Genomic DNA, 115,343 nt, shown 5'->3' with positions numbered 1-115,343 from the left:
ATCATACAGTGATGTTACATCAGGCTCCTCAATTTTTACCCTATCTGTTGATTGCATTAGTCCCTACGTTATTGCTTGCCCAATTCGATGAAATAAGCACATATTATAAAAAACGTAAGAGTCATTATCACCCATTGCGATTAGGCGGTTTGAATAATCTTGGAGAGCAAAATCCTTATGTTGAAAGCATGATTGCTATGGCAATCGCCGTTTGTATTTCAGCATTTTTGGTTGAATATTTTCAGATGCAAAATGGGCAGTGGATGATTTGGGGGACTGCCAGTGTCGTTACTGGAAATGTAATGACAACGCCACAAAAATTGAGTCAACGTGTTATTGGTGTATCACTAGGTGTTCCCTTAGGTATTTTATTCGGATTTATTATTCCAAGCACGCCTTTTGCTTTGACCTTTGCCATTTGTGGCATTTTCTTAACTTTAGTTGCCTTCCGTCGTTATGTCATTGCATATTCTTTTCGTTGTTTCTTTGTTGCAACAACAGTGATGTTAGTCACGCATTCAGCTAGCGTTGCATCAGAACGCTTGACGCATGTTATATTAGGTGGGCTCATAGGGTTCGGTTCAGTTATATTCTGTCATTTTGTTCACCTTGCCCAATCACGTTGTGCGAAAAAATAAAATTTAAAACGCAAACTGAATTGAGGATAAACAATACTCTAACCAAAAATTAAATAAAACAGTATTGCAAGTTCCGTCATAACAAAGAGGAGCATCCACCTGATTCGCCCTTAATCCATCAATAAAACTCTCTCTGGCAAAGCGTTTACCAGAAACATCACCAATATCCTTCCGTCCCTTTTTACTCCACATATTCTCTTGAAATAAATTTATCAACTGCTGCTTCATCAATGAAAACCAATTTATCTGACGAATATGCTGCTACTTCCGATAGACTTTGTTGAATAGATAACTGGGGAGCATAAGATAATTATGAATGTGCCTGTCAGGGCGGATGAGCGTATTGCGACAATAAACACCTCCCCCCTACTCCCCCTCTCCCACTGCTGGAAGAGGAGCTTTTTAATGGCGGTGAAGGATTACCTCACTTGGCGAATTGACTAACTAACCATAAATACTGACTCTTCGTGCTTGATTTAATTGATCGAAAGTACGTTTTGCTGGTGCAAAATTGGGATATTGAGTCACTAAACGTTGTAAAATCATACGCGATAAGATTTCATCCCCTTGATTCCATTCATTTAATGCTTCCAGATACATAAAATCAGCAGCTTGCTCCGCAGTAACTGGTGCTTTATTCATCAGTACAGGCTCAATAAAACTGACTCGAGCCTGAGTTTGTGCTTCCATTCTTTGCAAGAGTTTACGAGCCTGTATGCTGCCATTATCACTGGCTTGTTGTAATAATTGCTTGCCTTTAGTAATAGAACGCTCACCAGCAGTACCTTCGAGATAATAAGTACCTAATTGGTATTGTGCGTATGCATTTTGACGTGCGGCCAATTTTTCATAAAGACTTGCTGCCATTTTAGGGTTTTTCTCAACTCCTAACCCGTAATGATACATTCTTGCTAAAGCCAACATCGCTTTTTCATTACCTTTGTCTGCAGATTGTTGGTAATATTTGAGCGCGTTATTGAAATCAAGTTTGGTAGAAACCCCCGTTTCAGAGAATAATCCTAACTGGTAAAGAGCATTCGCATTACCTAAATCGGCTGCTTTTTTATACCAAGCTAGAGCTTGTTGGGTATCACGAGCTTGCCCCAAACCATTAAAATAAATTGCTCCTAATTGATTCATTGCCTCATGAACTTGGTGAGTTGCTGCTTGAACAAATAAATCTTTAGCTTTCTGATAATTAACTGGAGTTCCTTTACCGTATAAATACATGAGTGCCAAATTGTATACCCCTAAAACATTGCCTTTGGCAGCAGCTTGTTCATAATTTTTTAATGCCTGCTCATAATTATCATTGACTGTTTCATCAATAAAACCTAAGGCAACAGAAGCCTCAGGCAGCGCTGTAGCTGCTTTCGCATACCATTGTTTCGCCAAGTTATAATCAGGCTCTCCATTCTCACCCAATTGATAAAACTGACCTAATAAATACTGTGCGAGAGGATTTCCTTGTTCCGCAGAAGCAGTATACCAACGTTGCGCATCGGCCAGATTAGGTTCAGAACCTAATCCTTTTTCGAGCATAAAAGCCAATTTCAATTGGGCATACTGATCACCTTTTTCAGCCAAACCGGTATAAATTTGTTTGGCTTCTTGCATTTTTTCCGGATCAGAGTTTTCTGCTAAATAATAATCAGCTAAAACGATTCCGGCATGACTGTTTCCTAATTTATAAGAATTGATCAAATCAGGCAAAAAGTCTTGTCCGATTTGTTTTCGTAATACAGACATATTAAAATCTGCGTAGGAGAATTTATCATCAACAGATTGCTGTAATTTCGCTATCCCTTTTTCCTTGTCTTGAGCAAGTCCTTTTCCTTCAGCAGCATAAGTTCCCAAGATAAAATCACTTACTGCATTTTGACCCGATTGTTGATACCAATTAATTGCTTGGCCGGGATCGGCTTGTACACCAATTCCCCGATCATAAAGCAAGCCCAATAACAAGGCAGCATTTTCATCACCAGTAGCCGCTTGATCCTTAGCAACTCGAAAAGCTTGTGCCTGTCTTTGTTTATCCTGACCCATAGCATTATAAAAGGCGAGCGGCAATAGCGCTTGAGAAATTCCTCGATCTGCTGCACCTTGATACAATTGACGAATCATAGCTATTTTGTGTTTTCTGACATTCACACTCAAGCCATTATCATTTTGACGTGCCAAACTATCAGCCAACTCATATTCTGCAGGCCCATAATTATTGGCTGCAGCCAGATATAACATAGACATCGCTTGTTCTTGATTGGGTTGAATGTATACAGTACCGTCTGGACCAGTGATGCCTTGTGAAAGAATTCGAGCCAATACATATTGAGATTTTTTATTGCCTTTAAACGCGGCATCAGTTAAATCATTTAATGCAAGCTGATAACCTTGTTTATCCTTGGCATGTTGTAAATATAAAAGCCCTAAATTGTATTCGGCCCCTAAATGTTGCTGTTGAGCTGCATTTTGATAAAAAATAATTGCGGACGAATCACTTTGCGCCACACCAATCCCATATTGAAACATTTGTCCTATTTGAAATTGCGATTGGGCATCACCTAATATCGCCCTAAAATACAAATGATTAAATACAGACATATAATTAAGTTGCGCTTGCCAGCCCTGAGTCCATAAATCCATAATATTGGCTTGTGAATAATCATCATAATCATAATAATTGGCATCAATATAAGGTGCAGGAAGATTCAATTGCGCAAATATTGGAGTATTTGTTCTTTCTAAAGCAGATAACTGTTGATCTAAAGGATAAAGTGGGTATGTCCATTGATTCGCCTGGAAGCCAGGAGTTTTATTCAAGATCGCATCATAGTAACTGGTTATGGGAACATCATTAGGTTGGACTAATTCAAATTGGGGTTTAAAAACAGACTGACGCATTATCTTTTTCAATCGTGGTGCCTGGTTATAAGCGAAATCGCCTAATACCGTTGGATTATGCCAAGCACTTAGTATGCCCCTCATTTGAAAATCAGTTTGTTCCAATTTATCTGTTGTACCATTACTTAACCAAAGTGCCGCTTGCGCCAAAGCAGCCTCTTGATTTTTCGCACTGTCATCCTGATTCGCCTGATTTAGCCATTGCTTAGCCAAATTCGGATCGGCATCCACGCCAATTCCTTTTTGGTACATTTCAGCTAACTCACGTTTTCCTTGTGGCAAACCATCTTGAGCCGCTTTTAAGGTCCACATGAACGCAGTTTTTGGATCATAAATGGGGCTTTTGGGTTCTAAATAAATATGAGCTAAATCCAAATACGCCTCATCATTCTGTTGTTTCGTTACCTGACTAAACCATTTCAAGGCTTGTTCTTTTTGGTTTTGATGCAAAGCCAATTCGCCCAAAGCAACCATTGCGGGTGCAAAACCTTGACTTGCTGCTTGGTTTAATAATTCTTCACCTTTCTTTTCGTCCTTATCAACCAATTTCCCTTCAAGATATAACTCCCCTAATCGAGTTATTGCTTGAGGGTTACCATTGGCCACTGCCTTATTTAACCAGATAAGGCCTAACTTTTTATTTGATGCATTACGACTGTCAATAAAATTCTTGGCTAAAGTAAATTGGGCAAGGGAATTACCATTTTTTGCCGCATTAATGTAATAGCGAGTTGCCGCATCCTCATTGCGTTTGACTCCAACCCCATATCTGTATGCCGCCGCCGTAAACATTTGAGCATCTACATCACCATCATCCGCCGCTTTTTTAAACCATGTAAAGGCTTGTTGTGGGTCCTTTTCATGCAATAAAGTGTATCTGGCCATAAGTTGGATTGCAGGAAGATAGCCTTTTTGTGCCGATTGGGTAAAATAGCGTATCGCCAACTGACTGTTTTTAAGTTGACCATATCCATAAAGATAAATCCGCCCCAAGTAGTAATCAGCAACTGCATTTTTCCCTGATTGATTCATTAAAGGCTCTATCGCTTTATTATAATTCCCTAATCGATAGGCACTAAAATCATCAGCAAAAGCATGTTGACTGGCTGATGCAACGAATAAACATACCCAAGGTACTAGCGATTTCATGAAGATTCTCCCTCTTTGCACAGCAATTTCACCTGAATTTTTATCATTATGTGTTCAGATTTATACCCCAGGTATTATGCCATAATGCACTACCTCATTAACGGCACCATTTCTTGTAGTGCCATCGACTATCCAAAAATTGCCTTTATTATTTAAACCAAATTTTACATTGACGTATTCACACACCTTTATCGTATCAGCACAATCAATAATTTTTCCATAGGAAGTTTTACCATCACCCAAAGTACAAATAAATTTGACTAAGGGCTCCCCTGTGGCTAATGCCGCCCATTGACGGCCACCTATTGTATGATTGTATCGAGTAGTATATTGACTGTCTTCATCTCGCATTTGATACAAACTCACCGTTTGTGGCAATTGGTTAAAGAAGAAATACAAGGATTGTAATGCCCCCTCTTTTCCAGGGTAAAGGGACAATACTTTTAAACTTTCCTTATACCCCACGGGCCTGCATCCTATAGGAAATCGAGCCTCTTCTTTTTCTGCTTTGGCTTGCGCCTCTTTAGGATCAATTTTTTTAGATTTGGCTGCGTCAAGGTGTGTAGACATTAACCCTAAGAAAAACATTAATGAAATCGAAGTGATTTTTTTAATTGTATTCATCATTTTTCTCACTCACTGTCATTTATTGGACGAACAATAACTGTTGTACCCCTGAAATTATTTCGTTCACTGGATAACTCAACAAAGTTTTCATTTAACCATTTTGCATCCTGAGTAAACATTCGCACACAGCCATGACTTGCTCTTACACCAGGGATGTCTGGAGAACCATGTAATGCAAAGCCTTTATGGAAGAACATACAGAAAGGCATCTTCGCGCCACCTTTACCTATGGGAAACACGTCGGAGACGCATTTTTCATTTTCCTTACTGAATACGCGATAAATCCCAGTTAAAGTGCGGCAAGAACGATTAGCATCCGGACACCTGTCCCTTCCTGATGAAATGGGCCCCCATATCACCAAATTCCCTTCAGCATCATAAGCTGCGTAAGCCAATTTGTCCTGATCAACAATAATTTGCTTTTGATGTTCGTTTGAAATTTTTAGCGGAAAAGGGGACACGTCAAAAACGGTGAGATAAGCTAGATTTTTTGGAACCGCAATAATCTTGCCAGTCCATAAAGGATTATAAGTACGATTGATTCTTTGTACGATATCGCGTTGTTTTTCATCTGGAAATAAGGTTTCCCAACTTTGTCCCGCCTCAACCTTCACGCAATCATACTGTGGGTAACCGCATAATCCAGTGCCATAAAAGTTAGCCGCATTCGCAACAGCAACCATAAACATCATCAATGCAGTTGAAAGTAATTTATACATATGCCCCCCTCTCACCTTACTTTTATTTTTTTACATGCAAGATTTGTGCTTAAATATCAATTTATTATAATTATTATTCGAGCATATCTAATTTTAGTTTAGTACGAATATTAGGATTTTTGCTAGGGTTATGAATAATATTCTGATCTACTGATGATAGCCTAAGGGTCAGGCACTCGGGATGACGAGCCCCTGATTACCCTTTTTCTCCATGAAAAAAAAGAAAAATACGTTTTGCCAAGTGTTCACTAATCCCTGATACTTTGGCAATTTCGTCTATCGGTGCCTTTGCAAGCTCTCGTATCCCACCAAAACGATGAAGTAATGCTTGTCTGCGTTTTGCCCCGACTCCTTCTATATCTTCAAGCGTTGAATCCAGTCTCTTTTTTTGTCTTTTTTTACGATGAGCCGTAATAGCAAATCGATGCGCTTCATCACGGATATGTTGAAGCAAATGTAAGGCTTTGGAATCATCGGGTAAAGTCAATTCGCGTGCCTCATGGACTAAAATCAACTTTTCCCATCCAGCCTTTCGCGAAGGTCCTTTAGCAACACCCAGTAAGATCACTGTCGAGATACCTAAAGAGAGTAATACTTGCTCAGCGACAGCGACTTGCCCCTTTCCTCCATCAATAATTAATACATCCGGCAATGATTGAATTTCTACTAACCGTTTAAAGCGACGAGTAATAGCCTGTTTCATTGCAGCATAGTCATCTCCAGGAGTAATTCCTTCAATGTTAAATCGCCGATATTCGCTAGGACTGGGACCTTCATGATCAAACACAACGCACGATGCCACAGTTGCTTCACCCTGGGTGTGGCTGATATCAAAACATTCCATGCGTTCGATAGGCTTTTTCAATCCTAAAAATTGTTCTAACTCATGAAAACGAGATTTCATCGTGGAATGTTTTGTCACGTATTCAGCTACCGAAACACGTAAATTATTTAGTGCAAAATCCATCCAACGGGATTTTATACCGCGAGGATTTATTTGAATTTTACACTGCTTACCTCGTTGTTGTGATAAGGCTTCTTCCAATGATAGGTGATCCACTAAATCATGGTTCGTGATAATTAACGCAGGGATTTTCTCCGGGCTATCTAAATAATAGAATCCTACAAAGGCATCAAAAGTTTGTTGCCATAAATCATCCATACTGAGCTCATCGTCTAAACCTTTTTGGGGCACCGAAGGGAAGTAACACTGACTCGCCAATACTTGGCCTTCACGAATCGTCGCACACTGAACACAAGCAAAACCGGGACTTACCTCAATGGCAATAGCATCCGCATCGCCTCGTAACTGTAACACGCCCTGTTGTTCTTGTACTAAACGTAAACTTTTAATCTGATCCCTCAAAATTGCAGCTTCTTCAAAATTCAATTCACTTACTGCTTTGTCCATTCGTTTAGCAAGTTCATCAAGAATTAATTGGGACTTACCTTGTAAAAAGCGCATGGCATCTTGTACTGATCGCTTGTAATTTTCAGGCGTTATATAATTGACACATGGAGCGGTGCATCGTTTGATCTGATACTGCAAACAAGGCCTTGAGCGTGCATTAAAATAACTGTCTCGACAATTGCGGATTTTAAACACTTTTTGAATTGTTACTATAGTCTCCTTCACCGCAGAACTACTGGGATAAGGACCAAAGAAATCTCCTGAAAGAGGTTTTTTCTTAGAACGATAACTTTCAATGCGTGGAAAATCAGGATGATTGGAAAGATGGATGTATGGGTAGGATTTATCATCGCGTAACAAAACATTGTATTTTGGTTTCAATGTCTTAATCAGATTACTTTCCAATAATAAAGCTTCTGTTTCACTGCGCGTGACCGAAATTTCTATAGCGGCGATTTGACTCACCAAAGAACGTGTTTTAATGCCTGTATTTTGTTTATTAAAATAGCTTGTGACTCGTTTTTTCAAATTGGATGCTTTACCTACGTAAAGAAGATTCCCTGCTTCATCCAACATACGATAAACACCGGGTTCATTAGGTAACTTGGTGAGGAACAACGCTAATTCAGTAGAAATATTCATGTAATAATAGCAGTAATTAATCGTGCTCTGGAACGCAGTTTTGTAGCCCGGATTAGCACAGCATAATCCGAGATGAGTAATCCGTATTTATGCAGAAATCCCGGACTATGCTGCGCTAATCGGTGCTAAAAAGCCCTTTAATCTTCTGACGCCAGATCGATGGGATTTTCTATAATTCCATGCTTTAGAGCCAAATAAGTAAGCTCTACATCATTTTTAATACCTAATTTTTCAAATGTACGGTAACGATACCCATTAATCGTTTTGGTACTAAGGAATAGCCGGTCACTTATTTCCTGAACATTCATACCACTAGTAATCATCAACATGACTTGCATTTCGCGTTCAGATAACACATCGAAAGGTGAGCCTTGTACTTCTTCCAAGCTATTGATCGCCATTTTCTGAGCAATCTCAGCACTTAAATATCTCTCGCCTTTAGCAACTTTACGTATCGCAGCCGCCATTTCTTCAGCACCTGATTCTTTCGTCAGATAGCCCATGGCACCTAATTGTAATACTCGAGTAGGCAACACATCAGAACACATTGCAGTTACAGCAATAACCTTAACGTGCGGATTTGATTTTTTTAGACGACGCGTTACTTCCCAGCCATCAATTCCAGGCATTTTCATATCTAAAAGGACCACGTCGGGGGAATGTTTTTTTACTAATGCCAAAGCTTGCTCACCACTTTCTGCATCAGCAACTACCTCTACATCCGACATATCTTCGAGTAATCGTCGAATCCCCATTCGAACCAATGCATGGTCATCAACAATTAATACTTTAATCAAATAATGCTCCTTGACTTAAGACAGCCAATGAACAAACAGGTTGCTCGATGTTAACAAGACTGGCTGCTCATTACAATATATATACCTTTAACACGCTCGAATATGAATATTAGGATTATTCGGATCCACCTTAAAAAGCGGCGGAAATTCCCCTAATTCTCGGGTTCGAGCCATAAGTTTACCGATATCCGATGAAACAAAATCGTATAAAACCTGGTAGTCATTAATTACAAAATAAACGGGTTGTAACATGTCAATACGATAGGGCATGCGAAATGCAGCGATTGGATCAAACATGACTCGCAGCGGAATATCGCTTTCCACGCTGTATACTGTTTCACTAATCGAGGACAGTATCCCACCTCCATATGCTCTCAGACCTTGCATGCTGTTAATTAAGCCAAACTCAACAGTAAACCAAAACATACGTTGCAGTAACGGCCAATCGGACTCAGGAAAAGTTAATACTTTCTGAGCATAATCGTAAACAAACTCTGCATAAACCTTGTCCGTCAGCATAGGACAATGACCAAAAATTTCATGGAAAATATCAGGCTCTTTTACATAATCCAATTCTTCTTCATTACGAATAAATGTAGCTACGGGGAAATGTTTTGTTGCCAATAATTCAAAAAATTCGCGGGCAGAAATTAACGCAGCGACTGCAGACACTTGCCAACCCGTTTCTGCTTTAAGTTTTTGATTTAGATCTGGAATTTGTGGAATGGCCTCAGATTGAATGCCTAACGTTTTTAATCCGGTTAGAAATTCATCACAAGCCCTTCCTGGCAATAATTTCATTTGTCTTTCAAATAAAATACTCCAAATAGAGTGTTCTTGTTTCGAATAATTAACAAACCCTTGAGCGTCAGGTACATGCGCTACATAACGGCTTGAAAATTCCATAATTTCTCCTCACATACAAAAATCGTAAAAATTAGGTAGTTCGATGGATAGTTATCTTAAAAAAAACCACCTTTTTTAGTTATTAGGCAATTTGCGGATAAATGTCAACAACTATTACAGTTTTTTCAAATTATGCTATAAAATCAAATTCCTACTTAACACTCGGAAACAGGCAATGACGTTAGGCATTTTAGCAACCGGTGACGAAATAGTTCATGGTGATACTTTAAATACGAATGGGCGTGATATAGCCCATGCGCTAAGCTCTGAAGGCTTGTCTTTAGGTTTCCATGTTTCATGCAGTGATAAAGAGGATGATATCATCAACTGTTTACACTTCTTGACCCAGAAGCATGACATTATAATTATCATTGGCGGGCTTGGGCCAACCACAGATGATCTGACGCGCTTTGCCCTATCTCAATTTACTGGCCAGGAGTTAATTCAACACTCTATCGCTCTTGAACATATAAAAAGCCGGCTTCGTGATGCAAATCTCGATCTCAATCCAGGGAATATTCAACAAAGCCTCTTTCCTAAAGACGCCCAACTTTTACCCAATCCTCTGGGTAGTGCTTTAGGATGTTACTACCCGTGGAATAATAAAAAGTTTTTTTTATTACCTGGTCCTCCACGAGAATGTTTGCCTATGTTTAATCAATATGTATTACCCATACTACAACAAACAAGTCACAGTCAAAAACAAATACTTAAGTGGCGAATTTTTGGCTTGGCAGAAAGTGAAATTGCTCAAAAATTAGAAGATGCGCTGCAGGATATTGATTGTCAAACTGGTTATCGCTGGGAATCACCTTATATCGAATTCAAGGTTCGTTGTATGCCTAATCGTGTCGAGCAGATACAAGCTATTGTTGACCCTATCCTAGAGCCACATATCATTAGTGGCATAGATAAAAAAGCTTCTGAAAATTTACGGGAATTAATCCTGCACATTAATGAACCAATAACCATTATTGATGAAGCCACGGGTGGTTTATTGCAATTATTGCTTACTAGACCTCATACCCATCATTTATTGGATTTTAGTGGTCTGCATAAAAATAAATTATTTTTTCATCTGACTGGCTTAACCGAATACTGGCAACAACTACCAACACGAGGAACCACACAATTAATTATCGACTACAGCAATCACGAGCAGAAAGGTCATGAAACCCATAATATACCTTATCGTACTGCTGCAGTAGTAGAACATGCTGCAGAATGGCTATGCTTCAGACTCTTTCATCTCATCAATCAGCTGCATCAGTGAATAACACAACTGTTGTGTTCCTTCACCGCTGATTGCTGAAATAGCAAATACTTTATCCTTCCAATTCAAACCCTTAACTATGGTTTTTATTCGCTCTTCCCTACTTGCTGCATCAGGCAACATATCTATTTTGTTCAATACCAGCCATCGCGGTTTTTGTAAAAGCTCTGGATTGTATTCTGCTAATTCATGAATAATTGTTTTAGCTGATGCAACCGGATCACTGTCATCAACAGGAGCAACATCAATTACATGAAGTAACACACAGGTCCGCGAAAGATGCTTTAAGAACCGATGACCAAGTCCAGCCCCTGTAGATGCTCCTTCAATGAGCCCCGGAATATCAGCCATGACAAAACTCTTGTGAGAAGAAACACTGACTACACCTAAACTGGGATGTAATGTGGTAAAAGGATAATCAGCGACTTTAGCTTTTGAACTGGAAACAGCACGAATTAAAGTTGATTTCCCTGCGTTAGGTAAGCCTAATAAACCTACATCCGCCAAAACCCGTAATTCGAGTCGTAAATGTCGAGCTTCCCCTGGACTTCCAGGAGAGGTCTGCCGTGGAGAGCGATTCACACTACTCTTATAGCGTGTATTCCCCAACCCATGAAATCCACCTTGAGCAATTAACACTGGCACGCCTGGCTCTTTAATATCACCCAGCAATTCCCCAGTATCCACATCATAAACCATAGTACCAACAGGTACTTTTATTATTAAATCATCGCCTTTTTTCCCAGTACAATTGCCGCCCATACCCTGCTGCCCATTACCGGCTTTGTAATGACGCATATAACGAAAATCAACAAGGGTATTTAAATCCGTACTTGCTTCGAAATAAACGCTACCGCCATCGCCCCCATCACCACCATCAGGGCCACCCTTTGGTATGAATTTTTCGCGTCTGAAGCTAAGACAACCATTTCCACCATGGCCTGCTTCTATTTTTATTACTGCTTCATCAACGAATTTCATGACCAACCTCGAAATAAAAAAAAACCCCGTTGCCGGGGTTAATAACATTGCATTTAGGTATAGCATGTAATTCAGATTATAAAGTAAAATCCATAATCCGAAACACACCATAAAAAACCAAGTCCACTCTAAGCAGAATTCTGGCTATAGTAATATAACTTAATTAGTTTGCAGCTTCTTCTTTTTGTTCTGCGACTATAGTTACATACTTACGATTTTTTTCACCTTTGACAACAAATTGTACCAAACCTTCAACCAAGGCAAACAAGGTGTGATCACGACCACAACCAACACCAGGTCCTGGATGAAAACGTGTGCCACGTTGTCTTACAATTATTTCACCCGCATTAACAAATTGACCACCATAACGCTTCACTCCAAGGTACTTGGGATTCGAGTCGCGGCCGTTACGAGTACTACCACCTGCTTTCTTATGAGCCATTTCTATCCTCTCTTACTTGCTTATCGCAGTAATTTTAACTTGTGAATAATATTGTCTGTGCCCCATGTGTTTCATGTGGTGCTTACGACGACGAAACTTGATAATTTTGACTTTCTTGTGACGGCCATGATCAAGCACTTCAGCTTTCACAGTTGCCTTGGCAACTAATGGAGTACCACACACGATTTTATCGCCATCAGCCAACATGAGTACTTCTTTAAATTGTATTTCATTGCCAACATCTTCAGGCAGTAATTCAATTTTTAACACATCACCTTCCTTCACGGTGTATTGCTTACCGCCAGTTTTGATTACCGCATACATAATTTTTCTCCAACTCGCCTGATTGGCTATCACAAATTCAATAAAGTCGCATATTCTATGAAATTATGCCTATGACTTCAAGTTCATTTTAAAATATTGTATACTTCGCCACCCTTTCTGGATTTTTTAATTGATAATCCGGTGTTTAATCTGGTCGCGGATTAAATTAAATAGGGCACTTATATAACTTTGGAGTATACAATGTCAAACATCCTTTTAGAAGCACAAACAAGAACGGATATGGGGAAAGGTGCGAGCCGCCGCCTACGTCGTCTTGAAAATAAAGTACCTGCTGTTATTTATGGCGGGGATAAAAAACCAATGTCAATTCACTTTCAACACAATAAAGTAGTTAAGGCGTTGGAAACTGAAAGTATCTATTCCAGTGTTTTTGATATTACAGTTGATGGCAAAGTCGAACATGTTATTTTAAAAGCGTTGCAACGTCATCCTTACAAACCACTTGTAATGCACATGGATTTACAACGCGTTTCTAAAACAGACATTCTGGTTAAATTAGTGCCAATTCATTTTATCAATGAAGACAAAGCTCCTGGCATTAAAGCGGGTGGTATTATTAACCATACCATGACTCAAGTTGAAGTTCGTTGTCAGGCAAAAGATTTACCTGAGTTTATCGCAGTAGATATGTCCAATGTTCAAATGGATGAGGTGGTTCACCTATCTCACTTGAAATTGCCTAAAGGGGTACAACTGACTGTTGATGTTGCCGATGGCAGTCATGACGCTCCTGTTGTGAGCATTCACATGCCTCGAGCAAGCGCAACAGAAGAGGAAGCACCAGAGGCTACAGAGGTTTCAGCTTCTGAGGTACCTACTGTTAATGCTGCAAAAGACGAAGAGTAATCATTCAAGTTTGCTTGAATCAATGTAACACGTAGTAAAATGTAGCCTGGTTAAGCGAATCATAACCCAGGCTACATAAGCACCAACCCCCTATCAAGAACTATATCATGGCCATTAAACTTATCATTGGTTTGCGTAACCCAGGTTCAGCTTATGAATATACTCGACATAATGCTGGTGGATGGTTAGTCTCAGCCTTAGCTCAGCGCCATAGTGCCTGTTTTAAGCTGGAAAAAAAAATGCAGGCCGAACTGACTGATTTGGAATTAAATCAGCACTCAGGTAAGCTGGTTTTGCCTCTATCGTTCATGAACCATAGTGGTCAACCTACCCGACTTATTAGTCAATTTTACCGAATTTCACCTGAAGAAATATTGGTGGTTCATGATGAACTGGATTTACCACCAGGACGCATTAAACTTAAAACAGGTGGAGGCCATGGTGGTCATAATGGTTTAAGAGATATAATAGCCCAATTAGGCAGCACAGAATTTCACCGCTTACGAATAGGAATAGGTCATCCTGGCCATAGAGATTTAGTTCATCAATTTGTGCTCAGCAAACCCTCGGCACAAGACAGACAGTTAATTTATGATGCAATTGATAGAGGCGTAGCAGTAATGCCTTTAATATTCTCAGGTGATTTAGCCAGGGCAATGAATCAATTGAATGTTTAAAAACTGCTTATCTATGATGCAAAAAAATTCTGGCTAGAATTTGAATGCAGCTTAATGAAAGGTAGCAGTTAGTATAGATATAAGGTGAGTTCAATCTGAGAAGATACCTTTTTTTAGATTGAACCGAATTATGTAGAATGGCTCCGTATAAAATGCCCCACATTTTTACGGGAATGACGTTCTATGTTGAACTCACATTCGTTTTAATATATAGAGGTAACTACACATGGGATTTAAATGTGGCATCGTGGGCTTGCCCAATGTTGGTAAATCAACACTGTTCAACGCACTCACCAAAGCAGGTATTGAAGCGGCAAACTATCCTTTTTGTACAATAGAACCCAATGTTGGGATAGTTACTGTTCCTGATCCCCGTCTTGATGCTTTGAGTGACATAGTCAAACCACAACAAGTACTCCCAGCAACCATGCAATTCGTTGATATTGCTGGTATTGTCAAAGGAGCATCTAAAGGCGAGGGCTTAGGTAATCAGTTTTTGGCTAACATTCGTGAAACGGACGCCATTGCCCATGTAGTACGCTGTTTTGAAAATACCGACGTAGTTCATGTCGAAGGTCAAGTACATCCACTCAGTGACATAGAAGTCATTAATACAGAACTGGCTTTAGCCGATATGGATACTCTTGAAAAAGCCATATTGAAAGCAGGAAAAAACAGTCGTAGTGGTAATAAAGAAGCAATTTTTGAGATGAAAACCCTGGAAAAAATCAAGACGCATCTTGATGCAGGCTATCCCGTCCGCACCCTAGAATTGAGTGCTGAAGAAGAACCTATTGCGCGCCGACTTTTTCTGCTTACCGCAAAACCCGTGCTTTATATTGCAAATGTCGATGACAACGGTTACGAAAACAATCCTTTACTGGATCAAGTTCGGAATTTAGCGTTGCAAGAAAAAGCCAGCATTGTTGCTCTATGTGCTGCAACTGAAGCAGAGTTAGTTGAACTAGATGAAGCAGATCGCCAAGAATTCATGGAAGACTTAGGTTTAAGTGAACCCGGATTACATCGCGTGATTCGTGCAGGTTATGAGTTATTAGGCTTGCAAACTTATTTTACTGCGGGCGTCAAAGAAGTAAGAGCATGGACTATTCCTAAAGGAGCTACTGCGCCACAAGCAGCAGGCGTTATCCATTCGGACTTTGAAAAAGGCTTTATCCGCGCAGAAGTCATTGCCTATGATGCATTTATCACCTGTAAAGGTGAACAAGGTGCAAAAGAAGCAGGAAAATTACGTCTGGAAGGTAAAGATTATGTGGTTTGCGATGGCGATGTCATGCATTTTCGATTTAATGTATAAGCTCGAGTGCAGCGAATAACTCAAGAAAAGATCGTATGCCTTGGCCGAACCTGGGGCTGAGTACTTGCAAGTTAAACCTACTTTTACTTGACAATTCGTATGCACAAACCTTAGCATTTGCTGATTGAATCGTAGAGGACAAACAATGTCGATTGACAGTATACGCACGCTGGTTAGTGACGATTTTGATGCAGTTAATGCGCTTATTATTAATAAAATCGAATCACAAATCGGTTTAATTGATGATATGTCCCACCATATAATAGAAAGTGGCGGCAAAAGACTGCGTCCATTGTTAGTTCTTTTAGCAAGTAATGCCTGTGGTTATCAAGGTAGAGAGCATATTACTCTGGCTGCTATGGTGGAGTTTTTCCATACAGCGACGCTGCTACACGATGATGTCATCGACGAATCCACCTTAAGAAGAGGACGGCAGACGGCAAATGATATTTGGGGTAGCAAAGCAAGTATTTTAGTGGGTGATTATCTTTTTACTCAATCCATCGAATTAATTGTTGATTCTGGTAACCCAGAGGTACTCAAGCTTTTTGCCAAGACAGCTCTTGAGATCAGCTGTGGCGAAGTAAAACAGCTATCAAACCGTCATAATCCTACGCTAACCTTTGATGAATACTTTGATGTAATTCGAGCAAAAACAGCGCTTTTATTTGCTGCTGCTGCCTGTATAGGCCCGATAATCAGCAATGCCTCCAAGGAAATGCAAGACAGCCTCTATGCCTATGGACTGCATCTGGGTAATGCATTTCAACTTATAGACGATGCTCTGGATTATTGCTCTGATGCCAAAACTATTGGCAAAAATATAGGGGACGACTTAGCTGATGGAAAAGCTACCTTGCCTTTAATTCATGCATTACAGCACGGTACCGAACTACAAAAACAACAAATTATAGAAAGCCTGAAAAAAGGCAGCTTGGATTTTTTACCGGATATTCTTGTGGCCCTGGAAGAAACAAAAGCGATAGCATATACCAAGAACATCGCCGCCCAAGAAGTTGACAAAGCGTTATCCTCTTTGGTGATCCTACCTGATTCAAAATATAAAGAAGCACTAATTAATTTGGCTCAATTCGCTTTGCAAAGAAGTTATTGATTCAAGAAGTCTGGGTGCAGCACAGTGAACCCAGGAATTCAATGCAAACCATATTATATAGTACGACTCTCACACGGAGTGTAGCTCAGCCTGGTAGAGCACTGCCTTCGGGAGGCAGGGGTCGCAGGTTCAATTCCTGTCACTCCGACCATTAAAAATAAAAAATTTATAAGCTAAATTCACTAAAGTAAACTTTTCAACTATCGACAATCCATCAAGTTAAAACTACTCAGGAGAAGTTACACCAACCAATCGAATTGGATTTATTGAATAACCATCTGCCGAGTTGGTTTCATCCACCAGCATATCAACAAGATCGAGCATTGGGATAAAATAGTTTGTTGGGTCAAAACAACCCAACATTACTTTGCAAATGAACTCTTTTAATTTTTAGCCGAATGAACATTTTTTTGTTTCATCAACAATCAAATTTGCTTTTTCCCCCTTATGCTCATTTTGAAAAAAATGATGTGAATTTCTTTTTTCACATTGGCTTTTCAAAAAAGATTCAATACTTGGGAAGAATACTCCCGGAACATCAGACTCCAAGGAATGATCTGCGTCTTCAAACACGATATATTGATTGTTAGGGATTCTGTTCGCCATGAATTCAGAATGTTTCTTATCGGTAATCCAGTCTTCTTCGCCTACCAAAATGAGCGTTTTACAGGTTATTTCATGCAAGCGATCTTCATAATTAAATGTACGTAAAAATCCACCAAAACCCTGGTTTAAAGGCTCATGTGCAAAAACATAATCTGGAGCTGGTCGATTTACAGGAAGATTATGTCTTTTCCTCCAAGAATACATAGAATCCATGACATCAAAAAAATTATCCAGCTCTTCATCGCTTTTAAAGGTCCCCTCCCATAAGTGCTCACAAGCTTTTTGTTGAGCCAGAGATCCTCTTTTTTCCACATTAAGACGCGCTGTTTCAAGGTTTCTAAAGCTTGGAGAACCAGCTGCCAGGATAAGACTTGAAACATATTTTGGATAGGCCAGAGTATATCCTAGAGCGCACATCGCTCCATAGGATTTACCCAATAGAACTATTTTTTCCAGATTAAGGGATTTACGAATTTCATCCACATCCCGAATATAATTGTCCATAGTATAGGATGCAGGGTCTTGCTTATCACTTAATCCACATCCTCTGGGATCAATGAATACTATATTGCCCGTTGTACTTAAGCATTCATAATCCTTGTAGTGAGAATGATTGGCACCAGGGCCGCCAGGAAGCATAAAAACGTAGGGCATTTTGTCGAGATTAGCTTCGTTTTCACAGACTATACGGATATGCAATCTGGTCTCAGGTGCATTATCTCGTTTAGGGATATCAATAAATAAATCCTTAATCCACATCTAGTTCTCCTGATTAAAATATAATTTTTTGCATCGCCTTAGCCTTTTCTGAAGTGCAAAGGCGCAAACAATTCTATATGTGTATTCTATGTTGACTCTTAAAAGTCATTCATAAGTGAATATGACTATACTACGAATTGATTTAATAGTTACTTTTTAGATATGAAACAATTGGAATTTTAAAAAAACGAGCTTTTCTGATCCCGGCAAATTTCAAATACAAAGCAGGTTCCTATGAAAACAACACTAATTACCAGAGCCAATAGAGGTCTTGGTTTGTAGTTTGCTCGACAACTTAAAGATAAAGGTGTTCATCTAATGCAGCTATGGATCAGTTTTCTTAATGCAAAACTCCCAAGCCTACAATGCCAGCAATAATCAGGTAAATAGCGACAATATAATTTAATAGTCGTGGTAAAAGCAGGATTAAAACTCCAGCAATTATTGAAATAATAGGGGTAAGCTGAATAGAAAGCATTTTTTTCTCCTCCTTGAACTCCATATAATGAGTATAGTCCAGCAATTTCAGGACATTGCTCGTCTTATTGATAGGACACTGCTTCAAGTATAGGTCTTGGTTTCAAATGGACATCAAGTTTTAATTTGACTTGGCTATCTCATTGTAAAATAATCCAATACCATCGATTTATTCCACCCTGCCCCTTGTTGAGTGAAATAAGCTAAGGAGAGTTATGATTGTTATCTTTGTCCATGGTTGGAGTGTCACACATACCAATACTTATGGGGAGCTTCCTCAATGGCTTGAACGTCAGAGCAAAGATGGAACGTTGGATATTCAAGTGGGTAATATCTATCTTGGACGTTATATCAGCTTTAACGATACAGTAACAGTCGACGATATAGCACGTGCATTCGATCATGCAATACGTGATGAAATTGCCGATAAGCTGCGACAAGGGGAGCGTTTTGCTTGCATCACCCACTCTACCGGTGGCCCTGTTGTCCGCAAATGGATGGATTTATACTTTAAGAATAATCTTGCAAAATGCCCCTTGAGCCATCTTATCATGTTGGCTCCCGCCAACCATGGTTCTGCGCTTGCCCAACTCGGTAAATCCAGACTAGGTCGTATAAAAAGCTTTTTTGAAGGTATTGAACCGGGGCAGCATGTACTTGATTGGCTTGAGCTTGGGAGTGATATGAGCTGGCAACTTAATGAAAGTTGGCTTGATTACGATTGCACTGCTCATGGAATCTATTGCTTTGTGCTTACAGGACAGAAGATTGATCGCCAACTTTATGATGCGCTTAATTCCTACACCGGCGAAGCCGGATCGGATGGAGTGGTACGAGTAGCTGCTGCAAATATGAATTACAGTCTATTAAAGTTACATCAAGAGGGAAATAATGGAGAAAGTCTTGTGGTTGCCAAAATGAGACGGGCACGGCCAATGGCTTTCGGAGTTCTTCCTGGATCTTCGCATTCCGGTAAAAATATGGGAATTATTCGCAGTATTACTATGGCCAATGCTGCCACTCATCCTACGGCGATATGGGTCTTAAAATGCCTGCAAGTAAAAAATCGTGACACCTATAATACATTGGCAAAAAAACTCGATAAGCTTACTGAAGAAACGCAAAAAAATGAGCATACAGAACTAGTGAAGACGCTAATTTATAAGCGCGAGTATATCACCAATCGCTACTCCATGATTATATTCCGACTCATTGATGACCGAGGCAATCATCTTGATGATTATGATCTTTATCTCACTGCAGGCCCCCAATATAGTGAGGATGCGCTTCCTGTAGGTTTCTTCGCAGACCGCCAGCGAAACCAGCGTGATCGGGGAAAACTGACCTATTTTCTTGACTACGATATCATGGAGGCCGGGATCAATACGCCAAAAATGCAAGGTAATCTGGGGTTTCGAATTAAGGCACACCCTGAAGCCAGCAGCCAAGCCCTTGCCTATTACAGATTACTGGATTTTCATTCTTCGCTCGCTGACATGCACAAAATTCTTCATCCGAATGAAACAGTCATGGTCGAAATCATGCTTCAACGACGAATAGATAGGGCTATCTCCCGTATCACTAACAACCTCACTCCGGCAAAAATCAGTGCGAAACCAACTGGCAAAATTGTAAAGTGACATTTAACGTTTCAGTGACACAATCCATTATCTTTTGGAATGCAAGAGCGAAAAAATTAATTATGGAGCATATCCTTGAGTTATTAAATAATGCGTATTTTGGGTCTTTATATCGATTTTCTATGGTTTCGCTGGCTTCTAAGTTTCGGTGATCATGGCTATTGATTGCTAATTTGTATTATTCAAGAATTAAATAGGAAAAAAAGCAAGGCCTTCCCCAATGACAATCTTACGATATCATACTTCCAACAACTGCAATGGCTCCCAGAGTGACAATACTCAGATTCAAAAAATTGTCGCATGCAGTTTGCGAATGCCTGTTTTGGGGTCTAAAAAAAGTAATATCCTTGCTCTGGCGCTCAGTAAATGATTCAACTATTTTCATATCTCTTTTTAAAATATCTTCTGTCCACTTATTTATGTGCTCCATGGTCACTGTATGTGGGCTAGCTTTGAATACAATAAGTTGAATCAGTTCAATAGGAAGAAGGGGCAGAGAATCGAGGCGATTGCTTGCCAATGCAAACAAAGTAACCTTGAGTTGATTTATGAAGTTTTTCCTTTGCTGCACCATGTCACTTTCAATATAAATAGACTCCTTTTTTTTGCGTTGTATTGTAATCTCTAATCCCGTTTTAAATTCCTCTTTTGTGAAATATTGCATTAATGGTTTTCCCTTAATATTTTTGTCGTGAGAGGCAACAGGAAAGGTAACCCTATAATCAATATGGATTGAACTTTTGGGGTTTAGGGTAGGCCATCCAGAGGATTGTCGAACAGAGTTTGAAAGCCGACCAACTACAAACTCTCCAAATAGATGACGACCGATTAATCGATTTAAACTATCCTCACTCGCATTATCGTCAAGAGTACCAATAACAATTCCATTAAATTTAATTGTAAACATAATAAATCTCTATTAATCACTGTTCTGATTTAAAATTCAGAGCAAAAATTTCAACTCATTCAAACCTATTTGTCAACAGTGTGTTTAATTTAGGTCCTTTGCTTGGACTTAATACTTATTTTAAGGGCAAGTTCCTGTGTTCTGTGACTCATCAAGAGCCGTGCGCAGGGGCACGCATTGCCTTTTGCTTTTTTATTCAGATAGGAAAAAATAGATAACCAAAGCTTGATTACGTTGATAGGAGAACGTTTGAATTAAATTTAAAAAACTCGGTCAAAAATATGGGTAGGAAAAATAACCGTTGAAAGCATGAAACGTATTGCTGTTCATTATATGAATAAAAATTTTAGTCCCTAGTGTATTAATTACTTTTATCAGACTGCCCCTCCCCTTGTTGGATGCCTTTCTCAAAATTATCCTTCTCAATTTGATTCGCATGATCAAGTTTTTGTTTTGTTTGCTCAAGAATATTATTGGTTTGAGCTTTATTAGGTACCTCAGAGACTTCATCACTGAAGGCGGAATTGGCCATTGAAATTAAAGTGAATAAAAATGCTAGTGAACAACGACTCATTGCCTTACTCCAAATAAAAGCTTTATTAAAAATTATAGAAATTAAACCTGGTTTTACAACATGAAACAGAAGTGCGAACGTTAACAGGATAAGCAAAATCAACCCCACTAACACGTACAATACCAGGGCAAAATAATGGAGTTGAGTTATTGAAATTACTGGGGTTTTTTGCATTTTTGTAACAATTAAGATAGGATGGCCTAGGTATGTTTGCAGCTTAAAATTTTTGTAAGCATTACTCTTGGAAACTTATTTTAGGGATTAATGAACAACTGGACTATCTATTCAACTCAACTTACCTCCATCCCCATTCATTTTCTGGGTTTTTTTCTGATTTCTTTATTTTGCTGTTTGAAAAAAGTCGTGTTCTTTAGCACATCAACCAGTTTGTTATATGAGATTGCTTGTCTTACCCCCCTGTTTTTTATGAACCGTTTTTAGTATAGGAGAACTAATGAATAAGAATTCTGTTGTACTGCTGTTATCAGCCAGTCTTACAACCAGTAGTGCGCTCGCAGGCACTATGGGGCCTATAACGCAACATCCTGCTTGGGCTTGGGTAGGCACGGTCAGTGTAGGTCCAGTTTGGGAAGATGGTGGCAAAACGCAAACCTTTTATCTGGCACCAGATATAGAAAAGACCTACGCAGCGACTAAATCCACGAACACTTTATTCGATGGTGAGGTTTTTTTGGGTCTGCAAAAGTGGCTGTCACAAACCCTGCAAGGTCAATTGGGCGTGGCCGTTGCAGCAACCAGTAATGCAAAACTTTCTGGGCATATATGGGATGATGCGGACCCTGAGTTTGATAATTTTACCTATGAATATAAAATTCAGCACACTCATGTAGCCGTAAAAGGTAAACTCTTGGCCGACATGGGCTATTGGCTTATTCCATGGGTAAGTGGCAGTATCGGTGTTGGTTTCAACGATGCCCATGCATTTCATAATACACCCTTGATTTTTGAAGCACTGCCTAATCCAAATTTTGCATCCCACACTGAAACAGCGTTCAGCTATACGGTAGGTGCTGGCGTGCAAAAGGCATTAACATCCCATTGGCAGGTTGGGGTGGGCTATGAATTTTCTGATTGGGGTAAAAGCAGTCTTGGCCGTGCCGAGGAGCAAACCGAAAACAGCGGGCTGACACTAAATCATCTCTATACCAATGGTGTTTTATTCAACCTCACCTACATCGCATAAGGACACAACCATGAAATTAGCACATTTAATGCCACAATTGGGCATCGGTTTCAGTACTTGTTGTTTTATCAGTGCAGTGCAGGCAGGAATTCCTGTCTGGAGTTTTACACCAGATGTCAATCATCCACCTAAAGCAACAGTGGCCTCAACAGCCACTGTTGAGGTACAGTACACTGTAACCAATAATTCACGAAAGCCTCATAACCTGGTTATCAAGTCACAAACAGGGGTAAGTCAAAACGGTCCTTGTCTGCTTGGTCCCAAAGGCTCTCCAAATCCTACCTGCCTGCTGTCATTAACCATTAACGGCAGTGCACTGCCTACCAGCGGACTCTCTGGAGGACCTATTCTGTGTCAAGCTAATCCTGATGGGACACCTAATTCCAATGAGTGTTATAGCCCGAGTAAAGCAGATAGTTTAGCCATTACTGTGGCACAAGAGTTAAGTGCGAGTACGGCGAATTTAGCACTCAGCATCAAGGGACTTACCTTAAATGGACAACCTTCAGGACAGTCCCGAGTGATTACCATCACCAACAACGGGGATGCTCCTACAACCGGATTATCCATTAGTTATCCCACATGGCCAGCGGGAACTACAGTAGACACAACCTCTTCCACCGCCTGCACCAACGGCACTGTTCTTCCAGCTGGTGGTTCGTGCACGATTACCGTGGTTCCTGGCACCACAGCCACCTCAGGAGCAGGCAATGCGGCATGTACTACGGGAATTGCGCCAATACCTGGTGTGATCTCGGTCACTGCAAATAATGCACTCCAAACCTCAGTGAATGTAGAAGTTCTGGGTTATGGCTGTATTTATCAAGGGGGATATATTTTTGCCATGACAGAAACGGCGAATCGATCTCAGAGCATTGGCGGCAAGGTGGTTTCTTTAGTCGATCAGGAACCGGTACCTCCTGGCATTGTTTATAGCTCAAATGGGGGTACAGGTCATGGGACTTATCCCTTTGATCCCCAGGATGTAAGTTACGACGTAATCCCTGGAGTTGATAATACGTCGACTCCATTGAGTCCGTCGCCCACTTTTTCTGAGTTTCAAACCGCTTTTGCGGCAACGTATACCAATACGGACCCATTTACCGCTTCGTCATTTAGAGCATGCCAGGGAAATGCCGATGGTCAGTGTAATACGGACAACCTGCTAACCTTCTATAATACATTCATAACTCACTATAACGATTTTGGAGCCCCGCGATTCACAGCCACTCCTGGACCAACCCCATTAACCTATTACGCTGCAGGACTCTGTGCGCAGACAATCAATGGTTATGCAGACTGGTATCTACCGGCGATTTGTGAGATGGGTCCCGAATCCAATGGTTCTGGTTGTGTTACTGGCACGCAAAACATCATCGATGATTTACCTGCTTTAATTGGTATTGCTTCTAGCCCAACTCCAAGCACCTCCTGCGCTCTGGGTGCAAACTGCCTTACAAACCGCTATTATAGCTCTACTGAGGACTCCACCTTTAAACAATTCAACGCGTGGTCCCAAATCTTTGACAGCGGAGCCAGTTTTCAGAGTACTGGTGTTAAGTATTACATGTTAGGAGTACGATGTACTCGGGCTTTTAACTAGAGCAAGTTAAATTTTATGGGTTATCAGACGATAACCCATAAATTGCTCCCTCAAAAACACTTTTTGAAAACCCTTTTAATTCTTCACCACCTATCCCAGACGAACATGAAATGCTCCCTCTATAAACCAAGAATAACTCATGCAAAGAGGTTGCTATTTATTATTGTTTAGAGCACACTTCGCTTCCATTTAGGCGGTAAGTACTCCATGAAAGAGAAACAATGCCTCAATTATTCTTATCTTTTTTCTGGCCCCCTCAATAAACCTGTAATTTTTATCACCAACGATCAAAAAAGTGAACGGGGGTCGAGTTTATATTTAGTTCATGAAAATGGAACTATTCGATGTTCTGGCTCCAATGAAGGTAAAAGAAAAGCAACTACATTTATCAGACCTTATCTAATTGGGTATATAACACCTAAGAAAAAAAATATGCTCTTCGATGAAGCCTCTATAGGGCTTTCTCCATTTGAGGCGCGTGCCAAAAGCTATCATGAACTATTGCAAATTGAAAAATGTGGATATGGCCATGAGGGAAATACCATAACGGAAATCCTCTCGTTTAAACATTTAATAACTCCCTATTTCACGCCACTGTCTTGGCAAGGCTCAGATAAAGGAGGTACCGATTGGGAGGTTGCGCGACAAGAAATACTCGATGCGTGGAACTATGTCAGCTTAAAGGATTACGATTTTCAAAATGAAGATCATTATTTAGACCAATCTGAGTTAAGAGTATCAGATATTTAATAGGATCAATTCAAGCTTATTGAGTTTATCCACGATCCAAACTGCCAGTTTTTATGGTGCTCAAACTGCAAGCCAACCTTTTTTATCACGGCCGAGGGTAAAAAAGGGGAGCAATGGATGAGGTTCGCAATGCTCCATGCTGGCTTGTTACCCTCCTCCTCTTCGTTACTTTCTAATGTCAGCTCTTCATCAATCTCCATAGAATCATCGCTCGCATCTATTAAATTTTTATGATTTTGCTTTAATACATCAATATCTTGTAGCTGGTTATAGTGTCTTGGCATGTGATTTTTTCCGAAAGTATTGATGCCATCATTGTAATAATTTAGTCGACTTAGTCAATAAAAAGGCAAAAAACAAGCACCATGCAAAAATGGTACTGTTCATTTAAAATGGAACTCGAATAAATCTTATCTACTGAAACGACCCTTTTCAAAAAAATAGGATAGTTGTAGAAATTAGATAAGTTGCCTGGGCAGGCAAACATATAGAACGTGCTATGGAAAGAATTAGGGAAAAAATAGCTTATACACTTCATCAATCCTACAGAGAAAAGAAAAACTAATTAATTTTAATAATGTAAATAAGTGGAGACCCGCATGTTTAGCAAGACCGACACCATAGAGTCAAAAAAAATTGGTAGCATAATTATATCCATTGAAGAAAATTACGTTACAATCAAAACAGAAAGACTCTCCCTGAGCTCCCTCAATCAATATGATACGCTTGAAATAACTAATCACTATAAATTACTCCTTGGCAAGGTTAATAATGTCCAAATGTTCCGAGATGGAAATCCATGGAATGAAGAAAGCGTAAAAAAATTTATCACCACGCAAACAAATAAATGGAATGAAGGCGATAGATTCGGTGTTTTTTCTGTTAATGATCTAAACTCTAATACTTTCATAGGAAGTTTGAATATTTATTATCCTTCTCCAGGATATGACAAAATAGGTCGTGGCCATGAGAATGTTGCAGAAATAGGTTATATTATTGATCATACCTCTTGGGGTAAAGGATATGGAACAGAAATGGCTATAATTGGAAAGAAATACATACAATATCTTGTCTCTCAGTCTAAAGAAAATCAAGGATCGCGACTACCTGATGAGATTGTTGCCACAGTACATCCTAATAATTTTGCCTCAGTAAAAATTTTGCAAAACACTTTAAAAAAGAAAGAAGATTCGCTTTTAAGTAAATTTGATTCGCAACCCAGGATATTGTTTTTTAAGCCCTTGAAAAAGGAGCAGGTAAAGAATCAAAAAGGGGAAATACAATCTGTTTCTTTACTAAATACAGCATCTGGATATCCGACTTTGTCGCGGAAAATCTCATGATCTGGTGAAGCAGGTAAATTGTTCAGGTGCTTGTCAGCTGCAGGTTCAAGAGGAAGCGTTTTAAGCGGGATATCCTATTGTACTGTGGCTTCATGCAGCTGAACACCACTACGCTTGCTGAGCTTCATGTTCATTGCAATATAAAATTTTAACCACATTGATTACTCGCATTACCATTTCATTTTCTATAGAATTGCCTCCCTATCAAAATGGGAAAATCATCTTAATTTTTTAGGAAAATTGATTATTATCAATAGATTCGCTCAAAAAAATACATCCGCTCAATACGATTAAATACAAAAAGGCACAAATTAATATTTTAAAAATAAGGCGTAGAAATGTTTGGACTGTTTTCTAAAGGAAAGAAAAAAACGAGCACGCAATTTGATCTTGAAGCTCAGCCACTAGTCACCAGAGAAAATGAACAGAAAAATAAGAAGGAAGATATTCAAGCGCTAATGGAGCATAAGCCTAATTATCTTGAAATAGAATCTTTTAGAAAAGCGGGTAGCAATTATGAAATTCTATTATTGGAGCTGGAATTTCGTCATAAAAATATAAATCATTGTATACAGTTTATTAAAAGGGAACCTAAATTAAACAACGATCAGAAATTAAACGGCCGTCAGAAATATGGTCTAATCAAGTTAGCAACTACTACTCTTGTAAGTGGGGCTTGTGGAGGAGGTTTTAGTTATTTGTTATATGATCTTGTTACTCGATTCATAAAAAGATCACAGCTTGAAGAGCGTTGGGAAAATTTAGTGGTGAGTGACACTGATGGTATTAGTTCTACATGCTATGGGTTAAATGGCAGCATTCTTAATTCTGACGATGGCTGTCAAGATTCGGATTTCTACCCGGCTGAGTGCATACAATTGCATGATGAATATTGTTCAGAAGCTATGCTCTACTACATTATTCCTGAAAGTATAGGCACAGGGTTTGTTGCAGTCATTTTGCTCTATTTGTTATTTCTTTTCTTATGTTTCCTTTGCCAGTTATTGAAATCCGGAAAACAAAGCATTATCTATGATAATTATCCAGTTGATCAACTTATGAGCAACGCCAACCTGTTACAACTTAAAAATTTTGCGGATAAGAATCATATTTTTATTACAAAGAAAATGACAAAGAAAGAGGTAATGACTCGACTAGAGCATCCTGTAGCTGGTGATGTGGCACTAATAAGATACTGTTTAGAAATAAAAAAACACGCCCATTATCTTTTCTATATAAGCAATAATTTAATAAAGATAAATGGGATCGAAATACCCTACGAAGTAGCAGAATTAATTTTTCTTCGCGCGACTGCAGATATAATGATTGCAGATACAGAGAAAGCAAAGAAAAACAAAGAAGCATTTGAAGTAGAAACTGGAAAAGGCAAGGGGAAAATCAAAAATAGCTCCTGTGAAATGGATCCTGATTTATCAAAATACAAAGAGGGCATAAAACTAAAAATGGATATTTTCGCAAGATTTTTTAACAGAGCAGAAGTCATTTCTGACGTTGATTCCAAAAATCACAACGTCATTGAGTCTAACATTTTACAAGTACTTAGATAAAACAGAAGCATCCCTTGAAGGAATTAGTTATTCATGCGAACAATAAATTTTTTTTGAGGGGATAAAAAAATCAGTCGGGGTTAATCATGAAGCGACTTGATGCAACGTAAGCAGCTGACTTAAATGAGTTCGTACTATTGGTTCTTGTTTCTACTATTTAAATGCTGGAGAATATTCACTGAAACGGTCATTTGAAGGAATAACCATGTCAGTGCCCCATCAACGTTATCTTGAAGAAGCGCTAAAGGAAGCACGCCAAAGCCTTGCTCAGGGTGGAATACCCATTGGTGCTGTACTTGTTTATCAAAACAAAATTATTGGGCGCGGACATAATCAACGGGTGCAAAAAGGAAGCACTATCTTACATGGTGAAATGGACGCATTAGAGAATGCGGGTAGACAACAGGCTAAAGTTTATGAGCAATCCATTTTATATACCACTCTTTCTCCTTGCGCCATGTGCAGCGGAGCCATTCTTCTTTATAAAATCCCTTATGTTGTGATTGGAGAAAATCAAACCTTTATGGGGGAAGAGTCGCTATTAACATCTCATGGTGTCAAACTTGAGGTCTTACAGAATAAAGAATGCATCACCATGATGCGGCATTTCATTACTCAAAATAGTAAGCTCTGGAGTGAGGATATAGGCGAATAATTGAGTTAAGAAACCATTTTAGGGATATTATTTTCCAGGACAAAGTCAGAGCCTCAAATTCTGTGGCTGTACACCTAGCCTATATGACTATTTAGGTCCCACCGTAGGTGACGCATCTTCCTTCGACCCACCAGGTTTTGATTGAGGTGGAGGGCGAAAATAAGAGGAGATAATACCAATCACCTCCTTCGGTAGCCTTTTTTCAAGTTCGCCGCCTTTCTGCGATTCTGCCCCAATGGCTAGTAACCCTATTTGCCTTTCTTGCTCTTCTCTTTTTCTCGTCTCGAAATTAATAGGTAATTGCTCGTAAATTTTCGTGAGTAGCCCTTGATCTAAAGCTTTTTCTGATAGGTCATCGCTGTTTTGCGTTAGCTCAATTTGCCTTAAACAAGTATTGTGCTGTTGAAGCGTCAGTGAAAGGCTCTCTAATACTTTATTGGTAATCTTATTTGCTCTTATATTCAGATACTCTAAGGAATCATTTGATTTCAAGGCGTCGATGATTACAAATAAACCTTCTTCACTGATTTGACTAGCGTGTATATCTAAAACACGAAGAGAAGTATTATTTTTTAGGAAATTGGCGATTAATACGGCACCCGCATCATCTATAACACTATTATTCGCTAGTATTGAAGTAATTTGATGCTCTGCTTGCAGACAAGGTAATAATTTTTCCACCTCCCTTCCACCAATATCCTCCGAATTAACAAGGCCGTAATATCCTAATTGCAAAGTGTTGCCCGTATTTAGAGACTCTAGGCGTGGGCCATGGGTATTACGTGTAGGAATTAAATCCGTGCCTGGGATCAGCCTGAACACTAAAGATGGGAGTTCTTTTTTAATGGCACTCTCTAACTTGGACAGCATATTAACTCCTTTTTATATGCTTTTATAAATTATAGCCAAAAATGAACAAAAATTAACCTTATCCACGATGTTTTAGTGTTCAGCTTGTGTTTTATTTTAATAATTACTTAACTCCTTTTATTTATTATTATTCAATTCTGTTTTTATTTTTAGATACCCTATGACTAACAAAGATATCGCAGGAAAAGCTGTAAAATATGCTAGAGAAATTATTTTGGAAGGGACAACTCAGCCTGCCAATAACATGTATAGTGACATCCGAAAAAAAGCAATTAGTGAGGTGATGTTTGAATTTCGTATTTTGGCAATGCGGGACCCTAAATTTTCTTTGGAATTTGATAGTAATGCCCAACAATTTTATCAACGTATTCAACTTTGTAAGAAATTCTCAGTTGGAAATTGTTATGAATATGCGTTACTTGCTTTAGATTATGTTATTAATCATGAGCCTCATGTTTCTGCAGAAGTTTTTTATATAAAAGGTGGTGATCATTGCTTTCTAGTTATCGGAAGAAAAGCTGGTAGCAATCCCCTGGATCCCACAACATGGGGTGAAGAGGCTTATATCTGCGACCCTTCTGAAAATGAGGCATACCCTGCCGTAAAATATTTATCGCGGCTTAAAAACTATTATAAGGTAGATGATAATAATGGAGAAACATTCACCAATTTTTCAGAGAATTTTAACAAAGACAAACATCGACTCGCCACTATCCCTAATCTAAATACCGATTACTTTAGGAATTACAATTCTGAAGAGCATTTAAGCAAATTATTTATGCGTTTTAGAGAAAAATATGCAGTTATTCTCTCTGTTGCAGAAAAAATGAAACACGATTTTGAGCGAATTGCTGGGCGATTAGTCCTTAAATACGGGGCAACCGATGCAAAATTTTTGATCCTTTCATCACAATTAGCTCATTTAACCTCTTTAATTGAAGACATGAAAAATGGCCTTATTGCCCCTTATGTCAGAGAAAGTTATGGTGAAATGAAAGCAAAGCTTGATGAAAAACTCATATACGCTATCAATGTTTTGGATGAAATCACTAAGGATATAAATAAAGAAAATTTAACACTGGCAAAGTATAATAATGAATCCTCATGGCGAACTTCGTGCATGAAATTTTTCAATATTTTACCGCAAACGGTTCGTAAGACCCAAACAACATTAGAAACATCTCAAGATGAATGCCAACGAATAAAAGCTGAACTAAAAATAATATATTAATGACATTGAGTTATTCGTCCTCCAAATGAGCAAAAACAATATAAAACGGTGACTGATTTCTAGTAAGTCGCCTAGTCTGGGCAGATCGCTTTTCTATTTATAAAAATATTGTCCATTCATCCAACTATAGAAAAAGCATTAGATTTGGCTGATCTTGTAATGGATCAAGAAACAAAATTTAAGATACGGAACGTTTAATTGACAACTTCTGGTGCAATTTGAACTACTCTATGAGAAGGAATTTCATCATAAGGAGAACAAATGTTAACAGGCGCTTTTGCTTTTTTGGCCTTAGCAATTCTGATGGCCATTTACAGATATAAAGGAGCTAACCCTACGTTTATCCTTATAGCAAAAATCCTGCTTTATCTTTCTTTAACTGCTTTTGTGTTTCTATTAATTACGGATGTCATTAACTCTGCACCACCACTCCCGGAAGGTAAGAAAAATCTCCCCCTCTAGAGTGATGAGATATTACAAAAAGGTTTCTATTTACCATCCTTTCATGCGCTATGACAATCGGAACAACTTTGCTTTGAATTTATTCGACAATAACCAATGCCCCCTCATGTATTTTGTATACCAGGATGCACTAACCTGTTTGTTAATTCATTCAGAAGCATTACGGAGTTAAAGTGATTTTTTAGCCAACCGAGATAAAATATTTTTTGGAAGCAAAAGCCAATAATGGCCTTCATTTTTCATGTGCTCGCCTAGAAATGTTGCAAGCTTCCCTGAACCCCAATAAATATCACCACGCATAAACCCACGAATTGCACCACCCGTGTCTTGGGCAATCATAAGGCGCTGGAATTGTTTCTCATTCTCTTGATCTTCTTTATCAGGACGTTTGGTATCCAACCACAACGGAGCTCCCAGAGGAATCCATTTTTTATCTACAGCTAAAGAATAGCCTGGTGTAAGAGCCATCCCTTGAGCGCCAAGTGCCATGGGCTCTTTTAAATCTTCAAAAAAGACGAACGATTTATTTTTCTGAATAATCGTTTTTGCTTTTTCAGGATGTTTCTCCAAATAACGAATAATCGCTGCTTTGGATGCATTATGCCGGCTCATAATCCCTTTATTAATCATCACCTTGGCAATTGAGGTGTATGGAGCCCCATTTTCACCTGCATATCCCAAATAGATATTTTCACCATTAGGCAATTGAATCACGCCTGAACCTTCTATCTCTAAAAAGAGCCGCTCGGCAGGACTATGGATCCATGCAATCACAGGTGCCTTTTTCTTAAGAGCGCCATTATCAATTTGCTCCCGAGTATAGGAAGTAGAATATTTGCCTTTTGGCAGCCCATAAATTGGCGTATTGTATTTAGTACTTTTTGTTAAAGTACCTTTTATTTTAGGCATATAATAGCCTGTAAATAAGCCATGGACGGGTTTCTTTTGCGCAAATTCAATAGGATGGAACCATTTTTCAAAAAACTCTTTTGCTGAATCTTCTGAAACCGAATCCAGGGCTAAAGCGGCCTTACATGCTGGATGCCAATCACGGGCTTTTAATTTGATGTGTTGGGTACTAATCGGATGAGATGGTGATTGCTTCAAAAACGTCTCACACGACTTCTGAAATGCTAATAAAGATTTTTTTACATCAGCAGTATCCCAACCTGGCAACTCATCGAAAGATACTTTAGTCAAAGCAATATTTCTGCTTTTCATAATAACCTTTCTTGTAGTGTCCTTAGGCCGGGCGCTTTTCTTAGCAACCACTATTTTTTTAGTAGCATGCGCTATGGTTTTAGCACTCTGCGCTATTTTTTTAGCGCTTTGTTGTGCTATTTTTTCAGCCTTTTTATGTGAGGTATTATTTTTTGTCGTACCTTTTTTTACCTTTTCGGTTTTAATAACTACCTTTTTCGGAGTTAGTGGTTGCTCATGGACCTTCGCTTTCTTATAAAGCGACAATCCAAGCAAACCGAATGTAAGACAACTAATACCGATTATTATGTAAATTAATTTCCTACTCATAGTCGAGCAAGGTTTACATAAGATGAAATTAAAATCAACACTTTTTAGTGTTTTTTCTACAAAATTAGATCTTATTGCATAGTATTTGTTCTATTTTTATTAAAAAAATGCGGAAACGCCTGGGGATTCAGAAGGATATTTTTGCTCAAAAAGCGCCAAGAAGAGGCATTTTGACGCTTTGTAACCTATTTTTTATTCCCCTTATTTCGTGGGGTTCCTCTCCGCTTCAGGGCATGCATTGCTCGCGTCATAGACTCAATGGCTGGGATTTTCTGTCACCGTGGCAAACCAAAGATTAATACTCTCTACAAGGGTAGGATGGGCAAACATTACATCACGTAATTGCTGATAAGGCATACCCACCTCCATCGCCAATTGGATTACCCCAAGTATTTCACCCGCCTCAGCACAGAAGATGGATACACCTAAAATATGATCTGTTTTTGCATCAATAACCGCTTTTAAAAGACCCGTTGTTTCCCCCTGTGTTTTCGCCCTGGGAATCACCGCAGCGGGAATTTTTGCTATTTTTAAAGTATGGCCTTGAGCAAGCGCTTGAGTTTCTGTAAGACCAATGCGAGCCAGTTCTGGATCAAGAAATACTGTATAAGGAATAAGTCGTCCTTGAACTGAATGCTTATTTTGAGGGTGTTGCAGATTATGTTTTGCTAACCGATAATCATCTAAAGATAAATGCGTAAATTGAGCCCCACCCTTTACGTCTCCTAAAGCCCAAATGCCTTTAGCTGTAGTTTCTAGATAATCATTTACTTTAATAAATCCACGTTCATCAAGCTGAACCCCTGCTTTCTCTACATTTAATCCTGCCGTATTCGCTGTACGTCCAACAGCAATGAGTACGTCACTCCCACGAATCAACGCTGGCTCTCCATTCTGATTTACATCAACAAATACTTCGCCATGTTCTTCTCGAATACTATTAATTTTAGTATTAAGAGCAAAATGAATCCCTTCTTTAGTTAAAGTATTAAGAACTTGTTCCGCAATATCTCTATCTTCACGACCAAGAAACTTACTATCAGCCTCGATTACTGTAACCTCTGCCCCCAATCGTCGAAATAATTGAGCAAACTCCAAACCGATATAACCACCACCAACAATAAGCAAATGCTTCGGCACTTTATTGACATTCATTAGGCTGTCATTGGTATGATATTTTATTGTGTCGAGGCCTGGAATTGGCGGTATAAAAGGTAAGGCACCGGTATTAATAAAAATTTTGTCCGCGGTAATTTCCACTACTTTTTTACCATCACGTGGTGATGACAAAAGAACCTCAATTGTCTTCGGTCCAATGAAGTGTCCACGCCCCAACATCAGATCCATTCCTGAATCCAAAAATTGTTTTAAATTAGCCTCTCGCATTGCATGAACGACAGCATCTTTACGCGCTCGAATTGCTTTAAAATCTACGGGTGCAAGAGTAGCCTCAAGACCATAATCTGAGGATGAACGGCAATAATGTGCAATCTTTGCAGATTGTACGAGCGTTTTTGTAGGGATACACGCCACATTGATGCAAGTACCACCAATTTGGTTGTCTTCAACCATGGCAACCCGTTGCCCAGTTTTGGCTAGATCAACAGCCAGAGTTTTACCTCCTTTGCCACCACCTAAAACAATTACATCAAATTCTAATGCCATGATTATTCCCTAAATTATAATGAATTAATCCAAATTTCCGTCTCAATTTAATGATGAACTCAAAAATTATTGCTTTTTGCACCCTCTCCAATTTTTATACTGGATTGAATGGGTAAATTATTTAAGGTCTTATACAGTCGATTAAAGGGTACATCCGATACCTTGACCCAACCCGAATATGGAAAACTTAGAACGGTGATAGCAGTCATGTAAATGGCGAGAAAAATGCATAAAATATACAGAAAAGGATGCCCCTGCAAACTCGACTCCAAAGAATAGATACCAATTATAAAAAAAGCACCTAAAAAAATAATAATATACCAGGCAATAGGAATTGCTGGATTGAGCATATTCAAACGAAAATCACGAGACTGAGTCGCCTGATTCCATGCAGAAACTGCACTTTGGTAAAAATTAGCAACAGAAGCTTTAGGTTGATAGTGCAACAAAATACGATACAAGTTGTCCCCTATTCCTTGCGTTGTTTTTCCTTCCTCCCCTAATGACATAGCGACTAGATCATCATTTACAATAGATGAAATATATAAGCTTAAGTTTGTTATGACTTTTTGTTGAATCTCTGGAGGAAAAGCTTTAGCGCTTTGGGCAGTAATATATAATTGGGAAGCTTCTGTATTAACAAGTTCATACGTTTTTTGATAATTAGTCCATAAAATATAAATAACAAAACCTAAAAAAATACTATAAAAAGCACCGATACTGCCGACAATATCCATTGCTGTGTCTTCCGCGTTCTTAGTGAGCTTACGTTTAAAATGAAATACTACTTTGCTAAGCAAAAGAAAAATAATGAGATAAAAAAGAAATATGAATGTGGGAAAACAATGATTCATCAGACTGTGCATCACTTAAGAACTCCTGTAAATAAATTATGCCTGACATCAAAATGATGGATTAACTAATCCTTATTCTACCTATTGGTAATTAAATCCCATTGCATAAAGCTCTCGTCATTCTAAGACGTTTTACCACCAAGATTCTCCCGATATGGACATCACATTTCATCATGAGTGCACATTCCACAAGTTGAAGAGCCGTCATCACATTCGGGATGGCGTATCACCGTTAAGGTATCACCTAAAGATAAAAATTAATCCTCTGTTTTTTAATTCTAGCTATAAAACAGAGGAATCGCTTTTTTTTCTATAAATTTTATGATTTATCAGTCAATATAACTTGATGGTTCATGCCACAGAAAAGTCTGCACCAGAAAAACAATCAGTCTGCTTTCTGAAGCGCAAAATTTGCGGTGATATTAATGGTACCTATCCCATAATTCTTGCTATTTGAGTTCGTTGTAGTGACCAAAGTATTTGCATTATTCTTATTAAAATTGACTGTAGAAAGATATCGGAAATCAAGACCAAGGGTAGTAAAGTCGTCAAGATAATAATTGAATCCAACGATCCCTTGTATTGCGAAGCCGTTGTTTGAGGTATCCACAGTTTGCGAGACAATCGGTGAACAAGTACCTAAAGAAATACATTGGTTATTACTGTGGAATAAAGCATGGTTTTTAATAATAGCCCCCCCCAAACCTAATCCCAGATAGGGAACAAAGTTGACGTTAGGATCGCTGGACAAAAAATCATAAAAGGTATTGAAAAGTCCATAAATACCTGCGGTGTAACCATTAAAGCCTAGACCGGTTTCTTCAACAAAAGCAGAGCAGCTCCCATTAGGACCCAAAACATCGGGACTGATAAGGGTACAAGAGCCTGTACTGAATGAACCGTAATTGTTTAGATTAAAAAGAAACTCACCCTCTAATCGAAAATTTTTTATTTTATAGCCTAAAGAAGCACCGCCTCCACCACCGATGACACTTAACTTAACTGAACCATTGTAAGTATTTCCATCAGGAAGTGTCACACTAAGATTAGTATTGGGCGCATAGCTTAGTTGCCCCAGTAATCCCAAATAAACTCCTTGAACAGGATCTGCACAAAAAGCATTGCTCGTTGCCGCCAAACCCAATATAAATCCAAATTTAATCATCTGTCTCATTCTATATCCTATATTTATCCGAAGGACAAAGTGCAATAATTTTTGCATTGTAAAAGGCTATATGAAAACATACTGCCTATGCAAATTTTTTAATGTAAGAAATTAGTCTGAACCTCGAAAATTCGTCTTTGGGCGGAAAATTTATCTTTAAATAGATTAAGCCCTTCTTCACGCATTTTTTGTGCAAATTCAGCAAAATATACATTTAGAAAATCTCTATTTTCTAATTGATATTGGACTGTTAATTGTTCCTGCTCCACAGTTTCCTCATGTTCGGGTTTCAAAACACTTGCTTGAATGAATCCAGGAATCTGCAGCATCTCTTTGACATGCTTTTTTAGCCATATTTGAAATTGAGGATAAATATCACCATCAATGGCCAAATTTACTTCATAAATAACCATATTCTTTCCTAAACCAGGTTAAAGCTAAAGCAGCATAACTACTTAAAAACAACTAATAAACAAGTATGAAGGTTACAATTAAATGAGATGTTAATCCAGCAGATAAACCAGGAAGGCAATAAATTTTTTCTTTACTTATGAAACAGCTAAGGTCTCAAGATCTATTAATTTTTATTCCTCTCCCAAAGGGCATCCGAGGAGGTAGGCTTATTGAGATACTGCTATAAATCAAATGTCTTCAATTACCTCACAGGTTAAAGTAAGTTTTAATCGCTCAGGAGTTGAGTTTATTTTATTTTCAGGGAAGATAATGCGAAATCCAGGTTCCAAAATCTGCCCTCGAGGATTTAATGAGATTTCAGAGGCACGAATCTCCGCTCGTCTTTGTGCCAATAAGCGATACACCATTAATACGTTTTTGCTATTTTGCAGTTTTAACTGGCATTGTTGTAGATATTTCTTTGCTTTTTGCTCATAAAAAGCGGGATCTTGCTGTTGAGACATGAGGTTTTTAAGTAATTTTTTAGCCGCCCAGTCGGACGATTGATTGAGGTTTTCCTTGAATACCGCAAGCCAGTTCGGTGTAGCTGCATTAGGAAGTAAACGCAAAAGCCTACAACGAGCTGAGGAAAATATTGGATTGGTCATATCTACGTCTAAAACATCCATCATAAACTTCGAATCAATGATCCCATTTTTTAGGAGATTATCTATTGCTAACTGATCGGATTTAGCCTTAACTGGAGTAAGCCAGGCGTGATCTGCATCGCTCAAATCAGTTTCTGGAAAATGACTGCCTATCTCGTTTAATGCGTTTTGATATAAAGTTCGTGAAATCTTAATAGTTTGCTTTCCTTTAACTTGCAAAAATCTTGGGTCAAGAAAAAACTCTATAGGAATATTTATTGTGGTATGTTGTTTATCATTGGGATAACTATCGGACATTAAATTTAATTCAACAGGACAAAATAAAGGACGGAGTTGTTCTTGTAATGAAAGCAATCTTTTACTTTGATTCAATTTTTGCAGTCCTATTAAAACATTTTTAGCTAATTGCTCAGGAGGAACCAATGTTTCTAAAATCTCTTGTAATGAGGCATCAGGATGGTGTCCACCAAAATCCAGTTGTCTAACAGGCTCCCACCAATCATTATGAGGCTGATCCAGTTCTTTCATAATCGGTCCGCCAGCACCATGACAACCTGAACAACGAAGTCGATTACCAAATTGTGGGTGCTTTGGATCGGGCTGGCGATGGAGTAATTCATTATCGGCAAAAATATCAGACGAATCTCCTCGATAGAACCATTGCCCTTGGGAGCCATCACCGCGTAATTCATAGAAATTAAATACTTCTTTCTTTGAATCCCAAGCAAACGCTTCAATCATCAGTGAATCTTTCTCTGGATTCTGATCCGCTATTAAATCTCCCACTGGTCCTATTGCTGTAAAATGCCCGAAGAAAAAATCGCCCTCTTGAATCGGCCAATGAGCATCATTGACTTTTAACTCCCCCAAAGCCATTTCAAATAAACTAAAACTTCCCAGAGTTGGATTATGAAATCCACGATTAGCAACCAATGTAGTTTTCAAGGTTAACCCTGAGTTTTTGAGCAGTTGGCGCAATACAAAAACATTTTGGGGACATGGTGCATCCGATAAAAGTAAACGTCCTAAAACATCTTCCATTGGTCCAATAGTTTGGCCTGATGAATCAGTGATGGAACAAGCTGCACCTATATTCTGAGAAAAAATTATGGTTAAAATGTTGAGAATCGCCAAACAATAAAATTTTCCTTTTTTCACCATAACTTCCTCTTTTTCTATTTCCCCAAATACCCGAATACACTGCAAAAGGTTTTCACTCAAAAAGGAGGCAATTTTTTTTCATCCATTTGGGTGAGCGGGTGTCAGTTACAAAAATCAATGAGCCTTTAGGGGTAAAATGGTAAAGATCCATAGTTCGAATATGTGGTCTTTGATTCATTACCGTTGTCACTTGGGCAAATAGTTTATTTTTAGGAAAAGAAAACCATAGCAGTAAATAATCTTCTAGGGTATTCACCAGATCCAAGGTATCGAGCAACATCATATTCCCTTTGAATAGAAGCTTTGTTGAAAAAATCCTATCTACCCAACTATTTTTTCAATAAACACACAACAGAAATAAAAACATCATAAAAGCAAATATTCCTGGAAGTCAAAAGATTAACTTAACTCACTGAAAGACAATCAATAAATCATAACGACCAAAATAAATGCACTTTTTTCAAAAACTACTATACTTTTAAAACTTGGATGAACAGGAATTGAGTGATATGGATGCCATTCAATTAGCACTGGATGTGCCTTTACAAAGAACGATTCAAAACTCGCATAGATTTTTTAAACGCCTTCAATTAACAGAAGCGGCTTATCCCTTATTAGTATCTTATCTAGAGTGGCTCAGAAAAATAAATGCAGCACCTAACCCATTTGATGTAATGCATCAAAATGAGCAAAAAAAACAAGAATTCAAATTTTTATTTAAACATAACCTATTGTTTTTTCTAACAGTTACCCGACAATTTAATGTCATTAATAAATTATTCATAACTCCGTCATTCACTTCCAGATTACGACATCTGTTTGCTTTAATTAGAAAAGCACATTTTAAAGCCAGACAAAGAAAGAGAAAACGTTGGCTATTTTTAAAATTCAGGGAAAAAACATTAGGTCATAATTTGGCAAGAACAATGCCTGCCTATCATGTTCTCCAAAATCGCTGTGACAAAAAAAATCCTTATTCTTTATTTGGTGCACAAAACTCTAGGAAAATGAAAAAAAACGGCCCTAGCTATCCCGTTAATATTGATTATTTAAGAAACATTTTAAAGCAGATCCAAAGCAGCGCCAATATGAAGTCACTCATTAACAAAATCTTACTTCGTGAAATCACAGGGATTCATCAGCATGCATTAAAAGATAAAGCACCCCATCATACCAAGCTTAATCCTAAGGACGATCTAGAACCAAGATCCGCTGGATTTCTAACTGAATTGTTGGAGCAAGCTCATGCAGATGTTTTAGACCATTCTGTTTTTAATCCATATAGCCATTCATTTTTTGAATTAGCAGAAATCGACACGGAAGAGCGTGCTGCTTCGAAAGAAATTCAAAGTGAACTAGAAGAACTAAATCCTGGGCATCATGAATTACAGAACGAATGGCATTCAGAAATAACCGATGATGCATTAGCAGGGGATATAGACACTACTTTAGATTTATTAAAGAGTTCAGAACACTCTATAGACGGAAAAAGAAGCTTCTTTAATAACCCACGACTCACCTTCTTTTCAGCCTTAGCTCAAAATAATAAGCACATGGCTAGCGACATTGTATCGAATCAGACCATGGAACTTAGGATGGGTAATTAAAGGGCTGGTATTCTTGATTTTTGCCGCAGCCAAAGCTGCAGCTCATGGCAACTGTTTTATTCAGTATTCACACATCGCGTCGAATACACTCAATACCACCTAAATAAGGTCTTAAAGCCATTGGAATATGGATATTTCCTTCTTTATCTTGATAATTTTCCATCAATGCAACCAATGTTCTGCCTACTGCAAGACCTGAGCCATTCAGTGTATGGACTAATTCGATTTCCCGTGTTTGCCCCTGTCTGTAGCGTGCTTTCATTCGTCTTGCCTGGAAAGATTCCATATTCGAGCAGGATGAAATTTCTCGGTACGTGTTTTGACTGGGTAACCAAACTTCTAAGTCATAAGTCTTTGCTGAACTAGGTCCCATATCCCCCGTACACAGAGTGATCACTCGATAAGGCAACTCCAAACGCTGTAAAATGGTTTCCGCATGGTTTACTAATTGTTCTAAAGCAGCATATGAGTCTTCAGGTTTAGTAATCCAAACTAACTCAACCTTTTCAAATTGATGTTGTCGGATCATCCCTTTGGTATCTTTACCGTAAGAACCCGCTTCACTACGAAAACAAGGCGAATGACAGGCATAACGAATAGGCAAAACCTGTTCCTCTAAAAGCACATCACGAACTGTATTGGTTACCGGAATTTCTGCAGTAGGGATCAAATAATACCCATGCTCTCCAGTTAACTTAAACAAGTCCTCTTCAAATTTTGGTAATTGCCCTGTGCCCATTAGACTGTCTGCATTGACAATATAAGGCACATAAATTTCTTGATAACCATGTTGTTGCGTATGTATGTCCAACATAAATTGAATTAAAGCACGATGTAATCGAGCCAGTTGATTTTTCATAACTACAAAACGACTGCCAGTCAGTTTAGCAGCCAAAGCAAAATCCATTTGGTTTAAGTTCTCACCCAATTCATCATGAGACTTAACGGGGAAATCAAAAGTAGGCACTTTACCCCAGCGTCTAATTTCTAGATTGTGCTGTTCATCTTCACCAACAGGAACCGATTCATGAGGAATATTGGGTAATCTTAGAGCAATTGCCTCAATTTGCTGGAGCAAATCATCCAGTTCGTCCTTCTTCTCTTCTAATTCCTTAGCAAGACGGCCCATTTCCTCGCGCATTGGCTCAATGTCTTCACCGCGAGACTTTGCTTCACCAATCGCTTTAGAACGTAAATTGCGCTCATTTTGCAATGCTTGTGTGGCAACCTGCAGCGCTTTACGCTTTTCTTCTAAAGCAGTAAACGATGAAACATCAAACTTAAATCCCCGCTTTAGCAATTGGGAAGCAACAAATTGCGGATCATCCCGCAATAATTGAATGTCTAGCATAGGATATCACTCTAATCAATTTATCGAACAATTCCACGTGTGGATTGATTTAATGCATCAATCATTAAAACAACTTCAGGGCATTCATTTTGCATTAATTCTAATTCAGCAACAGCCTGTTGTACCGTTAATCCTTTGCGGAAAATTATTTTATAGGCACGTCGTAAACCATCAATTGCTTCAGATGAAAATCCTCGTCGACGCAATCCAACGGTATTAATGCCACAAGCAGAAGTTGTATCCCCTGAAATCATGAGATAGGGAAGTACGTCTTTAGCTACATAAGAAGCTCTAGCAATAAACGCATAGGCACCTACATGACAAAACTGATGGACTGCGGCATATCCGCCTATATTTGCATAATCACCGACAGTGACATGCCCTGATAACGCAGCGTAGCTAACCAGTATAATTTGATTACCAATGATGCAATCATGCCCCACATGCGAATAAGCCATAAAAAAGTTATTATTGCCTATGCGGGTAACTCCTCCCCCTTTAACGGTTCCACGACTAATCATACAGTATTCGCGAATGATATTATCGTCACCAATTTCTAGACGAGTGGGTTCACCTTTATATGTAATATCTTGGGGATCATCACCTACTGAAGCAAACTGGAAAATTTTATTATTTTTCCCAATGGTGGTCGGGCCCTCAATGAGTGCATAAGGACCAATCCAGGTATTCTCACCTATTTCTACATCAGCGCCGATTACGGCACCAGGACCTACTGAAACCCCTTTTGCAAGCTTTGCAGAAGGGTGAATTATTGCTCGTTCATCTATCACTTTTGAATTTCCTTTGCAGCACTTAATAAATCCGCGGAACAGGCCAGTTTATCACCCACATAGGCTTCGCCATGCACACGCCAAAATTCTCTTTTTCTTGCTAATATCTTTACTTCCAAGCGCAACTGATCTCCAGGAGTAACCACATGTTTAAATTTTGCATTATCGATACCTGCAAAAAAATGCAAAATACCATAATTTTCTTCAGGTGTTTGAGACAATCCTGCTAAAAGTCCACTCGCTTGTGCTAACGCCTCCAGCATTAATACACCTGGCATAATTGGATTTTCCGGGAAATGGCCAGAAAAGAAATTCTCATTCATAGTGACATTTTTTATAGCAGTCAAACAGTCATATGGTGTAAAATCGAGCACCCTGTCTACCAAGAGCATGGGGTACCGGTGCGGCAATATATTAAAAATCTGTTTTATATCTACAGGTTCACTCATACGCAATCTCGCTTTAATAAGTACGCTTAGTATGGCCCAAAAGGGAGTCCAAAGGAAAAACATTATCCTGATTTAGAAGGTTCAAATCAATTGTTAATGCTAAAAACTTATTCTTCTTATTCAATACTACTCAATTTTTTCTCTAAGATGCCAAGCTTTACCATATAATCATCCAATCGTCGAAATCGTGCCGCATTACGACGCCAGCGATGATGTTCATGTACTAGAGTACCGGATGAATAAATTCCAGGTTTGGCAAGCGATTTGCTGACTGTAGACATTCCGGTAATCACTATGTCATCCGCCAAGTGTACATGAGCGGCAATACAACTCGCACCACCGATGATACAATCTGCTCCTATTTGCGCATATGCACCTATAGCCGCGCACCCTGCAATAATTGTATTCTTACCAACCAACACGTCATGCGCAACCTGAACCAAATTATCAATACAAACCCCTTCTCCCAAATAAGTATCGCTTAATGAGCCACGATCGATAACGGTATTCGAACCTATGTGTACTTGATTTTCGATAACCACAGCCCCTGCATTAAAGCCTTGTTGCCAGTGTCCATGTTGTTTTAAATAATTAAATGGAGAAGCACCAATGACACAGCCAGAATTTATGATTATTTGAGCACCCAGCTGACATCCTGAATGAATCACTACCTCATGTCCAATTTGACTGTTTTTACCAATGCGTACGGAAGATTCAATAACGCTATTCGCTCCGATGCTCACGCCATCAGCCAATTGTGCATTAGCACCAATGACACTATAAGCACCTATTGATACGTCGTGCCCTAATTGAGCAGACTCATGAACCATAGCTGTAGGATCAATACCGGAAACTGCAGGCAGTGGAGCTGATAAAAGCTGGGCAGCATGTATCATTGCTTGTGAAGGATGTGCGACAACAATACAGTTTCCTGGAAATAAATGGCGATGTTCTGATTTGAGCAGCACCGCACCAGCTAATGTGGTACTCAGAAGTGGGAGTAACGCCGAATTATCGTAATAAGCAACATCCTGAGATGTAGCTCGAGCAAGGGAGGCATAACAAAAAATGGCGTGATTGGCATTTCCATGCCACACGCCACCTAAATGATTAGCTAATTCTGCTAACGTCAGCAATTTTACATCGCCGGTTAATTAATTGCTTTTACAACTTTATCAGTTACATCAAGAGTAGTTGCACTGAAAGGAGCTGCATCTTTTTGTACAATAAGATCGTACTTGTCATCTTTAGCAACTTTTGCAATTGCTGCACGAACTTTAGCATACAATGCTTCCATTGCTTCATTATTTGCAGTGCTTAATTCTTGTTGATATTGCTGACCATCACGCTCAAATTGTTGTTGTGCACTCACAATTTTCTTTTCCATTTCTTTCTTTTGAGCCGCACTCAGAATCGCGCTATCACGCTTAAATTTTTCCATGTCCGCTTTAATGCCAGCTTCAACAGCAACAAGCTTATCGCGACGTGGTTTAAACTCTTTCTCTAATTTTTTTTGGATTTCTTTTATTTGACTGGAAGTCTGCATGATTTTTTGCAGATCAACTACACCAATTTTTGCTGCATCAGCAAATGCAGTTGTGCCAAATATGCTAAAAACAAAGGCCACTAAGACCAGACCTAACCGCTTCATAACTAATCTCCCAAATTTAAAGAGCATGATGCTAGCACAATTCGCAATAGGTTGCGATATGTACAGCATGATTTTCGATAATTTTGTAACAAATAATATGCTCAATCTTTTCTCCCAGTTCAGGGAGAAAAGAAAGAAAATTATCAGTTAAAATCCTGAAGATAGAGCAAATTGGAAGAATTGCTTTTGATCGAATGGTTGAGGATTCAATGCCTTAGCCAAGCTAAATGCTAGCGGACCAAATGGAGAGCGCCATTCAAGTGAAAGACCTGCTGAATATCTTATAGGACCTTCATATTTACCAGTCAAAGTAGGTAAGGTATTCACCGCAAATACGTTACCCGCATCCACAAAGGCAGTTGTTCTCACATTATCTCGACTCAAAGGATAAGGCAATATAATTCCCGCCGTTCCGCTGAGTAATAAGTTACCCCCCACAGAATTACGGTAATTATCCAATGGTCCTAAAGAGTAGCTGTCATATCCACGTACCTGGCCTGGTTGTGCTGTACCCCCTGCGTAGTAGTTTTCAAAAAATGGCAATCCTTTATTGTTAAAAGAATTTCCATAACCTGCAAAACCTTGTAAGGAGAAGATCCATCCTCTTGTTATAGGTTGGTACATACGCGCTTGATAAGAGCCTTTAAAGTAAGACAATGAATCTGAAGTTGCAGGTAAGGCGACCACACCCGAAATTTGTTGGTTAATCCCTCTTGTAGGATAAGGAAATTGATCATAGCTGTTCCTACTCCAACCTGTTGATAAACGAATTTCCTGGAAATGGGTTCCATACATCTGCACAAAGTTCTGAATGGGCACTACATAGCCAACACTCTTGATTTCTACATCTTGATATCCATAGCCCAATTGCCATCTACTGGTTTCCCCAAGCGGGATACTATAGTTCACATCACCACCAAAACGGTTGGAGTTGTAAGTACTGACATTAAGGTTTCTCGGGTCAACGCGGGCATAATAAAGATTTAAGCCGCGTCCTATACCTGTATCGGTATAAAAAGGATTATAATAATTTACTGTATAATCCTGTCCCCATTTGCTCGCAGTAAATGCAGCCCCCATAGAGCGTCCAGTACCCATAAAATTATGTTGATTTACTGAGGCATTTAATTGATAACCATTCGTACCATAGCCAATGGAGGCACTTGCTTCTGCTGAAGGCGCTTCTTCTACGTTAACATCCAAATCCACTTGGTTATTTGCTTCTGGCACAGGATTAGTCTTTACGTCTACATTTTTTAAGTAACCTAATAAGCGCAATTGCCGTTCAGATTCTTTAATATTATGCAGCGATAAAAGTCCCCCCTCATCCTGACGAATGACACTTCGCAATACATAATCACTGGTTTTGGTATTGCCATGAAACTTGATGCGACGAACATAAACATGGCGGCCAGGCTGTACAATAAAGGCAATAAATACGGTTTTATTATTCTCGTCTATCTGTGGTTCAGCATTAATTGCTGGGAAACCATAACCTATATCACCTAAAGCCAAACCAATAGCAGAAATTGAATCAGTTACTTTTTTACGTGAAAAAACAGCACCTTTTTTGACTTGAATTAAGGAATTAATTTTCTCCGGAGGCAATATCGGCTTCCCTACTACTTTATAGCCTGAAAAATGATATTGAGGCCCCTCTTCGATATGAACATTGATATAAACGTCTTTTCTATCAGGCGACAGTAATACTTGAGAGGAGATAATTTTAAACTTCAAATAACCTCTATCCAGGTAAAAAGAACGCAATGCTTCTAAAGAGGCATCCATACCTGATTTAGAGTACTGATCTTTTTTAGTAAAATAAGTAAAGATACCCGATTTGGAGAGAGTAAACTCGGGTAATAATTCATTAGTTGTAAAATCGTGATTACCTATTATTTTGATTTGTTTAATCCGGGAAACACGCCCCTCAGAAATAGTAATGGTGATACCAACCCGGTTATCAGTTAAAGGGCTAACTCGAGTTTCGATACGCGCATTATATTTTCCTCTCGCGTTATAGGCTTGTTTCAATTCCTTTTCCAAACGCTCCAAAGTCGATGTTTGGAAAACACGACCTTTCACTAAACCCATTTCTTTAAGGAAGTCTTTCATCTTGTCACTAGGAATTTCTTTATTCCCGACAACACTAATAGAACCTATAGTGGCTCTTTCAACCACATTGACAATCAAAGTGTTACCTTGACGCTCTAATGAAACAGACTGAAAAAAACCGGTATCATAAAGGGTGCGAATAATCTCAGCAGTAGATTCAGGGCCAATCTCTTCTCCAACCTGGACAGGTATATAATTGAGTACTGTTCCAGTGGAAACACGTTGCAAGCCTGTGACTTTAATACCGCGAACAACGAAAGTATCTGCTGCTATTGTTTGTGAAGACCAGGCTATGAGCGAGGAACAACAAACACCTAATATAAACTTACTACTGATTTTTTTCATTATTATTTTACGCCCAGTACTACGTGTACTATTAACTCTCAAATTTGGTACACTGAAAATTGAAACACTTTTTATAGGAAGTAGAAACTACTGTCAAGTTTTTGTTCCCTGACTTTGCCAATACTTTGCGATTAATGGCTTGATTCATCATTCCAAGAAACCCAAAATGCTATTTAACCTATGCCTTTTTCGTCTCAGGAGCAACGATCAAGACGACCTGTAATCTAGCATGACGAAGTTTTTCGAAAATTATCCCGCAAGTCTTGATAAATCATTAGACAACGCGATAAACATCAGGGCTGCCAAGAGCAATAAACCTAAATAGGCTCCTGCTGACTTTAAGCCATCAGATACGGGTTTACGTCGAATTGCTTCCAAAAGATAATACATCAAGTGACCACCATCCAGCATCGGAATAGGTAATAAATTTAATGCACCTAAGCTAATACTGACCAAAGCAAGAAAAAATAGATAGGTTGTTAACCCGCTACGCCCTGAATCACCCGCCCCCTGAGCGATACCCACAGGCCCACTAATACTATTTAATCCCAATTTACCCGTAACTAACCGCCCCATTAAAGTAAATGTAGTGCCAGTTAGTTGCACCGTTTGTCTTAATGCAGTACCTACGGCAGTTAAAGGATCTTCTCTCTCTAAACGTAACCAATGTGCTGGCCATTTTACTTTTTGTGAGCGAACTCCCAAAAACCCTTCAATTTTACCCTTATTTTTCTGACTGCCAGTTTGTACTACAACATTTTGTATACTGCCATTTCTTTTAAGCGATAAAGTTAATTGTTGATTAGGACGAGTTTGTACGTAATCCACTAAAAACAACCAATCATCAAAAGGTTTTCCATCAACGCTTAATATTTTATCGCCATTCTCAAGCCCTGCTTTCGCCGCCGGAGAATTAGGGACTACCTCACCTACTATAGGGGGGATTGAAGGAATAAACGGTTGAATCCCAAGACTTTCAAGCGGATCAGGCTTTTTGCTGTCTAATTGCCAATTGGTCAGAGGCAAAAATACCTGCCGTTCCTTTCCATTAACCAAAGATTTTATTGTTAACTGAATTGTTTCTTGAGAACCAACAAGAGGCATGAGCGCATACTGGAAATCCCGCCAACTGTTTATCTTAGTATGATTCAATGCAATAATTTCTTCCTTTGCATTTAATCCAGCATGTGCCGCGATACTATTGGGTTTCACTGATTCGATCATCGGTGCTAATGATTGCATCCCAATAATCAAAACGAACCATAACGCAACAAAGGCAAAAATAAAATTGAAAAAAGGCCCTGCAAGTACGATTGCGGCTCTTTTCCACAGAGATTGATTATTAAAGGCTAAATGGCGCTCTTTTTCGTCTACATCTCCCTCTGATTCATCAAGCATTTTGACATAGCCGCCCAGAGGAAATAACGACCAGGCATACTCTGTTCCTTTTTTGTCACGCCAACGCGCTAAGATAGGACCAAAACCAAAAGAAAAGCGTAGAACCTTAACGCCACACCAACGCGCCACTTGAAAATGACCATACTCATGTACCGTAACTAACAAGACCAACGCCAAAAGAAAATACAGCAATGTTGAAAGCATAGTTCTATCCTAAATGAAGTAATCCTCAAGAATTACGATTCAAATTCTCCGAGACCTACGTAAAAAGTGCTTTCTTGCCATGCACATTTGCGAAAAGCATCCTGATTATCGATTTTTTACAGCTCAGACAATAGGGCCGCCTGCGACTATTACCAAGTTAATCCAAAATAAAAAACAGGCAACGCTGCAATTAAACTATCCAAACGGTCTAAAATACCACCATGTCCCGGAATAAGAGCGCCTGTATCTTTTAAATGGCAACGACGCTTTAATATACTAATGAATAAATCACCAAAGATTGCAATAATTATAGTACATAAGGCTAAAACGAACCAATGAACCGCGGCAACCGGTTTAAAATAACTATACCCAATCCACGCGATGAGCATAGACAGAATAATGCCGCCAATAACCCCCTCCCAAGATTTTCCAGGGCTGACTTGAGGAATTAATTTATGTTTGCCCATCAGTTTTCCGCTAAGATAAGCCCCTGTATCTGAAACCCAAATTAAAAACAGCAAATAAACGAGCTGTGCTTTGCCATTAGGCAAGTTATATAAATGAATAAGGCTTTGTGCGAATAGCGGTAGTAGTAAAAAACAAACAATCGCTACGACGGCAGGATAACCCCAATATTTCTGTGAGCCAGGAAAACTGAGGATAGCAAGTACATTCAAACACCAAATAATTAAGCCAATATCCAACCAATAATAAAAGAAAGCACCACAAGCCCACAACCCCACAAGCATAATTACAACAAATCCGGCTTGTAGACTCCAATGGTTCAATGGTATTAATTGCCAACACTCTCTGCATGCCGCAAGAAAAACAAGCAAAACAATTCCTGCCAAAAGCCACTGATTACCATAAAAAATAAGCCATAAAACCAAGGGCACTAAAATCAGTGTTGTAATTAAGCGTTGGAAAAACATAATGTCGCCCTTATTATTTAGAGTCTAACAATTCTACTATCTCAGCCAAACCAGTGACATTCTGCACTCGGATGCCCCTCACTTCCCGTCATTTGAGCATTACAAGGGATGACGAGATTATGTGTTCCAGAATCAGGCCATGTGGCTCAAGTTAATGAAATGTATATCCCTATTGTTAATTAAGAAATTTGCCCGAATCTTCTCTTCCTTTTATTAAAAGAAGCTAAAGCCAATTCAAGCTCATATTCACCAAAATCTGGCCAATGTACCTCACTAAAATAAAGCTCTGTATATGCAAGCTGCCAGAGGAAAAAATTACTAATTCGTAACTCACCACTCGTACGAATAAATAAATCAGGGTCAGGTAATCCATCTGTATCCACATAATGGGCAAAATTGACTTCATTTATATCTTCTATTGTCAATTCACCATTTAAAACTGCCTTGGCTACCTTTTTTGCAGCGTTTACCAGGTCCCACTTACCCCCATAATTAACAACTACATTCAAAATTAATTGCTCATTATTCGCGGTTAAAAGCTCTGCTTCCCGCATTTGTTGTTGCAAGACCGGTGAGAGCAAACTACGGTCTCCCGTAAATCGCATGCGGATTCCATGCTGATTTAACTCAGCAAGTTCCTTTCTTAAGGACTCCAGGAATAATTCCATTAAAAAATTAACTTCCTCAGCAGGTCGAAACCAATTCTCCGAGCTGAATGCAAATAAACTAAGACAAGGAATTCCCTTGGTCATACAGCAGCGAATCATTTTCTTCACAGACTCAACACCTGCTTTATGACCTTCAATACGCGGAAGTCCCCTACTTTCAGCCCAACGACCGTTTCCATCCATAATAATGGCAACATGCTGAGGAATTTTTTGTTCCAAAACTACTCTTCCCAATCAAATAAATGGTGCATAGTCTAACCTTTTTAATACAAAAATGTCACTACTGAAGCAATGAGACTCAATAGACATTCAAAAAAATTGTATCAAGACAAATGTCAAAAAATTTAATTTATACCATTCACCTATCATTTTTTGAGCTAAAGACGAGCGCTTATGAACGAAAAATATTCAAGTGACATCGTTAATTCAAACATGAGCTATGCCGCTTCATGATGTTTTATTGAGGCTTTAGAAACACTCGCTCTTCTTTACCTGAGCTGGTTCTTTCTTGTTCCTCAACTCCTTGTTTGCCTGTTTTTGTTTCTTGTTGCTTATCAACTTTTTGTTTACTTGTTTTCGGCTTTTCTTGCTCATCAACTTCTCGTTCAGCCGTGGTTCCTTTTACTAACATTCGATAAGCCTCTGGATCTTGTGAGAATAGAGTAAGCTGTCTCAGCATACTTAGTGTGGGATAGTTACCTATAATTTTTTCATAAGCCTTATCAGGCATGACTTCTGAATCGGTGGTACGCTCCTTTAACAGCAAGGATGCCCACTCTTGGTTTATAACACCCCATTGCTTCAATATTTCATCAGCATTTTTTAACCGATATCCGATTTTAAAAAGCGAATCATTTTGTGGCGCTACACTAAGATATAAATTACCTATAAAAAAAAGTGCAAGCAATCGTGTTTCTTTAAAATTATGCGCTTCCGCACCTAGCACTGAGGGCACCATGAGTTTAAATATAAGAAAACTATAATCGATATTGCTAATAACAAATCGTGCATTCCAGCTTACATATAAATCTTGCCAAAATTTATCAATTTTAAACTCGGAAACCACCTTTGGGTCACTATTAATAGTCAAACCTGGGATCAATGGATAGTCATCTGTATGTTGCATACGCTCCTCAACACCTTCAGGAAGAATATGCTTTTTGTGTGTTGCTGCAGTACGATAATTTAATTGCTCCATCAAGCCAATTAAGCCTAATCCTGACTTTGAGTTCTCTTTGCCACCACGCTCTTCATATCTTAGGCTAACCACATCGGTACGACATGCTTCAATTATATTAATGGCCATAGGTGCAATTGAGATGGGGCGTTCATCCGTGTTAGGGACAATAATCGATGATGCATTCCAACTGGATAAATGATATTTTTCGATAAATTGTTTTACATCCTCTTCAGTTATTTTTAATTTATCGCTCATTTGGCGCTGAAAAAGGATTTGCAAAAAGCCAGGTTCAATGGAAATGAGTTTCAAACGTTCAAATAAAGGGGTATCCCATGGGGTGCCGAATAAAAAGTTTGTCCAGGTATTACCTTTATTAAATGGATTGTTACGCTGATTCAGAATATGTTTAAAGGTATCTTCAGCAAATTGGCTGCTATTGCTTAATGTGGCAACAAAGGATTCAAGCAGACACAAGAGATGGAGCTGAACGAGAAGAGTATCCTCTGCTTGTTTAATTTCCTCTTGGGAAATTAATTGATTGTCTTCAATGTAAGCTAAAAGAGTGCAAACTCCCTCATTATTCAATGCATATTCTTTAAATGCATTAATCAGTTGCGTCAAATCAAGTCTTTCTGAGGTCAGTTTTTTTATGAAAAGATTAAATGCTTCATCTTTGGTTTCTAGGTCGTCCAGTTTTAAGAGATGTAACAAGTGTTTCATTAAAATAGGACTGGTCTTTAGATCTAATTTTGAATAATCAATTACTTTATCTAAAAATTTAGCAGCCAATTGCCGAGTATTACTCCCTTCTTTGGGGACATTTTGAGATGAAGATGAGGCTGTGTTTTCTTGAGTTGTACTCAGTTTGAAAAATTTAGGACCTGAATTTATAGGCATGTTGCAGCGTTCCTCATGGTTTGTATTGCTTATCCAGATTAAATTGAGCCCGCCTTAACCTGAACAATCAAAAATCAATCTGGTCGCATTCTATACCATTATTATTAAGAAATTATTAATTTATCACTCAGCGCGAAGATAAGGATACGATGAATGACCCAGAGTTTAAAACCTTGCTGCATGAATAAATTTCGAAATACCAATTAAGTAAGGTATAATTTTTCCACCCAATTGGGATTGTGTTCCACGGAGAATTGCATGCAAAAAAAAACACCCTTGTTGCTCATGATATTAGACGGCTGGGGATATAACAAAAATAATCAATATAATGCGATCGCCCAGGCCAATACACCACAATGGGATGAATGGTGGAACAATTGTCCCCATATTCTTTTGCACGCTTCGGGATATGCTGTTGGTTTACCTGACGAGCAAATGGGTAATTCCGAAGTAGGGCATATGCATATAGGTGCAGGGCGAGTCATCCAACAAGACTTCACTCGCATCAACGAAAGCATAAAAAATGGAGCGTTCGCCAACAACGCCATTTTTTGTGAGGTAATAACCACCCAAGAGAAAAACAATAAATCATTGCATATTATGGGTTTGTTTTCTCCAGGAGGAGTACACAGCCACGAACAACACTTATTTGCCTTACTTGATTTATGTGCACAAAAACAATTCACTTCGGTATATTTACACTTATTTTTAGATGGCCGGGATACACCGCCACAAAGTGCCTTAGCGAGTTTAGAGCGACTCAATACGGAATTAAAAATACATCCAGTAGCTCGAATTTGTTCGATTAGTGGGCGCTATTATGCAATGGACCGAGACAATCGTTGGGAAAGAATAGAACCTGTCTATACTTTATTAACACAAGGCCACAGCCAACATCATTTTCAAGATGCCGAAACAGCAATCAAGTCTTATTATCAACAAAATCTTTCTGATGAGTTCATACCTCCTACTCTTATAGGCCAAAAGAAAGCAATAGAAGATGGCGATGCGGTTTTGTTCTATAACTTTCGTGCAGACAGGGCGCGACAATTAACTACGGCTTTTATTGATCCAACATTTAAAAAATTCAACCGCACGGTGCAACCGCAACTATCCTATTTTGTCAGCATGACCCAATATGATAAAAATCTACCGACTTCCCCGGCTTTTCCACCGATTCCTTTAAATCATACCTTAGGTGAAGTTCTTGCAGAGCACGGGTTAAGTCAATTACGCATTGCAGAAACAGAAAAATATGCGCATGTAACTTTTTTCTTCAATGGTGGGAACGAAAATGTTTTTTCGAATGAAGAGAGAATTCTCATTCCTTCTCCTAAAGTCGCCACCTATGATTTACAACCAGAAATGAGCGCCCCCGAATTAACAGAATGTTTGGTCGAAGCAATTAACAGTCAAGCCTATGACGTCATTATTTGCAATTATGCCAATGCCGACATGGTAGGACATAGTGGGAATTTTCAGGCTACAATTCATGCCATAGAATGCCTTGATCAATGCATGAGCAAAGTGTGGCATGCACTAGCCCAACAAGGGGGTAAACTACTCATTACGGCGGATCATGGGAATGCTGAAGAAATGTTTGACGAAACGACACATCAAGCACATACTGCCCATACCAGTGAACCTGTACCATTATTATATGTAGGGGGACATTGGCATTTTACACGTAGTGAAGGAAGCTTAATTGATATCGCACCAACCATGTTGGCCTTGCTCGGTATTACTCCTCCAGTGGAAATGACAGGACATCAATTGTTAGAAAAAGATACTCATGAATAAACGGAATTATTTAATTTCTCATGACTTATGTCACTCAAATGCTAAAAATTCCCCTTTTTATCATTTGATAGCGGTTAAGCAAAAATTAAAACCCACTCGATGGACTAATCAACAATCGAGTGCTCTCTCTTTGAGTGGATTATTCTTTGGTATGTTGTTTTGCTTTGGAGTATATGCAGAATCTTCTACCGTACTCCAAACACAAAATAAGTTAAAACAATTAGATGCTCAAATTAACAGCCTCCAAAAAACGTTAAACTCAGCACACGACAAACGCGGTATTTTAAATAAAGAATTATCAGAGACTGAAAAGCAGATCGGTGAAGGGATTCGCAAACTCCGCTCCATTCAAGAAGATATCAAGAACAAAGAAAATAAAATTACTGACTTGCAAAAACAAGTAAATCAGTTAAATCAACAACTTATTACCCAACAACAATTATTAGCGAATCACGTGCGTGCTCGCTATCAAATGGGTGAGTATCAATCCCTTAAACTGCTGCTCAATCAAGATGATCCAAATAAGGTCAGCCGGATTTTAACCTATTACCAATATATCGTTAAGTCACGACAACTCTTGATTGAAAAAATTGATAAAACTCGTGCACGTTTAAGTGAAAGCAAAGAAAATCTTCGTGAAGAACTTAATGCGAACAGGCAACTTAAAACGGAGCTTACTAAGCATCAAGAACAACTGCAACAAAATAAAAGTTATCATACGACGTTAATTCAATCTTTGAATCATGAAATTCAAGATAAACAAAACAGATTAAGAGAGGTACGGAAAAATAAAGAGAATTTGGCCCGTTTGCTGAAGTCATTAGCCCAGCAAAGCATTACTCAAAAGGACAAACCGTTTCATGAAACGAGCAGTCCATTTAGCCAAATGCGCAAAAAATTGCCGCTTCCAGTCCAGAGCCAGAGCCGATCCTTACGCAAAATGAATCAAGGAGTGACATTTTTTGCCGAGGAAGGAGCCGTAGTTACTGCCGTTTATCCTGGAAAAGTAGTATTTAGCGACTGGCTGAAGGGATATGGATTATTGATTATTATTGATCACGGACAGGGTTTTATGACCTTGTATGCTCACAATCAATCCCTATTCAAAAGCAAGGGTCAGTATGTACGACAAAATGAACAAATTGCAAGTGTTGGTCATAGCGGCGGAATTAAACAAAACGGTCTATACTTTGAAATAAGACTAAGGGGAAAGGCAATTCCACCACTTAATTGGTTATCATAAGTGAACCCTGGCACCTTAATTGCATTTCAATAATTATAATAAAAGAAGATGGCTTATGTTGTAGCCTTGCATCTGAGGAGATCGCTATGTTGATAAGAAAACTGTATCCATGCACGCTTGCGATAGTGTACGCTTTTACTCTTATGTTACCTCTGACTGGCTTTGCAGATGATGAAACAAATACTTCTACAAACTCCAATGCCACTTCTAAAGCAGTTCCTTTAGAAGATGTTCAACGATTTTCCAATGCAATCGGTGAGATTAAAAAATATTACGTTAAACCGGTCGATGATAAAGAACTCTTTGATAACGCCATTCGTGGCATGCTCAATGGTCTTGATCCCCACTCCAGCTATCTGGATGAGGAAGAATTTAAAGAGCTGCAAACATCAACTAGCGGTGAATTCGGTGGGTTAGGATTGGAAGTGACCATGGAAGACGGGGTTGTTAAAGTGGTTACTCCTCTGGTGGATACCCCTGCATTTAAAGCGGGCATTAAGTCTGGAGACTATATTATTAAATTGGGTAAAGAGTCCGTTCAAGGTCTCTCACTTAAAGATGCAGTTAACTTAATGCGCGGTAAAGCGGGAAGTACCATTCAGTTGACCGTATTACGCAAAGGAGTTAACAAAGCGCTTACTTTTGACTTAGTACGCGAAGTGATTCAAATTAAGAGCGTACAAAGTAAATTGCTCGCTCCAGGCTATGGTTATATCCGTTTAACTCAATTTCAGGCATTAACTGGAAAAGATATGCTACAAGCCATTGATCGACTAAAACAACAATCTGGCGGAAACTTAAAAGGTCTCGTTCTGGATTTACGTAACAACCCAGGAGGCTTGCTTGATTCAGCCATTCAGGTTTCTGATGCCTTCCTTGGTAAAGACAAATCAGGAAAACCCGAAACAATCGTTTCAACTAAAGGACGTTTACCTGGTTCAGACTTTACCGCCTTATCCAAAGGTATCGATGTTTTGCATAATGCACCAATGGTTGTATTAATCAATAATGGTTCTGCATCTGCCGCTGAAATTGTAGCTGGTGCGCTTAAAGACAATAAACGAGCCGTTATTTTAGGTACAACTAGTTTCGGTAAAGGTTCAGTACAAACCGTATTACCGTTGGATGACAAAACGGGGATTAAATTAACTACAGCTCTTTATTACACTCCCTCTGGAACCTCAATTCAAGCTAAGGGTATTGTGCCTGATATCGTAGTCAATGAGATGGAGATTCCTAAGACCGCTGCCAAGCCTTCTGATCTTACTGGATTTAGTGAAGCCAATCTTAATGGCCACTTGATTAATAAGAACAATGAGGAAAATAAAGCGAAAACTGTTAAAGCTCAAATAGATGATTTAATGCATAATGACTATCAACTTTATGCTGCTTTAACTGTCTTGGAAGGTATGTCTTTAGCCAACAGATAATTATCAGATTGCAAGAGATAAAGAGGAGCCATGAAGTTGGATTGTAATCTGACTTTCTAGGCTCCTCTTCTTTACTTAAATGAGCAACCTGGTTGCTCGAAATCGAGTATGAAGCTACCTCAAGCGGAATCAATTCTCCTATTATATAAATCCTGGTTACATCATTTTGGCGGCAAATAGGAAACAACCGTCTTAGAAAGGTCATTTGTCAATGGTGTGTTGGCCTTAACACCATCAGCAGTAGCACGATTATTGACGCAAAACAATCCAAAAGTCATCAATCTGGAGTGTTGCTTTTCAACATGTTCGCTTGGTACAACAGCCCCAGCTACTCTCTCTTGCTCCGGATCACTATTCCTCCAGTTAATGTGCAGGATGGGTTGTTTTGTAGTCCAATAAAAAATGCTTTGAAAATGTTCAATGATCCTTGCATTCCACAGATCAGCACCATAATGACCACTCCATTCTGTACTGACAAACATATTATTTAAAAATGCAATTTTGCCACCGACCATTGTCGCTCGTCTTGAGTCGCTCCCTGAAGCACCAGCAATATACAGAGAATCAGCGATGCCATCGTGTCCGTGTGGATTGAGTTTTTTACTAAATGTTATTCCAATAAAGCCCGTCGTATGATCAAATACAAAATCAATAAATCCAAGCTCTTTCCCTTCAGTTATGCCTAAACTCAACACATTGAAATCTACCGGTTTCTTAGAAGATCTACTCCTTATCATCCCTAAAGGATATCCAAAACGCTCACCTAAGATAATTGAGATTACGCCTTTTTTATTACCCAGATGCGTGTTTGCAACCACTTGCTTCAGAAGCTCATCTTTACTTTGCATACAACCTCCTCTTCTCCTTGAAAAGAATGTCGACACTATGATCTAATTTTATGCTATCTATATTAAGGCAAGATTAAAGATATGAAGTGAGAGAGGTTGCAAGCGAATAGATACTGTCTTTAAAAGCAAGTTAAATGTTCATTAAAAGCTTGCTTATTTTTTAAGACACCGAAAATAATGTGAGCTAACTTGCGCATCACAGCACAAATGATTGTTTTCGGTGTTTTGCCTTTCGCTTGAAGTTTATTAGCAAAAGGAAGCAGCGATTTATTGTAACGTTTGGCAACTAAAGCAGCCATGTAAAGAGCCTTTCTTAATCGGCTGTCACCGAGTCTCGAAATCGTAGTTTTGCCGATAAAAGAACCTGATTGATGTTGTTTGGGAGTAATCCCCATATAGGCAGCGAATTGTTTTGCTGTTTGGAAGCATTGTACTTCAGGCATACGTGCCAATATCTGATAGGCAGTAAGTTTTCCAATACCCTTAATAGACAGTAATAATTCAAATTGCTCTCTAAGCTGCTTATTATTATCAATGCGTTCATCAATTTGTTGTTGAATGGCTTTAATTTCTTGTTCCAGCTTCTCAATCATTTTCTTGACGCTTTTCTGTGCTGCATGTCCCTTAAGGCTATGTAGTTGATTCGTTAATTGAATGACCTGGGCTTTTAGCATATCCAATACTTTAGTTAACTCTCTTATTTCTTTTTGCTCTATAGAGCTTGACTGATAAAGGCGGGGTTCCATACGTTGACCAAATTGGGCAATGATTTTTGCATCAATCGTATCATTTTTATTGCGTGCTAGGGAGGCTTTGGCAAAGCTCTTAATTTGAAAGGGATTAATGACACTCACTCGAATTCCTTTTTCCGTTAAGAAGTCAGCAAGCCCCTCGCTGTAATGACCAGTTGCTTCCATACAGACCCAAGGAGATATTGTGTGTTGCTCAAGCCATTTATGAAATGCTTGATATCCTTGTTTGTTATTAGGAAAAACAGCATGTTTGTAACGGTTATTGATTGCTAGAGCACTATCAAACTTATCCTTAGCGATATCAACACCTATAAAATCATATGCACTCATGCTAATCTCCAATGGCTGTAAAAAATACTTGAGGTTATTTATCATTGACCAAGCTTGCGAATACAGGCTTACTTTGACGAGAGCGGCCTAAGATACTGTTCGGTCGATTGATAAGTGGGGAGAAGGTCCTAATCTACACATCAGGCTTTTATGCCTTGCCCGGTTACAAGATCACTTCTCCCATCTCAAGTGCCCTTGAGATTAAGCTTTTTTGCTTACAGATTAAAGATACAAGCCCGGTTGCTCGCAACCGGGAATGAGGCGAACTTTATTCAGGCGGTAAGAATCTGCTTTTTATAAGAAACGCCTTTTTTATCTAGGTTAAATGTACCCATTACCCCTGTCCCTGATTCAAGAGCTAAAAGATGTGTTGCCACCGCTTGGGATGAAAAATCAGAATGAGTCTTCATCGCCAGCTGAGCACTATGATGAATCAGATGAAATATATCAAAAGCATACCCTGCTTCACTCACAGGGTGACTGAAATATTCCTGTTTAAATTGAGCAATAAACTCCGGTTTCACCGAGTGAGTCAAAACAGCTGCTTGTTTGTGATTGGGACTTTGGGCTAAGAAATTATTTTTTCCATCAGCAATGATTGAATCATCAGTCAGACAAAAATGAATGAGCTTATTTTTTTTTGCTAAAGGTGCGATTAAAGCCCCGCTGTCTTTACCTTCAGTTATCAATACGTTAATGTGGTGTGCATCAATAAATTTTTGCACGGTTTTTGCTGCATTCGCAGTATTTGGCATTTTATCTAAAGTATAAAATTCGTAATTAATGTCAGAAGAGTTTAATTGATCGCGGGCTATTTCCATTGCCCCCAACATATTCCTGCCAATAAAAGCAGATTCGTTAGAAAAAGGGGCATAAATACCAACATTGATTGTCATTTTGGTTTTATTAGTAGAGTTACTGGGGTCAGATGCAGCCTCACAAAATCCTACTGCCATTAGCGATAAGAAAAAAGCACCTAAAATAGCATACAATTTTGATAAAAAAAGTTTCATATTCATCATCCTCATTGATTAGACTCGATTGCTATTACCTTCAAAGGAGTGCTGAGTCCCTTTCCTACTTGTCCCATTACCATTAGTTTCCCTTCTCCCCACAGGGGAGAAGGTGCCCTTAAGGGCGGCTGAGGGTATTGATTTTCCTCAGCCTTGCCCCTCTCACTTCCTCACTCCGGATAAGCAGAATGCAGCTTGGAGTAAGAATTTATTTGATAGCTCCAAGGAACAATAAATTCATTTTGCTATGAAAAGAATCTAAATACAATGGTTGGGATTTAATAATAATTATGCGATAATCTTCACAAACTGATATTTTTTAGATTACAATGAACTATATTAAATCAACTTCCTTCCTGGTCGGCCTGTTTTTTTTCTCTGCTACTCAAGCTAATGTTCAATCTTATTTTGATCAAATAAAAAATGATCCGAATTCTTTATATACATTCTTTAAAAACATGCCTAAAGGTGGAGAGTTACATTATCATTTATCTGGAGGCGCCTACCCAGAAGTCATGTTGGAACTGACATCTAAAGATAATTATTGCTTGAATACAAGCAATTGGACGGCCATTAAAAATCCATCTGTTTGTAAAGGTGTAGAGACAAAAGATTTGTTTAATCATCCAGAACTTTATGCAAGCACCGTAAGAAGCTGGTCTATGAAAGATTTTGTGCCAGGAAAGGAATCAGGCCACGATCATTTTTTCAACTCATTCTATAAGTTCAATGCCATAGTTGCAGATCATCAGCCCGAACTCCTCGCATCAGTCATGCAAACCGCCGCACTCCAAAATGAACGCTATATGGAAGTGATGATTTTACCTGATAATGCCCATTCTGTCAGTTTTGGTGATAAGCTCAAGAACACTACTTCATTTAGCCAAAAAAGAAAGGTTCTTTTGGAAAACCAAGACTTTCAAAACAATGTCAATTACACTGTAGTCGAATCAAATCGTATTTTGAAACAAGCACGACACGAGCTAGGTTGCGATACCAATCCAGAAAAAAAAGCCTGCCAAATAAAAATTAAATTTTTATACTATTCACTGCGAGAACAATCGCCAGATAACTTGTTTGCACAAACACTTAATGCGTTTGAAGCTGTAGATCAATCCATACGAAGTAAGGGCGCTCTTGTTGGTGTTAATTTAGTACAGCCTGAAGACGGGATGATCTCTTTACGGGACTATCGCAAACAAATGCAAATATACCAATACCTACACAAGCTATACCCTCAAGTTAATATTGCATTACATGCTGGGGAATTAACTCAAGAAATTGTTACCCCGGATGATTTAGATTACCACATTCGAGATGCACTCCTTACTGGCCATGCCCAAAGAATTGGACATGGAGTAGATATTGCACATGAAAGTAATGCAAAGAGTACCTTAGACTACATGGCAAAACATCATAAGCCAGTAGAAATTAATCTCATCAGTAATCTAAAAATATTAAAAGTCTCGGGTTCAAACCATCCGCTGAATTTTTATCTTAAACATGAGGTCCCAGTTGTCTTGTCTACGGATGATGAAGGGATATTGCGAACCAATCTAACGCAACAATATGTAGAAGCTGCATTGAATCATGGTCTGGATTATCCCACATTAAAACAAATCAATAGGAATGCGCTCACCTATTCATTTTTACCGGGTAAAAGCATATGGTCTGCCCCTGAAAAGGCTCTATTAATTGACGATTGCCAAGACCTAGAGAGCAAAAGTTGCCAACAATTTATCAAAACTAGTGAGAAAGCCCAATTACAATGGGAGTTAGAACAAAAACTGCATGCATTTGAAAATGAATTTTAGGTTTCACCGAAGCATAGCTCGAGCCTCGTCCCAACAACTCCATAAAACTTAATTTAAGATCAAATTATCTCTGTCGGGCCTGGGCCCGACGACTGCTTGAGCATTTCTCTTAAATGAGTTTATGAGTAGGTTTTGTAGAAATAAAAGATGAGGTCAGCTCGATACTGACATCAGGCCAACTCGAAGCAATTATATTGTCGGGCCAAGGCCCGACTTACTTTTGCTAAAGGTTATTACCAGGTATTTTGTAACGCTAATTCAAATCAATATTTAAAAGGATTACGTAAAATAATTGTCGAATCGCGCTCAGGTCCAGTTGATAATAAATCAATTGGAACATTGAGGAGATTCTCTATTCGTTTTAAATAAGCAAGGGCATTGGCAGGCAATTCACTCATATTCGTGACATCAGCAGTAGACTCTTGCCAACCAGGCATTTCTTCATAAACCGGCTCTAAACCTTGGAAGTCAGCAGCTGCTTGAGGAGGACGAGAAAGTAAATTACCTTTTTCATCCTTATAGGCAACAGCAATACGTAACACGTCTAATTTATCCAAAACATCCAGCTTTGTGATGCATAAGCCCGTGATACTATTTAACTCAATTGAACGCTTTAACAAAACTGCATCAAACCAACCACAGCGTCTGGGTCTTCCAGTAACAGCACCAAACTCCTGGCCACGCTCAGCAATTTGTTTACCAACCTCATCAAAGAGTTCTGTTGGGAAAGGCCCTCCCCCAACACGAGTAGTATAAGCTTTGGTGATTCCTAAAACATAGTCAATGTATTTTGGACCAAATCCTGCGCCATTAACTACCGAACCAACACACGTGTTTGATGAAGTCACAAAAGGATATGTGCCATGGTCAATGTCTAGATAAACCCCTTGGGCTCCTTCAAACAAAATATTATCGCCCCGCTCTCTATGCTCATGCAAGCAAGCAGAAACGTCACAAACCATTGGACGTAATTCTTCAGCCCATTGCAGCGCTGAGTCTAATAACGGTTGAAAAGCTACAGCAGGTTGCTTGAAATATTGCGTCAAAATAAAATTATAATAATTTAAAAGATCCGCTAATTTTGTTGCGAAGCGCTCAGGATGAAATAAGTCACTGACTTTTAATGCACGACGGGCAATCTTATCCTCATAAGCTGGGCCTATTCCACGTCCAGTAGTTCCAATGGCTGAATTTCCCATATGTGTTTCACGCGCTTTATCCATAGCAACATGACAAGGAAGAATCAGTGGACAAGCCAAACTAATACGTAAGCGGGAACGAACATCAATCCCACTTTGTTCCAGTTCTTTAATTTCTCCCAATAGCGCATCGGGTGAGAGAACCACTCCATTGGCAATGTAACAAGTCACATGGGGTCTCAGCATACCTGAGGGAATAAGACGTAGAACAGTTTTCACTCCATTAATTTTTAAGGTGTGACCTGCATTATGGCCGCCTTGATAGCGGACAACAACCTGCGCATCTTGGGTTAATAAATCGACAATTTTACCTTTGCCTTCATCGCCCCACTGTGTTCCTAAAACAACAACGTTTTTACCCATGATCAACTCTTAAATTTACAAAATGCTATTCGCTACTCTAAATTGAGAACCTGAGAACTCAATTTCAACAAAATTTGTAACTGCACTCCGTTGCCTCAATTCCCTATAGGTACATCTCAAATGAAAAGCATTCTAAAAAATGCTCACCTAGTCAGTATGCCTACCATTTCAGAGTGCTTTTTGCTCAACCTGCCACAAATTATGTAGTGTCCTCCAAGATTTTGGTATAGAGGTGAATAGTTACCAAAACCCAACATTATAGTTACTTTTTAGCAGGTACACCATCATTTTTTGGTGTAGCTTGCTTAAAATAATCAAAAAATGCACTGCTTTGATCCAATACCAAAATATCTTTTCTGCTTTTAAAGCTCCCTTCATAGGCAAGCAAGCTACGATATAATGCAAAAAAATCCTTATTTTTACTGTAGGCATCTGTATAGATCGACGCCGCTTGTGCTTTCCCAATCGCTCGTACTTTTTGTGCATTACTACGGGTTTTTGCTAACAAGACCATCACATCAGCGTCGGCCTTAGCTTTTATCTCTTCAGCAGCGGCTTGACCATCAGCACGGTGTTTATTCGCAATTTTTTGCATATCCGCCCGCATCCGTTGATAAATCGCATTGCTGGTATTGGCTGGAAGTTCAATTCCTTTAATACGTACATCAACCACGTTAATACCTAACCCACCAGCTTGTTTTTGAGCCGCTTTACGCAATAATTCCATAACATCATCACGACCACCCGATACGACTTCAGGGATAGTACGTTTACCAAACTGAGCACGTAATAATGTATTTAATTGTTGCTCCAGCAATGTTTCTGCCTTAAATTCATTGCCACCAGTGGATTTAAAATATTGAGCCAAATCGGTAATGTGCCATTTGACGTAATAATCTACCATTACGTCCTTTTTTTCTTTGGTGACAATACGAGTCGACTTAATATCCATAGTTTGAATACGCGTATCAAAAATACGTACGTTTTCGATAAATGGTACTTTAAAATGCAATCCAGGATTCAATACTTTAACCTTATCAGTCAACTCATCATTAACCAAACGGCCTAAACGTAAAAGAATTCCTTGTTGACCTTGAGTTATCGTAAAGACACTGGTCACTAAAAATAGAAGTAGTAAAAAGATCAAAATGCCAAGGGTTCTACCCGTAGTTTTCATTGTTAATTTCTCCCTTGTCGATAAACAGGTCTGGTGAGCTCACGACCATCGACCAAGTTCTCTGTCTCATTGGATTCATCACTCTCCGCTTTGTTATTTTTTGCGGTCTCAGTTGGAAAACCGGATGACGTTCCAAATAACTTATCTAAAGGAAGATACAGCAAATTACCTGATTTACTATCTACTATGATCGTACTGCTCTTGCTTATAACTTTTTGCATTGTTTCCAAATACATGCGTTCTGCCATAACTTTTGGGGCAACAGTGTATTGAGGGAGTAACGCTAAAAATTCAGAAACCTCCCCTTGGGCATTCAATACAAGCTGTTTGGAATAGGCTTCAGCCTCTTGTTGGATACGACTCGCCTTCCCTTCTGCTATTGGAACTACTTTCGCGGCATAAGCAAGGGCTTGTTCTTTAAAGCGTTTTTCATCTTCTTGTGCTTTAATTGCATCGTCAAACGCATCTTGTACACTTTCAGGAGCACGGGCAGGCTGTGGTGCTACATTAACGATTAAAATACCTGTTTTATATAAATCCAGAGTTTTTATCAAAGTCTCTTGAACTTGATTGCCCCAAACTTCGCGTCCCTCAGTAATCATTTGATCCAAGGTAGTTGTCCCTACAACTTGTCTCAGCGCACTGGAGGTCGCTTGTTGCAAACTTTCCTCAGGATTAGCGACATTAAATAAATATTCTTGCAAATCACCAATGCGATACTGTACCGCTAATGATACAGAAACTAGATTTTCATCACTCGTTAACATTTGTGCAGAATAAGAATAATCCAACACTCGGTCTACATTCATGATAATTTTTGAAGAAATAATCCTTGGTATCCAATGTGGCCCTGAACCCACTGTTTCCACATATTTACCAAAACGAAGAATCACCGCTTGTTCTGCGGGATCAACAATAAAGACACCAGACAACACCCAGAGAATAAAAGCAACCAAAACTACAGTAAGCGCGATTAGACCACCATTCGATTTTTTGGAAGGCTCATTAGCTATTTTAGTAGAACCTCCAAATAAAAACTTCTTCAATTTGTCATGAGCGCGTTTCAGCGCCTCATCCAAATCTGGAGGTTGATTTTTACCCTTCCAGGGATCTTTGCCTTTATCTGGCTCATTCCACCCCATGTACTACTCTCCCGGAGAATTTTAAGAAAATTAGAATTCTATGGGGTATATGAAGTTTAAGCAAGTTCTCCTGCTGTAATTAGCTCAATCTGCAGGGTTAGTTTTTTCCATAAACTAAGTATGTCTAGCCAGTTGAGAGTATTTCATGGACTTAATTTTTACTGGCATTTTCCTCTAAGATCAATATCCCAAATATCAACTACAATATCATTTTCGGTAATAAAAAATTGATCAAATAAATTAATAGTTGGATCACAATGAGGAACAATGAGCTCTAAAACCTCACCGTTATCAGGTAATTGAGCGCCATTGCTCGCAGTCACTTTACCATGCTCATCTCCAAATCCGCCCCAATCATATTCCAGTCCCTGGTGACTAATAATTTGAGGCTTATGTTGATCTACATAAATGGATTTTGTGCCTGCATCAACAGTGACATGTTCGGTTCTTTTGTTACTGATCACTGTGGTTAAAAGAGTCATTGCCGGTTTAAAGGTATTGAAGTGCCTTTCATTACTTTTCGAGCCAATCGTTGCATACTGAACATCCATAACTGTATACGAACCCGGTTGAATCTCGGTTACTTCTGTCGCTTCAACATCAATATCATAAGTTCCTGTTCCACTTCCTGTGACTATGGGACAATTAAGACCCATTTCCCGAAAGCTTTTTGCCAGATCACTCGCCATGCACATGGTCTGTAATGATTTGCTCTTTCGTTCCTTAAAAGAGGGTATATGCTGTAAATTGCCCGCATAACATTGAATTCCCATCAAATTTAACCAAGGGAATTGCCTCATTTCTAAAGCAAAATTTAAAGCAAATTCTGGTTTAACTCCGGTACGCCCTATCCCAGGGTCCACATCGACTAACACATTGATCACTTTTTTATTGAGCTTACCTGCTTCATTTAAGGCAATCATATTTTCTTTATTATCCACAACCACCAATGTAAAAGGCGCTTTTTCCAGACAAGAAATAAGCCTGGCAATTTTATTCTTTGTGACAATTGGCGAAGTAATCAGAATATTGGGTATTCCATTTTGAATAAGAACTTCAGCCTCTGAAATTTTTGCTACGCATACGCCTATTGCACCGTATTCTATCTGTAAGCGAGCTAATTTAGAGCACTTATGGGTTTTACAATGAGGTCTGATATGGATACTGTTTTCAATAGAATGTTTCCTCATAGTCTCCAAGTTAGATTTCAGAAGATTTTTATCAATTATCAAACAAGGGGTATCTAACTCTGTTTTTTTTATTCCTAAAGCCGCTTTTGACATATTATTCCTCTGAAAAAGCCCCTAGTCTGCGCTCAACATCACACGAATTCCCACATAAACCAATAAACCACCAAATACGCGGGTCAAAGCAGTTTGAAAATTAGTAAATATTTTTCGGATATTATTTGATTGCAGGAATAGAACGAGTAATGGCCAATAAAAAAACGATTCACCGACAAAAACCCCAGCAACTAAAGCTTTATCGCCAATCGATGCGTTAATGGAGACAAATTGAGTAAACAAACTCAACAGAAAAACTGCAAGTTTTGGATTTAAAGCATTGCATAAAACCCCTTCAAAATAAGCCTTGGAAACAGTTATAGTGTGCAAAGAAGTGTGATCCTGATGCATACTTAGGGATTGTTTGGATTTTAAACCTTTCCATCCCAGATAAATTAAATAGCATGCGCCCGCATATTTAATGGTTGTATAAAGAACAATACTTTGGGTAATTACAAACGCCAACCCTAAAATACAATAAGTAGCATGAAAGAAACATCCAGTAACAATACCAAAAGCAGTGGCTAAAGCCTGACGTTTAGGATATAAAAAGGCGTTTTTTGTAACCAGTATAAAATCTGGACCTGGGCTAATCATCCCAATAAAACAAATCACAGTTAAAAGTAATACGCTAATATTCATAATCACTATTTAAAAAACTCGACGGATTGAGACTGATTTTAATTTAATGCGCATACCACGTCCATTCATAAGCATCTCTTGTAAGGGGTCGGTTTCCATCGCCGCCACCAAAGCTTTGTTGAAAGGTGTATGTCATTACCGCGAAAACGGGAATCCAACCATTGGGCCCTATGCCTCATTTGACAGTAGAGTCCTGCCTTCACAGAAATGACAAATGTTCGGTTTGGCAATTATTCTATTATCCAAACTATTTATTCAATAAAGCCACTGCCAATCAAACGTATTGCTATGAATTAAATACTGCTGTCGATTCTTCACTGCTTGGATGGAGTCCTCCAGTTGAATTTTCAATTGGCTCATGCATCTCCATTTTAGGCAAAGTCTTAAACATATCATCATAGATAATCTGAGTCCTAGTTCCGGGATGATGACGAGCGTATTGTTTTACTGTTTCCCAATTACATTTTCCTTCGGCAATCAACCAACGCATAGTACTCCAAGGATTGGTCATTCTTTGGTTCTCATATGCTTCATTATATCGTCGGACAAATTCCGCATAGAGTTTAAAAGGAGGTTCATCACCTTTTAAGGGTACTGCAGCAGCCGTTGGTAATACTGGGCTATCCATGCTCCCTTCTTGACGACGGCTGTATTTGCGGGTGACTAACCGCTCTATTGCAAAAGCCGCGTCACTAGGTTTACCAAAAAGCTGTCGTAAAGTGCTTCCCCAAGAATGATCTACATAAATTATGTCATGTAATGCACTGTCTGCCACATGACATCTGTTTACAAAAGAATCAACTAATTCAGGCCTATTATCCATGTAACTATCGATTTCTTTGAGCAAATCACTACGTTTGCTTGCTAATAATTGGCACAGTTCCTTGTTTCGTGGTGGTTCGGCTCCACGACAAAGCAACATAGCCACACCTCTCAGTAAGTCCTTATTGTCCTGCTCACGGAGCAATCGTTTACAAAGCGCATCCATTGCATTATCGCCTCGTTCCTCATCTGAATAAGGCATGTTTTCCGCTTCCAACTTCAACCTTTCTATGGGAGCCTCATCCAATAAACCTTCAAGTGCCTTTATTTTACCTTTTCGTGCCGCTAAGATCAGTGGGGTATCTTTTCTCACTCCTACAGGATTAGCAAAATCTGCTCCTGCTCTGATTAAATTAACTACCCCAGAAACAAAATCTAAGGCTATGGCTTGATGTAAGGGTTGAAAAGGTATACGAGCTTCTTTAAGGCGAGTCGTTGCATTCACTTCAGGATTACACGCTAAAATTTTTGTTAATAATTCACGATTTTTAGTTTGTAATGTTAAAGACAATAAAGTACGCCCATCTTCATCGCGCTTATTAACATCAAATTCATGAGCATCCAAAAGATGCAGAGCCAGCTGAACTTTGCCGGCAACAATGGCTTGATGCAAGGGCAGACCAATATTTTTATCGCGGACTTTACTGAGAACCAAATCAATAAACTCGGTTAAATCAGCCGAGATTCCCTTATCAACAGAATCTTCATTTTTTCTCTGGTGTTGTTCAATCAAATAGTTCAGAACAGTCATTTGAACACCACCTGCCATCCAGAATGGATGCTCAAGATAACTCTTATCGTCGAGCAGCTTCTTTTCAATGAATTTTTTAAATCCTTCTAGTCCTAATTTCAGAGCTGCATTTATTTCAATGATAAATTCCATGTTACGTCCCCTGTAGTGTTACTTCCAGATTTATATTACACATTGGACAATAGAAGATCAAAAGAATAGTTAAAATTTCTACAATGTCATTAGGCCTGAGAATATAATTTTTATTTAAAATTAAGGTGATTCAGGCAATTTGTTAAACATCAAATCCCACACTCCATGTCCTAAACGCTCTCCTCGCTGTTCAAATTTTGTAAGTGGCCTTGATAAAGGTCGGGGCGAATATCCTCCATCGTGCTGTGAATTGTTCAAAGCAGGCTCTGTAGATAAGACATCCAGCATATGTTCTGCGTATTCTTGCCAATCGGTCGCACAATGAATAAACCCGCCTGGCTTCAATTTTTTTGTGACTAATTGAATAAATTCTTTCTGAATTAAGCGTCTTTTATGATGACGTTTTTTATGCCAGGGATCAGGGAAAAATATTTGTACCCCAGCAAGTGAGTTATCGAGCAATTGAGTACGAAAGACTTCAACAGCATCATGGGCCACAATACGTACATTAGATAATTGATGTTCATGTAAATCAGCAGCCAAACTACCCACACCCGCAAGATGCACCTCTATACCTATATAATTAATTTCAGGATTATTTTTAGCCATGGCCAACAAAGAGGCGCCCATACCAAAACCTATTTCAACCACTGTATCCGCTTTACGGTTAAATTCTTCAGCTAAACTCCATGGATTCCCATCTACAGTAAGTTCATAATCTTTAAGCCAAAGCTCAAGCCCCTGGCTCTGACGATTACTTACCCGACCTGCTCGTAAAACATAACTTTTTATCCGGCGTTGCATAAATCACACTCATCATTTTGTCAAAGCGGGAATTATATGTTCTTACAAAAATCTTGCAACTAATGCATTTTTTTGATATAAAACCGCTCTTGTATTTCACATCCGGCTATATGCCCAGAATTTTACAAAGACAAGCAAACTAAAACCTATTTTGGAGTAACACAATGTCTAGAGTATGTCAGGTAACTGGCAAGCGACCCATGACTGGTCATAAAGTGTCGCACGCTAACAACAAAACCAAAAGACGCTTTCTGCCGAATATTCAGAACCACAGTTTCTGGGTTGAAGAAGAAAATCGATTTGTCACATTAAAGCTCAGTACCAAAGGTATGCGTATTGTAGACAAGTTAGGTATAAAAGCAGTTCTGGATAATCTCAGAGCTAAAGGCGAAAAAGTATAACTTAAGGGGATAAACCATGGCAGCTGTCACGATTAAAGTGAAAATGGAATCCACAGCAGGAACTGGATACTATAAGACTACAACTAAAAACCCAAGAAACCATCCTGAAAAAATGGAGCTTATGATGTACGATCCTAAAGTACGTAAGCACGTTCTTTTCAAAGAGAAAAAAGTAAAATAATGTTTTAAGCCCCATAACTTATGGGGCTCTTCATGTTGTTTTTAGGTCACGCCCTTTTCTTAACTGATCTCTTAAATAGTTTATTTTCTTTTATTTTCAAAAAATAAATTTGAGAATTTATTCCTTATTGCTATAAGGATAAAAAATTTAACTGCATCGGACTCCCTTAAAGTACCATTGGTAAAAATATAATTTTTCAAACTCACGCCTAAATTAACGCTGTAGATACTGGATTATCCTTACGAATCGTTTAAACTGATAGTAAATAGCAATGAATACAAAGAGGATTTGAATGAAACCATCATTGCAACTAAGCATTGGACAGCACTTAACACTAACGCCACAGTTACAACAAGCAATCAGACTATTGCAATTATCAACAATTGATTTACAGCAAGAAATTCAACTTATTGTTGAATCAAATCCAATGCTTGAAGCAACTCCAAACGAAGATAAAGGAGAATTCGAAACTAATGGAGTAGAACAGCAAAATAACGATGAATCCTACGATTTTCAATGGTCAGAACTGTATCAAAGCTCAGGCAAACGAATTGCCTTTGAAGACAATGATTATAATTTTGACAACTTGCATTGTACTACCACTAACTTACAAGATCATCTAAGATGGCAACTTGAACTTTCTCCCATGAGCGATGTAGACAGAGCCATAGCAACTGCGATTATTGATGCAGTAAATAGTGATGGTTTCCTAACGATGAGCATTACGGAATTACATACAAGTCTTACAAGCGACACCCATCCATTGGATTTAGATGAAATAGAAGCCGTACGCCATCGCTTGCAATTATTTGATCCCGTAGGCTGTGCTTCCGTGAATCTCGCTGAGACACTACTCGTGCAGCTAGAGCAGCTTTCTTTAGACGCAGAAAGCCTCGCATTGACTAAAAAGATTATTTCAGAAGATATTGAATTGCTAGCCCAGCATAATTATAAACAGCTAATGAAAAATCATCAGATTACCGAAAAAACAATTGATAAGGTATTGAAGACGATTCAAGGATTAAACCCCAAACCAGGTAATTTAATTCATGAAGACATTACCGAATACATTATTCCAGATTTAACTGTTAAAAAAGTTAACAACAAATGGAAAGTTCAACTTAATCAAAGCGTACTCCCCCATTTAAGCATTAATAACCAATATGCATCGCTAATTCAACGAGCGGATAATAGTGCAGACAATCAATTTTTAAAAAATAACCTACAAGAAGCACGTTGGTTTTTAAAGAGTATCCAGAGTCGTCAAGAAACACTGCTTAAAGTCGCCACCTGTATTATAGAATACCAACAAGGATTCTTAGAATATGGTGAAGAAGCAATGAAGCCGTTGATTCTTAATGATGTTGCTTCGGCTCTGGATATGCATGAGTCAACCATTTCACGTGTCACCACGCAAAAATTTATACATACTCCTCGAGGAGTATTTGAACTAAAATACTTCTTCTCGAGTCATGTCAATACAAATGCCGGCGATGAGTGTTCCTCTACAGCCATTCGTGCCGTGATAAAGAAATTAATTTCTGCTGAGAATAGGAAAAAACCATTAAGTGACAGTAAAATCACCCAATTATTGGAAGAGCAGGGTATCAAAGTAGCAAGACGAACCGTAGCAAAATATCGTGAAGCAATGGGCATTGCTCCATCTAATGAACGAAAAATAATTTGTAATTAATTAGGGTTTGTTTACAATTCCCTAGATTGAGCCGAAATGGCCAAGAGAATAGAATTGTAAACAGCACCTAGAATCATGATTTTCACCATGGTTCTATTGTAACGAGGAGATTTTTATGCAAATTAACATCACTGGACATCATATTGATGTTACTCCTGCACTCAGAGCATATACCGAAGAAAAATTCGATAAGCTGGAGCGTCACTTTGATCACATCACATCCATCAACGTGGTATTGAATGTAGAAAAATTACGTCAAATTGCTGAAGCGACTGTTCATGTCACCAAAGGTGAACTGCATGCAAGCTCAGAATCTGATGATTTATATGTCGCAATCGATAATTTGATTGATAAATTAGAGCGTCAATTGAGCAAGCATAAAGAAAAAATTCTACATCATGATTAAGAGATAAAACCTTACAGTAGCTTTATAGGCAGCAAAGCAAATCCTAAATTTCTTCGATTTAACTTTGCTGCGCTTAGCTACACTTATAACCTAATTCGTGGAACATTTGTCACGCTATGATTAAAACTAAAATCAAAATAATTAATAAGTTGGGTTTACATGCACGCGCTTCAGCGAAATTTGTTTCTACCGCAGCAAGATTCCAAAGCCAAATCGATGTGACCAGCAATTCACAAACCGTTAATGGGAAAAGCATTATGGGTGTCATGATGCTTGCAGCCAATAAAGGGAGCGAGCTCATCTTGGAAATTGATGGTCCTGATGAAGTGCAAATGAATGAAGCCTTAACTCAATTAATTAATAATTATTTTGGTGAAGGTGAATAATTAAAAGGCTACATATTCCCAACAGTAATCCTCTAACCATCTTACCTATCGAATAATAGAGCGCTTAATCCTAATCACCTATCGTATTCTAGTGAACGTTAACCTATAGAAAAGCGTGCGATGTGTTCATGCGATCAAAGGCTTTTTAAAGTGAGGCCTCCCATTTTTACTGTAGATCCCACCCCAATCGAGCATGGGCTAGCATTAACTCAAAGTATACGGCATAGTTACTGCTTCATTTCTTTGGATTTTTTCCTTCTCATTTTGTGCAGCGCAAGTAACGTCATAAATAAACCAGATAAGGCATAAATAGTAAAACCCACAAATAAAACCAATGAAGGATTAGCGGCAATAGCTACAAATAAAATAATCATCACTAAAACGTAAAGGAATGGAACTTTGCCCTTAAAATCTACTTCTTTAAAACTGTAATAGCGAAAGTTGGAAACCATTAAACCTGAGGCAATTAATGATAAAATCGCAGCTAATATGGAAACAAACATATTTTTCCAGTCATGTTGATAGCATAACCAAGAAAAAGAAGCCATTACGGCTGCAGAAGGAGGACAAGGTAACCCTTGAAAATATCGTTTATCAGCGGTTTCAAGCTGGGTATTAAAACGAGCTAAGCGTAAAGCAACGGCGGCTGTATAAACAAATGCCACTAGCCAACCTATTTTCCCTAATTGGCTCAAAATTAAATTATATACTAACAATGAGGGCGCAACGCCAAAGGTAACCATATCAGATAAACTATCATACTCAGCACCAAATTCAGTCTGTGTATGAGTTAGGCGTGCAATTCTTCCATCCAATCCATCGGCAATCATGCCAATAAATATCGCAATAATGGACGCTTCATACTGTCCTTTCATCGAGGCAACAAGGGAATAAAATGCTGCAAATAAGCTGGCTGTTGTAAATAAATTAGGCAACAAATAAATACCAGAATGACTTTCTTTTTCCATTCCTAATAACCTTCAAAAAAATGACAAATAGAATATGTTGACATAATAGGGATAAAAATTAATTTTGAAAACCAAATTTAACACAAATTTATTTTTACAAAATGAATAAATTTCCGTACAGCCTCCATCATATGATGTTATACTTAGCACTCTGTATTTATATTGTATAAAGATATGGCTACACCTGAAAGTAAAACAATTATCATAGAAGGAATAACCTCCCAAGGAAAAACCTTTCGCCCTAGTGACTGGGCAGAACGGATGAGTGGCTCATTGGCAAGCTTTAAAAACAGCCGCATTCATTATTCTCCTCTATTAAGGCCAAGCGTGAATAGCGAAGGATATCAATGTGTATTGCTTGATCCTAAACTTAAAGAAACAAGCCCATTGCTGTATCAATCCATTATTGATTTTGCCAAAGCAAATAATCTTAGGATTTGTGGAGAAGAAGATTAGGGTATCTAAAATCCCGCGCTTGTTTTAACCGCCATAGTCCAACTCGTCATAGTACTCATCATATAATTTAACATAGCGATGGTGTTATCAAAATTCATCGCCAATATGCCAGCAACTATAAAAGCCAAACCTTTAGGTCCATGCTGAGTTCCAGGTTGGCTGGAATGCGCTACCAACACACTCCCCCGTACAAACCATAATACTCCCGCAGTTTGGACGACTAAGCCCATAGAGCTGAATATATTTGAAGAATTATATGAGGTATAAGTTAAAACATTCCCTACACCAAAAGTAGTATTAGCCATAGTATCTAAAACAGAAGGCAAATACAGCAGAGCAGCCCCCATTAATAAGTACATCATTGGGGTATACATCTTTTCTTGTGAAGAGGATTGGGCTCTGTGATCAGCAATTTTTCTGAGTTTGGCAATAGCAGTCATACAAAATAAAATACCCAGAATATATGCCCCCCCAGTAATTAAATGCTGTACAGGGTATAAAGAACGGCTTAAATTGCCTATAATTGCAATAAGATCTGGAGTATTCATAATTTAATTATACGCTGCTAAAACTTGTAATGCATAATTTTTTGCTTATTATTAATCCTAATTAAGAGTTATAATCTCAGATTTCTACAGTAAGTTGATATTCGTCATGCAAATAAATACATTTCCCATCACTTTAAAAGAGTCTTATATGATCTCTCCTAAAGTAAAACACTTCATTTTTACTTGTGAAGTATCCCCGCATTTTAATTATTTAGCCGGGCAATTTATTACGGTCCATTTTGAACATCAAGGAAAAGCATTAAAACGTAGTTATAGTATAGCCAATACGCCCAAAAAAGATAATCTAATTGAAATCGCAGCAGGTTATTTTGAAAATGGGCCCGGCACCCAGTTTCTTTATAATTTGAAGCCTGGTGATACGATTCAGATTAGTGGTCCATATGGTAGATTAATTATTAAAGATGAAATACCAGGGCGATTTATCCTAGTTGCTACAAGTACTGGAATTACGCCCTATCGAGCGATGCTTCAAGAGCTTGGCACGCTTATGGAACAACATCCTGAATTGGAAGTAGTGATCCTACAAGGAGTTCAACGACGAGATGAAATTCTTTATGCCAATGAGTTTCGTGCTTTTTCTCAGAAATACGCTAAGGTCATGTTCAAACCCTATTTAAGTAGACAACCAGTGCATGAGCTCAATGAAAACGAGTACAGTGGTTATGTACAGCATGCTTTTCCTACACTTAATCTTAACCCGCAACGTGACGTTGTTTATTTATGTGGAAATCCAAGCATGATTGACGAGGCGTTTAGTTCTTTAAAAGAACAAGGTTTTGCCATGCAACATATTATTCGTGAAAAATATATATCTAGATAGGGCCTGTTTACATTTCGCTAGTTTGAGCCCAAAATGGCCTGTTTTTCGAGCACAGAAGCAAAGCATACACACTGTATGTAAGCATAGAAGACGCGCAGAAAATCTGGACAATTTGACCAAAATAGTAAAGACATAAACAAGCCCTAATAACAATCAGGAGCAAATACACTATGAGTTACGAAGAATTATCAAGTACTATGGAATTAATGCTGCAACAAGGCAAAGGAATTTTAGCTGCGGATGAAAGCAATTCAACTATAGGCAAGCGTTTTACCTCTATTGGTATCGAAAATACAGAAGAAAATCGCAGAGATTATAGATTGCTGTTAGCCACTACACCCAACTTAGAGCAATATGTTAATGGAGTCATTTTATTTGAAGAAACCTTTAACCAAACCGATGAGCATGGAACTCCTATTGCCAAGTTATTTGCAGACAAAGGTATCGTTCCAGGAATTAAAGTAGATAAAGGATTAGTTCCTTTGGCGAATACGGAAAACGAAAAAGTAACTCAAGGGTTGGATGGGTTGGCAGAGCGCTTACAACATTTTAAAAAATTAGGCGCAAAATTCGCCAAATGGCGCAATGTTTATTCAATTTCTGAATTTGCTCCAAGTTTAACCGCGGTGAAAACAGGCGCAGAGAATCTAGCCCGTTATGCTGCAGCTTGCCAAGAAGCAGGTATTGTTCCTATCGTTGAGCCTGAGGTATTGATGGATGGGGATCATAGCATTGAACATTGCGCAGAAGTCTGTGAAATTGTGCTTCATGAATTATTTCATGCTTTATTTATCCACCAAGTTGAGTTAGAGCATATTATTTTAAAACCGAGCATGGTAACCTGCGGCAAAGCACATAGCCCGTTCAGTGAGGCTGACGAAGTTGCTGACTATACTATTGGTGTATTCCGTAATAATGTACCTGCTGCAGTGCCAACAATTAATTTCCTATCTGGTGGCCAATCACCACAACAAGCAACAGCAAATCTAAACGCCATTAATAGCATAGACCATCAACCCTGGCTACTCAGCTTTTCTTTCGGAAGAGCGTTACAGGAAGACTGTTTAACTGCTTGGGGTGGAGATAAAGCAAATGTCTCTAAAGCACAAGAAGCTTTATTAAATCGTGCCCGCTTAAATAGCTTAGCCTGTGTTGGTGAATATAATCCCAAGATGGAGTGATCATCTTCTGGGAAAAGAAGATTACCTACAGCGTAATTAAAGCAATCCCGATGATAGGTGTAGCCTGGGTGAAGCACAGCGGAACCCGGGTTTTTTCGGCATAAAAAAACTGCCGTCATCCCAAGAAACGTGAGGGATTATCATATCGTAGTGTCGTGTTAATGGGTAGGAGAACCCTCGCTGGGTAGGGAACGAGGGCTGACTCCACAGTGAGAACGAAAAAGCAATTTTAGGGCATAAAAATGAATAAGGATTTTCTACGTTATAAATCCCGTTTTATAACAATTGCTTTATTATTAGGATATGCCTTTTTACATTATACGCTCACGCGCCCTTTCATAGAGACTACTTTTGAGCAACTCCTTAACTTCTCAATACCCTTTCCCTACGCACAACGTGTTTTGATCCCGCTATTAGTGTACCCATTTTCATTGTTACCGATACAACCAGGTACCTGCTTTTTTTTAGCGGAATGGTTATTCACCAGTCTTATGTATCTTGGGATATATCAGTTATTACGATTTGAATTTAATGCGCGCCAAGCCCAATTACTCAGCTGGTTATTTATTTTGCTTTTGCCATTAGTTCTGGTGATAAATTATCGATTTACGGTTGGCCAAGCTGCAACCTTTTTTTATCCTGCAGATACACCAGCCATATTTTTTACAGCGTTGGGTTTTTTATGGTGTCTTAGAGCTCAATGGATGTATTTTGTTCCTTTGGTTTTTTTAGCTACTTTCAATCGTGAAAGCAGTATCTTAATGGTATTGCTCATCCCTGCACTGCATTGGCAAAAGCTCAGAGAAGTATCCAAACCTCTATTATTTTCTTTTTTTGCTTATATAACTGCACGAATAATTATTCTAATCAGCCTAAGAGGGATACCCGGAAAACTTATAGAGTGGAATGCTTATAATTCTCCTAATTCTCATTTTGAGATGAATTTAGAGTGGTTATTTGCTGATCTTAATTTATTTATGTTTTGTTTTTGTTTTGCAGGACTACCTTTATTTTGGTTTGGTTTCTATGATTACATTCCCCAAACCTATCGTCCACTACGTTATGTGGCAGCTTTTTATTTTGTAGGGTTGCTTCTGGTTGGAAATTTTATAGAACCACGTATTTTTGGCGAAATTATCGTCTTGCTCTATTTACCTATTTGCATTGCGCTTCGCAATTGGATTGCAGATTTTGAGCCTTTAATAGATGATAACAAATCTAAAAATTATCTTTATTTTTTAAATCGCTATGCCATCCTTACTCTTTTTACCCTTATCGTTATTTTTCATGCTCCTTTAAATCAAACATTGTTGTGGTGTTTACAGCATTTTAATGCATGATAAAGAATCGCCAGATTAGGCCTGATACACCATTTAAGTAAACCTATGCGTATTCAGAAAAGCGCGTGCACTTTTTGGTAGTCATAAACCCGATTTGTGATAACAACTCTCATGAATGATGCATTTTAAAATTTCATTTATGGATAAAATTAATCAAGCGATTTTATGGGAAGGAATCCCTGAGACACAAAGAATTTTTCGGGCGAGGCTAACGGACGTAGATGAGCCAGTGGCGTTTCAAATAATTAAATCAAAACGTGCATATAACGGCAAATGATCAGACAGCATACGCCAGGGCTTACCATGCAAACAGGCCACTTCATGCACGTTCATCCCGCGAAAATAAACACGATCGACGCAAAGTGCCGGTCTAATCGCGGGGAATGAACGCGCATGTTGCCCCTCCACTGACACAAATGCTTCTTCTATATTTAAGTGTTCCGCAAGAGGTTTGGAAATAACCGTGCGCCAATCGTTGAAGTCTCCCGCCATCAACAAAGGTTCATTTTGCGGTACTACATCCTTAATACGCTGCATTAAGGTGTTACATTGCACCATACGCTCAGCCTTGAAAAGGCCTAGGTGTACGCATAATAAATGAACAGTTACTTGCTCCAGCTTAAGTTGCGCATGCAATATTCCTCTTGAGGCTCGACGAATGTTTGTCAGATTAATATTCTCAAAGCGCTCAAAAGCATATTTGCTTAAAATTGCATTGCCATGATGTCCTGATTCATAAACCGCATTTTTTGCATAAACATAGTGAGGCCATATATTTTCAGCAATATACTCAAATTGTGGAGAATCGGGCCAAGCATTGATTCGTTTTTGTCGTTTCCTATGTTCACCTTGAACTTCTTGTAAGAAAACAAAATCAGGATTTAAGTGGGTAATTGCGTCGCGCATTTTAGGAAGCAAAAAGCGCACGGCCCCTACTCCGAATCCCTTATGGATATTATAAGTTATTAATGAAACGCTACGTGCCTCTTTTTGCATAGTTCACTCTTTTCAAGTTCCTGTATTAAGCATATCACCAATGTATAAAAAGATTGTAGTGTGTAAGGATTAAGGATCTCAAAATTTATCCAAAGACTCAGGACACAACCATTGTAATTGTTGAAGCAGCTGAGGTAAAAATTTTATTCAAAAATGAATTATAGCCTTCCTGTTTGTAGTAGAGATATAATAATTATTAAGAAAAATTTAAAAAATAGTAAATAAAAATGAAGATGCTCACACTCGCTATTCCAGGTTTTTCTATAGCCTGCAAAATCTGGGGAAACCCTGATAAACCGACTATCTTAGCGCTTCATGGCTGGTTGGATAATGCCAATAGTTTTGCTCCTCTTGCTCCATACTTAGAAAATGACTTTCATTTTGTAGCCGTTGATTTACCAGGGCACGGACACTCGTCACATCTTCCTAAAGGATGCCACTATCATTTTTTTGATGGCATTTTTATTGTTATTGAACTAATCAATGCACTTAAATTGGATAAAGTACATTTGTTAGGACATTCCATGGGCGCTTGTCTTGCAAGTTTAGTTGGAGGAGTAGTCCCAGAACGATTTCTCTCTCTATGTTTGATCGAAGGATTAGGGCCATTTTCCCACCCAGCAGAAACCGCATGTCAACAATTAAGAGAATATGCGCATTTTCTTGTTCAAAAAAGCAAAAAATCAAAGGGTTATGATCATATAAATAGCGCAGCTCTAGCCCGTGCATTTAAAGGATATGTCTCTTTAGACATTGCAAAAATTCTTTGTGAACGTAGCTTAATTGAAAAAAAGGGGAAATTTTATTGGCGACATGATCAACGTTTACTGGAACGTTCTCCTTTACGTATGACAGAAACGCAGATACTTTCTTGTTTACAGGAAATTACGGCGAAGACTTATTTACTTTTATCCAGTAGAGGATTTGCTTTTGATACTGAAATAATGAATACCCGTATTGAGACAGTAAAAAATCTCACGCTTAAAACAATGGATGGAGGACATCACATTCATATGGAACAGCCAGAAGTTATAAGTAAGCTTCTGGCTGACTTTATGATCCAGTAAATGATTACTAGGACTTCTACAACTACGTACCTATTTTAGATTACTCTATATAGATTCATTAATTTTCGTTTCGCGATATAAAAGGCGTTGAAATGCCTTTTATATCGAACTCAAATTAATTACAGCCATCCATATTGGTAGCAATCTTAACTTCATTTAATGACTTTTTAACATCGCATAAAGCAGTCGCAGGAAACGTCTGATGGTTTGGATCAGCAGCGACCAAGTCATTGATTGCACTTACCAGACCCTCACCACCTTCATCAAAGCTAGAATAAGGTGTCCAGTAATCCATGTTGGCTTTCACCATAACGTCGAATGCTAATCGGGTATTCCAATTAGGTTGATTTGCTAAAATGTAGAACAAATGGTTGTATACTCCACTGGAATAGTGAACATCCAAACCACCATAATATTCATCAGCAGTATCAATCGACTCACCATCACGACTTGGTTTGTCCATGTAACGTAATGCATCATAGCCGCTGTCTTCTTTCATGATTTCGCCACCTATTTGCCAGGTGCTTTTCTTAACAGAATAATATTCAGCTGCTTGAGCTGCCATATCAGAGAATGCTTCGTTCATACCGCCTGATTGGCCATAATATTCAAGGTTAGAATGCTGTTCTGTAAAACCATGGCTAATTTCATGAGCAGCAACGCCAAGAGAGACTAAAGGATACATCATGGTATCGCCATCACCAAAAGTCATCTGCTGACCATCCCAATATGCATTTTCATAACCTTCACCGTAATGAACTCGCATCACTAATTGCATTGCCGAACCATCCGCATTACTCAAGGCGTTGGTATCATACCAGTCATGATACATATGGTGGATCACATGACCGGAGTACAATGCATCATTCGTTGGAGAGGCAGCACCATTTTCTCTATCGTAACCATCTCCCTTATAACCGGTGAGATAAATATTGGCATCATTAGTTTGGCAATTAAACTTCATTGCTCTACTTCTTGAACTGTATTTATGGCCCATGTCAATTACTTTAACATCTGCGTTTTCCATAAAGCAGAGTCCATTTTCAGCATCACGAGTTAAATCAAGATAGGGCAAATCAGTACCATATTGAATGAAACCTGTTTTACTATTTCCACCAAAACCGGATCCACTTACAGAATCTCGATTCTGAGTTTTGATATCGTTCCATTGTACAAAAGGTTGTTTGGTTTTTGCGTCAATAATTGCCGTAGGACGCTCTGGTATTTTATCTTTATGGACAACAAGTACACTCACTTTATACGCCCAATGTGCTTTATGCTGAGCATCGATATAAACCATTGGAATGACTTTTTCGTCACTCACATCTTTACCTACATACTTTGCTTTAAATTGTTGTAATGCTGCATCAGCATTGCTCACAAAAGAAGCATCGGGTTGACCTAATTCAGTCTGTAAGCCTTGATAAACAACACCATTCATCGCTACATTAGACTTAGCATTAGCTAATGATTTTACATTATGCATGCTGTGCATAATTGCATAACCGCCATATACAGGAAATCCTACATATTGTTGTTGCATACGCACATGCGTCACTTTATTGGTGTCAGTATGCTCACTAACGAATCGTAAACTGTCTTTTGCAACGGCAACACCTTGTGTCAAAGAAAACTTCTGTTTTACTTGCTCAAGAGATGCTTTTTGTAAAGGCATCGGTTCTGCAGCTCTCGCGGGAGATGCTATTCCTAAAGCCAGCGCGACTGCCAGGGGAGATAAATAGTAATTATGATGCATTGAAACCCACTCCTTATTTGCAACTTAATCTAATTTGAAAGCAACTCAGCTCTATCTGAACCAATTAATCCATAAAATCAAGTTCATAGAAAAAACTTGACTGGTCCTAAAGGGTGAGTTACGCCTGCGAACACAACTAATAAATTCTAAAACTCATTCAAGCTAGCATAGTTTTGTCATTTTTTAAATTATTATTTGATGCTTGGTATGAAACTCATAGGAAAATAATGACCAGATAGGTGAAAAATTTTTTATCACCCATGCACTAATAATTCAACGCATTTCTACCGAGTTTTTGAATTTTGATAATACCATGCAGCCAAAGCCCCTAATCCTAATGCGAGTAATATCGAAGCTAAGGAGAGCTGACCTTGTATCTTGGTTACTGCAATAAAGCCACTTGTTAATGCGGCAGTTAAATCTTGCAAACTCACATATAAAGCGGCCACTGTCCCCGCAATGTGTGGAAATGGGTAAAAAACTCCTGCAAAAGCGTTAATAAAAGTAAACCCTGCCCCCATACTAAATAAAGCGATAGGGATCATAATTGTCAGAACATTCAGGATTCCAGCAAGCGCAAAACTGAGCATAATCCCACCGCCACTTATCATCAAAAAGACACCGATAAATAACATGTAAGAAACACCTTTAACCATCACCAATTGACTGTTAATTATTCCACTGAGACAGATAGCACCAGCAATAAAAATTGACAATTGACCGTATTCTAAAGGAGTTAGCCCTAATACATTTTGAAATAAAAAAGGAGCGATAGTCAGATAAGCAATTAAGCCTGCGCATGCAAAACAGGCGCATAGGGTATAACCTAAAAAAATCTTTGATTTTAATAAAGCACCATAGTTTTGCAGTATTACTCTTATCTTTGTCGCATTGGGATTAAGATTTTTATTGGTCTCAGGCAAAACCAACAGCATAATAACCCAAAATGTAAGGCCTAAAATAAAAATAAATAGAAAATTAGCCCTCCAGCCAAAATGTTCTTGAATAAACCCACCCCAAATAGGCGAAGCGACTAAAAGAAGCGTGCTTGCAACACCCACATAAGAACCAATTTTGGATAAATACCGGCCAGTAAAAAGATCACGGATTAAAGAGCGTCCTACGGAACTACAAGAACCAATGCCAAAACCTTGTAAAAACCGTCCCAGAGTTAATACGGTAACTGAAGGCGCAAGTAAACAGCAGAGAGCCCCTATAACACTTATTCCTATACCATAAATCAAGGGCATTTTACGTCCAATTTTATCGGATAAAGGCCCAAAAAAAATATGAGAAATTCCAAGTCCAAACATAAAAAGAAATAAGGTAAATTGAATTGATGATTCAGTACTATTAAAGGATTTGGTAATAGCAGGTAATGAAGGAACATATTGATCGATAGAGATTTGCACCAATATCATCATCATAAAAATAATAAAATATATTACAGGCTGTACTTTTTGTACCTCCTGCTGCTCACGCATTTCCTGCATTATCGATTCCTTTTCCAGGAGGAGTTAAAGATAAAACTGTTCAATCTTTAAAATAATTTCATTATCTCGTGTAAAAGTCTAGGTGACTGATATAAAGTGCGCAAATAGTACCGTGAAGACCATAAAGAAAAAAATATAAAAAAAGCAGAGAACTTGTGGATATCCTCGGAGATATATAGACAATTTTAGGAAGATCAGGCAAAATCTGCCGAAATTGCTTGATACTAACTAATACATGAAAAAAATTCTGGTTTTACACGGACCAAATTTGAATCTCCTAGGAACTCGAGAGCCTTCAGTCTATGGAGTCACGACATTAGCTCACATCAACTCGCGTTTAATCAAAGAAGCAACACAAGCTGGTTTTGCATTAAACTGTTATCAAAGCAATTCGGAAGCAGAATTAATTGAAGCAATTCACCAAGCCATTATCGACAAAGTAAGTTATATAATTTTTAATCCCGCAGGATTCACACACACCAGCGTGGCCTTGAGGGATGCCTTATGTGCTGTGGCAATCCCTTTTATTGAAGTACATATCAGTAACATTTATTCCCGAGAACCTTTTCGTCACCATTCTTATTTTTCTGATATTGCAAAAGGTACTATCAGTGGTTTAGGTGCGCAAGGATACTCATTAGCATTAACATCAATTATTGAAAGAGAATCAAACAATGGACATTCGTAAGATCAGAAAATTAATCGAATTGCTAGAAGAAACTGGCATTTCTGAAATTGAAATTAAAGAAGGTGAGGAGTCACTTAGACTAAGCCGTCACAGCAGTGCGCCTGCAATAGAAGCGCCTCAAGTTCACTACGTTTCTACACCTGCACCACGTCAGGAGTCACTACCCAGTATAAATAATGTGCCTGTTCCTGCAGCCACTTCGCATCAAGAAAGTAAGACTGCAATGCCCATCACTCCAGGTCATAAAATTCGTTCTCCTATGGTAGGTACCATGTACACTTCTCCATCTCCAGAAAGTCCTCCTTTCGTAACCATTGGCCAAACAGTTAAAGCAGGTGATGTGTTATGTATTGTTGAAGCCATGAAAATGTTTAATGAAATTGAAGCGGATCGCGCCGGTAAAGTTATAGATATACTCGTCGCTAATGGAGAGCCTGTAGAATACGATCAGGTCCTGTTTGTTATAGAATAGAGGGGGCATTCATGCTCAGTAAAATTGTTATTGCCAACAGAGGTGAAATCGCTCTTCGTATTTTACGCGCCTGTAAGGAGCTTGGTATTCAGACTGTAGCCGTACATTCAGACGTCGATAAAGATTTATTGCATGTTCGTCTTGCTGATGAAACCGTTTGCATTGGTCCTGCTCCAGCACAAAAGAGTTACCTCAATATTCCTGCAATTATTTCCGCTGCCGAAATTACTGATGCTGTGGCAATTCATCCTGGCTATGGTTTTCTATCTGAAAATGCTGATTTTGCGGAAATCGTGGAACAAAGTGGATTTCGCTTTATCGGACCTCGAGGTGATACCATTCGTCTTATGGGTGACAAAGTATCTGCCATTAACGCGATGAAAGCGGCAGGAGTTCCTTGTGTTCCTGGATCAGATGGCCCTTTGTCTGATGATGACCAATTGAATCTAGAAGTTGCTCGCAAGATTGGCTATCCCGTTATTATCAAGGCAGCTGGCGGTGGTGGTGGACGAGGTATGCGTGTAGTACATAGCGAGTCGAACCTGCTTAGCTCGATTGCACTTACCCGCAGCGAAGCGAAAGCCGCATTTAATAACCCTATTGTTTACATGGAAAAATTCCTTGAAAATCCTCGTCATGTTGAATTTCAAGTACTTGGAGATGGTCAAGGTAAAGCCATTCATTTAGGTGAACGTGATTGTTCTATGCAAAGACGCCACCAAAAAGTAGTGGAAGAAGCACCTGCTCCCGGAATTACTCCCGAACTGAGAAAAAAAATTGGTGACTCAGTAGTCAAAGCGTGCCAAGAGCTGAAATATCGCGGCGCTGGAACTTTTGAGTTTCTGTATCAAGACGGATGTTTTTACTTCATTGAAATGAATACACGGATTCAGGTTGAGCATCCAGTCACGGAAATGATTACTGGGGTAGATTTAATTAAAGAACAAATCAAAATTGCCAGTGACATACCCATGACTCTGACGCAAGATGACATCAAATTGCATGGTCATGCAATTGAATGTCGGATCAATGCAGAAGATGCCAAAACCTTCATGCCTTCGCCAGGAACAATTAAATTATTACACCAACCCGGTGGCCCAGGCATTCGTTTTGATTCCCATATTTACAGCAGTTATACAGTTCCACCAAATTACGATTCGATGATAGGAAAGCTCATTAGTTATGGGGAGACTCGTGCTGAAGCGATTGCAAGAATGCGAAATGCGCTCGATGAAATCATTATTGATGGTATAAAAACCAATATCGAGTTACATCAACGTATTTTCCATGATCAATCGTTTATAGCTGGTGGTACTAATATTCATTATTTGGAAAAAATGTTGAAGGATTAATGCTGTGTGGTTTCAATTAAAAATAGAACATTGTCGCAGTCAAGAAATCGAATTGCTGAGCAATGAATTGGAAGAATTCGGTGCGCTGTCCATCATGCTCACCGATAAAAATGATAATCCAGTTCTTGAACCTGAACCAGGAACAACTCCGTTATGGCCTGAAGTCGTTATTCAGGCCTTATTTTCAGAAGTTTTCCAAGCGCAGTTTACTCGTGATCACCTACTGCAAAATCACCCTGAGCTGGCATGCACCCTAGAGGTTTTGGAAGACAAAGATTGGGAAAGGGCTTGGATGGATGATTTTAAACCACAACGTTTTGGCCAACGTTTATGGGTCTGTCCCACCTGGTCTACTCCACCAGAGCCCCATGCCGTCAATCTCATGTTAGATCCAGGCCTAGCTTTTGGTACTGGAACTCATCCTACTACGGCTTTATGTTTAACCTGGTTGGAACAGGCTGATTTGAAAAATAAGGAAGTTATTGATTACGGTTGTGGTTCAGGAATACTTACTTTGGCTGCTTTAAAATTGGGAGCCGCAGAAGTACATGCAGTTGATATTGATCAGCAAGCCTTACAAGCTACCCAAAATAACGCTTCAGCGAATGAACTCGATGAGCGTAAATTATCAATTGGTATGCCTGATACTCTATCTAAACCTGTAGATTTAATTATTGCTAACATTTTATTGGCACCATTAATTTCCCTAAAAGAACGTTTTCAACAACTACTAAATCCTGAAGGGATGCTCATTGTATCCGGAATACTGGAAGAACAGGCACATGAACTGATTAAAACCTATGCCTCAATGTTTGTCGTAGTTCGTCAGGAAAATCTTAGTGGGTGGTCATTATTGGCGTTTAAGCCTACAAAAAAGTAGTTGATCTTATAAGGCTTTGTTGAAGTAAATAGTTTGGAACGATGATTACCAAATAACTATTTTTCATTCCCGCGAAGACGGCAACATCCATAAATGAGGTACAATGCCGGAGTTTTCGGTGAACAGGTACAACATATTCTGAGCTTATCCAGGTTACGATTATTAAGGAAATTATAATGGCCCAAGAACATACATTTTCCGCTTTCCACCCCAAAAGAGCCCTGCTTAGTGTTTCCGATAAACGCGGCATTGTTGAATTGGGGAAAGCACTTCACCAACAAGGTGTGGAACTTATTGCAACAGGAAATACCGCTGCAATACTCAGAGAGAATGAATTGCCAGTTACCGATGTCAGTGAGTGCACAGGCTTTCCCGAAATGCTTGATGGTCGAGTTAAAACACTGCACCCCGCTATTCATGCCGGTTTACTTGCACGAGGGAAAAAAGATGCAAAGACACTCCGAGAACATTCAATCAGGCCCATTGATTTACTTGTAATCAATTTATACCCTTTTGAACAAACCATCAGCCGCCCTGACTGTAATTTCAATGAGGCTATAGAAAATATTGATATTGGTGGCCCCGCTATGATTCGCTCCGCGGCAAAAAATCATGCGCACACCTTCGTGGTAGTAAAACCTGAGGATTATGCAGAACTGATTCACTACTTAAATACCCAAAAAACTCCCTCTGACTGGGGCTTCACCTTAGCTAAAAAAGCCTTCGCTCACACAGCAGCCTATGATGCAGCAATTACAAATTATCTGACCACTTTAGATAAAGATTGCACCCCCTGCGGTTTTCCCGAAGTCCTTACCTGTCAATTTAATAAAATAACCGACTTACGTTATGGGGAAAATCCCCACCAACAAGCTGCTTTTTATGTTGATAAAAATAGTGCATCGGGCTCTCTGGGCGCTGCACAATTAATTCAAGGGAAGCAATTATCCTATAACAATATTTTGGATGCCGATGCTGCATTAGATTGCGTTAAATCTTTTGCGTGCGAAAAACCAACCTGTGTTATTGTCAAGCACGCCAATCCATGTGGCATAGCCATCGGGGATTCACCTCTTCATGCTTATCTCAAAGCCTTTCAATGTGATCCTACATCAGCATATGGAGGCATTATTGCTTTTAACCAAACATTGGATGCCAATACCGCAAAAACCATTCTGGAAAAACAATTTGTAGAAGTCATTGTGGCACCTGATGTCAGTAATGAGGCCCAAAAAGTTCTTGCCAGCAAAGAAAATATTCGTGTCTTGTTGACTGGAACTTGGAAGCAAGATGAGACATTTCGCTTGAATATGAAAAAAGTAGATGGCGGGTTACTTGTTCAAGAACATGATTCACTCTCGTTAGGAAGTTATGAATTAAAAACCGTGACCCCAAATAAACCCTCTGAACAGCAAATGAATGATTTAATGTTTGCCTGGCGTGCTGTAAAACATGTTAAGTCCAACGCCATTGTTTATGCTAAGGATTCGGCCACCATAGGATTGGGAGGGGGGCAAACGAGTCGCGTTATGAGCGCCCGCATCGGTCTTTGGCAAGCAGAACAAATGGGATTTGACACTCATGGGGCAGTCATGGCTTCTGATGCATTTATCCCTTTTCCCGATACCATAGAGATTGCTGCAGAAGCAGGTATCTCTGCTATTATTCAACCAGGCGGATCAATCAGAGATTCACAAATAATTGCTTGTGCTGAAGAGCATGGGCTCATTATGGTCTTCACTGGCGTCCGTCATTTTAAGCATTAAGAAAGCAGCATAGCGCCTCATCATTACGTGAGTAACAAGGATCTCCACGCTGTCGCACGATGTTGCGAGGGGAGATCCCTGGATACACTCCACTATGCGTCACCCAGGCTACCATAGGGAGAATACAGTGAAAAATCTTATTATTACAGGGATTAGTCGAGGGATAGGACTGGAAACAGCTAAAATCTTCCTAGCACAGGGTTGGCAGGTTATTGGCACATCAACGAATGGCCATACTCCCCTGAAACACAAGAATCTAAAAATCCATCCGCTGAATTTATTGGATTCCGAACAAATTAATCACTTTGCGAAACAATTACCAAAAATTGATGTCTTAATTAACAACGCTGCCGTTTTACTGGAAGATTGGCGCGAAAAAAAAATTAACATCAACCAGTTAAAAGAAACCTTTGCGATTAATGTATTTGGCACCCTTGAATTAACGGAACAATGCATTCCGCATTTAAATGCTAATGCTCAAATCATTAATATTTCTTCAGGATGGGGGGCTTTTAGTTCCAATGATTCCGCTTCGGTACCCCATTATAAAATGTCCAAATCATGTCTCAATATGTATACCTTACTTTTAGCAGAAAGGTTACCTGAAATTACGGTTTCAAGTTTTGACCCCGGTTGGGTCAAAACGGATATGGGCACCAATATGGCTCCCAAACACCCATCTCAAACAGCACAAGAACTCTATGAGCTGGTCAATACAAAAAAGAAAAGTGGTTATTTCTGGCACGAAGGAAAAATTAGAGCGTGGTAAATTCCTTGATTAATGCATAAGACCATGAAATGAACAAAACAATAACTTGCTAAATACCAATAAAAAAACCAAAATATACTCCTGTTGATTTGTCTAACAGGAGTTAGGATGACCCATGACAAAGAACTTAGTGAGTTATTACAAGCAATCGCTGAAAAAAGCCTGCAAATTATTTCCGATATAAAGGAAACGCCATTACAACTTTCATTAATTATCAATCAATATATTGAGCTCACGGAACATTTTCAAAATGTGATGACTATTCTGCTGCAGAATCCAGAAAAAATCTGGGAAATGCAACTTGCATACTGGCAGGATGCTATTAATTTAGCGCAATCTCAAATGCAACATTGGTTAACAGGAACTCCCATGCCTATTCCTGATCCTCGTTTTCGCGAGGAAGAATGGCTCAATAATCCATTTTTTAATATGTTAACCCAGCACTATCTTTTAGCCAGTCAGCATATGAATTCTTTATTTGAACAATTGGAATACCCTGACAAAAACACCGCAAAACGTCTGCAGTTTTTTACCAAGCAGTATTTAGATGCATTGTCTCCGGCTAATTTTATTCATACCAATCCTCAGCTTATGGATGAGACATTGAAAAGCCATGGTAAAAATTTATTACATGGCTTGCATAATTTACTCTCTGATTTGGAAGTTGAGTCCCCACGTCTCATGATAAAAATGACGGATACAGATGCATTTAAACTGGGTGAAAATATCGCTGTAACTCCTGGAAAAGTAGTCTTTCGCAACAGCATGATGGAGCTTATCCAGTATACGCCGCAAACAGCCAAAGTAAAATCGATTCCTCTTCTTATTATCCCGCCCTGGATAAACAAATATTATATTATGGATTTAAGCCCGCATAACTCACTGATTTGCTGGTTAGTGAAACAAGGAATTACTGTATTTATTATTTCTTGGGTTAATCCAGACTCCAATTTTTCTCATAAAAGTTTGTATGATTATTTAAATGAAGGGCCATCAACTGCGATTCATATCATTCGAAAACAACTGAATGTAGCGCAGGTTAATACTATGGGATTTTGTATCGGTGGCACACTTCTGTGCATGCTACTTGCTTACAATAAGGCGCATCAAGATAACTCCATTCGCAGCGCCACCTTTTTAGCGTCAATGATTGATTTCAGTGAGCCAGGTGATATTGCCGTTTTTATTGATGAACAACAAATTGCCAAACTTGAAGATGAAATGAAGTCCAAAGGATATCTTGCTGGAAAATTTATGGCTTCAAGTTTTAACTCACTACGAGCAAATGACCTAATTTGGTCGTTTTTTATTAAAAATTATCTGCGTGGTAAAAACCCTGTGCCTTTTGATATATTGTACTGGAACTCTGATTGCACCAATATGCCTGCAACAATGCATTCTCAATATTTAAGATGGATGTATCTGCACAATGATTTGGTCAAGCCAGGTAAAATCCATCTTAACCATACCCCAATTGATATCAGCACAATTGACATCCCCACCTTTTTCCTCTCCACTGAAAAAGATCATATCGCACCATGGAAAACAACCTACTTAGGCTTTAAAATAATGAATGGCCCTAAACGCTTTGTTCTCGGAGGATCAGGTCATATTGCAGGAATTATCAATGCACCTGAGGCGAAAAAATACGGCTATAAAGTGAACCCTCATGCCCCTGCACATGCAGAGCAATGGCTGGAACAAGCAACAGAACATCCTGGCTCGTGGTGGCCGGAATGGTTGGCGTGGTTAAAACCTCATTCTGGGAAACTCATACCTGCACCTGATTTTAATAAACTCCCATTAAAACCTATATTGGATGCGCCAGGCAGTTATGTTTTGAAGAAATAAAATGTTAGTAGCAGCTCTCCCATTTAAGTCATTCCCCTCTGCCACTTGTGGGAGAGGGGATTTCTTCTACTTAATGACAGTTTTGTCTCTACACTCAGCTACATTTAAGCTAATTCTTCTTTCAGTTCTTTTTCAATGGTTAAATAGTCAATTTTTCCTGAAGGCAGAACAGGAATCTTGCTTCCTGGAAAAATCTGTTGCGGGATAAGTAATTCAGAATAAGCCAGTTCTTGTATTCTTTTCACAAAACTTGCTTTATCCGCATTGGTTGCCTCGCTATACAAAATAATTGCTTCTCCTTTTCTTGGACTTTTCTTGCTTACTGCAGCATGTAATAATTCAGGCCAAATCGACGAAGCAATGCCCTCTACTGCAGTAAGAGAGACCATTTCACCTGCGATCTTAGCGAACCGTTTTGCACGACCCGCAATAGTAATGAATCCTTCGTCATTCATCGTGACTATGTCTCCAGTATCATGCCATCCATCCGCTGAAGAAATAAGCGCTCCTGGTTTTTCGGAAGAGAGATAGCCCTTCATTACATTAGGACCGCGTACTATTAAACGCCCTCCTTCAGCAATACCATCTACAGGTTGAATTCGACTCTCCATAAATGGTAATAACATCCCGACACTTCCTGGGATAGAAGCTAGAGGACAATTCATGGAAATTACAGGTGCGGCTTCTGTAGCACCGTAGCCTTCATAAATTTTTACACCAAAAGTATCTATCCAATGGCGAATGGTTTCAGGCTTCACTTTTTCAGCGCCAGCAAAAATGTAACGCACGCTACTAAAATCATGTCGTTCTGCAGCTCGAGCATAACCTGTTAAAAAAGTATCAGTTCCAAACATGATAGTAGCTCCGGTTTGATAAACCAAACCCGGAATTATTTTATAATGCAAAGGAGAAGGATAATAAAAGCAACTAATTCCATGTATTAGAGGAAGAATTGAGCCGGTAGTTAATCCAAAACAGTGAAAGATAGGTAAGGAATTAAAAAATTTATCCCGAAAAGAAAAGTCTACTCGCGAAGTTAATTGGGCGCAATTCGCCTGTAAATTCGAATGGGTTAAAACAACTCCTTTGGGAATTCCTTCTGAACCGGACGTAAATAATATCACGCCTGTATCTTCCGGAGAAACCGGGTCACCAATGAGTTGATAAGCTCGTGAAGGAAATCGTCCCTTTAGTAATCCAGAAAGTTTATGACCTAAATTAATCGAAGACTTAAAATCTTCAAGAAAGAAAACGTTTATTCCTGCGTTCTGTAATCCCACGACCAAATCTTCCAGTTTCGCTGTGGTGATGAATTGCCTTGCCGTATAGATTGTTTTTACTTCTGCAACCTTACAGGTAACCAACAAACTGTGGAGACCAAGACTAAAATTTAACATAGCAGGGATACGTCGATATGCATGCAAGGCAAAAAAGGTTACCATCCCCGCAATAGTTGTAGGTAACATGACGCCTACATGTTCTCCAACCTGGGTCTGTTTTTTAATTTGTCGACCCAAAATAAAACAACGCGCAAGAAATTGCTTATGGGTTAAGGGAGCACGATTGGCATCTTCAATTAATGCCTTGTTCTTTGTTCCTAACGCAGCTCCTTGAATAAGAGCCTCGAACATTGACATGGGTTGGAAGCTGTTTGCAAAAGTTAACTCACTGATCAAACGAAACAAACGTGTGCTCACTGAATTTCTGTCAAGAAGCTTATTTTTGTCCTGCATATAGGATTGTGTTGGCAATACATGCAAAATAATCTTGGGGAATAAGCGAATAAGGTGTTTGTCTTTGCTTAAAGAGAAAATACTGTGTTGAGCACCATCAATACGTATTGGGATAACTGATGATCCTGCTTTTTGTAATACCATTCCCGGAGCATCAAAAACTTTCAAGCTCTCTTCCTGCACACCTATTCCTTGAGGAAAAATAACACAACGCTTTCCCTCTCGTATCGCTTTAATCAACGCTCTTGCTGCAAAAGCATTGGTAGAATCAATGGTAATCACATCAGCAAATAGCCTCACCATCTTCATCCGAAGTTTACTTGATGAGTGTGGCGGAAAAGCTACAGTCAATTGCTCAGGTAAAAAAGCTGCTAGCAAAAGCAAATCAATTGTGGAAGTTCTATTTGCAACAATAACTGAGTTAGGTTCGGGTTGATAATTACCACGTAACTCTACTTTAAACCAACGTGCTAATAGTGCTTTAATCCACTTACGGGCACGCTGCTTTTGTTTTTCCTTCCAAGTAACTTGTTCCATGTTAGTGTATCTCTTATAAAAAATTCGCATTTGGTTATACCCAATCAATCATTTTTTTTCAAGATTGCAACGTATAACCAGGTGTAATAGACTTCTTGATACATTTGATTACTAAGGGCAGACGTGCGTTCACTGACAACAATTTATCCGACGCCAAAACAAATCCTATGAATTTCCGTATTATTCATCCTGCTAAAACTATCTTTATTGTTTTAGCCTTGGTATTCCTAATTACCACTGCCTTTTTTTTTCAAAAATATTCAAGTGAGATTATTAATTGGGTTGACCATCTAGGCTGGCTTGCACCGCTTTTATTTTTAATTATATATTGTTTTGCAACAATTATGTTCTTACCCACGATGGTGATCACTTTAGCAGGAGGGGCTCTTTTTGGACCCTTTTTTGGCACCCTCCTCAATTTATTAGGCGCAACAAGTGGTGCTGCTTTTTCCTTTTTGATAACCAGGCATCTCGTTTATGACTGGTTTTCTCAAAGAAAAGGAAAAAGACTAAAAAAACTAGTCTCCGCCGTAGATCAACGAGGGTGGATGATTGTTGCCATTCTGCGATTATTCCCGATTGTTCCTTTTAATCTAGTCAATTATGGTTTAGGAATCACTGCGATAAAATTCCGACCTTATCTCATTACTACTTTTTTGTTTCTTATACCCGCTGAAATCGTTTACACCTATTTTGGATATGCGGGAATGGAGGCTTTATTAAAACAAGGAGCATTTTATAAAAATAAAGGAATCCTAATAGCAAGTTTAATCATCGTGCTGTTGTGTATTATCAAGGTCATGCATTTTAATTACTTTCGTCGCAAATACTCAGAGCAGAAGATAACTGATTAAGTAATGGGTGCTCTACCGAAAATGTAAAATCGTCCAGGGAACATATTGGACGTATCCCCTGTAAGGAATTAGTCGCAAAAAGAACATCAGCTTCTTTTAACATGGTTTTTGTCAAAGAAACTTCCCTGCAAATTAAGCCCTGTTGTTTAGACAGTTGCAAAATCCTTGAGCGGGTAACTCCTGGAAGTACGCCATCAGTTAAAGGAGGAGTCAGCAGGCAATTATCCTGTATCAGAAATAAATTCGCACAAGTAGTTTCCGTTGCATGATGCTGCAAGTTAAAAAACAACGCCTCATCAGCACCTATAGCATTTGCTTGACGTCGGGCCAGAATAGCCTCTAAATAGTTGACCGATTTAACTTGGTATATAGGATTACTTCCGTCTCTTAACCACGGCGCGCTAACCAATCGCAGTGGATGGCTTTCCACGGTATAGTTAAAAGTCTGGAATATAAGCTGGCTTATCTGTCCTTGAGCGGCTAAGCCCCTAGGTGCAGAGCCTCCACTTAAAATTGCTTTAATACCACCATGATATAAATTATCGAATTTAATTTTATGAAACAGATGTTCTCGCCACTGCTTAAAAGAAAGATCAAAGGGGATGCCCAGATTTTGTGCAGAATCATTTAAACGTTGCCAATGCAAAAAGGCACAACATGGCTTAGCACTCTCCACTTTAAGCGTTTCAAACAAACCCTCGCCCAAAAAAATGCGATCATCAATTGGAAACGCAAAATTGCTGTCCCCTTCAGTGAGTACTCGTGTTCGTGTCATTACTTACTTAAACCTATTATTTTAGAAAAAGCAGTTGAATCTGATACGAGTGTTTATTGACGAGGGAAGTTAATAGTCGCCAAAATCGTCCAGCTCATCACGCAAACGTTTTTCATCCAACATATTTTCCAATCGTCTACGGGCGTCCAAACCATTAGGAACCACTTCTATAACCTCGGCTTCAACATCCAACTCACTATCAACATCGACGAAGTCCTCTCCGACTTCTACAACAGCATCTTCATCATCTTCAAATAAATCACTCATACCATTCTCTCAATGAGTTATACTGTACCTGGAATCTAGGGGCTGTTGACAGTCAAATTGTCAACAACCCCTAATATCAAAGGATCACAAAAAACCAGGACGGCTTATATACCTTATTTTTTATTCCTTGCCTAGTTTTTTATAAAAAAATTAGCAATTTCCTAAGATTTCAGAGTGACAAATTTTTTAGAGGATTTCAATACCTTGAATTTTTACAATAAAGAATCGATAATTTAAAGAGAATAATACACCGATACTTGTATGACCGATCAAGTCAAAAAGGCATTAAGAGATACGATGAAACAAATACGCTCTAAGATATCTGTTTCGTATCGTACCGCATCTTCAAATCAAGTATGCAATCGCATTCGCTTGTTAGAGCAATATCGAAATGCCAAAAATATCGCACTTTATTTTGCAATTAACGGTGAAATTGATGTGGATGAACTTTGGAAGAATGCACTCTTACAAGGAAAAATCTGTTATTTTCCTGTTCTTAATGAAGAAAATTTAACTCTTTCTTTTTTACCAGCAACATCGGATACCCCCTTCCACAAAAATCGTTACGGGATTGCTGAACCCGCTGTTGATCCTGATTTATCCATTCCTGTTGAAGAATTGGACTTAGCCTTAGTGCCATTAGTTGCTTTTGATGTACGTTGTAATCGCCTTGGTATGGGAGCTGGTTATTACGATCGTACCTTTAAAGGTAAAGAAAATTGTCCTTTATTTGGTGTGGCTTACCAATTTCAACGTGTCGATTCCATCGAACCTGAACCGTGGGATATCCAGCTTAATGCAGTCATTACTCAACGTGCCATCTATTGGTATGGGGGAGGCTAGGTTAAAGCATCTGCATTAATTTCTCCAGTACGCACGCGGACCACTTGCTGCAACTCATAAACGAAAATTTTGCCATCACCAATTTTTCCGGTATACGCAGATTTACAAATCGCTTCAATTGCAGATTCAACCATATCATCTGGTAAGGCCAATTCAATTTTAATCTTAGGAAGGAAATCAACTACATATTCAGCACCTCGGTACAGCTCCGTATGACCTTTTTGTCGTCCAAAGCCTCGAGTTTCTGAAATAGTTATCCCTGGCACTCCTATTTCCATTAGCGCTTCATGTACATCATCCAGTTTAAAAGGCTTAATAATTGCCATAATCATTTTCATAATATATTCCGCTGTGATAATACTTTTGTTAGACTCTTTGCAAAAACAAACATGGAGTGATTATGTTCGACCCCAAACAATTTGACGATTTAGCAAAAAAACTTTTTGCTGCTCTTCCCCCAAGTCTACAAAACATTGAAAAAGACATCCAACAAAAATTTAAAGAAGTGTTACAAGCTGCTTTTGCGCATATGGATCTGATTACTCGTGAAGAGTTTGATGTACAAACCAAAGTTCTGGCACGAACCCGAGAAAAAGTAGAACACCTTCAAAAGCAAGTCGATGTTTTAATGACTCAGCTTAATAAAGAACAAAAGTAATAGCAACATAAGCTCCACCGACAATAATATAAGCCTGTAAACTTTGTTTTAGTGTACGACATCCCAAATTCGAGAAACAGAGTTTACTTAAGTCAAAATATAGAGATAACCAAGCAATAAAGGAAAAAATGCAGGTTATGCTCTAATAGGAAATTTTGTCGAACAATTAGTCCAACATCACAGGAATAAACAATGAATCTTGCGTTTACTAAAACACGTAGTACTGTGGGGATATTGGCACAACCTGTGTCAGTAGAAGTTCATTTATCGAATGGTTTGCCTGGTTTTACAATCGTAGGTCTTGCTGAAACCGCCGTGAAAGAAAGCAAGGATCGAGTCCGTTCTGCGATTATTAATAGCCAGTTTGAATTTCCCTGCCGAAAAATCACCGTCAATTTGGGGCCTGCTGATTTACCTAAAACAGGAAGTGGTTTTGATTTACCAATCGCTCTTGGTATTCTTGCAGCTTCCAAGCAAATTCCTCAAAACCAATTAACCGACCATGAGTTTATAGCTGAACTTGCTTTAAGTGGTGAGCTTCGAGGCATTTCCGCTATTATTCCAGCTGTCTTAGCGGCAAACAAAGAAAAAAGCTCACTGATTATCGCCAGTGCTAATGCACATGAAGCCTCCTTGACCGGATATCAAAACATCTATAGTGCAAATAACTTGCGTGAAGTATGCAGCTACCTTTGTCAAGGAACTTCATTACACTTCCTCCCCCCTAAACCTGAATCATGCACCATGCGCTATACAGACGATTGGTCTGATATTAAAGGTCAGTTTCATGCGAAAAAAGCAATGGAAATTGCAGCATATGGCGGGCACAGTATTTTACTCAATGGTGCTCCTGGAAGCGGAAAAACCATGTTAGCCAGGCGATTCAGAACTCTATTGCCTCCCTTATCTGAAGCAGAAGCCCTAGATTGTATCGCAATCAACTCCATACGCGGTAAATTACCTGATTTCAGTGAATGGTGCTCCCCACCTTTTCGCACCCCCCATCATACTGCCTCCCCCGTATCCTTAGTTGGTGGGGGAAATCCCCCAAAACCAGGAGAAATTTCTCTAGCACATCATGGGGTCTTATTTTTGGATGAGTTACCTGAATTTGATCGACAAGTCCTAGAAACCTTAAGACAACCACTCGAATCAGGAACAATATGCATTTCAAGAGCGGCAGCACAAATAGAATTTCCAGCGAAATTTCAGCTCATCGCTGCAATGAATCCCTGCCCATGTGGACAATGGGGCAATCCTCAGGCGAACTGTTTGTGTAGCCCTGATCGCATCAAGCGATATCATGCCAAAATTTCAGCCCCTTTACTGGATCGTATTGACATGCATATCTCCGTCCAGGCACTTACTCAAGAGGAATTAGTTACCCCGAATAGTAATCCTCATAAACAAAGTGATCTGATCCGAGAGCAGGTTATTAAAGTACGAGCCATCCAGTTGGAGCGACAAGATTGTCTTAATGCCTATTTAGGAGCAAATACATGTGAAAAAATTTGTGCATTAGGTTCTCAGGAACAAGATTTTTTACGACAGTCTATGTTGCAACTCAAACTGTCTGCTCGGGGGTATCATCGTTTATTGAAAGTTGCACGAACTATTGCTGACATCCACGCAAGCAGCCAGGTATGCTTAGAGCATTTACAACAAGCTTTATCCTTTAGACATGCCTTACGCACTCCTGGATAAAGAGGCTTGTCGTTATGCTCCCTTCTCATGGTGGGAAGAAGGTGCGCGTCAGGGCGGATGAGGGTATTGATTTTAACTAACGAACCCTCACCCCTGCCCCTCTCCCACAGATGGGAGAGGGGATTCTTAACGGCAGTTAGGTTAATGCCAAATTAAAAGTTAAATTGAGCAAACGTATGAGGTAATAGATTACCGGAACGAACACTCCTAAGACGAAAATAATGATCATAGTCGATATTGAATAATGCATTGGTTCACCAAATTGGATCTCATTATTTCCATAGATTTTTTTTCTTTTGCTTAATAGATAACATAGAAGCAATAAACCATAAAAATGGCTGGAGAAAAAACTGCCTCGGACCCAAACATTAGACATTTCTTGGCTGTTTACATAATCAATAGGAAAATTGATGAGAAATAAACATAAGAACCACATCAACATGGTTTTTGTCGAAATGTCTTGTTCTTCTAATGCCACAAACCAAATAAGAATCATGGGAAAAATTAACACTGGAAAATAATACATCCATCCAAAAGGGCTCATAAATAACATCATCGCTAAAGTCAGACAAAAGGGTTGATGATTTAGGGGATCCTTTTGATTTGGACCTAGTTTTCGCCAATACCATAGAAGCAAAAATAAAAATAAAACACCATAACATAGATTTACTAATTTCAAATAAAACATGTTAGGGAGTTTCTCTCCCCCAAAAAATAGACGAAAAATAAACCCATAAATTGAGGCATTCCAATCATCCCCATACCAAAACACCCCTCGCATCATTCTAAAATATTGCTCATAAACCACCGGGCCATGAGTCAGGAGGGGAAGGCATGCAGCCACTAATAAAGTAACCAACATGATTGCAAAAACTCGTTTACGATCTTGTTTTAAAACATAAAAAAATAACAAAGCAGGAAATAATTTGATCGCAATGATAATGCCCCAGAATATACCTGCACGATAGTCACGATGATTTACATAAAAATAATACCCCCCCATAATTAAAAACAATAAAATACATCCAAATTGCTGAGTCACAAGATTCATTAGTGTGGGGAAAAATGCAAAATATAGAAGATACACATTGATATAATGTTTCTGCAAAAAACGATGCGAAAACGCATAATAAAAGCTAATAGTTACGCCAATTATGCCTAAAATGAAAGAAATGCAAACCCAAACAAGTAATGCGTTGGAATAGCTTAATTGCGTTAAAAAACTAAATCCCCACAAAACAAACGGTGGATTTAAATTAGCAGGCAATATTTTTATAGCGGGCAAAAACGTAGTAAAGAAATTTCTATAAGGATTTTCGCCTTGCATTAATGCCTGAGACGATAAATAAAAAGAAGAGAAATCAACTCGTTGATAATGCTTAAAAATAAAATAGAAAAGCAGACAGTAAAAACCCAGCAATACTAAAATGCATACCTGCTGATAGCGATCACTCATGGGTATATCCTTCTGAATCGGATGCACATCCTATTGAAAAGTCCTATTTGAACTCAAATCTGACTTTTCACCAAGATTCTTATTTTGTGACCAAGAGACAGCTATATCCTTGGATGGTCCATTAAAATTATACTGTCCTGTGAAGAGCTCAATATTACGCTTGATGACTTAATGCATCAAAAATTGCCATGCGTACAAAAACGCCATTTGCAACTTGGTTCAGTATAAAAGAATGTGCCCCGTCTGCAACATCACTGTCTATTTCAATCCCTCGATTTATAGGTCCCGGATGCATCACCATCACGTCAGGTTTAGCATACGTCAGATTTTCTTTGGTTAGAGCAAAATCACGTCGATAAGTATCGAGATCCAGATGATCGGACTCTGCTAAACGTTCGTGTTGCACACGCAAACAAATCACTACATCTGCATCAATTAATCCATCGCGTAAACTATGGGTTACTCGACCATAATGCACGGTCTGTGGTTGCCAAATCTCAGGAGCAACCAAGACAAGCTCACCCACTCCCAGTTGAGCGCAAATACATTGAAAAGAATTTGCCACCCTTGAGTGCCTAATATTTCCTAGTATTGCTATTTTTAATTGATCCAATCGCGGTTTTCGTTCAAGGATCGTCATCATATCAAGCAAAGCTTGGCTTGGATGCGCATGGGTACCATCACCTGCATTAATTATATGGGCTAAATCCCCAATTTGTCTGGCCAAATTTTGCTGTAAGCCATTTTGACGATGGCGAATTACAAAATATTGAATCCCCATGGCGGCAAGGGTGCGAACGGTATCCTCAATGGTCTCTCCCTTAGTTTCTGAAGAGCTGTGTAGGTCTAGATTTATCACCGGCATGGATAAACGCTTTGCAGCTAATTCAAAACTTACCCGAGTTCGCGTACTGTTTTCATAAAATAAATTTGCAACCGTATATTGTGCATATGAAGGATAATGATCCTGATTTTTGAAATAAACGGCACGTTGTAGTATGGATTCAATTTGTTGACGTGATAATTGACTAATTTCTAAGAAATGATTCATAAAAACCTTATTTTTTAACTAAATCGCTAGGACTCTGAGGTCTGTTCCCGCTTCGCTAGATTGAGCCATGAATTCATTCATCCCGACCATAGCAGGGATGACTTGGGTTGTATGTGGCTATGATAGTAGAATGCGAACAGACCCTATTCAGGGTGTTGTAGCCATTGTTCCAGTATAACACAAGCCGCTATACTATCTACCTCAGATTGTTTGATTTTACGATATCCACCTTGTGCAAACAATTGCTCCCTAGCCGCAACCGTTGAAAGCCGTTCATCAACTAAATGAACCGGCAAAGTAAATCGCTTACGCAATTCCTTGGCAAATCGGCGCGCCGCGGAGGTTGTGTATAATTCACTGCCATCAATACAGGTAGGAATACCTACAATTAATGCTTGAGGGGACCACTCAGCAATGACTTTGGCAACCAAACCCCAATCAGGCACACCGGATCGGGCACTCAAAGTCGCTAGAGGGGAGGCGCTGCACGTTAATTGTTGACCTACTGCAACACCAATGCGTTTATAACCAAAATCAAAACCCAAATAAACAGGACTAGGCATGGCCGACATTTGAACTGAGTTGGCTCATTCTAATCCCTAAAGTGGACCCTGCATATTCCCAGCGATCTTCGAAGGGAACCTCATACAAAATCTCCGAGCGATAAGGACAAACCAACCAAGTATTTTCAAGAATTTCTTTTTCCAATTGATTTTCCACCCATCCAGCATAACCTAAAGTAATTAAAACATCTTTAGGTCCTTTATCTTCTGCGATGGCACGAATAATATCATTTGATGTAGTTACCGTCACCTCATCTTGTAAAAACAAGCTGGATCGCCACCCACCAAATTGTTTATGAATCACAAATCCCCTTTCAGGTTGTACTGGCCCACCAAACATTAAAGGCATTTTGCTTTGCTCCATACGAACTGGCTCGATATGTAATTGCTCAAAAACGATGGCAAGAGGAAATTGCATGGGGCGATTGACAATTAAACCTACAGATCCTTGTTCGTGATGTTCACAAACATAAATCACTGTTCTTTCAAAATTAGGATCATTTAGAGAAGGCATTGCGATCAGCAAATGATTAGCCAACGAGCTTATAATTGCCATGAGCCCTCCCGAAGGGTTAGTTTATTTATTACGTTTATATTAATTATATACCAATTGTATATTTTTTATGCGAACACATTTAAAAATCATGCTCCACTGTAACCTTTACATAAAGTGTTGCTTGCTGAGAAAAAGGCCTTCCGGCGGTATAAGACACAGAGGAAGAGTCAGTATCCTCTGTTCCCTCAGGAGTTCCTAAAGAAACCCACTTATTTAATGGGACCATTAAAGTTGTATCTATATTTTGATTATCAAATTGCTGTCCGCCTGCGGGATTTTGTTGTTCACGTACTCGACGCACCTTTAACTCGACCTTTGAACCACGCATCACCGGTTGAACCAGCAATCCATTTTTTATCTGATGTTGCTCGTAAGCAATGCCTGTAAAAAATCCCGCACCTACAGAGGTGACGATTGGCACTTCTTCTCCAGTAGCGACAAACGCGGATTCACCACTCATTACTTTAACTGATTGTGAACGCTTCACTTCAGCTGGAGACTGCGAACTATAGGTTACAGAGTTTTGATTTTGTGAACTAAGCCAATTAGGGTCCCCTTGATAAATAGAAATTTTAAATGTTACAGGGGCCACATCAATTTGATGCAATACGGTTCTAATTTGGGTTAGTGTCTGAGGAGAAACCTGCACTATTAAAGTTTGCCCTGAACCACTTATTTTTTCTCCGGATTGCAACAGGGGCTGCACTAATTGAATCACTTTTTGAACAGGGACATAATGCAGTTCAATCACCTTGGTGATTAACGTCTGCGAAAACACATTATTTGCCAACAATAATAAACCGATTAACCAAAATCGCTTCATCCCAAACTCCTTGTCCCTAATAGTCATCCATGAATTTCATGTAAGGCAAAATATATTATGGTAAACCCTAGTATTTGATTGTAGACCAATATAGAAAAACAATGGAATAAAATAAAAATATTTTTAACTTTAGGGCCTATTCACAACTCGCTCTCTTGAAAAATTCATGAATCAAAGTAAAAAAATACTTGAACCATAATTCAATTGTTTTGTTCCTGAAAAAGTTTGGGGTATACTTCTCCAAAATTTGCTTAAGAGATGCGAACATCATGGGTAGCATATTTAATATGTTTGGTCCTTCACCGATAAGGCCAATAGAACAACACATGCGGAAAGTACACCAATGCGCCAAGCAGCTCTACCCATTTTTTGAAGCAGTCCTAAAAAAAGATTGGACAACAGCTGATAAAATAAAAGAAAAAATAATTTCTCTCGAAAAAGAAGCTGACTTAATTAAAAGAGATTTACGTCTCCACTTACCGACTGGGCTGTTCCTCCCTGTTTCGCGTACTGATCTTCTTGAGCTACTTAGTGCCCAGGATTTCATTGCGAATAAAGCGGAAGATATTGCAACACTGATTGTCAGTCGGCAAATGCTTATTCCAGAGACACTCATTCCTATTTTTATGCCTTTTTTAAGCCGTTGCCTGGATGCATCAAAACAGGCATGTAAAGCAATCAATGAATTAGATGAATTGTTGGAAACAGGTTTCAGGGGCTCAGAAGTTAAGATTGTAGAAGAAATGATCTTAACGCTTTATGAGATTGAACATGACAGCGATGAACGTCTAGCAGATATTAGGCATCGTATTTTTGAAATCGAAAAAGAATTATCTGCAATTGATGCAATTTTCCTCTATAAACTGGTCCAATGGATTGATGATTTAGCCGATGGTGCCCAACATGTGGGTAGTCGCCTTCAAATTCTAATAGCTCGGTAGTCAAATTCTATGGATTATTCAATTATATATCTTGTTATAGCGGTCATTTTGTGTTTTATGATGACTTGGGGTGTTGGCGCTAATGATTTGGCCAACGTCATGAGCACGACTATGGGCTCAAAAGCAGTTACAGTGAAACAAGCGATGCTGATCGCCATAATTTTTGAATTTGCCGGCGCATTTTTAGGAGGGACAGGCGTTACCGAAACAATGCGTGATGGGATTATTAATTCCAGTCAACTCTCAGGGCAACCATTGATCCTTATTGAGGGGATGTTGGGGGTTTTATTGGCATGCACTATATGGATGAATCTTGCGAGTTATCTTGGGGTCCCTGTGTCTATTACCAATGCATTGGTAGGTTCCATGGTCGGTTTTGGCACCATAGTATTAGGACCCCAAGCAATTCATTGGAATCAAGTAAGTCGCATCGCCATAAGCTGGATCACTTCTCCCATGATTTCAGGAATCACCGCTTTTATATTATTTACCAGCATTCAACAAACTATTTTTGTCAAAAGTAACCCTTTAACTAAGGCAAAATTATATATTCCTATTTATCTTTTTCTTATCGGCTCCATTTTATCATTTATCACGGTATTTAAGGGACTCAATCATTTCCATATTCACCTGAATTTTAAACAAAATCTAGCAGTAACCTTAGCAACCAGCATCATTATTACGATTATTGGGATGATCTTTATTAAACGTATTCCCGAACATCATAGAATAAGACGTAGAGAACGTTTCATCCAAGTTGAAAAGTATTTTGCTGTCCTTATGGCAATGACTGCATGTGCAATGGCTTTCGCACATGGCTCCAACGATGTAGCCTTAGCCGTGGGCCCCCTCTCAATCATCCATAGTTTGGTTATGGATTCACATCAAACTTTTAATGCCAATAATTATCCAGCGTGGATTATATTGTTAGGTGTCGTTGGTGTGGTGACTGGCCTATTGATGTATGGGAGAAAAGTAATTGAAACCGTAGGTAGTGCCATCACGGCGCTTACACCCAGCCGTGCCTTTGCAGCTACTCTTTCTGCGGCAACAACCGTTGTCGTTGCCACAAGCACAGGCATTCCCGTTTCCGCAACTCAGACATTAGTGGGGGCCGTTCTTGGGGTTGGCCTGGCACGAGGTATTGGAGCCTTAAATCTGATTGTCATTCGCAACATCTTCATGTCATGGGTTCTGACTTTGCCTGCGGCGTCTATTTTAACGATATTAGCCTATAAATTATTGCATTTTTTCTTGGGTTAAAATCTCATTTATTCCCTCATAAGAACCGTCATCCTAAGGAGTTTACGATGATGGCTCTCCTGGAATGAGCATCCTATTGATGCTCTTTCCACACAATTAAGATTTCTCACTACGTACGGAATGTGTCACGGCGAGCAATGGCGTCGCTTTAAGAATTTTGCGCCAAGAGGTGTTGAGGCTAAGAGGAGCATTGTAGCCCGGATTAAACGAGTCGTATCCGGGACCGAGGATACATCCCTATTATGGGACAGTATAGCTAGATGATAAGCTTAAAACTCTTCCCAAATTTCACCTTTTTCATTCTTATAATCTTTATTATCACGCATCAGAGAAATACGTTTGTGCTTATTAATTTCTTTAATTTGTGATGCGGACTTGTCATGAGTTGCATCAAATTCAAATAAAAATTTGTCATAAGGACTTACATATGCTTTATCGATATCGTTTGAGTTCATAACTAATCCAAAATAACTTTAATTTAAACCAACTATTTTATAGCTTTTTCATCTAAGTTACCATTATTCTTACTTTAAAAGAATTAGAGGTGAAATATGAGTGTAAAAAAAGCAGAGTTACATGTTCACTTGGAAGGATCCATCACTCCTGAATTAGCAGCAAAGCTGGCTGCGCGTAATAAATTAATACTCCCTCAAGGTCTAGTCGCTCTTGACGGGAAAAGCTATTTATCCAAAGACTTTCTCGATTTTTTAAAAGTATATGATACGCTTGCATCCGTCATTCGATATCCTCAGGATTATTATGATATTACTTTAGATTACTTACGAGCTCGTGCTCAAGAAGATGCAATCTATGTGGAGATGATGTATTCTCCTGATCATGCTGAACTCGCCAGTAAAATCCCTTCCGCAGAACATTTAGCAGCGATTCAACAAGCAATTGATGATGCTAAAGAACAATTCAATATAATAGGACGGATTTTAATTACTGCTGTTCGACATTTTGGTGTTGATGCAGTAGAACGAGTTGCCAAACAAACCCATAAAGATAAATTTCCCTGTGTCACAGGATTTGGTTTAGGTGGTGATGAAGCAAAGTTCCCTCCTAAATTATTTAGCAAGGCATACCATATTGCTGCTGATGCCGGTTTACAATGTACAGTCCATGCTGGTGAATTTGCTCCTGCAAGCGGGATGGTCGAAGCGATGGAAAATCTACCGATAAAACGCATAGGACATGGTGTCAATTCAATTTATTCACCAGAAACCATGGCTATGGTAAAAGATAGGGATATTACTCTGGAAGTTTGTCCTACAAGTAATATTTTTTTAGGATTGTTCAAGAATATGAACGAACATCCTTTTCCTAAGTTTTATGACGCAGGGATAAAAATCAGCATCAGTTCAGATGATCCACCCTTTATGAGCACTACATTGGGTCAGGAGTACCAACGAGTACAAAACGCTTACGGCTATAGTGATGAGATAATGAATTCTATTACTCGTATGGCGATAGACGCTGCTTTTGTTGATGAGCAAACTAAAGCAGAGCTTTTGGCGAAAATTTAATAATCAATCTTAAAGTGAGGTAGCCTGGTAGCGTCAAAACTGCCAGGTCCTCATCACTCATTAAAACTTTTTTAAATTTCTGTATAGACTAAAATAAATAATAAATAGATAAGGAAATCTTATGCCTATTATATTATTTTTAGTGTGCTCTTTGTGCTCTTTTCATCTGTTTGCTCAATCAATTCTCATTGGTACATCAGATTATGGCCCCCCTTTTCAAATCGCGGTAAAAGATAAAGCTCATTTTTATGGCTTTGAAATTGATCTGATGAGGGAAATATGCCAACGAGCACAACTTGACTGTCATTTCAAAATTTTTACCTTCAATAATTTATTTAATGAAATGCGCAACAACCAGATTGACTTAGCCGTAGGAACAATCGCGATTACCCCGGATCGACAAAAAGCTTTTCTTTTCAGTCTCCCTTATCTTATAGGCGGAGGACAATATGCAACGAAAGGCTCCAGTCCAATTAAAACGATTAGAGATATTCAGGGAAAAACCGTCGGCATAGAAAAGGGAACCATTTTTAAAGCCTGGGTTGCATCCCAATTTGGTGATAGCGTTCAAGTAGAGGAATTTGATACTTTGGCAGACGTATTAGAAGCACTGGATGACAATCATGTCGATGCCGTTTTGCTTGATAGTGGTGCAGTTGAATATTGGACTGCTAATAGCAGTGGCCTTTTGAAATCAGTTGGCGAGCCAATGGGGGCCGGGTATGGTATTATGGCTAATAAAAGTAATGATGCGCTTATTGCTACTATTAACAAATATCTTCTTGAATTAGAAAATGATGGAACCTATTTAAAAATATACCGGCGTTATTTTTAAATAAATTTAAATAGTCTGAAATCAATAAACCTCTAATTAAGACTAATCATTTCGATGCATCTCACCCAGAAGTTGCTCAATATAACGTCTGCAAGTCAATGGGTTATGTAAAAAATTAATAATGCGGCGCGTACCACCAGTACCTGTAATACAAACCATACCATAACTTAAAATGCTGCCCAAGATTGATTGGCGGATGTCTATTGCTTCAATTTTGCTTAATGGGATATCGATCGTTTGCCTTACAATAACTCCAGTGCGAATAATCACTTGATTTCGCTTGATGGTAATGGAAGAAAAATAATAGGTCATCCATGTCATCCCAACCCATAATAAGGCTAAGGCAGCCAAACCATATCCAAGCTTACGAATGAAATCTACCTCTACATAATAAACAATTGCCAGAGCAGCACATAAACATAGAAATGGGTAAAAAAATATTATCCAATGCATTCGGGTAAAAAAAATAACATTATTATCGTATGGCTTCTCGAACATTGATTCACCTATAATACTGAATGGTCTACTAAAAAATTATAATATTGTATTTAACTCAAATTTGCTATTCTATACTTTGCTCGAAGTATATACTAACGTTTACTCCATATTTTTCATAAAAATAAAAAATGCGTTCCATCAACCGTTGCCTTAACAAACAACTTGCCGACATATGCCAACGCTCTGTTCAATTAGAAGAGCTTTCCGATAAAGTCAAGCAAATGCTTCCTGCTGACTTAGCAAATGCATGCCATGTTGGGAGTTTTAATAAAGGTTGTTTGCTATTAACAACTACTGATGCGGCCTGGGCATCACAATTACGTTACGCTATTCCTGAATTGCGCGATAAATTACGCACCGAAGGAGGCATGTATCAACTTTCTTCGATTAAAATAGCTGTTATTGAATCAATCACTCAATATGAAAAATCAACACCCACTTCAAAACATGTATTATCTGAGAAAGCGAAAGAAATTATTATTAGTGAAAGCCAACAGTGTAATTATGAACCTTTGCAAAAAGCTTTATTGCATTTAGCGGATAGTGAATAATAAGCCTGGGGGCAACAAGGCGAACCCCAGGGTTAATGAAGGTCAAAGTGTTCTCGGCCTCCGCTTCGTTGACCAAAGGCTCTAAAAATCTAAGGGGTTGTTTCCATGAGCGCTGTTGCAAAACGCCGGGCTACCCACTCTGAACCAAGGTATGTAAAGCAGTCGTGTAAATAATCAGTTAACTCTTCTTCTTCCACCATGTGTTCTTGACCAGGAGGTTCTACATCATGGTGAAAATAAGTTCCAAAATAGCGCAGAGAAAAATCAGCATAATCTCGTGTATGAAGAATGAATGCATGCCATACTTCATCAAGAATAAGTAATGGGCCAAAAAGATAGGTTTTCTTGTCTTGTTTTGCTCTTTGCGCATTCAACCACATCCACGCGATTAAGTCGTTAAATAAGACCTTACCTTCTTGCTCAGAAAACTCAGGATGATGATGGCAAAAATAATCTACTACTACCTGATTTTTATACTCAAGCAGATTCGATAAATCAACAAGGCTCATCCACAACACGCTTTTTTAGTACTTGGTTTTTGTGTTACATAACGCACAATGCGACAGATCATTTCTTCTTGAGTCATCATTATCTCCACAATTAGTTACAAATAAAAACGGTGCAGACAGTCTAACCAATGTTCATAATGGAAGCAATTTAATTATTTTTTTCTTACTTGTTGCAAATTCCTAAGCTCAATTAAATCATCAGTTTACACTCATCCTGAAAACTCAGGATGAGCGATATTAAGATTTACCAAATCACACAACGATTTTTATTTACCATTGGACTATCATTGGGGATATGAAAGGCTTGCTGAAATTGAGGCATATTAGCCAGGCTTCCATTTACTCTATATTTTGCGGGTGGATGAGGATCCGTAGTTACTTGATTACGTAATTGTTGGGGACGAATATTCATGGCCCATACATGTGCTGTTGCGATGAAAAACTGTTGATCTGGTGTCAGACCATCAATCGTAGGCGCATTTTTATAATCTTTTGAATGCTTAAAAGCTCTATAGGCTAGTGTAATACCTCCTAAATCAGCAGTAGCCTCTCCTACAACCAGTTTTCCTTGTACATGCAAATTGTCATCCACAACATATTGTGAAAATTGATTTACAATGCATTGGGTTGCCTTTTTGAATTTTTCTAAATCACTCGGAGTCCACCAATTTTTTAAATTACCATGGCCATCAAATTGTGCCCCTTGATCGTCAAAACCATGGGTCATTTCATGTCCCATGACAAAACCAATTGCTCCATAATTTATTGCTGCAGGTGCTTTAGGATCAAAAAATGGCGACTGGAGAATTCCTGCCGGAATATTTAAATTATTCATTGAGGGGTCATAATATGCATTAATAGTTTGTGGTGTCATTACCCACTCTGTTCTATCTATAGGCTTACCAATTTTATTGAGATCACGCTGAGTTAAAAATTCATTGGCTTTAATAACATTCAATACATATGGGCCTCTGTTTACTTCCAATTTGGAATAGTCCCACCATTTGGAAGGATAGCCAACACGCTCTTCCATCAGATTGAGTTTTTTCAATGCAGCTTTTCGAGTAGCGGGGGTCATCCAAGATAAGGTACTTATATCTTCACGTAAAACCTCGCGAATATTTTTGAGTATATCTAAAGCTTGTTTCTTGTCTTCCGGAGAAAAATACCGAGCGACATACATTTTACCTATAGCAAAACCTAATGCACTATTTTCTGTACTAACAACTCTTTTCCATCGAGGCAATATTTTCTCAGCACCTGTCAAAACAGCGACCATTTTAAAATTTTGATCGACAAAAGGCTTTGATAAGTAGGCAGCAAATGCATCAATTAAATGCCAACGAAGATAAATTTTCCAATCATCCAGAGAAACCGTTTTTAATTGGGTATTCATATCTTTAAAAAATTCTGGCATTGCTAGATTAATACTTTTAATCTGAGCTTGGCCCATTGTTGAAAAATAAGCGGGCCATGAAAAATCGGGGGTTATTTTGTTGAGTTGTGCTCTATCCATAATATGATAAACCGCATGGGGATCACGTTGATCTACTTGCGACATAGAAACCTTTGCCATTTGCGTTTCCAATTTCATCACTGTATTGGCTTCCATTGCTGCTTTATCAGGAGCATCACCCAATAATTCAAACATCTTGGCAATATGGTTGACATAAGCTTCACGAATGAGTTTAAACTTAGCATCTTCTTTTAAATAATAATCACGATCAGGCAAGCCTAGCCCGCCTTGTGTAGCAGCCCCAATCATCTTTTCACTGTTTTTAAAATCTTGCATGCTTCCAAAATTGAAAAACACATCGACACCAATTTGATGCAAGTGGGCTATTTCATTTTGCAGATCGGTTAAACTGTTTAATTGGTTAATGCGATCAAACTCCGGCTGGAGGGGTTTAATACCCAATTGATTAATACTCTGTTCATCCATCCCACTGTAATAAAAATCACCGACTTTTTGTTCTATGCTGCCAGGTTTAGCTTTGGTATTTTCTGAGGCTTTAATTAACATTTGATGAATGATATTTTGGACTCGTTCACTAATGATGTTAAAGCTTCCCCAACTTGAATAGTCAGGTGGAATTGGATTGTTTTTTTGCCAGTTACCATCAGCATAAGAATAAAAATTCTGTGCTGGTGAAATATTAGTATCCAACCAATTTATATGAAGTGCTTCTTCAGCCGTAGTTTTTTGTGGTTCTGTGCCTACAGGATATATTGATGAACTGCACAACAAAGCAAAAGTAAAAAGGCCCATATTAAGTTTCATGCCGCAACGCTCCTTTGCCAATCTTTATGTTAATTCATTAAGAATGAGAATAAAATGTAGCACAGATGAAGGCAAAATCATAACTAGGAAGAGGAGTTGCACGATATAATCATGTGTCTTTATGTGGCTTTGTTTTCTGCGAAAGCAAGCGCCGTGTTAATGTTTACTCCAACGGTTGGATTTGAGTGCAGATGATGCCAAATATAGCTTCTCTGATAAGGGGCTGAGCCCTTGCTGTTTCACCTGGGTTTCGATTGGGTCTCCACCCAGGCTACATTGTTAGGCTTCGACAGGAAAAAATTCAGTATGCATTTTAGGAAGATATTCTTCCGTATCAAAATAGGTATATTCCCAGGCGTCTTGTCTTACCATTAATTCACGTAATAGTCTGTTATTTAATTCATGGCCTGATTTGTAGCCCTCAAACGCACCAATCAAACTTGAACCTAACAGGTACAAGTCACCGATTGCATCCAATACCTTATGAGAAACAAATTCCGATTCAAAGCGAAGTCCATCATCATTGAGAACACGATAGTCATCAACAACAACGGCATTATCTAAACTTCCGCCTTTAGCTAAATCGCATTCCCTTAATTTCTCATAATCGGAAAGGAATCCAAATGTACGTGCTCGGCATACCTCTTTCACATAAGAGGTTGTAGAAAAATCAAAACTTACTGTCTGTGGCTTATCATTAAAAGCCGGATGATCAAAATCAATAGTGAAGGAAATCTTATAGCCATTATACGGATAAAACTGGACGAATTTCCCATTGTCTTCGACGCGAATAGGCTTAAGAATACGTATGTATTTTTTAGGTGCATTTTGTTCACGTATCCCTGCTGATTGAATCAGGAAAACAAAAGGCGCAGCACTACCATCCATAATAGGCAATTCAGGAGCATTGACATCAATATAAGCATTGTCGATTCCCAAACCAGCTAAAGCGGAAAGTAAATGTTCCACAGTTGCAATTTTAACTGGTCCATGATGTAAGGTGGTACATAACATCGTATCACCAACATTCTCATAAGATGCTAATATTTCCACTACAGGTGAAAGATCTACGCGTCTAAAAACTATGCCTGTATTTACAGGAGCAGGTCTTAAGGTTAAAAGCACTTTTTCACCGGAATGCAATCCTACCCCAGTTGCCTGGATCACCTTTTTAGGAGTTCTTTGATTTGTCATTCAGTGCTCACCTTGTTCCTCATAATATCATTCTTTTTAATTTTTTATTCTGCACGCAAAACTTCGTGATCCTATCAATATTTTAATATTTAGTCTAATTATTTTTGTATTAAAGACTTTAAACTCCCTTCATCGGCACTGCGCCAGATGAAGGGTTAAATTGTTTATGCCTCTTCTTGCCGACGTAAAAACGCAGGAATATCAAGATAATCCACATCGGGAACACTATCACCTTGTTGTTTTACCCCAGGAGACATACTTGATTGGGCTTTACGCACAACCGCTGGTCTATCTAATTGCTGATAGTCCAAAGAACCATCACTACGTGTTGTTTCGATTAAACGTGCACGATGAGATTGTTGTGGCTGCATTTGCTGATGACGCTGTCTTGCATCCCCCAAACCAGTCACAATCACGGTAACACGCATTTCATCGGTCATTTCAGGATCTATTACTGTTCCAACTACTACAGTGGCATCATCAGAAATAAACTCTTTGACTACATCTCCAACTTCCTCAAATTCACCGATTGACATATCCAAGCCAGCAGTAATATTCACTAGGATTCCACGCGCACCAGAAAAATTCACATCTTCTAATAAAGGAGAAGCAATTGCGGCTTCAGCAGCTTGACGTGCTCTTTGTTCACCTACAGCGCTTCCGGTACCCATCATAGCCATACCCATTTCTGACATCACGGTACGTACGTCAGCAAAATCCACATTGATCAAACCTGGACGAGTAATTAAATCAGAAATACCTTTTACCGCGCCAAGTAAAACATTATTTGCCGCTTTAAATGCGTTGAGTAAACTAATGTTCTTACCTAAGACACTGAGTAATTTATTGTTAGGAATAGTGATTAATGAATCAACATGTTCAGCTAAGCGACGAATTCCTTCCTCAGCGGCCAATGCTCTTTGTTTGCCTTCAAATGAGAAGGGTTTAGTGACAACAGCTACAGTTAAGATACCTAATTCTTTGGCAATTTCTGCAAAAACCGGGGCAGCACCCGTTCCGGTTCCACCACCCATTCCTGCGGTAATGAATACCATATCTGCACCACTTAAAATTTCTCGAATATGATCTCTATCTTCTTCTGCTGCTTCGCGACCTATTTGTGGGTTCGCACCAGCACCTAACCCTTTAGTCAGCTCATCACCTAATTGAATGTGTATTTTTGCGTTTGAGCCTCTCAATGCTTGAGCATCGGTATTAGCACAAATAAACTCTACTCCATCAATATTTTCTGCAACCATATGTTCAACAGCATTACCACCACCGCCGCCAACACCAACGACCTTAATTACTGCATTATTACCATGCTGTTGGCCTTCCATTAATTCAAACATAACCCTGCTCCCCTCACATGTTTATTCTTTTGTAACTAATCACCTGATTTTAAATAGGGTGAATGGTTACTATTCTTTTACAAAAAACCGGCAGTACAACCTTAAATAATCAATTACCGGTTTTCGTTTTAAACGTTATTTGTAACCTAAAAATTACCCTGGAACCATTCTTTCATACGTGCCCACAAACTTTGGGTGTTATCATTCATTTTAGGTACATTGTAGTTTGACTCATATTGTTGTTGGTAACCTCGCAACAACAAACCTACTCCTGTAGCAAATGAAGGATTTTCAGTGGCTTCAGCCAATCCAGAAACATAATGAGCACAACCTTTTCTTACTGGCATCTCAAAACAAAGTTCTGCAAGCTCGATACCGCCTTTAACATTGGAAGCACCACCAGTTAAAACAATGCCAGCAGCCATTCTGTCTTCAAAACCACTACGTCGCAATTCATTACGGACTAAGGTAAATAGTTCTTCATAGCGTGCCGCAACCACATCGGATAAAGCTTTAGCTGATATTTTTCTTCCAGGTCTGTCATTAACACTGGCAACTTCCAACATATGATCTGGATTAGCTAACTCAGTTAATGCACATGCGTGATTCAATTTAATCGATTCAGCTGCTTTTGTAGGCGTACGCAGAGCCATAGCGATGTCATTAGTCACTTGATCCCCGGCGATAGGAATGACGGCTGTATGTTGAATTGCTCCTTCGCAAAATACTGCAATATCCGTTGTACCACCACCAATATCAATCAGGCAAACGCCCAAATCTTTTTCATCTTCAGTTAAAACTGCATGACTGGAAGCCAATTGTTCAAGAATAATATCATTCACCTCTAAACCACAGCGACGCACACATTTCACAATATTTTGTGCAGCACTTACAGAACCAGTAACAATATGCACACGAGATTCAAGACGTACTCCCGCCATACCGATAGGTTCGCGAATACTGCCTTGATGATCGATAATAAATTCCTGAGGCAAGACATGTAGAATTTTTTGATCCGCAGGTATCGCTACGGCTTTAGCTGCATCAATCACACGTTCGACGTCAGCTTGTGATACTT

At 38.8% G+C, this 115,343-nt stretch carries 110 protein-coding genes and 1 tRNA gene (2 of these 111 running past the window's edge); 47 read left to right on the top strand and 64 right to left on the bottom strand.

Going from position 1 to position 115,343, the window contains the following annotated elements; all coding sequences use genetic code 11:
- Nucleotides 1-638: the 3' portion of an FUSC family protein gene (locus tag ACF8MK_RS08955; protein ID WP_392536357.1), read on the top strand. 400 nt of this gene lie to the left of the window's left edge; 638 of the gene's 1,038 nt are visible here — the last part of the coding sequence; its start codon lies beyond the left edge, outside the window; it ends in the stop codon at nucleotides 636-638.
- Nucleotides 639-641: 3 nt separating this feature from the next.
- Here the strand turns inward: ACF8MK_RS08955 and ACF8MK_RS08950 are convergent, their stop codons facing one another.
- From ACF8MK_RS08950 to phhA, 7 genes are all read right to left on the bottom strand, one after another.
- The gene (locus tag ACF8MK_RS08950; RefSeq protein WP_392536356.1) at nucleotides 642-866 is read right to left on the bottom strand and encodes a hypothetical protein; all 225 of its coding nucleotides are present in this window, start codon (nucleotides 864-866) and stop codon (nucleotides 642-644) included.
- 216 nt (nucleotides 867-1,082) lie between these two features.
- Nucleotides 1,083-4,688, bottom strand: a complete 3,606-nt coding sequence (locus tag ACF8MK_RS08945) for a tetratricopeptide repeat protein (protein ID WP_392536355.1) — start codon at nucleotides 4,686-4,688, stop codon at nucleotides 1,083-1,085.
- Between the two features lie 60 nt (nucleotides 4,689-4,748).
- Nucleotides 4,749-5,312, bottom strand: a complete 564-nt coding sequence (locus ACF8MK_RS08940) for an endopeptidase IV (protein ID WP_265703477.1) — start codon at nucleotides 5,310-5,312, stop codon at nucleotides 4,749-4,751.
- Nucleotides 5,313-5,320: 8 nt separating this feature from the next.
- Nucleotides 5,321-6,034 carry a L,D-transpeptidase gene (locus ACF8MK_RS08935; protein WP_265703451.1) on the bottom strand — a complete coding sequence of 238 codons (714 nt, stop codon included), beginning with the start codon at nucleotides 6,032-6,034 and terminating at the stop codon, nucleotides 5,321-5,323.
- Between the two features lie 196 nt (nucleotides 6,035-6,230).
- The gene (uvrC, locus tag ACF8MK_RS08930; RefSeq protein WP_392536354.1) at nucleotides 6,231-8,087 is read right to left on the bottom strand and encodes an excinuclease ABC subunit UvrC; all 1,857 of its coding nucleotides are present in this window, start codon (nucleotides 8,085-8,087) and stop codon (nucleotides 6,231-6,233) included.
- Between the two features lie 137 nt (nucleotides 8,088-8,224).
- A complete protein-coding gene (letA, locus tag ACF8MK_RS08925) occupies nucleotides 8,225-8,884 on the bottom strand; it encodes a two-component system response regulator LetA (RefSeq protein WP_058510655.1) in 660 nt (219 codons plus the stop codon).
- Between the two features lie 87 nt (nucleotides 8,885-8,971).
- Entirely contained in the window at nucleotides 8,972-9,790 is an 819-nt protein-coding gene (gene phhA, locus ACF8MK_RS08920) for a phenylalanine 4-monooxygenase (protein WP_392536353.1), read from the bottom strand.
- A gap of 175 nt (nucleotides 9,791-9,965) precedes the next feature.
- Here phhA and ACF8MK_RS08915 point away from each other — a divergent pair, with 175 nt between their 5' ends.
- On the top strand, nucleotides 9,966-11,063 hold the full coding sequence (locus ACF8MK_RS08915) for a competence/damage-inducible protein A (protein WP_392536352.1): 1,098 nt from the start codon (nucleotides 9,966-9,968) through the stop codon (nucleotides 11,061-11,063).
- Here ACF8MK_RS08915 and cgtA read toward each other — a convergent pair.
- The 3 genes from cgtA to rplU form a co-directional block, all read right to left on the bottom strand.
- Nucleotides 11,019-12,044, bottom strand: coding sequence for an Obg family GTPase CgtA (gene cgtA / locus ACF8MK_RS08910; RefSeq protein WP_265703447.1), 1,026 nt, complete (start codon nucleotides 12,042-12,044; stop codon nucleotides 11,019-11,021). The genes ACF8MK_RS08915 and cgtA overlap by 45 nt on opposite strands.
- A gap of 163 nt (nucleotides 12,045-12,207) precedes the next feature.
- Nucleotides 12,208-12,486, bottom strand: coding sequence for a 50S ribosomal protein L27 (gene rpmA, locus ACF8MK_RS08905; RefSeq protein ID WP_028381048.1), 279 nt, complete (start codon nucleotides 12,484-12,486; stop codon nucleotides 12,208-12,210).
- 12 nt (nucleotides 12,487-12,498) lie between these two features.
- Nucleotides 12,499-12,810, bottom strand: coding sequence for a 50S ribosomal protein L21 (gene rplU, locus ACF8MK_RS08900; protein ID WP_265703446.1), 312 nt, complete (start codon nucleotides 12,808-12,810; stop codon nucleotides 12,499-12,501).
- A gap of 201 nt (nucleotides 12,811-13,011) precedes the next feature.
- On the opposite strand from rplU, the gene ACF8MK_RS08895 reads away from it, so the two are divergent.
- The 5 genes from ACF8MK_RS08895 to ACF8MK_RS08875 all read left to right on the top strand — a co-directional run bounded on the left by ACF8MK_RS08895 (nucleotide 13,012) and on the right by ACF8MK_RS08875 (nucleotide 16,937).
- The gene (locus ACF8MK_RS08895) at nucleotides 13,012-13,677 is read left to right on the top strand and encodes a 50S ribosomal protein L25/general stress protein Ctc (RefSeq protein ID WP_265703445.1); all 666 of its coding nucleotides are present in this window, start codon (nucleotides 13,012-13,014) and stop codon (nucleotides 13,675-13,677) included.
- A 107-nt stretch (nucleotides 13,678-13,784) separates the two neighbouring features.
- Entirely contained in the window at nucleotides 13,785-14,354 is a 570-nt protein-coding gene (pth, locus tag ACF8MK_RS08890; RefSeq protein WP_265703444.1) for an aminoacyl-tRNA hydrolase, read from the top strand.
- A 226-nt stretch (nucleotides 14,355-14,580) separates the two neighbouring features.
- Complete coding sequence (gene ychF, locus ACF8MK_RS08885; protein WP_392536351.1) at nucleotides 14,581-15,672, top strand: redox-regulated ATPase YchF; 1,092 nt, start codon at nucleotides 14,581-14,583, stop codon at nucleotides 15,670-15,672.
- Between the two features lie 145 nt (nucleotides 15,673-15,817).
- Nucleotides 15,818-16,786: a polyprenyl synthetase family protein gene (locus ACF8MK_RS08880; protein WP_265703442.1), complete on the top strand. Its 969-nt coding sequence runs from the start codon at nucleotides 15,818-15,820 to the stop codon at nucleotides 16,784-16,786.
- Nucleotides 16,787-16,860: 74 nt separating this feature from the next.
- Nucleotides 16,861-16,937, top strand: a tRNA-Pro gene (locus ACF8MK_RS08875).
- A 239-nt stretch (nucleotides 16,938-17,176) separates the two neighbouring features.
- Here ACF8MK_RS08875 and ACF8MK_RS08870 read toward each other — a convergent pair.
- Complete coding sequence (locus tag ACF8MK_RS08870) at nucleotides 17,177-18,151, bottom strand: alpha/beta fold hydrolase (protein WP_392536350.1); 975 nt, start codon at nucleotides 18,149-18,151, stop codon at nucleotides 17,177-17,179.
- 340 nt (nucleotides 18,152-18,491) lie between these two features.
- Entirely contained in the window at nucleotides 18,492-18,629 is a 138-nt protein-coding gene (locus tag ACF8MK_RS08865) for a DUF3096 domain-containing protein (RefSeq protein WP_081776877.1), read from the bottom strand.
- Nucleotides 18,630-18,843: 214 nt separating this feature from the next.
- Between ACF8MK_RS08865 and plaB the strand changes: the two genes are divergently transcribed.
- Complete coding sequence (plaB, locus tag ACF8MK_RS08860) at nucleotides 18,844-20,268, top strand: phospholipase PlaB (RefSeq protein WP_392536349.1); 1,425 nt, start codon at nucleotides 18,844-18,846, stop codon at nucleotides 20,266-20,268.
- A 229-nt stretch (nucleotides 20,269-20,497) separates the two neighbouring features.
- Here plaB and ACF8MK_RS08855 read toward each other — a convergent pair whose 3' ends face one another.
- Both ACF8MK_RS08855 and ACF8MK_RS08850 read right to left on the bottom strand, forming a co-directional pair.
- The gene (locus tag ACF8MK_RS08855) at nucleotides 20,498-21,175 is read right to left on the bottom strand and encodes a hypothetical protein (RefSeq protein ID WP_392536348.1); all 678 of its coding nucleotides are present in this window, start codon (nucleotides 21,173-21,175) and stop codon (nucleotides 20,498-20,500) included.
- Nucleotides 21,176-21,536: 361 nt separating this feature from the next.
- Nucleotides 21,537-21,749, bottom strand: coding sequence for a hypothetical protein (locus ACF8MK_RS08850; RefSeq protein ID WP_392536347.1), 213 nt, complete (start codon nucleotides 21,747-21,749; stop codon nucleotides 21,537-21,539).
- Nucleotides 21,750-22,203: 454 nt separating this feature from the next.
- Here ACF8MK_RS08850 and ACF8MK_RS08845 point away from each other — a divergent pair, with 454 nt between their 5' ends.
- From ACF8MK_RS08845 to ACF8MK_RS08835, 3 genes are all read left to right on the top strand, one after another.
- Nucleotides 22,204-22,953 (top strand): outer membrane protein, encoded by a 750-nt coding sequence (locus tag ACF8MK_RS08845; RefSeq protein WP_265703438.1) that lies wholly within the window; start codon nucleotides 22,204-22,206, stop codon nucleotides 22,951-22,953.
- A 10-nt stretch (nucleotides 22,954-22,963) separates the two neighbouring features.
- Nucleotides 22,964-24,556: a hypothetical protein gene (locus ACF8MK_RS08840; RefSeq protein ID WP_392536346.1), complete on the top strand. Its 1,593-nt coding sequence runs from the start codon at nucleotides 22,964-22,966 to the stop codon at nucleotides 24,554-24,556.
- A 207-nt stretch (nucleotides 24,557-24,763) separates the two neighbouring features.
- Complete coding sequence (locus ACF8MK_RS08835) at nucleotides 24,764-25,306, top strand: hypothetical protein (RefSeq protein WP_392536345.1); 543 nt, start codon at nucleotides 24,764-24,766, stop codon at nucleotides 25,304-25,306.
- 5 nt (nucleotides 25,307-25,311) lie between these two features.
- On the opposite strand, the gene ACF8MK_RS08830 is transcribed toward ACF8MK_RS08835, so the two are convergent.
- Nucleotides 25,312-25,590 (bottom strand): hypothetical protein, encoded by a 279-nt coding sequence (locus ACF8MK_RS08830; RefSeq protein WP_392536344.1) that lies wholly within the window; start codon nucleotides 25,588-25,590, stop codon nucleotides 25,312-25,314.
- Nucleotides 25,591-25,905: 315 nt separating this feature from the next.
- Here ACF8MK_RS08830 and ACF8MK_RS08825 point away from each other — a divergent pair, with 315 nt between their 5' ends.
- The 3 genes from ACF8MK_RS08825 to ACF8MK_RS08815 all read left to right on the top strand — a co-directional run bounded on the left by ACF8MK_RS08825 (nucleotide 25,906) and on the right by ACF8MK_RS08815 (nucleotide 28,872).
- A complete protein-coding gene (locus ACF8MK_RS08825; RefSeq protein ID WP_392536343.1) occupies nucleotides 25,906-26,649 on the top strand; it encodes a GNAT family N-acetyltransferase in 744 nt (247 codons plus the stop codon).
- Nucleotides 26,650-26,987: 338 nt separating this feature from the next.
- Nucleotides 26,988-28,217 carry a hypothetical protein gene (locus tag ACF8MK_RS08820; RefSeq protein ID WP_392536342.1) on the top strand — a complete coding sequence of 410 codons (1,230 nt, stop codon included), beginning with the start codon at nucleotides 26,988-26,990 and terminating at the stop codon, nucleotides 28,215-28,217.
- A 205-nt stretch (nucleotides 28,218-28,422) separates the two neighbouring features.
- The gene (locus ACF8MK_RS08815) at nucleotides 28,423-28,872 is read left to right on the top strand and encodes a nucleoside deaminase (RefSeq protein WP_392536341.1); all 450 of its coding nucleotides are present in this window, start codon (nucleotides 28,423-28,425) and stop codon (nucleotides 28,870-28,872) included.
- A gap of 87 nt (nucleotides 28,873-28,959) precedes the next feature.
- On the opposite strand, the gene ACF8MK_RS08810 is transcribed toward ACF8MK_RS08815, so the two are convergent.
- On the bottom strand, nucleotides 28,960-29,742 hold the full coding sequence (locus tag ACF8MK_RS08810; protein WP_392536340.1) for a hypothetical protein: 783 nt from the start codon (nucleotides 29,740-29,742) through the stop codon (nucleotides 28,960-28,962).
- 160 nt (nucleotides 29,743-29,902) lie between these two features.
- On the opposite strand from ACF8MK_RS08810, the gene ACF8MK_RS08805 reads away from it, so the two are divergent.
- The gene (locus tag ACF8MK_RS08805; RefSeq protein ID WP_392536339.1) at nucleotides 29,903-30,973 is read left to right on the top strand and encodes a hypothetical protein; all 1,071 of its coding nucleotides are present in this window, start codon (nucleotides 29,903-29,905) and stop codon (nucleotides 30,971-30,973) included.
- A gap of 261 nt (nucleotides 30,974-31,234) precedes the next feature.
- Nucleotides 31,235-31,435, top strand: coding sequence for a DUF1328 domain-containing protein (locus tag ACF8MK_RS08800; protein WP_392536338.1), 201 nt, complete (start codon nucleotides 31,235-31,237; stop codon nucleotides 31,433-31,435).
- A 168-nt stretch (nucleotides 31,436-31,603) separates the two neighbouring features.
- Here ACF8MK_RS08800 and ACF8MK_RS08795 read toward each other — a convergent pair whose 3' ends face one another.
- The 7 genes from ACF8MK_RS08795 to ACF8MK_RS08765 all read right to left on the bottom strand — a co-directional run bounded on the left by ACF8MK_RS08795 (nucleotide 31,604) and on the right by ACF8MK_RS08765 (nucleotide 39,154).
- Entirely contained in the window at nucleotides 31,604-32,902 is a 1,299-nt protein-coding gene (locus tag ACF8MK_RS08795) for a murein transglycosylase A (protein ID WP_392538945.1), read from the bottom strand.
- Between the two features lie 318 nt (nucleotides 32,903-33,220).
- A complete protein-coding gene (locus ACF8MK_RS08790; protein WP_392536337.1) occupies nucleotides 33,221-34,630 on the bottom strand; it encodes a mercuric reductase in 1,410 nt (469 codons plus the stop codon).
- Nucleotides 34,631-34,689: 59 nt separating this feature from the next.
- Nucleotides 34,690-35,496, bottom strand: coding sequence for a hypothetical protein (locus ACF8MK_RS08785; RefSeq protein ID WP_392538944.1), 807 nt, complete (start codon nucleotides 35,494-35,496; stop codon nucleotides 34,690-34,692).
- Between the two features lie 373 nt (nucleotides 35,497-35,869).
- Complete coding sequence (locus ACF8MK_RS08780; RefSeq protein WP_265703427.1) at nucleotides 35,870-36,658, bottom strand: outer membrane beta-barrel protein; 789 nt, start codon at nucleotides 36,656-36,658, stop codon at nucleotides 35,870-35,872.
- 89 nt (nucleotides 36,659-36,747) lie between these two features.
- On the bottom strand, nucleotides 36,748-37,062 hold the full coding sequence (locus ACF8MK_RS08775) for a DUF4286 family protein (protein WP_392536336.1): 315 nt from the start codon (nucleotides 37,060-37,062) through the stop codon (nucleotides 36,748-36,750).
- 228 nt (nucleotides 37,063-37,290) lie between these two features.
- Nucleotides 37,291-38,871 (bottom strand): hypothetical protein, encoded by a 1,581-nt coding sequence (locus tag ACF8MK_RS08770; RefSeq protein ID WP_392536335.1) that lies wholly within the window; start codon nucleotides 38,869-38,871, stop codon nucleotides 37,291-37,293.
- Nucleotides 38,872-38,923: 52 nt separating this feature from the next.
- Nucleotides 38,924-39,154, bottom strand: coding sequence for a hypothetical protein (locus ACF8MK_RS08765; protein WP_392536334.1), 231 nt, complete (start codon nucleotides 39,152-39,154; stop codon nucleotides 38,924-38,926).
- Nucleotides 39,155-39,380: 226 nt separating this feature from the next.
- Here ACF8MK_RS08765 and ACF8MK_RS08760 point away from each other — a divergent pair, with 226 nt between their 5' ends.
- Entirely contained in the window at nucleotides 39,381-40,478 is a 1,098-nt protein-coding gene (locus ACF8MK_RS08760) for a hypothetical protein (RefSeq protein WP_392536333.1), read from the top strand.
- A gap of 67 nt (nucleotides 40,479-40,545) precedes the next feature.
- Here the strand turns inward: ACF8MK_RS08760 and serS are convergent, their stop codons facing one another.
- The 10 genes from serS to ACF8MK_RS08710 form a co-directional block, all read right to left on the bottom strand.
- Nucleotides 40,546-41,829, bottom strand: coding sequence for a serine--tRNA ligase (gene serS / locus ACF8MK_RS08755; protein WP_392536332.1), 1,284 nt, complete (start codon nucleotides 41,827-41,829; stop codon nucleotides 40,546-40,548).
- A 20-nt stretch (nucleotides 41,830-41,849) separates the two neighbouring features.
- On the bottom strand, nucleotides 41,850-42,620 hold the full coding sequence (lpxA, locus tag ACF8MK_RS08750) for an acyl-ACP--UDP-N-acetylglucosamine O-acyltransferase (RefSeq protein WP_265703421.1): 771 nt from the start codon (nucleotides 42,618-42,620) through the stop codon (nucleotides 41,850-41,852).
- Nucleotides 42,617-43,069, bottom strand: a complete 453-nt coding sequence (gene fabZ, locus ACF8MK_RS08745) for a 3-hydroxyacyl-ACP dehydratase FabZ (RefSeq protein ID WP_392536331.1) — start codon at nucleotides 43,067-43,069, stop codon at nucleotides 42,617-42,619. Before fabZ ends, lpxA begins: the two co-directional genes overlap by 4 nt.
- A gap of 116 nt (nucleotides 43,070-43,185) precedes the next feature.
- Entirely contained in the window at nucleotides 43,186-44,205 is a 1,020-nt protein-coding gene (gene lpxD, locus ACF8MK_RS08740) for a UDP-3-O-(3-hydroxymyristoyl)glucosamine N-acyltransferase (protein ID WP_392536330.1), read from the bottom strand.
- A gap of 14 nt (nucleotides 44,206-44,219) precedes the next feature.
- Nucleotides 44,220-44,720, bottom strand: coding sequence for an OmpH family outer membrane protein (locus ACF8MK_RS08735; protein WP_392538943.1), 501 nt, complete (start codon nucleotides 44,718-44,720; stop codon nucleotides 44,220-44,222).
- Nucleotides 44,721-44,867: 147 nt separating this feature from the next.
- The gene (bamA, locus tag ACF8MK_RS08730) at nucleotides 44,868-47,180 is read right to left on the bottom strand and encodes an outer membrane protein assembly factor BamA (RefSeq protein WP_265703417.1); all 2,313 of its coding nucleotides are present in this window, start codon (nucleotides 47,178-47,180) and stop codon (nucleotides 44,868-44,870) included.
- A gap of 249 nt (nucleotides 47,181-47,429) precedes the next feature.
- Nucleotides 47,430-48,782, bottom strand: a complete 1,353-nt coding sequence (rseP, locus tag ACF8MK_RS08725; RefSeq protein ID WP_392536329.1) for an RIP metalloprotease RseP — start codon at nucleotides 48,780-48,782, stop codon at nucleotides 47,430-47,432.
- A gap of 149 nt (nucleotides 48,783-48,931) precedes the next feature.
- Complete coding sequence (locus ACF8MK_RS08720; protein ID WP_392536328.1) at nucleotides 48,932-49,714, bottom strand: phosphatidate cytidylyltransferase; 783 nt, start codon at nucleotides 49,712-49,714, stop codon at nucleotides 48,932-48,934.
- 179 nt (nucleotides 49,715-49,893) lie between these two features.
- Nucleotides 49,894-50,601 (bottom strand): polyprenyl diphosphate synthase, encoded by a 708-nt coding sequence (gene uppS, locus ACF8MK_RS08715; RefSeq protein ID WP_392536327.1) that lies wholly within the window; start codon nucleotides 50,599-50,601, stop codon nucleotides 49,894-49,896.
- 238 nt (nucleotides 50,602-50,839) lie between these two features.
- The gene (locus ACF8MK_RS08710) at nucleotides 50,840-52,459 is read right to left on the bottom strand and encodes a symporter (protein ID WP_392536326.1); all 1,620 of its coding nucleotides are present in this window, start codon (nucleotides 52,457-52,459) and stop codon (nucleotides 50,840-50,842) included.
- Nucleotides 52,460-52,717: 258 nt separating this feature from the next.
- Here ACF8MK_RS08710 and gpmI point away from each other — a divergent pair, with 258 nt between their 5' ends.
- From gpmI to ACF8MK_RS08695, 3 genes are all read left to right on the top strand, one after another.
- On the top strand, nucleotides 52,718-54,259 hold the full coding sequence (gpmI, locus tag ACF8MK_RS08705) for a 2,3-bisphosphoglycerate-independent phosphoglycerate mutase (protein WP_392536325.1): 1,542 nt from the start codon (nucleotides 52,718-52,720) through the stop codon (nucleotides 54,257-54,259).
- A 151-nt stretch (nucleotides 54,260-54,410) separates the two neighbouring features.
- Entirely contained in the window at nucleotides 54,411-55,502 is a 1,092-nt protein-coding gene (locus ACF8MK_RS08700; protein WP_392538942.1) for a murein hydrolase activator EnvC family protein, read from the top strand.
- 86 nt (nucleotides 55,503-55,588) lie between these two features.
- Nucleotides 55,589-56,932 (top strand): S41 family peptidase, encoded by a 1,344-nt coding sequence (locus ACF8MK_RS08695; RefSeq protein WP_392536324.1) that lies wholly within the window; start codon nucleotides 55,589-55,591, stop codon nucleotides 56,930-56,932.
- Between the two features lie 161 nt (nucleotides 56,933-57,093).
- Here the strand turns inward: ACF8MK_RS08695 and ACF8MK_RS08690 are convergent, their stop codons facing one another.
- From ACF8MK_RS08690 to ACF8MK_RS08680, 3 genes are all read right to left on the bottom strand, one after another.
- Nucleotides 57,094-57,780: a polymorphic toxin type 43 domain-containing protein gene (locus ACF8MK_RS08690; RefSeq protein ID WP_392536323.1), complete on the bottom strand. Its 687-nt coding sequence runs from the start codon at nucleotides 57,778-57,780 to the stop codon at nucleotides 57,094-57,096.
- A gap of 119 nt (nucleotides 57,781-57,899) precedes the next feature.
- A complete protein-coding gene (locus ACF8MK_RS08685) occupies nucleotides 57,900-58,862 on the bottom strand; it encodes an IS110 family transposase (protein ID WP_392536322.1) in 963 nt (320 codons plus the stop codon).
- Nucleotides 58,863-59,134: 272 nt separating this feature from the next.
- Complete coding sequence (locus ACF8MK_RS08680) at nucleotides 59,135-59,875, bottom strand: branched-chain amino acid ABC transporter substrate-binding protein (protein WP_392536321.1); 741 nt, start codon at nucleotides 59,873-59,875, stop codon at nucleotides 59,135-59,137.
- Nucleotides 59,876-60,204: 329 nt separating this feature from the next.
- On the opposite strand from ACF8MK_RS08680, the gene ACF8MK_RS08675 reads away from it, so the two are divergent.
- Nucleotides 60,205-61,689, top strand: a complete 1,485-nt coding sequence (locus ACF8MK_RS08675) for an adenosine deaminase (RefSeq protein ID WP_392536320.1) — start codon at nucleotides 60,205-60,207, stop codon at nucleotides 61,687-61,689.
- A 263-nt stretch (nucleotides 61,690-61,952) separates the two neighbouring features.
- Here the strand turns inward: ACF8MK_RS08675 and ACF8MK_RS08670 are convergent, their stop codons facing one another.
- From ACF8MK_RS08670 to trmB, 7 genes are all read right to left on the bottom strand, one after another.
- Nucleotides 61,953-63,251, bottom strand: coding sequence for an adenylosuccinate synthase (locus ACF8MK_RS08670; protein WP_392536319.1), 1,299 nt, complete (start codon nucleotides 63,249-63,251; stop codon nucleotides 61,953-61,955).
- A 262-nt stretch (nucleotides 63,252-63,513) separates the two neighbouring features.
- Nucleotides 63,514-64,428, bottom strand: coding sequence for a protease modulator HflC (hflC, locus tag ACF8MK_RS08665; RefSeq protein ID WP_265703405.1), 915 nt, complete (start codon nucleotides 64,426-64,428; stop codon nucleotides 63,514-63,516).
- A gap of 2 nt (nucleotides 64,429-64,430) precedes the next feature.
- Nucleotides 64,431-65,570 carry an FtsH protease activity modulator HflK gene (gene hflK, locus ACF8MK_RS08660; RefSeq protein ID WP_265703404.1) on the bottom strand — a complete coding sequence of 380 codons (1,140 nt, stop codon included), beginning with the start codon at nucleotides 65,568-65,570 and terminating at the stop codon, nucleotides 64,431-64,433.
- 158 nt (nucleotides 65,571-65,728) lie between these two features.
- Nucleotides 65,729-66,853, bottom strand: a complete 1,125-nt coding sequence (locus tag ACF8MK_RS08655; protein ID WP_392536318.1) for a DSD1 family PLP-dependent enzyme — start codon at nucleotides 66,851-66,853, stop codon at nucleotides 65,729-65,731.
- Nucleotides 66,854-66,874: 21 nt separating this feature from the next.
- Nucleotides 66,875-67,495 carry a LysE family translocator gene (locus ACF8MK_RS08650; protein ID WP_392536317.1) on the bottom strand — a complete coding sequence of 207 codons (621 nt, stop codon included), beginning with the start codon at nucleotides 67,493-67,495 and terminating at the stop codon, nucleotides 66,875-66,877.
- A gap of 286 nt (nucleotides 67,496-67,781) precedes the next feature.
- The gene (gene ankC / locus ACF8MK_RS08645) at nucleotides 67,782-69,200 is read right to left on the bottom strand and encodes a Dot/Icm T4SS effector AnkC/LegA12 (RefSeq protein WP_392536316.1); all 1,419 of its coding nucleotides are present in this window, start codon (nucleotides 69,198-69,200) and stop codon (nucleotides 67,782-67,784) included.
- Nucleotides 69,201-69,320: 120 nt separating this feature from the next.
- Nucleotides 69,321-70,004 carry a tRNA (guanosine(46)-N7)-methyltransferase TrmB gene (gene trmB / locus ACF8MK_RS08640; protein WP_392536315.1) on the bottom strand — a complete coding sequence of 228 codons (684 nt, stop codon included), beginning with the start codon at nucleotides 70,002-70,004 and terminating at the stop codon, nucleotides 69,321-69,323.
- Nucleotides 70,005-70,168: 164 nt separating this feature from the next.
- Here trmB and rpmB point away from each other — a divergent pair, with 164 nt between their 5' ends.
- The 5 genes from rpmB (at nucleotide 70,169) to ACF8MK_RS08615 (ending at nucleotide 73,071) form a co-directional block, all read left to right on the top strand.
- Entirely contained in the window at nucleotides 70,169-70,405 is a 237-nt protein-coding gene (gene rpmB, locus ACF8MK_RS08635; protein WP_392536314.1) for a 50S ribosomal protein L28, read from the top strand.
- A 16-nt stretch (nucleotides 70,406-70,421) separates the two neighbouring features.
- On the top strand, nucleotides 70,422-70,586 hold the full coding sequence (rpmG, locus tag ACF8MK_RS08630; protein WP_003635328.1) for a 50S ribosomal protein L33: 165 nt from the start codon (nucleotides 70,422-70,424) through the stop codon (nucleotides 70,584-70,586).
- 292 nt (nucleotides 70,587-70,878) lie between these two features.
- Nucleotides 70,879-72,279, top strand: a complete 1,401-nt coding sequence (locus ACF8MK_RS08625) for an RNA polymerase factor sigma-54 (protein WP_392536313.1) — start codon at nucleotides 70,879-70,881, stop codon at nucleotides 72,277-72,279.
- A 115-nt stretch (nucleotides 72,280-72,394) separates the two neighbouring features.
- On the top strand, nucleotides 72,395-72,685 hold the full coding sequence (gene hpf / locus ACF8MK_RS08620) for a ribosome hibernation promoting factor (RefSeq protein WP_265703398.1): 291 nt from the start codon (nucleotides 72,395-72,397) through the stop codon (nucleotides 72,683-72,685).
- 116 nt (nucleotides 72,686-72,801) lie between these two features.
- Nucleotides 72,802-73,071, top strand: coding sequence for an HPr family phosphocarrier protein (locus tag ACF8MK_RS08615; protein ID WP_028381002.1), 270 nt, complete (start codon nucleotides 72,802-72,804; stop codon nucleotides 73,069-73,071).
- A gap of 227 nt (nucleotides 73,072-73,298) precedes the next feature.
- Here ACF8MK_RS08615 and pssA read toward each other — a convergent pair whose 3' ends face one another.
- Complete coding sequence (gene pssA, locus ACF8MK_RS08610) at nucleotides 73,299-74,039, bottom strand: CDP-diacylglycerol--serine O-phosphatidyltransferase (RefSeq protein ID WP_392536312.1); 741 nt, start codon at nucleotides 74,037-74,039, stop codon at nucleotides 73,299-73,301.
- A gap of 174 nt (nucleotides 74,040-74,213) precedes the next feature.
- Between pssA and ACF8MK_RS08605 the strand changes: the two genes are divergently transcribed.
- Nucleotides 74,214-74,495, top strand: a complete 282-nt coding sequence (locus tag ACF8MK_RS08605) for a DUF3579 domain-containing protein (RefSeq protein WP_028381000.1) — start codon at nucleotides 74,214-74,216, stop codon at nucleotides 74,493-74,495.
- A gap of 5 nt (nucleotides 74,496-74,500) precedes the next feature.
- Here the strand turns inward: ACF8MK_RS08605 and ACF8MK_RS08600 are convergent, their stop codons facing one another.
- Nucleotides 74,501-75,043 (bottom strand): type IV secretion protein IcmC, encoded by a 543-nt coding sequence (locus tag ACF8MK_RS08600; RefSeq protein ID WP_265703396.1) that lies wholly within the window; start codon nucleotides 75,041-75,043, stop codon nucleotides 74,501-74,503.
- A gap of 106 nt (nucleotides 75,044-75,149) precedes the next feature.
- Here ACF8MK_RS08600 and ACF8MK_RS08595 point away from each other — a divergent pair, with 106 nt between their 5' ends.
- The 3 genes from ACF8MK_RS08595 (at nucleotide 75,150) to ACF8MK_RS08585 (ending at nucleotide 78,405) form a co-directional block, all read left to right on the top strand.
- Entirely contained in the window at nucleotides 75,150-75,884 is a 735-nt protein-coding gene (locus ACF8MK_RS08595; protein WP_392536311.1) for a ferredoxin--NADP reductase, read from the top strand.
- A gap of 170 nt (nucleotides 75,885-76,054) precedes the next feature.
- Entirely contained in the window at nucleotides 76,055-77,065 is a 1,011-nt protein-coding gene (locus ACF8MK_RS08590; RefSeq protein ID WP_392536310.1) for a class I fructose-bisphosphate aldolase, read from the top strand.
- Nucleotides 77,066-77,307: 242 nt separating this feature from the next.
- Nucleotides 77,308-78,405, top strand: a complete 1,098-nt coding sequence (locus ACF8MK_RS08585; RefSeq protein WP_392536309.1) for a hypothetical protein — start codon at nucleotides 77,308-77,310, stop codon at nucleotides 78,403-78,405.
- Between the two features lie 237 nt (nucleotides 78,406-78,642).
- Here the strand turns inward: ACF8MK_RS08585 and ACF8MK_RS08580 are convergent, their stop codons facing one another.
- Complete coding sequence (locus tag ACF8MK_RS08580; protein WP_392536308.1) at nucleotides 78,643-79,401, bottom strand: endonuclease/exonuclease/phosphatase family protein; 759 nt, start codon at nucleotides 79,399-79,401, stop codon at nucleotides 78,643-78,645.
- Nucleotides 79,402-79,628: 227 nt separating this feature from the next.
- Here ACF8MK_RS08580 and ACF8MK_RS08575 point away from each other — a divergent pair, with 227 nt between their 5' ends.
- Complete coding sequence (locus ACF8MK_RS08575) at nucleotides 79,629-80,468, top strand: alpha/beta fold hydrolase (RefSeq protein ID WP_392536307.1); 840 nt, start codon at nucleotides 79,629-79,631, stop codon at nucleotides 80,466-80,468.
- A 115-nt stretch (nucleotides 80,469-80,583) separates the two neighbouring features.
- On the opposite strand, the gene proA is transcribed toward ACF8MK_RS08575, so the two are convergent.
- Both proA and ACF8MK_RS08565 read right to left on the bottom strand, forming a co-directional pair.
- Complete coding sequence (gene proA / locus ACF8MK_RS08570) at nucleotides 80,584-82,224, bottom strand: zinc metalloprotease ProA (protein ID WP_392536306.1); 1,641 nt, start codon at nucleotides 82,222-82,224, stop codon at nucleotides 80,584-80,586.
- Between the two features lie 284 nt (nucleotides 82,225-82,508).
- Complete coding sequence (locus tag ACF8MK_RS08565) at nucleotides 82,509-83,708, bottom strand: multidrug effflux MFS transporter (protein WP_392538941.1); 1,200 nt, start codon at nucleotides 83,706-83,708, stop codon at nucleotides 82,509-82,511.
- 244 nt (nucleotides 83,709-83,952) lie between these two features.
- On the opposite strand from ACF8MK_RS08565, the gene aroQ reads away from it, so the two are divergent.
- The 7 genes from aroQ to ACF8MK_RS08530 all read left to right on the top strand — a co-directional run bounded on the left by aroQ (nucleotide 83,953) and on the right by ACF8MK_RS08530 (nucleotide 91,495).
- Nucleotides 83,953-84,405: a type II 3-dehydroquinate dehydratase gene (aroQ, locus tag ACF8MK_RS08560; RefSeq protein ID WP_392536305.1), complete on the top strand. Its 453-nt coding sequence runs from the start codon at nucleotides 83,953-83,955 to the stop codon at nucleotides 84,403-84,405.
- Nucleotides 84,392-84,877 (top strand): acetyl-CoA carboxylase biotin carboxyl carrier protein, encoded by a 486-nt coding sequence (accB, locus tag ACF8MK_RS08555; RefSeq protein WP_392536304.1) that lies wholly within the window; start codon nucleotides 84,392-84,394, stop codon nucleotides 84,875-84,877. The genes aroQ and accB overlap by 14 nt, the downstream gene beginning before the upstream one ends.
- An 11-nt stretch (nucleotides 84,878-84,888) precedes the next feature.
- Nucleotides 84,889-86,229 carry an acetyl-CoA carboxylase biotin carboxylase subunit gene (accC, locus tag ACF8MK_RS08550; RefSeq protein ID WP_265703386.1) on the top strand — a complete coding sequence of 447 codons (1,341 nt, stop codon included), beginning with the start codon at nucleotides 84,889-84,891 and terminating at the stop codon, nucleotides 86,227-86,229.
- A gap of 4 nt (nucleotides 86,230-86,233) precedes the next feature.
- The gene (prmA, locus tag ACF8MK_RS08545; RefSeq protein WP_392536303.1) at nucleotides 86,234-87,109 is read left to right on the top strand and encodes a 50S ribosomal protein L11 methyltransferase; all 876 of its coding nucleotides are present in this window, start codon (nucleotides 86,234-86,236) and stop codon (nucleotides 87,107-87,109) included.
- 176 nt (nucleotides 87,110-87,285) lie between these two features.
- Nucleotides 87,286-88,875 (top strand): bifunctional phosphoribosylaminoimidazolecarboxamide formyltransferase/IMP cyclohydrolase, encoded by a 1,590-nt coding sequence (gene purH, locus ACF8MK_RS08540; protein ID WP_392536302.1) that lies wholly within the window; start codon nucleotides 87,286-87,288, stop codon nucleotides 88,873-88,875.
- 127 nt (nucleotides 88,876-89,002) lie between these two features.
- Nucleotides 89,003-89,644, top strand: a complete 642-nt coding sequence (locus ACF8MK_RS08535) for an SDR family NAD(P)-dependent oxidoreductase (RefSeq protein WP_392536301.1) — start codon at nucleotides 89,003-89,005, stop codon at nucleotides 89,642-89,644.
- Between the two features lie 108 nt (nucleotides 89,645-89,752).
- Nucleotides 89,753-91,495, top strand: coding sequence for a PHA/PHB synthase family protein (locus ACF8MK_RS08530; RefSeq protein WP_392536300.1), 1,743 nt, complete (start codon nucleotides 89,753-89,755; stop codon nucleotides 91,493-91,495).
- Nucleotides 91,496-91,599: 104 nt separating this feature from the next.
- Here the strand turns inward: ACF8MK_RS08530 and ACF8MK_RS08525 are convergent, their stop codons facing one another.
- A complete protein-coding gene (locus ACF8MK_RS08525) occupies nucleotides 91,600-93,765 on the bottom strand; it encodes an AMP-binding protein (protein ID WP_392536299.1) in 2,166 nt (721 codons plus the stop codon).
- 167 nt (nucleotides 93,766-93,932) lie between these two features.
- On the opposite strand from ACF8MK_RS08525, the gene ACF8MK_RS08520 reads away from it, so the two are divergent.
- The gene (locus ACF8MK_RS08520; RefSeq protein ID WP_392538940.1) at nucleotides 93,933-94,619 is read left to right on the top strand and encodes a TVP38/TMEM64 family protein; all 687 of its coding nucleotides are present in this window, start codon (nucleotides 93,933-93,935) and stop codon (nucleotides 94,617-94,619) included.
- Here ACF8MK_RS08520 and ACF8MK_RS08515 read toward each other — a convergent pair.
- Together ACF8MK_RS08515 and ACF8MK_RS08510 are read right to left on the bottom strand one after the other, a co-directional pair.
- Nucleotides 94,573-95,394 carry an aminotransferase class IV gene (locus tag ACF8MK_RS08515; protein WP_392536298.1) on the bottom strand — a complete coding sequence of 274 codons (822 nt, stop codon included), beginning with the start codon at nucleotides 95,392-95,394 and terminating at the stop codon, nucleotides 94,573-94,575. The genes ACF8MK_RS08520 and ACF8MK_RS08515 overlap by 47 nt on opposite strands.
- A 69-nt stretch (nucleotides 95,395-95,463) precedes the next feature.
- Nucleotides 95,464-95,661, bottom strand: coding sequence for a PA3496 family putative envelope integrity protein (locus tag ACF8MK_RS08510; protein ID WP_265703377.1), 198 nt, complete (start codon nucleotides 95,659-95,661; stop codon nucleotides 95,464-95,466).
- Between the two features lie 261 nt (nucleotides 95,662-95,922).
- Here ACF8MK_RS08510 and ACF8MK_RS08505 point away from each other — a divergent pair, with 261 nt between their 5' ends.
- Nucleotides 95,923-96,504 carry a 5-formyltetrahydrofolate cyclo-ligase gene (locus tag ACF8MK_RS08505; RefSeq protein WP_392536297.1) on the top strand — a complete coding sequence of 194 codons (582 nt, stop codon included), beginning with the start codon at nucleotides 95,923-95,925 and terminating at the stop codon, nucleotides 96,502-96,504.
- Here ACF8MK_RS08505 and ACF8MK_RS08500 read toward each other — a convergent pair.
- Nucleotides 96,501-96,842: a P-II family nitrogen regulator gene (locus tag ACF8MK_RS08500; RefSeq protein ID WP_028380978.1), complete on the bottom strand. Its 342-nt coding sequence runs from the start codon at nucleotides 96,840-96,842 to the stop codon at nucleotides 96,501-96,503. The two genes, ACF8MK_RS08505 and ACF8MK_RS08500, sit on opposite strands and share 4 nt — an antisense overlap.
- 62 nt (nucleotides 96,843-96,904) lie before the next feature.
- Between ACF8MK_RS08500 and ACF8MK_RS08495 the strand changes: the two genes are divergently transcribed.
- Nucleotides 96,905-97,162 carry an accessory factor UbiK family protein gene (locus ACF8MK_RS08495; RefSeq protein WP_058510814.1) on the top strand — a complete coding sequence of 86 codons (258 nt, stop codon included), beginning with the start codon at nucleotides 96,905-96,907 and terminating at the stop codon, nucleotides 97,160-97,162.
- Nucleotides 97,163-97,354: 192 nt separating this feature from the next.
- The gene (locus tag ACF8MK_RS08490; RefSeq protein ID WP_392536296.1) at nucleotides 97,355-98,866 is read left to right on the top strand and encodes a YifB family Mg chelatase-like AAA ATPase; all 1,512 of its coding nucleotides are present in this window, start codon (nucleotides 97,355-97,357) and stop codon (nucleotides 98,864-98,866) included.
- Between the two features lie 136 nt (nucleotides 98,867-99,002).
- On the opposite strand, the gene ACF8MK_RS08485 is transcribed toward ACF8MK_RS08490, so the two are convergent.
- The 5 genes from ACF8MK_RS08485 to ACF8MK_RS08465 form a co-directional block, all read right to left on the bottom strand.
- Nucleotides 99,003-100,322, bottom strand: a complete 1,320-nt coding sequence (locus tag ACF8MK_RS08485) for a glycosyltransferase family 87 protein (protein ID WP_392536295.1) — start codon at nucleotides 100,320-100,322, stop codon at nucleotides 99,003-99,005.
- Between the two features lie 154 nt (nucleotides 100,323-100,476).
- Nucleotides 100,477-101,373, bottom strand: a complete 897-nt coding sequence (locus ACF8MK_RS08480; RefSeq protein ID WP_392536294.1) for an aspartate carbamoyltransferase catalytic subunit — start codon at nucleotides 101,371-101,373, stop codon at nucleotides 100,477-100,479.
- Between the two features lie 143 nt (nucleotides 101,374-101,516).
- Nucleotides 101,517-101,936, bottom strand: a complete 420-nt coding sequence (gene ruvX / locus ACF8MK_RS08475) for a Holliday junction resolvase RuvX (RefSeq protein ID WP_265703473.1) — start codon at nucleotides 101,934-101,936, stop codon at nucleotides 101,517-101,519.
- Complete coding sequence (locus ACF8MK_RS08470) at nucleotides 101,929-102,492, bottom strand: YqgE/AlgH family protein (protein WP_265703372.1); 564 nt, start codon at nucleotides 102,490-102,492, stop codon at nucleotides 101,929-101,931. Before ACF8MK_RS08470 ends, ruvX begins: the two co-directional genes overlap by 8 nt.
- A 79-nt stretch (nucleotides 102,493-102,571) precedes the next feature.
- Nucleotides 102,572-103,315 carry a type II/III secretion system protein gene (locus tag ACF8MK_RS08465; protein WP_265703371.1) on the bottom strand — a complete coding sequence of 248 codons (744 nt, stop codon included), beginning with the start codon at nucleotides 103,313-103,315 and terminating at the stop codon, nucleotides 102,572-102,574.
- Between the two features lie 269 nt (nucleotides 103,316-103,584).
- Between ACF8MK_RS08465 and ACF8MK_RS08460 the strand changes: the two genes are divergently transcribed.
- Nucleotides 103,585-104,256 (top strand): TIGR00153 family protein, encoded by a 672-nt coding sequence (locus ACF8MK_RS08460; protein ID WP_265703370.1) that lies wholly within the window; start codon nucleotides 103,585-103,587, stop codon nucleotides 104,254-104,256.
- Between the two features lie 9 nt (nucleotides 104,257-104,265).
- Nucleotides 104,266-105,519 carry an inorganic phosphate transporter gene (locus ACF8MK_RS08455; RefSeq protein WP_392536293.1) on the top strand — a complete coding sequence of 418 codons (1,254 nt, stop codon included), beginning with the start codon at nucleotides 104,266-104,268 and terminating at the stop codon, nucleotides 105,517-105,519.
- 269 nt (nucleotides 105,520-105,788) lie between these two features.
- On the opposite strand, the gene ACF8MK_RS08450 is transcribed toward ACF8MK_RS08455, so the two are convergent.
- Nucleotides 105,789-105,974, bottom strand: a complete 186-nt coding sequence (locus ACF8MK_RS08450) for a CBU_0585 family protein (RefSeq protein ID WP_028380968.1) — start codon at nucleotides 105,972-105,974, stop codon at nucleotides 105,789-105,791.
- Nucleotides 105,975-106,070: 96 nt separating this feature from the next.
- On the opposite strand from ACF8MK_RS08450, the gene ACF8MK_RS08445 reads away from it, so the two are divergent.
- Together ACF8MK_RS08445 and ACF8MK_RS08440 are read left to right on the top strand one after the other, a co-directional pair.
- Nucleotides 106,071-107,045 (top strand): adenosine deaminase, encoded by a 975-nt coding sequence (locus ACF8MK_RS08445; RefSeq protein ID WP_392536292.1) that lies wholly within the window; start codon nucleotides 106,071-106,073, stop codon nucleotides 107,043-107,045.
- Nucleotides 107,046-107,166: 121 nt separating this feature from the next.
- Entirely contained in the window at nucleotides 107,167-107,880 is a 714-nt protein-coding gene (locus ACF8MK_RS08440) for a transporter substrate-binding domain-containing protein (RefSeq protein ID WP_392536291.1), read from the top strand.
- A 42-nt stretch (nucleotides 107,881-107,922) separates the two neighbouring features.
- Here ACF8MK_RS08440 and ACF8MK_RS08435 read toward each other — a convergent pair whose 3' ends face one another.
- Entirely contained in the window at nucleotides 107,923-108,378 is a 456-nt protein-coding gene (locus ACF8MK_RS08435; protein ID WP_265703366.1) for a PH domain-containing protein, read from the bottom strand.
- A 128-nt stretch (nucleotides 108,379-108,506) separates the two neighbouring features.
- Here ACF8MK_RS08435 and ACF8MK_RS08430 point away from each other — a divergent pair, with 128 nt between their 5' ends.
- Nucleotides 108,507-108,929 (top strand): DciA family protein, encoded by a 423-nt coding sequence (locus ACF8MK_RS08430; protein WP_392536290.1) that lies wholly within the window; start codon nucleotides 108,507-108,509, stop codon nucleotides 108,927-108,929.
- Between the two features lie 89 nt (nucleotides 108,930-109,018).
- Here the strand turns inward: ACF8MK_RS08430 and ACF8MK_RS08425 are convergent, their stop codons facing one another.
- The 5 genes from ACF8MK_RS08425 to ftsA form a co-directional block, all read right to left on the bottom strand.
- The gene (locus tag ACF8MK_RS08425; protein ID WP_392536289.1) at nucleotides 109,019-109,438 is read right to left on the bottom strand and encodes a hypothetical protein; all 420 of its coding nucleotides are present in this window, start codon (nucleotides 109,436-109,438) and stop codon (nucleotides 109,019-109,021) included.
- Between the two features lie 244 nt (nucleotides 109,439-109,682).
- On the bottom strand, nucleotides 109,683-111,719 hold the full coding sequence (locus ACF8MK_RS08420; protein ID WP_392536288.1) for a M13 family metallopeptidase: 2,037 nt from the start codon (nucleotides 111,717-111,719) through the stop codon (nucleotides 109,683-109,685).
- Nucleotides 111,720-111,998: 279 nt separating this feature from the next.
- Nucleotides 111,999-112,913 carry a UDP-3-O-acyl-N-acetylglucosamine deacetylase gene (lpxC, locus tag ACF8MK_RS08415; RefSeq protein WP_392536287.1) on the bottom strand — a complete coding sequence of 305 codons (915 nt, stop codon included), beginning with the start codon at nucleotides 112,911-112,913 and terminating at the stop codon, nucleotides 111,999-112,001.
- A 164-nt stretch (nucleotides 112,914-113,077) separates the two neighbouring features.
- Nucleotides 113,078-114,265 (bottom strand): cell division protein FtsZ, encoded by a 1,188-nt coding sequence (ftsZ, locus tag ACF8MK_RS08410; protein WP_265703361.1) that lies wholly within the window; start codon nucleotides 114,263-114,265, stop codon nucleotides 113,078-113,080.
- Nucleotides 114,266-114,411: 146 nt separating this feature from the next.
- Nucleotides 114,412-115,343: the 3' portion of a cell division protein FtsA gene (gene ftsA / locus ACF8MK_RS08405; RefSeq protein ID WP_028380959.1), read on the bottom strand. Its footprint extends 307 nt past the window's final position; 932 of the gene's 1,239 nt are visible here — the last part of the coding sequence; the start codon falls outside the window, past its right edge; its stop codon occupies nucleotides 114,412-114,414.

The sequence above is a fragment of the Legionella sp. 227 genome (genome assembly GCF_043161935.1).
Taxonomy (GTDB): Bacteria; Pseudomonadota; Gammaproteobacteria; order Legionellales; family Legionellaceae; genus Legionella; species Legionella sheltonii.
The sequence above is the reverse complement of the archived record's forward strand: the minus strand, read 5'-3'. Positions and strand labels throughout refer to the sequence as shown.

Excerpts from the sequence above, each read along its gene's own strand:
- ruvX (WP_265703473.1), bottom strand. The coding sequence starts at position 101,936 with ATGCCTAGTCCTGTTTATTTGGGTTTTGATTTTGGTTATAAACGCATT.
- ACF8MK_RS08625 (WP_392536313.1), top strand. The coding sequence starts at position 70,879 with ATGAAACCATCATTGCAACTAAGCATTGGACAGCACTTAACACTAACG.
- ACF8MK_RS08915 (WP_392536352.1), top strand. The coding sequence starts at position 9,966 with ATGACGTTAGGCATTTTAGCAACCGGTGACGAAATAGTTCATGGTGAT.
- ACF8MK_RS08485 (WP_392536295.1), bottom strand. The coding sequence starts at position 100,322 with ATGAGTGATCGCTATCAGCAGGTATGCATTTTAGTATTGCTGGGTTTT.
- ACF8MK_RS08945 (WP_392536355.1), bottom strand. The coding sequence starts at position 4,688 with ATGAAATCGCTAGTACCTTGGGTATGTTTATTCGTTGCATCAGCCAGT.
- ACF8MK_RS08780 (WP_265703427.1), bottom strand. The coding sequence starts at position 36,658 with ATGAGACAGATGATTAAATTTGGATTTATATTGGGTTTGGCGGCAACG.
- ACF8MK_RS08650 (WP_392536317.1), bottom strand. The coding sequence starts at position 67,495 with ATGAATATTAGCGTATTACTTTTAACTGTGATTTGTTTTATTGGGATG.
- ACF8MK_RS08820 (WP_392536342.1), top strand. The coding sequence starts at position 26,988 with ATGTTTGGACTGTTTTCTAAAGGAAAGAAAAAAACGAGCACGCAATTT.
- ACF8MK_RS08675 (WP_392536320.1), top strand. The coding sequence starts at position 60,205 with ATGAACTATATTAAATCAACTTCCTTCCTGGTCGGCCTGTTTTTTTTC.
- ACF8MK_RS08815 (WP_392536341.1), top strand. The coding sequence starts at position 28,423 with ATGTCAGTGCCCCATCAACGTTATCTTGAAGAAGCGCTAAAGGAAGCA.
- ACF8MK_RS08575 (WP_392536307.1), top strand. The coding sequence starts at position 79,629 with ATGAAGATGCTCACACTCGCTATTCCAGGTTTTTCTATAGCCTGCAAA.
- ACF8MK_RS08430 (WP_392536290.1), top strand. The coding sequence starts at position 108,507 with ATGCGTTCCATCAACCGTTGCCTTAACAAACAACTTGCCGACATATGC.
- ACF8MK_RS08500 (WP_028380978.1), bottom strand. The coding sequence starts at position 96,842 with ATGAAAATGATTATGGCAATTATTAAGCCTTTTAAACTGGATGATGTA.
- ACF8MK_RS08495 (WP_058510814.1), top strand. The coding sequence starts at position 96,905 with ATGTTCGACCCCAAACAATTTGACGATTTAGCAAAAAAACTTTTTGCT.
- ACF8MK_RS08595 (WP_392536311.1), top strand. The coding sequence starts at position 75,150 with ATGCAAATAAATACATTTCCCATCACTTTAAAAGAGTCTTATATGATC.
- ftsZ (WP_265703361.1), bottom strand. The coding sequence starts at position 114,265 with ATGTTTGAATTAATGGAAGGCCAACAGCATGGTAATAATGCAGTAATT.
- ACF8MK_RS08720 (WP_392536328.1), bottom strand. The coding sequence starts at position 49,714 with ATGTTTTTCCAACGCTTAATTACAACACTGATTTTAGTGCCCTTGGTT.
- rpmA (WP_028381048.1), bottom strand. The coding sequence starts at position 12,486 with ATGGCTCATAAGAAAGCAGGTGGTAGTACTCGTAACGGCCGCGACTCG.
- rpmB (WP_392536314.1), top strand. The coding sequence starts at position 70,169 with ATGTCTAGAGTATGTCAGGTAACTGGCAAGCGACCCATGACTGGTCAT.
- ACF8MK_RS08680 (WP_392536321.1), bottom strand. The coding sequence starts at position 59,875 with ATGAAACTTTTTTTATCAAAATTGTATGCTATTTTAGGTGCTTTTTTC.
- ACF8MK_RS08855 (WP_392536348.1), bottom strand. The coding sequence starts at position 21,175 with ATGTTTACAATTAAATTTAATGGAATTGTTATTGGTACTCTTGACGAT.
- ACF8MK_RS08690 (WP_392536323.1), bottom strand. The coding sequence starts at position 57,780 with ATGCAAAGTAAAGATGAGCTTCTGAAGCAAGTGGTTGCAAACACGCAT.
- ACF8MK_RS08845 (WP_265703438.1), top strand. The coding sequence starts at position 22,204 with ATGAATAAGAATTCTGTTGTACTGCTGTTATCAGCCAGTCTTACAACC.
- ACF8MK_RS08600 (WP_265703396.1), bottom strand. The coding sequence starts at position 75,043 with ATGAATACTCCAGATCTTATTGCAATTATAGGCAATTTAAGCCGTTCT.
- ACF8MK_RS08800 (WP_392536338.1), top strand. The coding sequence starts at position 31,235 with ATGTTAACAGGCGCTTTTGCTTTTTTGGCCTTAGCAATTCTGATGGCC.
- ACF8MK_RS08490 (WP_392536296.1), top strand. The coding sequence starts at position 97,355 with ATGAATCTTGCGTTTACTAAAACACGTAGTACTGTGGGGATATTGGCA.
- ACF8MK_RS08565 (WP_392538941.1), bottom strand. The coding sequence starts at position 83,708 with ATGCGTGAGCAGCAGGAGGTACAAAAAGTACAGCCTGTAATATATTTT.
- ACF8MK_RS08440 (WP_392536291.1), top strand. The coding sequence starts at position 107,167 with ATGCCTATTATATTATTTTTAGTGTGCTCTTTGTGCTCTTTTCATCTG.
- hflC (WP_265703405.1), bottom strand. The coding sequence starts at position 64,428 with ATGAAAACTACGGGTAGAACCCTTGGCATTTTGATCTTTTTACTACTT.
- ACF8MK_RS08940 (WP_265703477.1), bottom strand. The coding sequence starts at position 5,312 with ATGAATACAATTAAAAAAATCACTTCGATTTCATTAATGTTTTTCTTA.
- ACF8MK_RS08865 (WP_081776877.1), bottom strand. The coding sequence starts at position 18,629 with ATGCTTTCTATTCAGCTTACCCCTATTATTTCAATAATTGCTGGAGTT.
- ACF8MK_RS08695 (WP_392536324.1), top strand. The coding sequence starts at position 55,589 with ATGTTGATAAGAAAACTGTATCCATGCACGCTTGCGATAGTGTACGCT.
- ACF8MK_RS08465 (WP_265703371.1), bottom strand. The coding sequence starts at position 103,315 with ATGAAGCGATTTTGGTTAATCGGTTTATTATTGTTGGCAAATAATGTG.
- ACF8MK_RS08710 (WP_392536326.1), bottom strand. The coding sequence starts at position 52,459 with ATGCCTATAAATTCAGGTCCTAAATTTTTCAAACTGAGTACAACTCAA.
- pssA (WP_392536312.1), bottom strand. The coding sequence starts at position 74,039 with ATGGAAAAAGAAAGTCATTCTGGTATTTATTTGTTGCCTAATTTATTT.
- aroQ (WP_392536305.1), top strand. The coding sequence starts at position 83,953 with ATGAAAAAAATTCTGGTTTTACACGGACCAAATTTGAATCTCCTAGGA.
- ACF8MK_RS08580 (WP_392536308.1), bottom strand. The coding sequence starts at position 79,401 with ATGCAAAAAGAGGCACGTAGCGTTTCATTAATAACTTATAATATCCAT.
- ACF8MK_RS08935 (WP_265703451.1), bottom strand. The coding sequence starts at position 6,034 with ATGTATAAATTACTTTCAACTGCATTGATGATGTTTATGGTTGCTGTT.
- serS (WP_392536332.1), bottom strand. The coding sequence starts at position 41,829 with ATGCTAGACATTCAATTATTGCGGGATGATCCGCAATTTGTTGCTTCC.
- ACF8MK_RS08460 (WP_265703370.1), top strand. The coding sequence starts at position 103,585 with ATGGGTAGCATATTTAATATGTTTGGTCCTTCACCGATAAGGCCAATA.
- bamA (WP_265703417.1), bottom strand. The coding sequence starts at position 47,180 with ATGAAAAAAATCAGTAGTAAGTTTATATTAGGTGTTTGTTGTTCCTCG.
- ACF8MK_RS08685 (WP_392536322.1), bottom strand. The coding sequence starts at position 58,862 with ATGAGTGCATATGATTTTATAGGTGTTGATATCGCTAAGGATAAGTTT.
- ACF8MK_RS08515 (WP_392536298.1), bottom strand. The coding sequence starts at position 95,394 with ATGACACGAACACGAGTACTCACTGAAGGGGACAGCAATTTTGCGTTT.
- ACF8MK_RS08590 (WP_392536310.1), top strand. The coding sequence starts at position 76,055 with ATGAGTTACGAAGAATTATCAAGTACTATGGAATTAATGCTGCAACAA.
- lpxC (WP_392536287.1), bottom strand. The coding sequence starts at position 112,913 with ATGACAAATCAAAGAACTCCTAAAAAGGTGATCCAGGCAACTGGGGTA.
- uvrC (WP_392536354.1), bottom strand. The coding sequence starts at position 8,087 with ATGAATATTTCTACTGAATTAGCGTTGTTCCTCACCAAGTTACCTAAT.
- ACF8MK_RS08775 (WP_392536336.1), bottom strand. The coding sequence starts at position 37,062 with ATGGTTATTTATGAAGTAAATTTGGCCATTGATGGTGATATTTATCCT.
- ACF8MK_RS08510 (WP_265703377.1), bottom strand. The coding sequence starts at position 95,661 with ATGAGTGATTTATTTGAAGATGATGAAGATGCTGTTGTAGAAGTCGGA.
- gpmI (WP_392536325.1), top strand. The coding sequence starts at position 52,718 with ATGCAAAAAAAAACACCCTTGTTGCTCATGATATTAGACGGCTGGGGA.
- rpmG (WP_003635328.1), top strand. The coding sequence starts at position 70,422 with ATGGCAGCTGTCACGATTAAAGTGAAAATGGAATCCACAGCAGGAACT.
- accB (WP_392536304.1), top strand. The coding sequence starts at position 84,392 with ATGGACATTCGTAAGATCAGAAAATTAATCGAATTGCTAGAAGAAACT.
- ACF8MK_RS08735 (WP_392538943.1), bottom strand. The coding sequence starts at position 44,720 with ATGAAGCGGTTAGGTCTGGTCTTAGTGGCCTTTGTTTTTAGCATATTT.
- ACF8MK_RS08805 (WP_392536339.1), top strand. The coding sequence starts at position 29,903 with ATGACTAACAAAGATATCGCAGGAAAAGCTGTAAAATATGCTAGAGAA.
- ACF8MK_RS08525 (WP_392536299.1), bottom strand. The coding sequence starts at position 93,765 with ATGGAACAAGTTACTTGGAAGGAAAAACAAAAGCAGCGTGCCCGTAAG.
- ACF8MK_RS08950 (WP_392536356.1), bottom strand. The coding sequence starts at position 866 with ATGAAGCAGCAGTTGATAAATTTATTTCAAGAGAATATGTGGAGTAAA.
- ACF8MK_RS08770 (WP_392536335.1), bottom strand. The coding sequence starts at position 38,871 with ATGGTGAAAAAAGGAAAATTTTATTGTTTGGCGATTCTCAACATTTTA.
- ACF8MK_RS08785 (WP_392538944.1), bottom strand. The coding sequence starts at position 35,496 with ATGCACAGTCTGATGAATCATTGTTTTCCCACATTCATATTTCTTTTT.
- ACF8MK_RS08760 (WP_392536333.1), top strand. The coding sequence starts at position 39,381 with ATGGATGCCATTCAATTAGCACTGGATGTGCCTTTACAAAGAACGATT.
- ACF8MK_RS08425 (WP_392536289.1), bottom strand. The coding sequence starts at position 109,438 with ATGAGCCTTGTTGATTTATCGAATCTGCTTGAGTATAAAAATCAGGTA.
- ACF8MK_RS08790 (WP_392536337.1), bottom strand. The coding sequence starts at position 34,630 with ATGGCATTAGAATTTGATGTAATTGTTTTAGGTGGTGGCAAAGGAGGT.
- ACF8MK_RS08895 (WP_265703445.1), top strand. The coding sequence starts at position 13,012 with ATGTCAAACATCCTTTTAGAAGCACAAACAAGAACGGATATGGGGAAA.
- ACF8MK_RS08605 (WP_028381000.1), top strand. The coding sequence starts at position 74,214 with ATGGCTACACCTGAAAGTAAAACAATTATCATAGAAGGAATAACCTCC.
- ACF8MK_RS08835 (WP_392536345.1), top strand. The coding sequence starts at position 24,764 with ATGAAAGAGAAACAATGCCTCAATTATTCTTATCTTTTTTCTGGCCCC.
- rplU (WP_265703446.1), bottom strand. The coding sequence starts at position 12,810 with ATGTATGCGGTAATCAAAACTGGCGGTAAGCAATACACCGTGAAGGAA.
- ACF8MK_RS08615 (WP_028381002.1), top strand. The coding sequence starts at position 72,802 with ATGATTAAAACTAAAATCAAAATAATTAATAAGTTGGGTTTACATGCA.
- ACF8MK_RS08585 (WP_392536309.1), top strand. The coding sequence starts at position 77,308 with ATGAATAAGGATTTTCTACGTTATAAATCCCGTTTTATAACAATTGCT.
- ACF8MK_RS08880 (WP_265703442.1), top strand. The coding sequence starts at position 15,818 with ATGTCGATTGACAGTATACGCACGCTGGTTAGTGACGATTTTGATGCA.
- ACF8MK_RS08455 (WP_392536293.1), top strand. The coding sequence starts at position 104,266 with ATGGATTATTCAATTATATATCTTGTTATAGCGGTCATTTTGTGTTTT.
- ACF8MK_RS08700 (WP_392538942.1), top strand. The coding sequence starts at position 54,411 with ATGTTGTTTTGCTTTGGAGTATATGCAGAATCTTCTACCGTACTCCAA.
- ACF8MK_RS08505 (WP_392536297.1), top strand. The coding sequence starts at position 95,923 with ATGACCGATCAAGTCAAAAAGGCATTAAGAGATACGATGAAACAAATA.
- ACF8MK_RS08420 (WP_392536288.1), bottom strand. The coding sequence starts at position 111,719 with ATGAAACTTAATATGGGCCTTTTTACTTTTGCTTTGTTGTGCAGTTCA.
- cgtA (WP_265703447.1), bottom strand. The coding sequence starts at position 12,044 with ATGAAATTCGTTGATGAAGCAGTAATAAAAATAGAAGCAGGCCATGGT.
- ACF8MK_RS08520 (WP_392538940.1), top strand. The coding sequence starts at position 93,933 with ATGAATTTCCGTATTATTCATCCTGCTAAAACTATCTTTATTGTTTTA.
- ACF8MK_RS08870 (WP_392536350.1), bottom strand. The coding sequence starts at position 18,151 with ATGTGGATTAAGGATTTATTTATTGATATCCCTAAACGAGATAATGCA.
- ankC (WP_392536316.1), bottom strand. The coding sequence starts at position 69,200 with ATGGAATTTATCATTGAAATAAATGCAGCTCTGAAATTAGGACTAGAA.
- hpf (WP_265703398.1), top strand. The coding sequence starts at position 72,395 with ATGCAAATTAACATCACTGGACATCATATTGATGTTACTCCTGCACTC.
- ACF8MK_RS08765 (WP_392536334.1), bottom strand. The coding sequence starts at position 39,154 with ATGATGTTGCTCGATACCTTGGATCTGGTGAATACCCTAGAAGATTAT.
- plaB (WP_392536349.1), top strand. The coding sequence starts at position 18,844 with ATGATTGTTATCTTTGTCCATGGTTGGAGTGTCACACATACCAATACT.
- rseP (WP_392536329.1), bottom strand. The coding sequence starts at position 48,782 with ATGCTTTCAACATTGCTGTATTTTCTTTTGGCGTTGGTCTTGTTAGTT.
- hflK (WP_265703404.1), bottom strand. The coding sequence starts at position 65,570 with ATGGGGTGGAATGAGCCAGATAAAGGCAAAGATCCCTGGAAGGGTAAA.
- ACF8MK_RS08850 (WP_392536347.1), bottom strand. The coding sequence starts at position 21,749 with ATGAGTCGTTGTTCACTAGCATTTTTATTCACTTTAATTTCAATGGCC.
- ACF8MK_RS08825 (WP_392536343.1), top strand. The coding sequence starts at position 25,906 with ATGTTTAGCAAGACCGACACCATAGAGTCAAAAAAAATTGGTAGCATA.
- ACF8MK_RS08810 (WP_392536340.1), bottom strand. The coding sequence starts at position 29,742 with ATGCTGTCCAAGTTAGAGAGTGCCATTAAAAAAGAACTCCCATCTTTA.
- ACF8MK_RS08450 (WP_028380968.1), bottom strand. The coding sequence starts at position 105,974 with ATGAACTCAAACGATATCGATAAAGCATATGTAAGTCCTTATGACAAA.
- ACF8MK_RS08435 (WP_265703366.1), bottom strand. The coding sequence starts at position 108,378 with ATGTTCGAGAAGCCATACGATAATAATGTTATTTTTTTTACCCGAATG.
- accC (WP_265703386.1), top strand. The coding sequence starts at position 84,889 with ATGCTCAGTAAAATTGTTATTGCCAACAGAGGTGAAATCGCTCTTCGT.
- ACF8MK_RS08655 (WP_392536318.1), bottom strand. The coding sequence starts at position 66,853 with ATGTCAAAAGCGGCTTTAGGAATAAAAAAAACAGAGTTAGATACCCCT.
- ACF8MK_RS08445 (WP_392536292.1), top strand. The coding sequence starts at position 106,071 with ATGAGTGTAAAAAAAGCAGAGTTACATGTTCACTTGGAAGGATCCATC.
- pth (WP_265703444.1), top strand. The coding sequence starts at position 13,785 with ATGGCCATTAAACTTATCATTGGTTTGCGTAACCCAGGTTCAGCTTAT.
- phhA (WP_392536353.1), bottom strand. The coding sequence starts at position 9,790 with ATGGAATTTTCAAGCCGTTATGTAGCGCATGTACCTGACGCTCAAGGG.
- ACF8MK_RS08480 (WP_392536294.1), bottom strand. The coding sequence starts at position 101,373 with ATGAATCATTTCTTAGAAATTAGTCAATTATCACGTCAACAAATTGAA.
- ACF8MK_RS08830 (WP_392536344.1), bottom strand. The coding sequence starts at position 25,590 with ATGCCAAGACACTATAACCAGCTACAAGATATTGATGTATTAAAGCAA.
- ACF8MK_RS08470 (WP_265703372.1), bottom strand. The coding sequence starts at position 102,492 with ATGGCAATTATAAGCTCGTTGGCTAATCATTTGCTGATCGCAATGCCT.
- trmB (WP_392536315.1), bottom strand. The coding sequence starts at position 70,004 with ATGCAACGCCGGATAAAAAGTTATGTTTTACGAGCAGGTCGGGTAAGT.
- ACF8MK_RS08840 (WP_392536346.1), top strand. The coding sequence starts at position 22,964 with ATGAAATTAGCACATTTAATGCCACAATTGGGCATCGGTTTCAGTACT.
- fabZ (WP_392536331.1), bottom strand. The coding sequence starts at position 43,069 with ATGAGTGAACCTGTAGATATAAAACAGATTTTTAATATATTGCCGCAC.
- purH (WP_392536302.1), top strand. The coding sequence starts at position 87,286 with ATGGCCCAAGAACATACATTTTCCGCTTTCCACCCCAAAAGAGCCCTG.
- proA (WP_392536306.1), bottom strand. The coding sequence starts at position 82,224 with ATGCATCATAATTACTATTTATCTCCCCTGGCAGTCGCGCTGGCTTTA.
- ychF (WP_392536351.1), top strand. The coding sequence starts at position 14,581 with ATGGGATTTAAATGTGGCATCGTGGGCTTGCCCAATGTTGGTAAATCA.
- ACF8MK_RS08530 (WP_392536300.1), top strand. The coding sequence starts at position 89,753 with ATGACCCATGACAAAGAACTTAGTGAGTTATTACAAGCAATCGCTGAA.
- ACF8MK_RS08670 (WP_392536319.1), bottom strand. The coding sequence starts at position 63,251 with ATGGGTAAAAACGTTGTTGTTTTAGGAACACAGTGGGGCGATGAAGGC.